This is a genomic window from Haloarcula sp. CBA1131, from assembly GCF_008728975.1.
Lineage (GTDB): Archaea > Halobacteriota > Halobacteria > Halobacteriales > Haloarculaceae > Haloarcula > Haloarcula hispanica.
The window spans coordinates 1606412-1718456 of sequence record NZ_RPCY01000001.1 but is presented as its reverse complement, the minus strand read 5'-3'; the positions used below and the strand labels follow the sequence as shown (position 1 = coordinate 1718456).

Sequence of the window (112045 nt, the reverse complement as noted above, 5' to 3'; positions counted from 1 at the left end):
GGTCGGTGTCGTCGTCTGGGTCGCCCTGTTCGGTCTCGTGGGCGTGCTGACGGCCGCCCACCAGTTCATGAACAGGGCGGTCCGGCCGCCTGACGACGCCGAGCCGGTCACCGACGGCGGGACCGTCTCGTTACCGTGGCTCAACACGGAGCACCGCTGGGTCGTCGAGTACCACGACGCCTCGGACGCCATAGAGGGACTCGTCGCCATGAGCGGGCTGACGGTCCTGTCTATCGTCTTCGCGGCGCTGTTCACCGGCGAGTACCTCACGCTCGCCCGCACCCAGTACTTCGGGCTGTACGCGACCGGGATGTTCCTCTCGCTCGCGCTCTCGACGGTCGCGTACTACGCCTGGTTCATGCCACACGTCGAAGTCGCCGAGATCAGGGGGCACGAATGATAGACTATCCGAAACCCGATGACGACGACGAGGAACAGGGCGATGACTGCTCGTGTGAGGGGGCCACCGGTACGTCCCCGACGCTGTACGGGGACGCCCGCGCGGAACTCCGCCGCAGGGACTTCGCGAAGTTCCTCGCGACCGTCGGCGGCCTGACTGCCGTCGCCAGCCTCACCGCGCCGCTTGCCAGCACCACGCAGGTGTTCGAGCGGGGGTACAAGGGACCGGTGTACTCCGACGGCATCCACCTCGTCGACAGCGAGGGCGAGCGCATCACCGAGGAGCGACTCTCCGAAGGCGAACACATAACGGTCTTCCCGGAGCCCCGGCCCGGCATCGAGGATGCCCCGACGCTACTGGTACGCTACGCCGAGTCCGACTACGGCAGCGACATCGCAGAAGGGTTCACCGTCAGCGGGTACGCTGCCTTCTCGAAAGTGTGTACCCACGCCGGCTGTATGGTGTCGGACCGGGAGGAGGACCTGGTCGTCTGTCCCTGCCACTTCGGGAAATTCAACGTCTTGGAAGGGGCGGCGGTCAGCGGCGGCCCGCCGGGACGACCGCTCCCACAGCTCCCGATTACGATGACCAGCGACGGATTCCTCGTCGCCACCGGTGACTTTGAGGGGCCAGTCGGCCCCGGAGGTGGATAATGTCCCGCGCCAAAGCCGTCTACGACTGGTTCGACACGCGCCTCGACCTGGAGAACGGCCAGACGTTCCTCGGCAAGGCGTTCCCGGCCGAGGACTCGTTCCTGCTGGGCGAGGTGGCGCTGTTCTGTTTCCTCCTCCTGATCCTGTCGGGGGTCTTCCTCGGGTTCTTTTTCGAGCCCTCGACCTCCGACGTGGAGTACGACGGCAGCGTCCAGAAGTTCCAGGGCGAGGAGATGCCCGAAGCGTTCGTCTCGGTGTTGCACATCACCTATGACGTGCCCTTCGGGATGTTCATCCGCCGGCTCCACCACTGGGCGGCCCACCTCTTTGTCGCCTCCATCGGGTTGCACATGTTACGGGTGTTCTTCACCGGTGCGTACCGCAACCCGCGGGAGCCAAACTGGGTCGTCGGCACCGGCCTGGCGGCCCTCTCGATGGGCGCGGCGTACACCGGGTACGCCTTACCGTTCGACGAGTTCGCTGCCACAGCGACGAGTATCGGTTACAACCTCACGATATCAATCCCCCTGTTAGGTGATTTCCTCGGCCAGGTGGTGTTCGGGGGTGAGTTCCCCTCCAGTGCCACCATCCCGCGGCTGTACTTCCTGCACGTCCTCGTGATACCGGCGGCCATCGCCGTGGGCCTGGCCGTCCACATGGCCATCCTCATCAGACAGAAACACACCGAGGCCCCGCGGGACGGCAACGTGACGGCCGGTCGCCAGACTGTCGACGAGGACGACGACGACATCATCATCGGCCTGCCCGCGTTCCCGAATCAGGCCGCCGTCTCCGCGGTGGTGTTCTTCGTCACCGCGGCGACGCTGTCGGCACTTGCGGGCCTGCTCCCGGTCCACAACGTCGCTGAGTACGGCCCGAACGACCCCGCGGCCACGCCGGAACTCATCATGCCGGACTGGTTCCTGATGTGGGTGTACGGCTTCCTGAAGCTCCTGCCACAGATCAGCTTCAACGTCGGCCCGGCCCACATCAACGGGGAGTTCATCGGCGGCATCGTCCTCCCGGGGCTGGTGTTTGCCGCGGTCGCCCTCTGGCCGTTCATCGACCGGACGGAGCCGACCCACTTCACCGCGGACCCGCTGGACCGGGCCTGGCAGACCGGTGTTGGCGTGGCCGCCGTCGCGTTCATCATGATTGCCTCGATTGCGGGGATGAACAACATCCTCGCGGACCAGGTGCTCGGAACGACGACGAACGTGGTCAACCCCATCCTGACGGCGGCGCTGCTCGTCGTCCCACCCGTCTTCGGCGGCATCACGTACCTGCTGTTGCGGGACGGCGAGCCCACGCCGTCACAGGAGGGCGACGTAGCCGCTGACGGTGGTGCAGTAGACGAGAGAACGGCTAGCACCGAATCGGAGGAGAACGGATGACTGCGAGCATCAAACTGACTGAGCGGCAGTATCGCCTGCTGGATACGACGAGCAAGCTGGTCGGCCTCGTACTGGTCGCCGCCGGCCTCGAAGTCGGCGGCAGCACGCCGACCGGCATCGCGCTGGCTATCGTCGGGGCTGCCTGCGCGACTGCGACAGTGTTCATCACCAATGAGTAGAAACGACCTGACCGACGACGAAACGGACAGTGCGGGAATCAGTCGCCGCGACTTCGTGCGCGGTCTCGGAGCCGCGTCGCTACTGGGTGCGACGGGGCTGTCGTTCGCCGACGACGGCATGGACGGCCTCGAAGCGGTCGACGACCCCATCGGGAACTACCCTTATCGGGACTGGGAGGACCTCTACCGCGATGAGTGGGACTGGGACTCCGTCGCCCGCTCGACCCACAGCGTCAACTGCACCGGCTCGTGCTCGTGGAACGTCTACGTCAAGGACGGCCAGGTCTGGCGCGAGGAACAGGCCGGCGACTACCCGACGTTCGACGAGAGCCTCCCCGACCCGAACCCGCGCGGGTGCCAGAAAGGGGCCTGTTACACGGACTACGTCAACGCCGACCAGCGCGTGCTCCACCCACTGCGCCGGACCGGCGAGCGCGGCGAGGGTCAGTGGGAGCGGATTAGCTGGGACGAGGCGCTGACAGAGATCGCCGACCACGTCATCGACGAGGTGCAGGCGGGCCGGTACGACGCGATATCGGGGTTCACGCCCATTCCGGCGATGTCCCCGGTGTCTTTCGCCAGCGGAAGCCGGCTCGTCAATCTGCTGGGCGGCGTCTCGCACAGCTTCTACGACTGGTACTCGGACCTCCCCCCGGGACAGCCGATCACCTGGGGCACCCAGACGGACAACGCCGAATCCGCCGACTGGCACAACTCTGACTACATCATCGCCTGGGGGTCGAACATCAACGTCACGCGCATCCCCGACGCGAAGTACTTCCTCGACGCCGGCTACGAGGGCGCGAAGCGGGTCGGCATCTTCACCGACTACTCCCAGACGGCCATCCACACCGACGAGTGGCTCTCTCCCCACGGCGGCAGCGACACCGCGCTCGCGCTGGGCATGGCCCAGACCATCGTCGACGAGGGGCTACACGACGAGGAACACCTCAAAGAGCAGACCGACATGCCGCTGCTCGTCCGGGAGGACACCGGGAAGTTCCTCCGGGCGAGCGAGGTCGGCCTCGCCGAGGACGCCGACGACCCAGACAAGGTGTTCGTCATGGTCGACGCCGACGGCAACCTCCGTCGTGCGCCCGGTTCGCTCGGCGAGCGGGACGGCCAGAAGGACTACTCGTTAAGTATCGAACTCGACTTCGACCCGCAACTGTCGGTCGAGCGCAGCGTCGACACCGACGAGGGCAGCGTCGCGGTCCGGTCGGTGTGGGAGAACCTCAGTGACGAACTCAGCCAGTATACGCCGGACGTTGTCCACGAAGAGACCGGCGTTGGTACGAACACCTACCAGCGGGTCGCCCGCGAGTTCGCCGAGGCCGACGCCGCGAAAATTATCCACGGCAAGGGCGTCAACGACTGGTACCACAACGACCTGGGTAACCGCGCCATCCAGCTGCTCGTGACGCTGACGGGCAACCTCGGCGACCCCGGCACCGGGCTGGACCACTACGTGGGTCAGGAGAAGATCTGGTCGTTCCACGGCTGGAAGGTGCTCTCGTTCCCGACCGGGAACGTCCGCGGCGTCCCGACGACGCTGTGGACCTACTTCCACGCGGGCATCCTCGACAACACTGATCCGGACACCGCCGAGAAGATACGCGAGTCCATCGACAAGGGATGGATGCCGGTCTACCCCGAGGAGCGCGAGGACGGGAACCGACCGGACCCGTCCACGATGTTCGTCTGGCGCGGGAACTACTTCAACCAGGCCAAGGGCAACGTCGCCCTCGAAGAACAGCTCTGGCCCAAACTCGATCTCGTCGTCGACATCAACTTCCGGATGGACTCGACGGCGATGTACTCCGACATCGTCCTGCCGGCGGCCAGCCACTACGAGAAGTACGATCTCTCGGAGACGGACATGCACACCTACGTGCACCCGTTCACGCCGGCCGTCGAACCGCTCGGCGAGGCCAAGACCGACTGGGAGATATTCCGCCTGCTCGCCGAGAAGATACAAGAGCGCGCCCAGGAACGCGGTGTCGAGCCGATCGAGGACCGCAAGTTCGACCGGACCATCGATCTCACGACCATCTACGACGACTACGTCCGCGACTGGGAGACCGGCGAGGAAGAAGGGCTCGTCGAAGACAAAGCCGCGGCGGAGTTCATCCTCGAACACTCCGAGGAGACCAACCCCGAGGGTAGCGACGAGCAGATAACCTTCGACGACATCGACGAGCAACCACAGCGGTTCCTCGAAGCCGGCGACCACTGGAGTTCGGACATCAAGGACGGCGAGGCCTACGTCCCGTGGCAGGACTACGTCCACGACAAGAACCCCTGGCCGACCTTCACCGGCCGCCAGCAGTACTACATCGACCACGACTGGTATCTCGAACTCGGCGAGGAACTCCCGACCCACAAGGAGGGGCCGGAGAACACTGGCGGGGACTACCCGCTGTCGTACAACACGCCTCACGGTCGCTGGTCCATCCACTCGACGTGGCGCGACGACCCCAAGATGCTCAGGCTCCAGCGGGGGGAGCCGGTGGTGTACATCAACCCCGAGGACGCCGAAGAGCGGGGCATCGAGGACGGCGACACCGTGGAGGTGTACAACGACCTTGGCGCGGTAGAGGTGCAAGCGAAGATCTACCCCTCCAGCGAACCGGGGACCGTCCGGCACTTCTTCTCCTGGGAGAAGTTCCAGTACCCCGACCGGGACAACTTCAACACGCTCGTCCCGATGTACATGAAGCCGACGCAGTTGGTCCAGTACCCGGAAGACACCGGGGAACACCTGCACTTCTTCCCGAACTACTGGGGGCCGACCGGGGTCAACAGCGACGTGCGTGTCGATGTCCGACCGAGCGGAGGTGACACCGAATGAGTACCGACCAACAGGACGACCAAGGCGAAGAGGACACGCTGGTCAACGTCGCTGACGGCGTCGACCACCAGGTCGCAATGGTGATGGACCTGAACAAGTGCATCGGCTGCCAGACGTGTACCATCGCCTGCAAGAACCTCTGGACGGAGGACGGCGGCAGCGAGTACATGTACTGGAACAACGTCGAGACCAAGCCCGGCGAGGGCTACCCCCGCGGCTGGGAGGACTCCGGCGGCGGATGGAAATCCGGCGAGCACAAGGAACGCCAGCCCGGCGAGATTCCCGACGAAGAGGACTACGGCCGCGCCTGGGAATTCAACCACGAGGAGATCATGTACGAGGGCAGCGACGAGCCGCTGCGGCCCCGCGACGGCGCGGAGTGGGGACCGAACTGGGACGAGGACCAGGGGGCCGGCGAGTACCCCAACAGCTACTACTTCTACCTCCCGCGCATCTGCAACCACTGCACCCACCCCTCCTGTGTCGAGGCCTGCCCACGCTCGGCGCTGTACAAGCGCCAGGAGGACGGCATCGTCCTCGTCGACCAGGAGCGCTGTCGGGGCTACCGCTACTGCGTCGAGGGGTGTCCGTACAAGAAGGTGTACTACAACACTGTCTCGAAGAAATCCGAGAAGTGCATCTTCTGTTACCCCCGCATCGAAGGCGAAGGCCCCGACGGGGAGACGTTCGCCCCGGCCTGTGCCGAGGAGTGCCCGCCCCAGCTCCGGCTGGTCGGCTTCCTCGACGACGAGGAGGGACCGATCCACAAGCTCGTCAATGAGTACGAAGTGGCCCTCCCGCTCCATCCGGAGTTCCGCACGCAGCCGAACGTCTACTACATCCCGCCCTTTGCCCCCGGGCAGCACACGGAGGACGGGGAGACTGTTGACATCGACCGTATCCCACGCCAGTACCTCCGAGAGCTGTTCGGCGACGGCGTCGACGAGGCGCTGGACACTATCGACGCACACCGGCAGCGCGTCCGACAGGGTGGTGACAGCGAGCTCATGGAACTGCTTCAGGACAAGAACCCGGCCAAACAGTACCGACTGGAGGTGTTCGAAGATGAGTAGCGAGCCGCTACGCGGCTCGGAAACGCGAGCGGGCGATGCCCGCGAGCGGCCCCAGTTGGCCGCTCCGGAGCGTGCTCAGGGGGTGGTCAACGATGGCTGACCACCGACGCACGCTCACACTCACGGTGGTGCTGGCGGGGCTCATCGTCGTCTCGACGGTGGCCGCGCCGATGGTGAGCGCCCGGCCAGCACACGAAATCCCGGTTTCCGAGGTATCGACGGCCGACCTCGCCGAACCGAACGCCGACGGCTGGGAAGAAGTCCCGGCCTCGGACGTACCGCTTGCGAGCGCCCCGAGTAGCGTCCCGAACGCCGACGACACGTCCGTCGAGACAGTCGACGTGCAGGCGGCTCGCACTGATGAGCGACTGTACGTCCGGCTGGAGTGGCACGACGCGACACAGGACATGAACGCTAGCGCCACGCGTGAGTTCGCCGACGCGGTCGCGGTCCAGTTCCCGACGAACACGAGCTCCCGGCCGCCGATAGCGATGGGCGGCCCGGACAACCGGGTCAACGTCTGGTACTGGAGCGGAGCGACCGGAACCCAGGAACTGCTGGCCGGCGGCGCTGGCTCGACCACGCCGTTCGAGAACCCGACCGTCCAGGCGAACGCGAGTCACAGCGGCACCGGCGGCAACGCCACCTGGACGGTGGTGTACTCGCGCCAGCTTGACGCGCCGAGCGAGAACCGGACCGACCTGCGGACCGACGGCGACCTCGACGTGGCCTTCGCCGTCTGGAACGGCTCTAACGGCGAGCGGTCCGGCCAGAAAGCGGTCAGCGAGTGGCACTACTACCCGTTCAGCGGCGGCCCGCAGGGCCCGCCCTACGAGACGCTGCTGTGGACCGTCGCCGGCATCGCCATCGTCGCCGTCGTCGGCGTCACCAGCTTCGGCATCTACCGCACGCGGGGGGCCGAGTGATGGCGACCACGCCAACCGACCCCATGGACGACCTCGACGAGGACGCCGCCGCCCGGGGTGCGGTGTACGCCACGCTCGCCAAGGCGTTCGAGTACCCCGAGGAGTCGTTCCACAGCGCGGCGGCCGACGGGACGCTGGAAGCCGATTTGCGAGCGTGTCTCGACCGGACGGGCCTTGCCGTGTCCGTCCCGTCGCTCACCACCGACGACGACTACGAGACGCTCGCGGCCCGCTACAATGACATCTTCGAACTCGGTTACAGCGAGTACACGGACCGGACCGACGGCTCGCTGGAGGCGGAGGGGCCGCCGGTCCCGCTGTACGAGTCCAAATACCGGCCGGACCACTCCTGGAACGACGTGAACCTCGACCTCTCGCGGGCCTACAGCCACTACGGCCTCGAAATCGACCAGGACGAGCGGGACAACCACGACGCGCTGACCTACGAGCTGGAGTTCGCGGGCTATCTGGCCCGCCGTGAAGCCGCCGTCGGCGAGGACGCCGCAATCGCTCGGCTGGACTTCCACGACCGCCACCTCGGCCACGCGGCGGCCGGCGTCGCGGACCGACTGGCCGACGAGCCCGGGACCGACATCTACGGCGGCTTCGGCGAACTGCTCGAGGCGTTCGTCCGCGCTGACCGCAACGACCTCGCGGAACGGCTGGAGGACCAGCGATGACGGCGGCGCTACAACAACGAGTCAGACCGCTGCTGCACGGCGGGAGCCACTCGCTGGCGAACCTGGCAGTCGGCGCTGCGGCCGTCGCGGTCGCTGCTCGATACCTCGCCGTCCTGTTCGTCAACGCGCCCGGATACGCTGGCGTTCCGGTCTCGCCCGGCCTGGCGACAGGCGTGTCCACGGCCGTCGTCGCCGCCGCGGCTATCGCCGTCGCCGTCACCGACGCCGACCCGCTCACCGGCATCGGGCTGCTGTTCGTCGGCGTGTTCGGCCTGCTATCGCTGGTCAGTAGCGCGGCGGCACTGCCGGCGGCCGCCGCAATCGTCCTCGGGACGGCGACCGTCGCTGCTGTCTCGGGTCGGCGGCTGGACCTCGTTTCGGCCGCCGCGGTCGCCCTGCTCGTCGCGGCGCTGAGTATCGGGCTGGCCAGCGGCGTCGGCGGCTGGACGGACCTCCGTCCGGTTGCCTCGACCGTGGCACTGCTCGGCATCGCGTCGACGCCGGCGTTCGCCGCGGCGGACTGGCGCTCGCTATCAACGGCAGACTGGGGCGCGATACTCGGCGGACTCGCCGCCTTCGCCGTCGTCTTCGGTGTCGGTCGGGCCGTCCCGTTCGTCACCGGCGCGGTCACGCTCACAGGAACCGGCGTCGTCGGCACGAGCCTGCCGGTCGTTGCACTGGCCGCTGCCGGTGCGGTGACGGCGGCCAGCGCGGCTAGCCGAACGCGGCGATGGTCGCTGCTCGCCGGCGTCGCGCTGGTCGCGTTCGCGGGCGTCCCGGCGTCGCTCCCGCGTGCGCTCCCGTTCGCGCTCGGCATCGCCGTCCTCACCGCACAGGAGGGCCAGCGATGACGGGCTGTCACGACGACGACGAGTTCGAGAAGCACCTCGAAGAGGACCCGGACCCCCAACTCGACCCCGAGCGCAGTCCGGGCCTGCACACCGACATCGAAGCGCTCGAAGACATCGAAGTATCCCGCGAGGATGTGACCATCGGCGAGGCCACACCCGAAGAGCTGGCCGCCAGCGACACCGAACCCGTCGAGGACGACGCGGTGGCGTCGCTGCTCTCGGACATCGAACACGGGGAAAAGACCGAGCGCCGCCGCGCCGCGCTCGAACTCAAAGACCGCGCGTCCACCGACGAAATCGTGGCGGCACTGGCCCGCGCTGCGACGACCGACGACGACAGCGACGTGCGCCAGTTCGCCGTCGAGGCGCTGACGGCCCACGGCGGCGAGCGGGCCGCAGCGGTGGCGGTGGAACTGCTCGACGACCCCGACCCGTGGGTCCGGGCCGAAGCCGTCGTCACGCTCGACAACGTCGACCGCGAGGCTCACGAGGACGATATCGCGGCCGCAATCGACGACGACCACCACGCGGTCCGGCGCAACGCGGCCATCTCGCTATTCAAACTCCGTGGGGAGGAAATGGCCGACTTGCTGCTGGAGCAGAGCCGCGACAACAGCGAGCGGGTCCGCGAGTGGGCCGCCCACATGCTCGGCGGCGTCGACGAGGACCGCGCCCGCGAGCGACTGCAGGAACTCACCGACGACCCGGCCACCGTGGTCCGCCAGACCGCCGAGCGGTCGCTCGACGTGGACCCCGGACGGTTCCGGCGGCAGTTCGGTGGTGCGCTGGAGAACGACGCCCGACTGCTGCCCGGTGAAGACAGACTCAATCGGATGCCCGACCTCTGACGATGACTGACGGAACGCCCACCACACTGACCGACCGCATCGAAGCCGCACTGCGAGACGTGCGCGACCCGAACGCCGACCTCTCCGTGTTCGACGCGGGCTTCGTCGAGAACATCGACGCGGCCGACGGCGACGTGACAATCGAAGCCGACCTGACCGCGCTGGACGGGCAGACGAGCACACAGGTCGTCCAAGCGATGCTCCACGCGGTCGACGACGTGGACGGTGTCGACAGCGTCCACGTCGAACGGACGACGCCATCGAGCGAGGGGCAGGCCGGTGTCGAGTCCTTCGACCGCGTCGTCGCCGTCGCCAGTGCGAAAGGCGGCGTCGGCAAGTCCACGGTCGCCACGCACCTGGCCTGTGCGCTGGCCGCCGACAACGACGTGGCGCTGTTCGACGCCGACATCCACGGGCCGAACGTCCCCGAACTGCTGGAGGTGAGCGGCCCGGTCCACTCCAGCGAGGAGGGCGACCCGCTCCCGGTCCGGGCGGGCGACATGGACGTGATGAGCGTCGGCCTGATGGAAAGCGGCGCGCCGCTGGCCTGGCGCGGGGCGATGGCCCACGACGCGCTTGAGGACCTCTTCGAGAACACCGCATGGCGCAACGACGAGATACTGGTGCTTGACCTGCCCCCCGGAACCGGTGACGTGGTGCTGACGACGCTACAGGAGGTCCCCGTCGACGGCGTAGTCGTCGTGACGACGCCGTTTCACGCCAGCGTCAGCGACACCAGCCGGACGGTCGAACTGTTCCGCGACAACGACGTGCCGGTCCTGGGAACCGTCGTCAACATGGCAGAGTACGTCTGTGACTGCTGTGGCGAACCGAACGATCTGTTCACGGGCGACGCGCTTTCGGACCTCGATGCCGAGGTGCTGGCCGACCTCCCGTTCTCGCACGACCTGCAGGGGACGCCAGCGCCCGGCGACGTGCCCAGCGCGGTCAGCGATTTGGGGGATGCCGTGGAATCGGCCCTCGACACCGCCGGCGAGGTGGGCGTCGATCCGACCGCCGATATCCGGGGCCTGCCGCCACAGGAACGCAAGGATCTGGTTCGAGAGCAGTTCACCGCGCTGGACAGCGGCGAGTCGTTCGTCCTCGTCAGCGACCGCGACCCGACGCCGGTCGGACAGTTCCTGGGCCGGCTCGCGGAGGCCCCGCGGGAAGCCTTCGACCCGTTCGAGGTCCGCCGAGCGACACCGTCCGACTGGGTGCTGGAGACTGTCAAGCCGTAGGGACGGTCGCTGGCAGTCGACAGTGATAGCCGGGGACATACCTCGTGGGCAGGACTAAAGGCCTAATTGTCCGCACCCGTAGTAGTAGCATAATGACCGCGAAACTCGTGACAGCGGGTCGACTCGCTCGGGGTCGCTCATGCGCCGTGCCCCAGCGGGCCGGAGGGGGAGCGTGACCGACCCGTTTGCGGTGATGAACGCTATCGGGCTGGTCGGGTTCGCGTTCGTCGGCGCGGCGAAGGCTGTCGAGGAGCGCTACGACGTGTTCGGCGTCACGGTCGTCGGCGTGATGACGGCACTGGGTGGCGGGACGACGCGGGACCTGCTGTTGAACCGCGTTCCGAACTCCCTGCAGTCGCCCGGCGAGGTCGCCCTATCACTCCTTGGTGTCACCGCCGCTGTTCTGTTCGTGCATTTCCTCGACGACGGCCACCAGCATCCGGTCGTCCTGACGGCCGACGCCATCGGGCTGGCGGCGTTCACGACCACCGGAGCGCTGCTGGGCCATCAGGCCGGCCTTCCGGTGTTTGCCGTCGTCGCGCTGGCGACGGTCAACGCGGCCGGCGGCGGGGCGATATCGGACCTGCTGCTGGGCCGGACGCCGTTCATCCTCCGCGAGGACTTCTACGCGTCCTGTGCCGTCATCGGCGGCCTCGCCTTCTGGGCGCTGGCACAGCTGGGCGCGGCTGCCGGTGCGGCATCGGCCGGGTGCGCGCTCGCGGTGCTGTTGGCCCGAGGGCTGGGCATCGGTCGCGGGTGGTCGCTCCCGACGGTCCAGGCGTGGGAACGACGCGACACACAGTAGAACCACGCCGCAGCTCCGGGTTCCCGTCTGTCATGCCCCGCTCCCCTGCATCCGCTGGGCTTCGTCGCTGTGACCGACTGTGGGACCGCCTGTGAGAGCTGTCTCTCGTACTCGTCGCGATACTGGTCGCTGACGGCGCACACGACTCTGAACGCGTATTGACCGCGAAAATGGGTGAGGGGAAGTCGGCCGCCGCGACGAACCCGATCAGTGCCCCGCAGATCCCCTACTGACCGAGCACCTCCCGGGTCGTCGCCGCCAGTGACGCGTAGAACGCTTCGCGTGTCTCTGCCTCGACGTGCCCGAGGAACTCGTCAGCCCACGCATCGAGGTGCTCCGTACGGAACTGGGCAAGCCGTTCGTCGAAGCCCGCTTCTGCCAGATAGGCGGCGAACTCCAGTTCGGTCGCAATGTGGTCCGGGAGGTCCGGATGGTCGGCCGCGGGCTGGACGCCGAACTCCCGGTACCAGCGTACGACAGCCATCGTGGCTGGCCCCTTGACCGGGCCGAGTTCGTCCGGGTCGTCCCCGTCGCGATAGACGCTCTCGTAGGGTGGACACGGTGGCCCGTCCGGCCCGATGAACAGCCGGGTGTACTCGGCGTTGAGACGGCGAAGGTCAACCGATCCGACGTCGCCGACCACCGGGACCAGCTCTCCGGTCTCGACGGCTTCGACCAGCTGTTCGGTCGGTTCCCGCCAGCATTCGGCGAGGACGGCGTAGGTCGCCGCGACATCCGAGCGGAATCCGTCGCTGTCTGTGCCGCGCTCGGATGCCCGCTCACGCTTGGCGGGAGCGTCAGTCTGTCTGGTCATTGTCGCTCCTGTCGACCGCCGTCAGTCGCGTACGACTCCGGTCTCTCGACTCGCTGAATCGGCACGTATTTCAGGCCGAGCGTGACGATGAGTGCGCCGAAGGCGACGATACCGAGGGTGACAGCCACTTCGACCAGCGTCGGGGTGTAGGCCCCCGCAGTCGCCCAGATGTCCGTCGTGATGCCGGCATACTCACCACCGGTCGAGATACCCGGTGGGAGGGCGATGTTAGCGACTTCGTATCCCGTGAACACCAGCCGAATCCCCTCGAACATCGTGCCGAAGACCGCGAGGAGGCTCGCGGTGAAGATGACCGACACGCGCTTCCGGAGCGACGGAATCATCAGCATGACAAGCGGGACCGCCCCGCCGACGACTGTCCAGAGCCAGAAGTAGACGGACTCGCCGATGAGGAAGCTACTGGTGATGGCCCAGAACTCGAAGTGGTTCGCCCAGGCGTGGGGCAGTCGCTCGGCCGCGAGCAAGTACACTACGTGAAGCGCGAGGAAGATGCCGAGTATCTTCCCGAGACTCGTGAGTTCCTCGCGGTCGACCTCGTAGTTCGTGAGCCGATCTGCGAGTACCGACACGACCAGCAACAGCCCGAGCCCGGAGACGAGCGCCTTGGCGATGAACACCGGTGCGACGAGGGGACTGAACCAGTCGCCCCGACCGATCTGCGTCGCGAAAATCCACCCGGTCACCGAGTGGAGTGCGACCGCGGTCGGGAGAGCGAGTGCTGCGGTCCAGAACATGAGCGTGCGGTCACGCTCGCGCCCAGCGTCGGTGTCATCGACACCCAGTGCCAGTGGCGACCCACGCGCGGCCAGGTCGCGGCGGGTCAGCAGCCATAGATACCAGAGGTTTAGCACGCCATAGAGGATGACGATACCGAAGTCCCACACCATCGGCGAGCGGAAGTCCGGCGAGGTGAAAAACTGGTAGAGTCGCTCGGGCCGACCGATGTCCGGGAGGATGAGCAGACCCGCGACGGTGATACAGGCGAGACTGACCAGCACGCCGAGCCGTGCGAACCCCTCGTAGCGGTGTGAATGGAAGAACTTCGGTGCACTGGAGATGATGAGTCCCCCGGCAGACAGCCCGACGAACAGGACGAACATCATGATGTACAGTCCCCACGAGAAGACGTTGCGCATCCCCGTGGCGACCAGCCCCGTGGTGAGTTGGTAGCCCCAGGCTGCCAGTCCAGCGACCATGAGGGCTGCGAGCAGACCGAGCCACAGCCGTCCTTTCGTCCCGAAGGCCGGGATTGCGATCCGTGACGAGTCAGCGGCCATCAGTCATCACCTCCGGACCCCACTGCCGGGACGTGTGGAGCGGCATCACCCTCGATGGAGTGGGGGCTCCCACCCGAGTCGCTACTGTCGCTTCCGTCGGCGTCAGACGGCACGTCCTCGGCTCCATCGGACCACGGAGAAACATCGTCGAGTTCGCTCTCCATTTTATCCGACGTTTGCGGCCGGCCGGGACTCATCTCGCCGCTGAGATAGTGCGTCTTCGGGTTCGTCCCGCGGTCTTCGAGGAGCTGGTCCGTCTCGTACTCGTTGATGTACTTCGAGACGGTACTCCCCTCGTCGTCGAGGTCGCCGAAGATGCGTGCGTCGGCCGGGCAGTTGACGACACAGGCCGGGTCGAGTCCCTCGTCGACGCGGTGGCTACAGAACGTACACTTCTCGACGACGCCCTGTGGCCGGGCGGCAACGTCGCCCGTCCCCTCCTCGGGCATCTGCTCGGGTTCGTCCCAGTTGAACACCCGTGCGTTGTACGGGCAGGCCGCCATGCAGTAGCGACAGCCGATGCACTTGTCGTAGTCGATCTCGACGATCCCGTCGTCCCGGGTGTACGTCGCGTTGACCGGACAGACCTTCACACAGGGCGCGTTTTCGCAGTGTTGGCACGCCGTCGGCTGGTACTCCATGTCCAGCGAGCCACTGCCGCCGTCTTCGGGATAGCCACCGGACGGGGTGTCAATCTTGTCGCCGCCCTCCGTCAGGACGCGGTTCCAGAACTGCCCCATCGGGACGTTGTTCTCCTGTTTACACGACACTGCGCATGCCTGACAGCCGATACACCGCTCCTGGTCGATTACTAGGCCGTAGTTCGTCATTGTTAGTCACCTCCTGCGCGCGGTGCGTCGGCACCGGCCCCGCGCGGGTTATCGGCTTCGTACTTGTCCGTATCGACGTCATCGGGGGCCGGTTCGACTTCGACACGGACGTCGTAGAACGCCATCGTCTGGCCGACCTCGCTGACCTCGTTGTGCGTGAGGTCGTTGTGGTGGCCCGCGACGTAGTCGCGTGACCACCATCCCTGGTCAGTGTTTACCAGCCCCGGCTGGAACGCCTCGTTGTACTTCGCCTTCACGATCATCTCGCCGCGGTCGTTGTGCACCCGGACGTACTCGCCGTCCTCGATGCCGCGAGCCTTCGCATCCGACGGATGGATGTCCAGCTGTGGTTCGGGGTTGACCTCACGCACCCAGTTCAGCATCTCGTACTGCGAGTGGATGCGGAACCGACTGTGCTTCTGCATGAACATCAGCGGGTACTCGTCGGCCTTCTCGTAGTCGTCGGCTGTCCGGTCTTCGAGTGGCCGCGGGAGGTCGAACGTCACGCCCTCCTCGCTCGGGGCGTCGTCGTCGTACATCTTGATTCGCCCCGTGTCGGTGGGGAACGCATCGGTGTACTTGACGATGGGGACGCTCTCTTTCTTCTGTGTTCCCTGCTCGAACAGCGTGTCGAAGTCGATATCGTCGTCTCGGTCGGCGAGTTCCCGGAGCATTTCGCGTTTCGTCTCCGGGAACCGGTCGCCAAAGCCGAGCCGCTCCGCGAGCCCGCGGATCGCGTAGTAGTCGTCTCTGGCCTCCCACAGCGGTTCCTGTACCTTGTGTCGGTAGCTGATGTGTGGATGGGACCCCCAGCTGGACGTGATATCCTCCTGTTCGAACCAGTGTGGAACCGGGAGGATGATGTCCGCGTGCTGGACCGTATCCGTGTGGTGCATATCCGCGACCACGTACATCTCAAGGCTCCTGATGGCCTCTCTGAACCGCTGCCGGTCCGGGAACTGGTTGCCCATCATGTTCGACTCGATCGAGTAGACGGCCCTGACCTTGTGCGGGTCACCGTCGAGTATCGCGTCTGGGTATTCGGGGAAGAACAGCGACGGTCCGGGGTCAGCGTCCTCCGGCGCGCTCCAGCCACCGGTACTGAGCGTCGCCCCGCCGGAGTGATGGGCGTGGATGTTTCCGTGCCGACCGTAGTCACCGGTCAGTGCCATGAGCATCGCGTAGGTCTGGCCGAAGATGTGCCCGTGTTTGTACCGCCCGATCGCGTAGCTGGGGGCGATGCCACCGGGGCCGCGAGTCGCCAGCCATCGGACTGCAGTGCGGATGTTTTCCGCGTCGACACCGGTCTTCGCCGCGACTTTCGATGGCGCGTAGTCGGCCACATGGTCACGGAGTCTGGTCAGTGCCGTCTCGCATTCGATGCCGTCGACGGTGTACTCCCCAAAGAGCGCATACGGGCCACCGGTCTCCGGTTCGAGTTCGACCGGCGTCGTACTGCCCTGTTCGACGGCGACGACCTGGTTCTCGCCGCCGTCTTCGAAGACGTCGCTCGCCTTGAGCAACTCCCCGGTGTCCGTGCGGATTAGCGCCGGCGCGGTCGTCCGTTTCCGGAGGAAGTCCTCGTCGTACGTCTCGTCCTCGAAGACAGTGTGCATCATCGCAAGGGCGAGATGCACGTCTTTCCCGGGTTTGACCGGGAGCCACAGGTCGGCTTTCGACGCTGTCGTCGTGTACACCGGGTCAACCACAACGAGCTTCGCCCCGCTCTCGACGGCGTCGAGAACCTTCGAGGCGTCCATCTGGAACTGGCTGGCGAAGAGGTCCGACCCCCAGACGATGATGGTGTTCGCGTTCTCCCAGTCCTCGGCCTCGTTCGTCGACGGAAGGAAAAAGCCGGTCCCAGTGACCCGGTTGAATCCGCGACCGACGTTGGCGTCGATGCCCCAGGCAGACTGGGTCGAACCGAACAGAGAGGCCAGTCGATTGAACGCCGTGCTGGACTGGCCGTAGTTCCCCGACCCCGCGTGGAAGAGGACGCTCTCCGCGCCGTGGGCTGCTTTCAGCGACTGCATCTTGTCGGCGACGAGGTCGAGTGCCTCGTCCCAGGAGACGCGCTCGAACTCGGCATCCGGGCCGCGTCCGTCGGGGTTTGGCTCGTCGGGCGACCAGTCTGTGCGCTTCATCGGGTACTTCAGTCTCGTCGGGTCGTACACACGCTGGGTGTGTGAGAGGCCGAGCACACAGGCCCGCTTGTACTGCTCGTCTTCCGGCGGATGTGGCTCGACCTTCTTCACCTGGCCGTCGCGGACGTGGACGTCGATGGGGCACTTCCCGCGACAGTTCGGCGAGCAGACGGTCTGGATGACCTCGTTTTGCCCGACGTAGCTCTCGATACCGGAGTCACGGTTGGACGGCCCGGTTCCGTCTCCGCTTTCGACCAGCGTCTGGAAGAACTCGCCCCCGCCAAGACCGAGGGCAGCAGCCGCTCCGCTGGCTTTCAGTACGTCACGTCGGTAAACGCCGTCGTCGTCAGTCATCGTCGAATCCCTCAGGTTTGGTCGGCCGCTCGTCTTCACCGAACTCTGCCAGTAGCTCCTCGTGATACTTCTCGTGGAATTCGGCGTCGCTCAGTTCTCCGTTCGAGACACGAATCGCATCCCGAGCCATCCGTAGCCCCAGATCAGTGTCGTACTCGACGCCGTCAAGCATCGCTGCTGCTTCGTCTTCCCACTCATCAATCGGCGTCAACCGCGGCTGCTGTGGGTCATTCATGGCTCTAGTTACCGATTACCCTCGAAACTCGGTAGGGAGAGCGCTGTATTGTGAAGGGGTTTAAATACGGGCGGGAGTGTCACCGGGAGTCTCTGCCAGTGCGTCCAGCCCGAAAAGGCGAGTCTACGGGTCGAAGGCGGCCGTCGCGAGTTTCGATTCGACGGCGTTCAGGCGTTGAGAGAGTGCGGATTTCGAGATGTCGAGCGTGGCCGCGAGTTCGTCGAGGGTCGTCTGTCGGGGCGTCTGATAGTACCCTTCGTCCACTGCGAGTATCGCTGCTTCCCGCTGTTTTGTCGTGAGACAGGCGAGGTCGACTGTAGTGGGCTCCGACTCGGTCGCGTCGTCCTGTCGGGATGTCAGCCGTCGCAGACGCACTCGTTTCGCGGCCGATTCCAACTGGTCGACTAGCTCGCTGATGACGCTTCGGTCTGAGACGTACGTCTCGATGAAAAGCGAGTCACCGTCTACGCGCTGGGTTCGTGGAACACACCCGACCTCGCTAAAGGCGAGACAGAGACAGGCGTCCCCGACCTGATTTGTCGAGTGGAGAACCCGCTCGGTACCGGCCTCGTCGGTGACAGTCACCTCGGCGTGACAGACGCCGTCGTCGATCTGGTTCTGAGCGTTCTCGATGTCTGCATCCGGATCCGAAAGGGGGCACGAACAGTCATCGGGCAGTTCAATTTCGAACAGAACCTTGAGGGTTCGTTCTTTCGCGGTCCCCGATGTCGCCCCTGTAGGCCCGCTCTCGGATTGTCCCATTCTGATTGTCACTCGACTATCTGCGGTTAAATGGGTTTTGTCATCGCCGCCGAAATCCGCAGACTGCGGGCGTATTCTACCTGTTCTTCTATGTGGAGAATGGAGCCTCCCGAAGCCGCGGCGGCGTCACTCATTGCGTCGGTGACAGCGTTCGTCTGCTATCGGAGGATCGAAAATAACCGCCTGTACTGCTGTGCTGGGCCATAGCCGGCGATGAGTCGGCCGAGAGACACCGCCGTCAGGTGCCCGAACGGTGGTGTCACTATATTCACAAGATAAATGCCGCCTCCGCCTGATACACAGACAATGGTCCTCTCGGACGTTTTGCTTGCCCCCCTGGGACTGGCGGCTCTCCTCCTGGCGGTGCCGATAGTGGTGCTGTATCTCATCCGACCGGACCCGCAGGAACTCACGCTGCCGACGTACCAGTTTCTCGTCGCCGGAGAACGCCAGCAGTCAGCGACGCCGTTTCTCGAACGGATCTCGCGGAGCCTCCTCCTGCTGTTGCAGGTACTGGTCGTGCTGGTGCTCGCGGTCGGACTGGCGACGCCGTACGTCACCGTCTCCGAGCGGGCGACGGTCGAGGAGACGGTCATCGTCGTGGACACCAGCGCGTCCATGCAGACCGACGCCGACGGTCAGACACGCTTCCAGCGGGCCGTTGCGGCCGCCCAAGAAGAAGTAACAGGAACGACCTCCGTCGTCACGACGACCAACGGCGGCGAGGTCGTGCTCCAGCGTGGTACGCCGACGGCGGCGCAGGGGACGCTGGACGGGCTCAGCCCGACGGACGCGCCGGGAGCGCTCAGCGGCGCTATCTCGCAGGCAGCTTCGATCGCCGGCGAGAACGCCAGAGTCATGGTCCTGAGTGACTTTGCGGGCGAGGAGTGGACCACTGCGGTCACGACGGCACGCGGGCGCGGGCTCCCCGTCGACCTCCAGCAATTTAACGGCGGCGGCGACGGGAACGTCGGTTTCATCGACCGCCGGTTCTCCGGCTCGGCGGTGACGCTGTCGGTGAAAAACTACGGCGACTCGACCGTCACCCGGACCGTTCGGCTCGGCAACACCCAGCGAGAACTGCAGCTCGGACCCGACGACGTTGGCTCGGTGACGATGCCGGTCCCGGCCGGCGGGAGCGAGGCCCGGCTCAGCCCGGGCGACAGTTTCGCGACTGACGACAGCGTCTACGTCGCCGCACCGGCGGACGCGGCTGTCGACGTACTGGTGCTGACAAACGACCGGAACCGGTACCTGACCACCGCGCTGTCGGTCGTCGACCGGGTGAACGTGACGGTCAGCCAGCCGCCGACGACCATTCAGAAGAACTACGACGTCATCCTGTACAGCAACGTCGACCAGAGTTCACTGTTGCCCGGCAACGTCGAAAGCGGGCGCGAACTGGTCGAAGACGGTGGCGGCGTGGCGGTACTGGCACAGGACGACCTCCCACAGCGGTACCGGGACCTCCTCCTCATCGAGCCCGGCGAGACCCGGGCGGGCGCGACAGTGGGCCAGACGGCACAGACACAGCTCACCCGCGGCATCGACTTCCAGCCACCGGACGAGTACATCTCCGGGTCGCTGCGCTCCGGGTCGGCCCAGGTGCAACTGGGGGACGGGACGCCGCTCATCGCGACCGAGGATCGGAACGGCGGCCGCGTGATGTACTACGGCTACATCGAGGACCGGTCCAGCTTCAAGTTCAACTACCAGTACCCCGTGTTCTGGAAGCGGGCGGTGTATTATCTGGCGGACAGGGAACAACTCCCGGCGCTGAACCACGAGACCGGTGAGACCGTCCGGTTCGGTAACACCACCGTCGAGGGGCCGGCCGGCCCCGTCTCCGGGAACTCGGTCCCGCTCCAGCGAGCCGGGCTCTACCGAAGCGAGAGCCGGCAAGTGAGCGCGTCGCTGCTGGACGAGGGCGAGTCAAACACCAACGTCGGAGCGCTCGACCAGCGCTCCGGGACGGCCGGGAACCTCACCCGGACCGAACAGCGGTCGGTGCCACAGCCGCTGACCGAGTACTTCGCGCTGGGCGGGCTGATACTTGCGCTGGCCGAGGTCGGCTATCTGCGCCGACGGGGTGATCTCTGATGGCGGTTTCCTACACCCTCGCGGAGGGACTCACCGTCGGCGTCGAGCACCTGTGGCCGCTACTCGTCTTGCCGGTCGCCGTCGGCCTCCTCGCGTATCTCGTCCGGCGTGGCGATGGCGGGCCGCGGTCGGCCTCGAACCGGATCCGCCGGCTCCTGCTCGCCAGCCGTGTGCTCATCGTCTGCCTGCTCGTGCTGGGCGCGATGGAACCGTACACCGTCCAGACCCGCGAGACGCCGGGCGAGCCGGGCGTGACACTGCTGACAGACGAATCCGCGAGCATGGGTATCTACCCGAACACGACCGACGAGCTGGTACAGGATATCGAGAGCGAGGGTGTCCCGGTGACACGGGCGACCATCGGCAGCGGGTCGAACTCGCGGATCGGCGACGGCGTGGCGGCAAATCTCCAAGCAAACGGGACAGTCGTCGTCGTCTCCGACGGCCGCGTCACGGAGGGCCGGAGCCTGGCGACGGCCGGCGAGGACGCCGCCGGGCTCAACGCGACTGTCCACAGCGTCACCCCGCAGTCGCCACGAACAGAGCGAGCCGTGGCGATAGCGGGGCCGTCGACGGTGAGCCGCGGCGTCCAGTCACAGTACACCGTCTCGATGCAGGGCGTGAACGTCCTCGAACCCGTCCCCGTGGAGGTAACTATCGACGGTGAGACCGCGACTGAAGGAGAGCTCCGGCCGGACGGCACGCTCACCGTCGACCACACGTTCGAGGAAACCGGGTCACACCGCGTGACGGCGACGCTGTCCGGCAACGACGAGTACGCGCGAAACGACGTGTTCTACAAGAGCGTCCGCGTCGTCGAACAGCCCGACGTGCTGTACGTCTCACAGGGCGAGTATCCCCTGCGGAACTACCTCGACTCGCTGTACAACGTCTCGACGGCCTCGTCGGTCCCGGCGGACCTCGACGACTACTCGGCTGTCGTCATGCAGGACACGCCATCGGGCAATATCGGGAACGCCACCGCACTGCAGGACTTCGTCATCAACGGCGGCGGACTGGTCGTCGCGGGCGGCGACAACGCCTACGAGAACGGCGGCTACGAAACGTCGTCGGTGGCCTCGATGCTCCCGGTCCGCGTCGGGAACGCCACCGGCGGCGAGTCGAACATCGTCATCCTCGTCGACGTGTCCGGTAGCGCCGAGGGCGGCCTCTCGATACAGAAAGCCGTCGCCCTAGACGTGCTCGACCAGCTCGGCGACGAGAACCAGGTCGGCGTCGTCGCGTTCAACCACAACGCATATCGCGTCTCGGAGATGCAAGCGCTCGGGCAGAACCGGGCGGAGACTGCCGACAAGATACGACGGCTGGAAAGCGGTGGCGCGACGGATATCGCCGTCGGGCTTCAGGGGGCCGACGAACTGCTTGGCGACCGCGAAGGGACGATCATCCTCCTCAGTGACGGCCAGGACCGGCTCGGCCCGCCGGCGGCCGTTGCCAACCAACTGGGCCGCGAAGGGACCCGCGTCGTCTCGGTCGGTGTCGGCAAGCGAGTCGGCGTCGCGACGATGCGCCAGATCGCAAGCGAGTCGGGCGGGTCGTACTTCGCCGCCGACGAGACCGAGCGGCTGCGGCTCCTCTTTGGCGGCTCCTCGCGGCGCTACCAGGGGGAGAACCTCACAATCGTCACGGAGGACACGTTCATCACCGCCGGCGTCGAGCTGACTGCGAACCCCGGCCAGGCGAACAACGTCCAGGTCAAGCCCGGGGCCGACTACCAGGTCGCCACCGCGGACGGGAAGCCGGCCATCGCCTCCTGGCGGTTCGGGCTGGGCCGCGTCGTCTCGATCACCGCCTACGACTCGGACAACACGATGGGCGGCCTGCTCGACCGGCCGGACTCGCTGGTCGTCACGAAGTCGGTCAACTACGCGGTGGGTGACCCCATGCGCACGCAGACCGGCGTCACAGCGGTCAGCGATGCTCGTGTGGGGCGTCCAACGACGCTGACCTACCAGGGCGATAGCCGCCCGGACGCGGCGAACATCTCCTTCCGCCAGATCGGCGACGGCCGGTATCGCGGCGAGTTCACGCCTCGGGAGGCGGGGTATCAGACCGCACTCGACACCGAGTACGCGGCGAACTACCCCGTTGAGTACGGAGCCTTCGGTCCGAGTGACAGCCTCGATGCGCTCGTCGAAACGACGGGCGGGCAGACCTTCAGCCCGGCCCAGGGCGAACAGATAGCCAGAGAGGCGCGCCAGAAGTCCACCCGGGTCCGGACCGTTCGGAACACCTGGGACTGGCTCGCCTTGCTCGGCGCGCTCCTGCTGTTCACCGGCGAGGTGGTCGCCCGGCGTGTTCAAGTGTACCGCGGTCGCACCTCCCTGGAGAGTGGTCTCCCGTGAGCGCAATCGGCCGCCGGATCAACCTCGGGCTCGTGGTGTTCGTCGTCCTCTCGATGGTCGGCACCGGCGGAACGACGGTGCTGTACCAGGACTCCGCGAGCGAGCTTCGCTCGCAGAATCAGGAGCTCAGACAGGAAAACGCCGAACTTCGGGGGAACCTGGACGACACCAGAAATAAACTGGAATCCACACAGACCCGTGTCGAGGAACTCCAAGAGCGACTGGAGACGCGGTCGGAGGATGTCGATCAGGTCGCGACCAACCTGAACCAGACAGAGGAGCAGTTGAACGCCACGCAGAGTCAGTTGGCAGAGACCCGGCAGTCGCTCCGCCAGAGCGAGGGCCGCGTCGATGAACTGGAGGGGACAGTCGACGACCTTCGGGACGAGCGCGACACTCTCGAGGACGAAGTCGATGACCTCGAAACGACAATCGGCGATCTGGAGGCCGAAAACGAGGAGTTAGAGGACGAACGCAACGAACTGAAGGGGCAGGTATCCGACCTGCAGGACGATATCGACAGCCTGGAATCGCGGATCGACACCCTCGAAAGCGAAATCAATGAACTCGAAAATCAGAACGAAGCGCTGAGAGACGATATCGAGACCATCTGTAACAGGATGGAGACACCGGACCCGACCTGCGAGGACTACTAATGGACGACCCCGACACAGATACCGGAGAAAACGGCGACGAAGAGCCGCCTGAAAACGGACGGGCACAGGCACGCGAACGCATGGCCGACGCCATCGCCGAGGTCAGACGCGAGGGCAAGAAGGCGGCGTTCATCTACGCCATCGTCGACGCGGTGTTGGTCTTTCTCCTGGTGAACATCTTCCTGACTGTCCTCTCGCCGACTGCACTCCCGACACAGCTGTCAGTTCCGACGGCGGTGACGGACCCGGTCGGGGCGGCTGTCGGCCGCTCGATACCTGCGCTATCGTTCCCGACGGGCGCAGTCGTCGGCATTGTCGTCGGCGCGCTCTGGTTCGTCGGCGAGTATTTGTACCGGGTCCGACAGCCACTCGTCGAGCAGTTCGAGGCGGCGAACGCGAACGTCACCGACGCGCTCCGAACGGCGCGGGACGCGGTCGAGGACGGGGCCGAAACGCGGATGGCGGCCCGGCTCTACGAAGACGTGCTTGCGAGTCTGAGACGGAGTTCGAGCGTCGCGCTCGTCGATAGCCGGCGGCTGCTCGGCACGCTTATCGTCGTTATCCTGCTGAGCCTGGCGACAGTGCAGGTGGCCGTCGTCGACATCGGCCTACTCGACCGCGACCCGGTCGAGACGGAGTCGCCGAACGACCGGCCCAGCGAGTACGAGGGGCTCGAAGACGGCGACGCGATACTCGGCGACAGCGAGGACGTGCAGGCGGGCGACGAGAACCTCACCGCCGAGATTGATTCGACGGGCGGCGACGAGGAAATCGACCGGAGCCAGTCGTTCCCGTCGTCGTCGGACACCGGGGGGCCGGGAAGTGGAAGTGGCACAGTCGACAGCCAGCAGGCCGGGTTCGCCGGCCAGGAAGACGTCGAGGACGCGGACCTCATCCGCGAGTACAATCTCAGGATTCGAGAGCAAGACACGGACGACGAGGACACCGACCCATGAGCTCAGAGCACGACATCGACGAACTACAGCAGAAGATCGCGAACGCACGCGAACAGATCGGCACGCGGATCGTCGGTCAGGAGGAGGTACTGGAGCAACTGCTCATCTGTATCCTGGCCGACGGCAACGCCCTGCTCGAATCGAACCCGGGACTGGGGAAGACGACGATGGTCCGGACCGTCGCGGAGGTGACCGACCTCCAGTTCTCCCGGATTCAGAACACGCCCGACCTGATGCCCTCCGACATCACGGGGACCGAGATCATCCGCGAGACCGACAGCGGCCGCGAGTTCGTCTTCGAGAAAGGGCCGGTGTTCGCCAACGTCGTGCTGGCCGACGAGATCAACCGGGCGACGCCGAAGACACAGGCCGCCCTGCTGGAGGCGATGCAGGAGAAGCAGGTGACCGCCGCTGGCGAGACCTACGAACTGCCGCGCCCATTTTTTATCCTGGCGACCCAGAACCCCATCGACCAGTCGGGGACCTACGCGCTCCCGGAGGCCCAGACCGACCGCTTCATGCTGAAGCTGCTGGTCGACTACCCCGACTACGACGAGGAGCGGACCATCGTCGACATGTACACCGCCGGGGCAGAACAGGTCCCCGTCGAACGCTCGCTGACCCGCCCGGAGATTCAGGAGATCCAGCAACTGGTCCGCGAGATGCCCATCGCCGACGACCTGCGCGACCGGGCAGTCCAGCTCGTGCGCCGGACGCGTGAAGCCGACGACATCGAGTTCGGGGCCAGCCCACGGGCGAGCATGGCGCTCGTCCAGACGGCGAAAGCGCGGGCGTTCCTCCACGGCCGCTCGCACGTCACGGGCGAGGATATCGAGGCGCTGGCCGCGCCCGTCCTCCGGCACCGGATTATCGTGGACTTCCGGGCCGAGCGCGAGGGCCGGACGGCAGACGACCTCATCGCGGACTTGCTGGGATGAGCCACCCGACGCACGCAATCTGGCGGGCGGACCCGTGGGAGGGCCAGCCGTGACTATCGAACCGGATTTTCTGGACGAACTCGGCCGGTTTACCGCCGCGCTGAACCGCCAGACGACCTCGATTCGGCAGGGCGACCAGCAGTCCCCGCGGGTCGGCGAGGGGCTCACGTTCAGCGACTATCGGCGGTACTCGCCGGGGGACGACACGCGACGAATCGACTGGAAGCTGTTCGCCCGGACGGAGGAGTACTTCATCAAGCAGTACGAGGAAGAGCGGAGCCTGACCGTCCACCTGCTCGTCGACACGAGCGCGTCGATGGACTACGGCGACGCGGCGAGTCACAAGTTCGAGTGCGCCGCCAAGCTCGGCCTCGGCTTCGCCTACCTTACAGCGGAGGAGAACAACGACTTCCGGTTCTGCACGTTTCGTGACCGGGTGAACCGCATCGACACCGGGCAGTCGAACCGCGGCGAACTCCTCTCGCTTATCGACCAATTGAACGAAATAACGCCCGACGGGACGGCCGATTTCGAATCCGCGCTGGAGGCGTACGCCGAACGCATTCGCTCGCGCTCGCTCGTCGTCGTGTTCAGCGACTGTCTGGCCGACCCCGAGGAACTCGAGTCGGGCGTCGCCGCGCTCGCACGCAACGACGCCGACGTGTTGCTCGTCCGCGTGGTCGCCCCGGAGGAACGGGACCCCGGCGTCGTCGGTGACGTGCTGTTCGCCGACCCCGAGAGCGACGAGAAACGCCGGTCGTATTTCAGCGGCTCGCTGGCCGAAACGTACCAGTCGCGGCTCGACGCCCACATCGACTCGGTGTCAAACCGCGTTACGGCACTCGGCGCGGACCACGTACTGGTTGATACCAGCGAAGACTACTTCGACTCGTTTGCGAGCATCTGGTTACAGTAGCCAGACGGCGGCAGGGTCGGCTTACTCCGCGAGGATGTGTGCCGGCAGGTCGTCACGGATGATCGTATCGCAGTACTCACAGCGGACGCCGTCGTCGCCGACGGCGAAGCGCGAGTCGACGGGTTCGGCTTCGGTCGTGATGCAGTTGTGGTTCGGGCATTCGAGGACGCCCTCGACGACCGACGGCCGCTCGACGCGGCGCTTCTCGACGACATCGTAGTCACGGATGATGTTGATCGTCGCCGCGGGGGCGATGAGCGAGAGCACATCGACCTCGTCCTGGGAGAGTTCACGGCCCTCGACTTTGACGACATCTTTGTGCCCCAGACGGTCGGAAGGCATGTTCATCGCGACGGAGACGGAGTCACCGCTGGTCCCGTCGATACCCAAGATCGCGAGGACGTTCAGCGCCTGGCCGCCCGCGATGTGGTCGATGACGGTGCCGTTCTGGATCTTCGAGACGCGGAGTTGCTGGTCGTTGTCGCTCATTGGTCGCCTCCGAGCATCAGGTCGAGCAGCGCCATCCGTACGGGGACGCCGTTGTGGGCCTGTTGGAAGTACTGTGCGTGGGTGGTCTCGTCGACGTCGTGGGCGATCTCGTCGACGCGCGGGAGCGGGTGCATCACGGTCAGGTCGTCCTTGGCCGCGTCCAGCGTGTCGGCGTCGATCTGGTACTGGCCGGCGACTTCGCGGTACTCGCTCTCGTCGGGGAACCGCTCGGCCTGGATACGTGTCACGTAGAGCACGTCCAGGTCGGGGAGAATCTCGTCGAGATCGGTGTGCTCGCGGATGCCCGCGCCGGCCTCGTGGAGGTCGTACCGGACCGACCGCGGAAGCTGGAGCGACTCGGGGCTGATGAAGTGCTGCCTGGCGTCGACGGTCGTGAGCGCGTGGGCCAGCGAGTGGACCGTCCGACCGTACTTCAGGTCGCCCATGATGCCGATAGTCAGGTCCTCAAAGCCCGCGTTCTCACGGATCGTGTAGAGGTCGAGTAGCGTCTGTGTCGGGTGCTGACCGGCCCCGTCGCCGGCGTTGACGAGCGGCACGTCGACGAACTCGCTCGCCATCTTCGCGGAGCCCTCCATGGGGTGCCGGAGCACGAGCGCGTCGGTGTACCCCTCGACGACGCGGACGGTATCTGCCAGTGACTCGCCTTTCTTCACGCTGGAGGACTCGACGGAGCCCATGTCGACGATGTCGCCGCCGAGGCGTTTCATCGCCGTTGTGAAGCTCATCTTCGTCCGGGTGCTCGGCTCGAAAAAGAGGAGGCCAAGCAGCGTGTCGCTGTGCCGGTCCGCGAACGCTCCCGGGTCAGCAGCGATGTCGGCCGCGTGGTCGAGCACCGTCTCGATGTCGCCCCGCGAGAGCTGTTTCGCGCTGATGATGTGGTCGTGCCGCATTTCACTCGATACCGCGCTCCGGACGCTCTTGAATCCCCCGACACGGGAATTGAACGGTCACTTACATCGTCAGGTTCGGCTTCGGGAGCATCGGCACTGGCTTCGAAAACGGGGTCTGAAAGATCCTAGCGGCCGAAATAGAAGGACAGGAAACTAGTCAGGGATTGCTCTGCCAGACGTCGACGCGGGGCTCGGTGTATGCCTTGCCGACGATGTCGGGGAGACCGTCGCCATCGAGGTCGACGACCTTCGCTTCGTGGGTGGGGATACCGGTTCCCAGTTCTTTCTGCTCGAAGTTCCCCGCCCCGTCGTTGTGGAACACGAACTGTCGCGGTTCGTGTCCGTCCTCTAGCCCCATTTCCGCGACGAAGATGTCGGGATTGCCGTCGCCGTCGAAGTCCGCTACGTCGAGGCTGTGCGGGTTCGAGAGGTCGTCGTGCAGCAGCGTCAGGTCCCACTCGGGCGGGTCGAACACGCCCAGCCTGGCCGGGCGGTCGTCGAGATACGGTTCGTCGCCCTCGACGAGAATTATTTCCAGGTCCCCATCGCCGTCGACGTCCTCGATAGCGACGCGGGTACACTGCCAGTCCTCGGCGATGGGCTCCCGGTCCCACCCGTCGGCCGTCCGATGGAAGACGTTGGGGCCGGCGACGATTTCGACCTCGCCATCGCCGTCGACGTCCTCGACAGCGACGCCCTCGACGTCGATATCCTCGGCGACAACGTGTCGGTTCGCCACCGGCCACGGTTCACGCGTCGGGTCATCGGGGATGTCATAGTAGAACACCGTTTCGGACTCCTGAGACAGCCCGACGACCTCGTTCTGTCCGTCGCCGTCCACGTCCGCCACGGCGGTGTCGTGATACTTCTCGAAGTCGTCGGTGATGAGCCGGCGCGTCCACTGCTTTCGCGGGTCGTCCGGTATTTCGAACCACCACAGCTTGTGCTGGTGAATGTTCTGGCCGGCGACCATGTCCGGGCGGCCGTTCCCCGTTATATCGCCAAGCGAGCCACCGACGGAGAGTTCGGGTGCGCTGGCGACATCGTGGCGCTCCCAGCCGGGGTTTTCGTACCAGAACACGTTCGTCTGGAGCCAGCGGGCCAGCGGCCCCATGCCGAACACGGACAGCAAGTCGACTGACGTATCGACCAGCGGGAACTGGACCTCGTGCTCGTCGCCGAGCGCCCCGACGATGACGTCCGGTCGACCGTTCCCAGTGAGGTCGGTCGTGAGACAGAAGCTCATCGTGCTCGCCGGCGGCGAGGCTTCGATGCGCTCGTGATGTAGATTCATGTCCCAGCCGTTCGGGTGTATCGCTATTGTTATGGCTGGGCTAACATCGACCGATAGCGAGTGGCTCGGGCGGGGTACGAATGCTGTATAGCTGAAGGGCCGTGTTCGGTTTACTACCCATGTCCCCAGTAGTGGTGTCCCAGTTATTGTTACACACCAGTTATCAAGACCCATGCAGGACAGGCTCGAACGGGTCGACTGTCGGGACCATCGCCACCGAAAGCGTAGACTTGCTACGGCCAGGGGAGTGCAGGATATAACGACCGATTAAAAGTAGGCAACGGCCAACCGACGTAAGCCAGTCCCTTCGGCCCAGTTCGGTTGTCAATGTTCTCGACTCCAACACAAGGGTTCAAAACCGATAGACGGACCATCCGCAGTATGCTCGCAATCGCTGGCGGCAAGGGTGGCTGTGGCAAAACGACCATCGCCCTCGGAGTCGGTCAGGCACTGGGGACGCCGACCAGACGGTCGCTAGTCGTGGACACCGACCGCGACATGCCGAACCTCCACCGCCGCGCTGGCGTCGATCCGACGCCCGGAATCGCTGATATCACGGTCTCGGCTGAGCCGACCACGGTTGCCAAGCGCGCCACGGCCGTCGAGAACGTCGACGTACTCCCCTGTCAGGACGCAACCGAAGCCGCTGTCGACAATGCCATCGGCACACTGCCCCAACGTGATCGCCCGGTGGTACTCGACTGTCCGGCCGGCGCTGGCCCGGACGCCGCCCGGCCACTGCGGGCGGCTGACAGGACGGTGCTCGTGAGCGCACCAACCCGCCAGAGCCTCACCGATACAGCCAAAACCGCGGCGATGGCCCGTGCGCTCGATGCACCGCCCGTGCTCACGGTCCTCGTCGGCAGCGACGGGTCCGTAGACCCATCCCGACTGCTGTCCTGCCCAGAGACGGTTCACGTTCCGTCGGTGTCGAAGCCGCTGGAATCGGACCGGGCAGCGGCAAAATACGTCGAGATAGCGAACGTTCTCGCCAAGCGGAATACTTAATCTCGTGGCTAAATAACTTCTCAGTGGTATGGCCAACCGGCTGCGAACGGGCATCGATGTCCTCGACAGAAAGCTCGATGGTGGCATCCCTGCGGGGAGTATCGTCGTGCTCTCTGCCCAGCCGGCTAGCCAGGCGGAGCTGTTCCTCTATGAACTCACCGCCACGCGCGGAACGCTGTGGCTGTCGCTCGACCGGACCGCCGAGTCGGTCATCGCGAGCATCGAGCAGACGCCGGCCAACACCGGGGACCCGACGGTGCGGCACATCTCCGGCGAAGCACCCCTCGACAACGCCGGCAAGCTCGTCTCGGCGCTGCCGGAGACCTCGAACCTCATCGTCGACCCGCTCGATGTGCTGGAAGCCCAGGAGCCACACTCGCGCTTTCGCGCGTTCATGAACGACTTGCAGAACCACATCGTCAACACCGGGAGCCTCGCTATCGTCCACTGTCTCGATGGCCGTGACGTGCCACCGCTTCGGGATACGACCGAGCACTTCGCGGACGTGGTGTTCCAGCTCAACACCACGACGACCGGTGACGAGGTGGAAAACCGCCTCGCGATTCCGAAGTTCCGCGGCGGGCGCGCCCCCACTGACATCATCAAACTCAATCTCGTCGAAGAGGTCAGCATCGACACCAGCCGCGACATCGCCTGAGACGGATTCTATTCGCGGCCGGGCTGTAGTTCTCTGTCCGTCGAGCCGAACTCCGTACCCACGAGTATCAACAGGAACAGTCCGAGACCGACGCCGACGCCGGCTGCCAGTCCAAGCCCGGCGCTGCCAGTCAGCACAACCGTGCCGACACCGAAGGCGATTCCGGGCGGGAGCGCGAGCAGTAGCGGGTACATCAGCGATACTCGCATGGGTAGTGATGACGTGTCGTGGATATAACCGTTCTCCCGTCTGTGCCGTCAGAAAGTGGCAGTCGCTACCGCTCGGAACCGCAAAAGCGCTCGCTGGCGCTTATCACTCAAGAATCGCTCGGCGTGCTCGCGGCGCAGTTACTCTTCGGCGCCCTCGATCTCTTCGACGATCTCTTCGGCGTCCACGTCAGCGTCTTCCAGCGCGTCTTCGATGTCAGCGCCGCCGGCACCGCCCATGCCACCCATCATGCCGGGCATGCCCATGCCGCCGCCACCGATTTCCTCCTGCACGATGATGCGGTCGATGTCGAGCAGCTGGGTGAGCTGCTGGGCGATCTGCTGTTTGCCCATCATCCACTGCTGGTTCATCGTCAGCTGCGGCGTCGCCTCGATGTAGAGCGTCTCCTTCTCGACTTCGACGGTTTCGTACTCGGGCTCGTCCGAGGTGTCTTCCGACTCCTCGCTGTCCTCGTCTTCGTCGTCTTCGCTTTCGACGAGCTGTTCTTCCTCGACGGTGTCGGTCTCGAACCACACGTCGAGCTCCATGTCGAGCATCATCTGGATGATGCCCTGGGCCTTCTCCTCGCGGTCCGTGACCTCTTCGAGGATTTCGTAGTCGTACTCGACGTCCTCGCCGGCCAGCGGGTGGTTGAAGTCCACTCGCGCGCGGCCGCCGATGATGGTCTCGATGTGGCCGTGCTCGCCCTCGATGTCGACGTGCGCGCCGGGGTAGCGGTCGTCCTCCGGAATCTTGTCCTTCGAGACCGTCCGGACCTCTTCCTCGTCGTACTCGCCGAAAGCGTCGGCGGCCGCAACGGTCACGTTGCCCTCGTCGCCGACCTCCTTCCCGTAGATGTCCTGCTCGACGTCCGGGAAGATGTGGTTCTCGCCCAGCACGATGGTTCGCGGGCCGAACTCCTGCTGTTCGGTGTCGATGCCGTCGTCCTCGGCGACTTCCTCGTCAGTCGTGTCGACAAGCTGGCCGCCGTCGACGGTGCGGGCGGTGTAGGCGAGCTTGACGACATCACCTTTCTGGAGTCCCTCCGCTTGCTCTTCTTCGTCTGCGGTTTCCTCATCGACTTCAGTCTCAGACTCGTTGCTCATACCCTGTTCGTCAGTCGTGGCACTCTTAAGGACAACGTTTCCCGGTCAGTAGCAGTCGAGCAACTTCGGAAGTGGCCGACTAGTACTCGCTTTCAGCCAACAGTCGGTCGAACTTCTCGCGGTCGATGTTCCGCCCTGAAACGGGGAGGACAACCGTCTCACCCCGTACTTCGTCACCAGCCTGGAGCGCTGCAGCGACAGCCGTCGCGCAGGCCCCCTCCATGACGATGCGGTCCGTCTCGAACAGGCGTGCCACGGCGTCCGCGATGGCGTCCTCAGATACGAGACGGAAATCCGAGAGCCCCTTCTGGAGTATGCCGGTCGGGAGTGCGAACGGCACCCGGGTCGCGACGCCCTCAGCGATGGTGTCGACGCTGTCGAGGGCCTCCAACGTCTCCTCCTGCCAAGCGCGGTACACCGCGGGCGCGCCCGCGGCCTGCACACCGACGACAGCGGCGTCGGTCATCGCCCCGAGCGTGATGCAGTACCCGGCCGCGGCGGTGCCGCCGCCGACGGGACAGAACACGCGGTCGACATCGGGCCGTTCGTCGAGGATTTCGAGCCCCGCCGTGCCGACGCCGGCGAGAAGCTTCGGTTCGTTGCCCGAATGGACGTAGCGCGCCTCGCGCTGGGTCGCAAGCTCCTCGATGTGTTCGCGGGCCTCGTCGTAGTCCTCGCCGTACTGGATGACTTCTGCGCCGAGTTGCTCCAGCGCGCCGACCTTTCCGGCGTTGGCTTCTTCGGGGACGCCGATAGTGACGGGCACGTCGAACTCGCGGCCTGCCCAGGCGATAGACTGGCCGTGGTTCCCCGTGCTCGCGGCGAGTAGCCCGGCGTCGTGGAACTCCTCGTCGAGGGACGCGACGAGGTTCACCCCGCCGCGGACTTTGAACGCGCCGGTCGGAAGTGTGTCCTCACGCTTGAGCAGGACATCCGCGTCGAGGGCTTCGGAGAGGGCTTCGCTGCGGACTAGGGGCGTCTCCGGGAGGTGTTGTCGGATGCGTTGCCGGGCGCGCGCGACCGTTGCAACTGTCGGCGGCGTCAGGTCGTGATACGGAAAGAGGGTCGTCTCGTCCGGGGAATCGATCGGTTCGTAGCGACCGGCCATACTACTACCCGAGAGAGCGGACACAGTAAATGGCGCGGTCGACGGGAGCGTTTTTCAGCGACCCGGTCCAGCCCCACAGTATGTACGAAGTCGAGGTGAAAGTGCCAGCGGATATCGAGGCTGTCGCGGAGCGACTCGACGAACTCGGGGCCGAACAGGTCGACACGGTGATACAGACGGACACGTACTACGACGCCCCCCATCGGGATTTCGCCGAGACGGACGAGGCGTTCCGGGTCCGTCGCGAGACCAGAAAGGGGGAGACGAACGCGAAAGTCACCTACAAGGGGCCGCTCCTCGAAGCGGAGTCGAAGAGCCGAGAGGAGTTCGAAACAGGCGTCGAAGACGGCGACGACATCGACGCTATCGTCCAGCACCTCGGCTTCGAGCCCGCGGCGACCGTCCGGAAGAACCGCCGGGTGTACGAGGTCCGAGAATACGACGTCACGCTCGACGCTGTCGACGACGTCGGCGAGTTCGTCGAAGTCGAACGGGAGACCGACGGCGACATCGAACCCGTGCGAGAGGGGGCCTACGAGGTGCTTCAGGACCTCAGTCTGGACCCCAGTGACCAGCAGCGGACCTCCTATCTCGGTATGCTACTTAGCGATGCGAACGAGTAATCATTCCGCTATTATCTGTTCCCGTAAGTTATAGAACCCGGCCAGACGAAGTCGAGGCAATGACCGAGCGGAACATCCACGTCCAACCTGCAAGCGGGCTCGCCGTCGAAGATCAGGACATCGAAGTCGTAGAGCGCAAGGGTATCGGCCATCCGGACTCCATCTGCGACGGCATCGCGGAGACAGTGTCGCGTGCGCTGGCACAGACGTACATCGACCGGTTCGGCACAGTCTTGCACTACAACACCGACGAGACACAACTCGTCGCCGGCACTGCCGCCCCTGCGTACGGCGGCGGCGAAGTGCTTGAGCCGATCTACATTCTGGTCGTCGGCCGAGCGACGAAGAAGTTCGACGGCGAGCGCATCCCGGCCGAGAGTATTGCCCTCCAGGCCGCACGCGACTACCTCGACGAGCAGTTCCCCCACCTCGACCTCGGTTCCGACGTCATCGTCGACGTCCAGTTCGGCGAAGGGTCGGGCGACCTCCAGACCGTGTTCGGCGAGGAAGCAGCAATTCCGATGGCGAACGATACCAGCTACGGCGTCGGCCATGCTCCCCTGACAGAGACTGAGAAGATCGTTCTCAACACCGAGGAGACATTGACCGGCGAGTACGCCGAGTCCAACCCGGTCGTCGGCCAGGACGTGAAGGTAATGGGCAAGCGCGAGGGCGATCACATCGACGTGACCGTGGCCGTTGCGATGGTCGACGAACACGTTCCGGACCTCGACGCGTACAAAGCCGCTGTTTCGGACGTTCAAGCGTTCGTCACCGACCTCGCCGAGGAGTACACCGACCGGGACGTAACGGTTCACGTCAACACGGCTGACGACTACGACGCCGAGTCGATCTATCTCACGACGACCGGCACCAGCGCCGAGCAGGGCGATGACGGCTCCGTTGGCCGCGGGAACCGCGCGAACGGCCTCATCACGCCCAACCGCCCGATGAGCATGGAAGCGACGTCCGGGAAGAACCCCGTCAACCACATCGGGAAGATATACAATCTCCTCTCGACGGAGATCGCACAGTCCGTCGCGAGCGAGGTCGATGGCATCCGACAGGTCCAGATGCGCCTGCTCTCACAGATCGGATCACCGATCGACGAACCCCACGTCGCTGACGCGACGGTTATCACTGAGGACGGTGTCGCAGTCGGCGACGTCGAAGCGGACATCCAGGCCACAATCGACGACGAACTCGCCGACGTGACCGACATCACGCGGCAGGTCATCGACGGCAACCTCTCGACGTTCTGAGGCGGCGAGGCGACACCCCTTTACTCGCCGGTAGTCAACTCGCGGGCATGCATCCACCGGACGCCGATAGCGTGCTCGTCCGCCACGGCGAACTCGGCGTCAAGAGCGATCAGGTCCGCCGGAAGATGGAGGAACAACTGGCGGACAACCTCCGAGCGATGCTCGACGCGCGCGGCTTGTCAGGGGACATCGAACAGCGCCGGAACCGGCTGTTCGTCCACACTGCCCAGCCTGAGGGCGTGACCGCGGCAGCGGCCGACACGTTCGGCGTCACCTCCGCCTCGGCGGTCACGACCGTCGGCCCGACGCTGTCCGCAATCAAAGATGCACTGGCCGCGACTGCGCGAGAGCAGTACGACGGCGGCGCTTTCGCCGTCAACGCCCGCCGGGCGGGACCAGCAGAGGCTCACCCCTTTTCGAGTACAGACATCGAGTCCGACGGTGGCACCGCCGTCTGGGAGGCAATCGAAGGACTGGGCGGCGAGCCTGCTGTCGACCTCGACAACCCCGATTTCGAGCTGTTCGTCGAGTGCCGGACTGACGAGTCCTACGTCTTCTGTGAGAAACGTGCGGGACCCGGCGGCCTCCCGCTCGGGACCCAGCGGCCCGTCGTCGCCCTCGTCAGCGGCGGCATCGACTCGCCCGTCGCCGCCTGGAAGCTGATGAAACGCGGCGCGCCCGTGATTCCCGTCTACGTCGACCTGGGTGACTACGGCGGCCCCGACCACCGGGCGCGAGCCGTTTCGACTGTCGAGACGCTCGCCTCGTACGCGCCCGGGCACGACCTGTCGCTGTCCGTAATCGACGCCGGTGACGTCGTCACCGACATCTCTCAAAACCTCGGGGCGCTCCGAATGCTCGTGCTCCGCCGGTTCATGCTCGCGGCCGCCGACGCTATCGGGCAGGACCGGGACGCCGTCGGCATCGTCACCGGCGAAGCTATCGGGCAGAAATCCAGCCAGACGAGCGCGAACATCGCGGTCACGGACGCCGCGACTACGCTCCCGGTGCACCGACCGAACCTCACCGTCGACAAGTCCGAGATAACCAATCACGCGCGGACAATCGGAACCTTCGAGGACTCGACAATCGACACCGGTTGCAACCGCGTCGCCCCATCGCATCCGGAAACCAATGCATCGCTCGAAGCAGTTCGGACAGCCGAACCAGACGACCTGTTCGAGCGTGCCAAGGCCTGTGCCCGGGATCGCGTCGTCGTCCCCATCGAAAGCTAAATTTCCGGGGCGGGCCAGGGTTGAGCCATGACGCAGGTCTGTCTCGTCGGGAGCGAGGACGTGAATCTCCGGTACGAACTCCTCTCTCGCGAGACCGCACGGAACGCACTCGCCACCTACGACCTGCAGGAACCGTTCTCGAATACCGTCGCCGTCGACACCGTGAGTCTCGGGGCGGCGGTGGCGCTTCTCAACGACTTGAACTGGTATCTCGTCCGCTTCGCTGACGCCGCGTTCGTTCGTGATCCATCGATCAGCGAGACGGAGTGGCTCTCCCGGGATCTCGCCGCGGCGATCCGGGACGACGACGTTGCGCCCGAAGATACCGGTCGCTTTCTCAAGGTGTACGGTATTGTCGAACCGGACGTGACCGGCGAATCTAATGCCGAAGGCTCGTCGGAAGGAGAGTCGGAGCCAACGCCGGACACACAGGCGATGGAGACCGAGCGCCCACCCGAACTTGTCGAGCCGATGCTCCTGACACGGACTGGAGACACGATTCCCGAGTACGACCTTCGAGACGTGGACGACACGCTCATCGTCAGGGTGACCGAATCGGAGTTCGGGGCCTGACTCGGGCCACACCGCGCGCGCAGAACAGACCGGGCTCAGTCGAACATCCCGGTCGACATATACCGCTCCCCGCTGTCCCAGTAGACTGTGACCACGAGCGGGTCGTCGACGCCGTCTGCGACGAGTTGTTCGGCTACCTCTCGCGCGGCGAGGTTCGACGCGCCCGAGGACTGGCCGACGAGGATGCCCTCCTCGTGGGCGAGTCGACGGCACTCGTCTTCAGCATCCGGGAGTTCGACCGTCAGCACGTCGTCCAACAGGTCGGTATCGAGGTTGTCGCTGACAAACCCCGGCCCCATCCCCTGGAAGCTGTCCTCGCCAGTGCCCGGTTCCATCCCGGAGAGGACGGCGTTGTCGGCTGGTTCGACAGCGACGATATCCATCTCGGGGAACGCCTCACGCAGTCGACGGCCGGTCCCGGTGAGCGTCCCGCCGGTACCGACACCCGCCACCAGCGCGTCGACGGTCCGGTCACCCACCTGTTCGAGTATCTCCTCACCCGTCGTCTCGTAGTGTGCCTTCGGGTTCGCCGGGTTCTCGAACTGCCGCAACTGGACGTAGTCGTCGCGCTCGCACAGTTCATCCGCGCGCTCTTTCGCGTCGGAGATGTCACCCTCGACCAGTTCGATCTCCGCGCCGTAGGCCTTCATTATCTGGCGGCGCTCCGGTGACTTCGAGGACGGCATCACCAGCACCACGTCGTAGCCTTTGGTCGCGCCAACCATCGCCATTCCGATGCCAGTGTTGCCACTCGTCGGTTCGACCAGCGTATCACCCGGTTCGAGCGTGCCGTTTCGCTCGGCGTCGTCGATCATGTACTTCGCCGGCCGGTCCTTCGCGGACCCGCCCGGGTTGAACGACTCGATCTTCGCTGCAACGGTTGCCCCCTCCGGCGCGCGAACCGAGACCAGTGGGGACCCGATTGTATCGAGAATAGAGTCTTTCATCGCCGCCGGCTACGCGCGCCCGACTTAAACGCCTACTGAAGGTCCCAAACAGTTCGTGGACTCACGACACGCGGCAGCGCTTTCCGGCGTCGACACCCTCTCACGTAAACAGATTTATGTCGTCGACCGGCAGCACCGAGTAATCGACTGACAGCGTGTCTTTCGTGGCTCGGACTTTGCCGACGAACGCGGAAATGTCCTCTAGCTGTCCCTCCAACACGAATAGTTCCATACAGTACCGGTCGCCGACGTGGCTGTGGAAGTTCGACGCGACGATAGACTCGTGGTCGTGCCGGAGGTGCATCATTTTCTCCTCGACGGTCGTCGTCTCGTAATCGAACAGCACTGTGACGATGGCCATCAGTTCGCGGTCCTCCAGCCGCTTGTCCTCGAACTCCCCCATCAGATTCCGGACCGCTTCCCGAACGACCTCGCTGCGACCCGTGTATCCGTGTTCGTCGGCGAACGTGTCGATTCGCTCCTCCAGTTCGTCCGGCATCGAGATACTAACAACGCCCATGTATTAACTCGGCGCCGTTGGAGTATTAATAGTTCATATCTGCCCGCATAGACTGGAATCACTCTGGATAGCGCTGCCGCTAGCTCGTATCTTGTAAACGACGAACGACTGGCTTGGTGAGCTGACAGCTCTCGGTTTGTACAAATACAGAAAGCCCACTCGGGAGAGATGTCTCTCCTGAGTGGGCTATGTAAGTATGAATGGTGGCGGCGAACCGCGTTTCCCAGAGGCTCGCGCACTCCAGTACTCCCCGGAACGCTGGTGGGCTTATCTTCCGTGTTCGGGATGGGTACGGGAGGCAACCCCACCGCTGTGGCCGCCTAACGTCGAGTCGTGGAATCGAACCACGAAAGCACCAGTCTCGATCAACTCTCCACCGTGTGATTACGTGCGATCCAGTTTGCGCCTGGACTCGTTCAGCGACGAGTAAATCGTCGGTGAATGAGTCACAGTGCGTATGAATGATGGCTTTGGTCTGTTAGTGCTCGTGGGCTTAACGTCTCGTTACCTCGACGCGCACACCCCGAGTCTATCGACCGCGTCTTCTACGCGGGACCTCAACGGTGTCTCTTTTCCAAGTGGGTTTCGAGCTTAGATGCGTTCAGCTCTTACCCCGTGTGGCGTGGCTACCCGGCACGTGCTCTCTCGAACAACCGGTACACCAGTGGCCACCAACCGTAGTTCCTCTCGTACTATACGGTCGTTCTTGTCAGACACCATAACACACCCAGTAGATAGCAGCCGACCTGTCTCACGACGGTCTAAACCCAGCTCACGACCTCCTTTAATAGGCGAACAACCTCACCCTTGCCCGCTTCTGCACGGGCAGGATGGAGGGAACCGACATCGAGGTAGCAAGCCACTCGGTCGATATGTGCTCTTGCGAGTGACGACTCTGTTATCCCTAGGGTAGCTTTTCTGTCATCAATTGCCCGCATCAAGCAGGCTAATTGGTTCGCTAGACCACGCTTTCGCGTCAGCGTTCCTCGTTGGGAAGAACACTGTCAAGCTATCTTTTGCTCTTGCACTCTTCGCCGGGTCTCTGTCCCGGCTGAGATAGCCATAGGGCGCGCTCGATATCTTTTCGAGCGCGTACCGCCCCAGTCAAACTGCCCGGCTATCGGTGTCCTCCTCCCGGAGTGAGAGTCGCAGTCACCGACGGGTAGTATTTCACTGTTGTCTGGGTGGCCCGCTAGCGCGGGTACCTCTGTAACGACTCCTACCTATGCTGCACATCGGCGACCACGTCTCAGCGACAGCCTGCAGTAAAGCTCCATAGGGTCTTCGCTTCCCCCTGGGTGTCTCCAGACTCCGCACTGGAATGTACAGTTCACCGGGCCCAACGTTGGGACAGTGAAGCTCTGGTTAATCCATTCATGCAAGCCGCTACTGATGCGGCAAGGTACTACGCTACCTTAAGAGGGTCATAGTTACCCCCGCCGTTGACAGGTCCTTCGTCCTCTTGTACGAGGTGTTCAGATACCTGCACTGGGCAGGATTCAGTGACCGTACGAGTCCTTGCGGATTTGCGGTCACCTATGTTGTTACTAGACAGTCCGAGCTTCCGAGTCACTGCGACCTGCTCCGTTCCGGAGCAGGCATCCCTTCTTCCGAAGGTACGGGACTAACTTGCCGAATTCCCTAACGTTGGTTGCTCCCGACAGGCCTTGGCTTTCGCCGCCATGGACACCTGTGTCGGTTCTCGGTACGGACACTATGCTCGTCTTTTCATGGGCCCCAGGTTGAATCACGTTTCCCTATACCGCCGTTCGTCCGCTTCGTGCCATTACGGCTTCCACGGAGTTGGACGGTTCGACCGGGCGAATGCCCGGCGTGATCGACCCCAGGGCGTCAACTTTCACTGCATAGTGGCACAGGAATATTAACCTGTTTCCCATTTCGTCATAGTCGAGTTGCGGTATGACTTAGGACCGGCTAACCCTCAGCTGATCAGCAGTGCTGAGGAACCCTTATCCATTAGGCCGTCGGGGTTCTCACCCGACTATCGCTGCTACTATGGCCAGGATTTTCGTCACTAATCGGTCCACAGGAGCTCTCGCCCCCGCTTCCATCCAATTAGAGCGCCAATCTACTCGATTACCAGTATGAGTGGTACGGACAGGTCTCGGTGGTGGATTTGAGTCCCGATCATTTTGGGCGCCTCAAACCTCGGCCGGTAAGCTGTTACGCTTTTCTTAGAGGGTAGCTGCTTCTAAGCTCACCTCCCGGCTGTCTAGGGCTCGAGACCACCTTCAGAGGATTACACTTAATCCACACTTGGGGACCTTAACCTATCTCTGGGTTGTTCCCCTCCTGGTACACAGGCTTACCCCGCGCACCGGAATCCCCGCGTCAAACAGCGTCTGTAGGTTTGGAGTTTGACAGGTGTGCCGACTCCTCTCGGAGGCGGACACACCAATCGGTCGCTCTACCCCACAGACTACCTCGGCGGAGGTCATGCTTCGACATGTTTCGATTGGAACCAGCTGTTGCCGGACTCGATGGGCCTTTCACCCCTACACATAGATCACGAGAGGGTATTGTAGGACACCAACTCTAACAGACTTCCACGTGCCTTTCGGCACGCTTCATCTTGTCCATGCGTAGATCGTCCGGATTCGGGTCGTGTCCACATGGCTCCCCGCGCTTGAACACGGCGGCCCTCGGGCAAAGCCCTGCGGCCATGTCGGTTTCCCTGTGCCTCCCCGGATGCTCCGGTTAGACTTGCCATACAGACACACTCCCTGGCTCGTTTTTCAAAACGTACGACAGAACATCGGCTTCCTGTAAGTCTTACTGGACGCTCGCGCGTCGGTCATTCGTTACAGGACCTTGTATGCCCTGTCGCTCGATCGCCAACTGATTTCATGCTCTATTTCGCCTCCCTTCTGAGGGTACTTTGCAGCGTTCGTTCACACTACTTGTTCACTATCGGTCTCAGGTTGTGTTTAGCCTTCGCAGTCGATGCCTGCGTTATTCGCGAGGGATATCCAACCCCCGCTACTCTGGCACTACCGCACAGCGTACTGGTCTCGAGTACGGGGTTGTCACCCTGTATCACGCTCTGTTCCAAGAGACTTCGTCGAGACGGTCGGCTGATGAGAGGTAGCCCGGACACCACATTGCCCGTGAGGGCTTCGGTTTGGGCTGTATCGCGTTCACTCGCGGTTACTAACGACATCACGTTGCGTTTTCTTTTCCTCCCGATACTGAGATGTTTCAGTTCTCGGGGTTCCTCATTGCGCGAAGCAATTGTTAGAGAGATTCTCATTCGGAAATCTGTGGTTCTTCGCCTCCGTGCGGCTCCCCACAGCTTATCGCAGCTTGGCACGTCCTTCATCAGCGCCTGAGCCGAGCAATCCACCAGCTGGCATAGTAGCCAACGTCGTTGTGACTCGTTCAACTGAACGAGTCCAGTGGACGCCTGGATCGCACGTACACACGGTTTCATACTCGCCCCCAAGGTGGAGATGGTGGGCGAATCGACCCTTCCCAGGCGCGGTTTCACCCGACCTGGTGCATCTGTCGTCGTATCACAGTCGAACGCCGTCCCACACTTAAGGGGACGGATTCGAAGCGATACGGAGTACGGACCCGTCGGGAGTTGCACCCGACATCCCCGTGAGGGGATATCCGCCTCGGATAGGTCTTTGTGAGCCCAGCGGGCCCATGCAGTAGTCGGCGCTTGCCGACTCGCGGTGACTTGTGGTCACCAGTCAGTGTAGGTGGGTCAGGGCAAGGCCCTGATCCCGGTCAGTAGGAGGTGATCCAGCCGCAGATTCCTCTACGGCTACCTTGTTACGACTTAAGCCCCCTTGCGGAGCCCAGATTCGACCGTCGCATGACGGCCTCATCCGGACCCCACTCGGGTGCTTTGACGGGCGGTGTGTGCAAGGAGCAGGGACGTATTCACCGCGCGCTTCTGACACGCGATTACTACCGAATCCAGCTTCATGCGGGCGGGTTTCAGCCCGCAATCCGAACTACGACTCCGTTTGGAGATTAGCTTCGCCTCTCGGCGTCGCATCCCACTGTCAGAGCCATTGTAGCCCGCGTGTTGCCCGGTCCATTCGGGGCATACTGACCTACCGTTGCCCATTCCTTCCTCCGCTTTAGCAGCGGCAGTCCTCCTAGTGTACCCAACCACCACAAGGGTGTTGCTGGCAACTAGAAGTGTGGGTCTCGCTCGTTGCCTGACTTAACAGGACGCCTCACGGTACGAGCTGACGGCGGCCATGCACCTCCTCTCAGTAGCGTCGAGTAAAGTCGTCAACCTGACTGTCATTACTACTGTCGGGACCGGTGAGATTTCCGGCGTTGAGTCCAATTAAACCGCAGGCTCCTCCGGTTGTGGTGCTCCCCCGCCAATTCCTTTAAGTTTCATCCTTGCGGACGTACTTCCCAGGCGGCTCGCTTATCGTCTTCACTACGGCACATCACGTGCTCATGGCGCGTGACATACCTAGCGAGCATTGTTTACAGCCAGGACTACCCGGGTATCTAATCCGGTTCGAGACCCTGGCTTTCGTCCCTCACTGTCGGGTCCGGTCTCTCAACGTGGTTTCCCCATTGGTGGTCCGTCCAGGATTACAGGATTTCACTCCTACCCCGGACGTACCCGTTGAGTCTCTCGGCCCCAAGCTGTGTAGTTTCCACCGGACGCCGACCAGTTGAGCTGGTCGATTTCCCAATGGACTTACACAGCAAGCTACGGACGCTTTAGGCCCAATAATATCGGCCATCACTTGGACTGCCGGTATTACCGCGGCGGCTGGCACCGGTCTTGCCCAGTCCTTGTTCCTGTACCACCTTACGGTACAGAAAAGCGAGGGCTATATGCCCTCACACTCGGAGTCCCCCTATCGCACTGTCGTGCAGTGTAAAGGTTTCGCGCCTGCTGCGCCCCGTAGGGCCCGGTATCTTGTCTCAGATACCGTCTCCAGGCTCTTGCTCTCACAACCTGTACCGATTATCGGCATGGTGGGCCGTTACCCCACCATCTACCTAATCGGCCGCAGCCACATCCTACAGCGCCGGAACGTTTCTAACTCTCGGCACTCCAGCCTGAGAGTTATATCCGCTATTGGCCTCAGTTTCCCGAGGTTATTGCGGTCTGTAGGGTAGTTTGGCCACGTGTTACTGAGCTATATGCTACGAGTCTAAACTCGTGCAACTAGCATGGCTAAATCGGACTCCGATAGCAATGGCCTCCGGCAGGATCAACCGGAATGTGCTGATATACATCAGCGGCGGAAGTGGTTGCACTCCGTCGGAAGCTAACACACTGGTTCCTACACCAGTGTTGACTACTGCATGGGTCCGTGGGCTCACATCAGATTCCATCTTGACGGCGGACCGCAGGGGTGGAATCCTCATGGGGTGGATCTCGCCGGCCCCAAAGGGGAAGGCGAGATCCTCTCGTAGCTCAAGCCGACCCAGGTGGCCGACCGAGCGTGTCGACCCGGGCTCGCTGCCCGGTGCGACCTTCGCATTAGTTCAGAAGACGGGGGAACATATAAATGAATCGTCTCACACCCGCCCTGTGTAGAACACACACGACGCATACGTAACGTGATGGCGTGACACGCATAACCGCAAGACGGCATCCGGGTGTCGGTGATCCAACGTGTATTCGTTCTCAGATTCTGACATGCGGTTCAGTGACCGAGTTCCAGCCAGCCATTATATATCAATTGGGAGTAGTAGGAACTCGACGGTAGACAACTGTAGTGTGCCGAGAGCTAAGAGCAAGGGTCGGAACACTCGACAAGCAAGCAGTCAGACCAGGGACAATCGCTGGTCACAGCAGAGAACTATCTCACTGTCGTCGTGAACCAGGACGCGGTACAGTGGTAAAATTAGGCGGTCAGCGAGTCGATGTGGCCTTCGGCACGGAGCTGGTCAGCGTCTTGCCCCTTGTAGCGCCATTCGATGTTGGCCTTCTCGTCTTGCCAGTCCCATGGTTCGGCGAGAACGATGTCGTCCTCGTTAATCCAGGTTCGGAACTTCATCCGGCCCGGAATCCGTCCGAGTCGGGTTTCGCCGTCCTCACAGCGAATGCGGACGTGGTTCCCACCAAGGTGCTCTGTTACCACTGCAAACATCTCGTCGTTTGTAGGCATGCGGAGATTCCGCCGCCCTGAATCGTCGCTCACAATATAAATACAGTGTCCTCCCGTATAAGTCGTTTGAGAGGCGAGATAGCGTGTACCATGCGGCCGACATAGCGGCCGTGCCACGGCAGGAGCTTGCCGATAGCTACTGGGAATAGTGAACGGTGAGAACGAACTGACGACAGGACGTCGATTCAGTCGGCAGTCAGCGCCTGTGGTTCGTCGGCTTCCTCGGCCATCGCATCCGTCAGTCCGGAAGCGAGCGCAAACACTGCTTCCTTGTGGTCAGTCTTCGATTTGTGGATCGATGTCGGTTTGACACCGAGATCAGCGTACAGGTCGTGCTCGACGCTCGTGTCCGCTTCGTGCTCGTAGTGGTGTTGTACCTGCGCGAGGAGGCTGTGAAGGTGAATGAGTTCTTGCTTCTTCATTAGTGTCCAATCTTATGGAGTGGAGGGTAATAGTACTACCTTGCCAACGACTCACATGTCGCTACCGTTCGGATACGACTCCTCCCAATCTCAGATGCAAAGATAGAGCCGTTTACCGGCATATGAGCACCTGTATCACGATTTTCGTCTACGGATCGTAATATTCTGTTTTCCTACCCTAATATCGAACAAAACAGAGAGTTGCCACTATGTAACTCTCCCTTCATTAACGGCTAAAGAGAATTGAGGAGGCTACTGACTTGCGAAGCGCTCTCAATCATGAAAGACCACGACAATGTATTAGTATTCGAACACTTCATACCTGCTGAACACGTACCTATGGCCGTAATGAACTGGAAGCACCCACGAGACAAGACTGCGGCTATGGCGAAACAAGAAGAAGCAAACAGCGGGACGGAGTGGTCATTCATCGCAGCGCTGATGACTGCTGCATAACGGTTTTCTCACCGTCCAGAACTGAGTCCTACAGCGACGGGTCTATGCACCGCAGACAGAGGCCGTTAGGTGACAGTACGGATATCGACCGTCGTATTGTGGACGACAGCGCGGCTGACACCAGTACACTGGTAGGTGTGTGGTTCCGAGTGGCCCGACCAGTTCGACAGTTCCTGCTCGAACAGGCGGTGCCATGCATCCGGATATGCAGTCTCCGAGACGTTGATCGAGACGGTTGTCGCGGACGGTGACTTGCCAGCCTGTGGCGAAATAAGCGTCTTGTTCTGGATAGCGGTCTCGATTGTGACGCGGTTCGACGACGAGAAATCCGTCTCTCCGTCGAGGGAAAGGGCAGAGATGTATACACTGTCACTTCCGGGGCTACACCGGAAGCGGGGTTTCCGTGAAACGACCAGCCCCTCCTGCTGGACCCGGTACACTGCACCGCTGGTGTAGACGATATCAGTCCCCGAATCAGTCTCCCGAACGAACGCTCCGGTCGAAATATTCGTTGACTGCCCGTCGACAGTTACGTTAAGCGTCGACGGTCGGATGGAGAGTCCGTGACCCTGGAGTTTCATACTCGTGGTCCGTCGTGGAGCGTTGCCCTGAATGTGGTCGCCCGTGGTTTCCGCGAACCCGACCATCGACGTTTCTGCGACATCGGTTGTCGCCCCCTGTTGGATTGCATCGAACGCCCCAAGCCCACCAAGCGTCACCAGCCCAATCCCAGTAATGATGATGCTGAACGTGAGCGTAAACGCGAGCAGGTCGGACACGCCACGGTCGTGACCGCTTTGGCTTGACAGCGGCGAAGTCATCCGCGAGTCACCTCCATACAGCCGGCTGTCTGGTTGTACGATACAGCCAGGGGCCCACTGGAGACGACAGACGGGCAGACATTAGTTTCGTTCTCGAAGCGGACGACAGCATACCGATTCAGTCCTGATGCGTTCACGTACACACGCGTGCGCGGAGTATCAGGAGAAACCTCGACGTTGTACGACTGATCAGCGATGCGCTCGGGATACATCGCACGGAACGATACTGTCGAGTTGAGCGTGTCGGTGTCGAACGCATCTAAGCGGATCAGGTCGCGCGCGATACCATCGCCGACGTTCTCCAGAGCTTCTTCAGTCACTCGCTCACGCTGTGAGTCTACCATCTGGCTCCCGCCGATGAGGAGGCCGGTCACCAGCAGCGACGTGATACCGATAGTGAGTGCCTGCGTGACCGCCGGCGAGACGCCGCGGCTGTCAAACAGGAAACGGGCGAGGTTCATCAGTCGTCGACCTCCACCAGTACTGTTCGATTGTAGCTCGCAGACGGTGTGTCGTAAGTCATGTCGATGGCAGGGACGACTGGATAGTTGACACGAGCAACTGGAGCGGCATAGTTCGAGGACGGGAACGTCCCGACTGCCGCAAACTGGTACCGCCCTTCGGCCTTATTTCCGTTCTTTATTTCAATTGAGTACGGGGGGTCAAGGCTGTGATAGCTATCGAAAGAACTGCTGTTACTTCCGACAGTGCATGACCCAGCGACAAGGTCGACGTTGACGTCTCCGTTGCCGTGACACTGCGTTTTGCCGTCGACCGTGACGTTGTTTCCACTATCAATTGTACTCGGCTCAACTGACAGTTTCATGTCCTCAGAGCCGTTTCGAATGACGACAGTGAAGGTATTCATCGAGCCGCCGACGACGTCCGCAGTGAGATTGAACACTGCAACGCGAGAGACATCATTCGCAACTAGCCAGTCGTTCTGCGGCCCGCCCGAGGGGTCTGGACGTTGGAACTTGGAGGACGTGCCCGTCTGATTGACTTCGGTACCAAGCGACGCCGACTCGTTCAGCGTCGCGTTGAGATAGGTTCCGCCGCTGCTTGCGACGACCCGGTTGTGCGTTCGCGTGTAGTTCCGAAGCGCGTACTCGTATCGCTCCTCGAATCCATCGAGGCCATCGCCACGCGCTTGGGCCGCGAGTTGTCCAAGGTCGCGCTCGACAGAGGCTTCGCGGTCAGCCGTGCGCTCGATGGTATCCGCACTTCCGGTAGTCGTGATACCGTCAGTGACCGCGAGACTGTGAGCAAACAGAATCGTGCTGAACACGACGATAGCGACAGCAATACCACCGACCAACAGCAGTTGTCCGCGCTCGTTGGCTACCATACGACCAGACGCACCTCCACGACGTTGTAGACGATAGAGTCGGGCTCCGCGTCGGGAGCGAAATACCCGTCGACGGTCGAGAGGGGAGGTCCGGTCCCGCTGCAGTCGCCGATTCGAGCGGGCATATCGTCGGTCAGCGTCACCGTTTCGGTCGCGACGGCTGCGTCGGCTGGCCGGTCAGCAACGTTTGCGTCTGTTTCCTGCGAGACGATGGTAGTCTGGCGCGCGTCCGAATCCGAGTCCCAGTAACTGAAGTATAGATTGTAATGGTCGCCCTGTCGGTCGAAAGTCTGGTTCAGCATCATCTCGAACTCGGTGGAACTGCCAGTCTGATTGCCGTTGAGTGTCGGCGTTCCGACGCTGTAACACGCCGTCGCGTTGTGCAGCGCTCCGGTTTCTGCCGCCAGTGATAGCGTGTCGCTCGCACGACTCTCCAGTTCTGCTGTCCGCTGCTGGGAACCCGTCTGGAACGGGCCGGTGTCGACTGCCGACAGGCCGTAGACGGTCGCCGTCACAACGACGATGGCCGCGAGAACGCCTTCCAGCGTATAGGCTTGGCCACGCATCGTTACCACACCCTCACGACGAGCCAGCAGACCGGGTCGCACTGGCCGGTCGCGTTTGTCAGTTTCACCACGCGAGACGTCGTTGCGACGTTCGTCCGACCATCGGCCGACGGTCCCCAGGCGAGTCGCTCGCCATGGTCGTCGACTGCCGGGTCCCGTGTCCCTGCTTTGAGCGATGACGCGTTGACCACCGTTACGTTCACCCGCGGGTTCACGCGGCGCTCCGTCGCGACGTCGAGTCCGGCTTTCTCCTTGAGACCGCGGAGACCGTCTGTGTCTGCGTTGAGGGACGCATTGATCCCACCGCTCGTGTTGTAGCGAATGAGGTTCCGCGTCCCGTCGACGGAGTAGTTTTCGACGAGGTACGTCCCCGCCCTGTCCGCAATTGGTTGGTTACGCTGTACGTCTGGGGATTCGTACACGCCGACCGCACTTCCCTGTACGAAGGCCAATACCCCGATTATCGTCACGAGCAGGACGCTCACCCCTACGGCGAAGTCCTGCGGTGTTTGTGCTCTTGTATCCATGTCCCACACACCCTATTTTCTGTCTGATACGTTCGCTGTCGAACCGCGAGTGGGGCGCTATCCCACGGCGATCCACACCACCAGTGCAATCGTCGACAGGACGACTGCGAACTTTACGCCGGCGACGAGCTTCACTTCCCGAATGTAGCCGGCGATAAACGACGACAGCAGCGCCTGCAGCGTCACCGCGTGGAAGAACAGCATCGACAGCAGTTCCGTGTCGACACTGCCACCGAACCCACCGCCGGGCGCGCTCGAACTGCTTGACCCGGAGGCCTGCGTCGCCAGCCCCGACATCACATCGAGGAACTGTGTCTTTAGCAGCGCCATCACGCCCAAAAGCGTCAGGTAGGTCATCAGGATGATGACCGTCTGCATCCGCGTTCGGGACTTGCGCTCCCGTTCAATGTCGTCCTGGTTCTCCGAGGCCTGAGCGGCCGTCGAGAGTACGTCCTGAATCTGGCTGGAGGCCTCCTGTGCCTCCGCGATAAGCTTGACCGTCCGGGCCAGTCGTGGGACGTTGTACTTGTTGTTAAATTCCCGGAGCGCGTCTTTCAGGCTCGTTCCGTAGTTTACCTTTGCGTGGATGGTCTCGAACTCCTCGGAGAGCTTTCCAGAGGACGTCTCGGAGACCACCTTGACCGACTCCAGCAGCGTCATTCCGGTGTCGTTGGCTGACGCGAGCTTCCGGAGGTTCTCCGAGAGTTTCCCGATTATCGCCTTCCGCGAACGCTGGTTCCACTCGTAGAAGATCATCAGCGGGATGAAGTTGATGTACATCGGGACGTACACCCAGAAGAACGTCGAGCGGACCGGGACGGCGATCATTCCATCCAGCGATAACGGAGCCCAGCCGATGACGATAGCCGCGACGATGGCAAGGATGGACAGCGGGACCGTCAGCCACAGCACCAACAGCGGGTGGTCACGGAAGAACAGGTCGGGCCGTGTGAGGATGGCGAGGAGTTCGTGGGTCCCTTCCCGGCTCTTGATCCGGTCGAAGACGCTGTAGGTGCCCGTGTAGCTCTCGATGAGTCCGAGGTTGAACACGCCGACACCTTCGTCGACGACGAGTTCCTTCTCGCCGGGGCTCGAACGCAGATAGCCGTCCCCGATAGAGTCCTGCGTGACAGTCGAGACGAGGACCAGAAAGCCCAGCCCGGTCAAGGGAATCAGCCCGTACACGGTGCCGTAGATGAGCGACTTCTGGGCGTTGCCCATCATCGACATGATGACAAGAATGATGATGAGAAGCAGCGGGAACAGCGAGAGCGTCATGTACATCTCGCCGAACAGCTCCAGCGTCTCCAGCATCTTCTCCTGTTCCTGCCGGGCGGTTCGCATGTGCTTTTCCTTCTGGTCTTCGAGGAAGGAAGTCATGTCCCCGCCGGAGTTGATAATAGAGAGCATGTCCGTCAGGAACTGCGACAGTTCGTCCGACGGAGTCTGCAGCGCCTGGTTCCGGACAGCGGTCCGGTAGTCGGTATCGAAATACTCCGTCTCCAGTACGATAGACTGGAACTCCTGTGCGACCTCACCGTACGTGTCTTCGGCCCGCCCCATCGACTGCAGGATTTCGAGTTGATTGAGCCCGCCCACGGACAGCGCGTACATGAACGAGATCGAGTCGGACAACAAGACGTTGATTTCGCGCTCGCGCGCGCTCGCACGGAAATACGGAATCGAGACAAGCGAGCCAAAGCCGATACCGAACCCGATGGCACCGAAGACAAAGCCGGTGACGATGACGAGGAAGGGGAGTTTCAGCACGGCCAGAATCTCTGAGACGCTCTCAGACACCGGAATCCCGATGAGCGTCGGCGCTTCCCCACCGGCAAACAGCAACTGGACCAGCAGATAGCCGAGGAACGTGCCGACGAGCCACAGTGCGAGGCCCGCAATGACACCGACCGCGAGCGCGCGTGCGAGGAACATCTCGACGTTGTCGGCCATCCGGGCCTCCGCGAGTTTGTTCTCGACGCTGTTGACGAAGTCGCCCTCGTCGTCGAACACCATCTGGTACGCCGGGTAGAACGTGTCACCGAGGGCACCGCCGCTGCCCACCTGTTGCTGACTCGGGGTGTCGAGGCTCATTCGCTATCTGCCTCCGCTCCGGCCTTCGGAACGAACTGGCCGAAGTCGATGCTGTCTTCGTCAGCGCTTTCCTCGGAATCGTCCATCAGTGCCGAGACGATGTCCGGCGTTTCGCGGCTCTTGTACGTGTTGAACAGCGGCTGTGCGTTGTCGAGCACCTGCTTTGTCTCCTCGACCATTTCCGGCGGCGCGTCCGGCCGGGGCACCATCTCCTCTTTTTCCGGGTCGATATCGATCTTGACAGATTCCATCTCCCGGAGGTCCTCGAGCGACAGTTCGAGCTGGTCGTTGGCGATGAGCGTGAGAATGGTGTCGGGGTCGTTGATGAACGCCTGGATGGTCGCCGCGACCTGCGTGTAGGTGTTCAGCCCCTTCTCGATGAGGTATGCGAGGACGACCTTGCGCTTGAACAGTTCCTCGTCGAGTTTATCCTGGGTCCACCCGCGGTCGAACTTGATCTCCTCGAGGGTGTTGGAGTTCCCCATCTGGATGTACTCGTCCGTCTCGGCGCGCCACTCGTAGACGTCCCGGACGTTGATCTCGTCGTTCTCGGCGGAGTACTCGTTGATTTCGGTCAGGGACTTGTTCCGGCGGACCTTGTTGCCGTCGACCCGCGTCTGGGTCTGAATCGACACGAGGTCGAGCGCCGTAAACAGCGTCTTCGAGACGTTGATAGGTTCGGTCGTGAACCGCTTGATGACCTCGCCGACGGAGTCGGCGTGGAACGTGGTGTAGGTGGTGTGGCCGGTCGACATGACCTGGAACAGCGTCCGACCTTCCTCGCCACGGATCTCACCCATGACGATGTAGTCCGGGCGCTGACGGAGTGCGGCCTCCAGCAGGTCGAACTCGTCGACGTCGCCCTTGTCGTCCTCACCGAAGGAGGGGCGCGTAACGCTTGCCACCCAGTTCCGCTGTGGCAATTCGACCTCGCGCGTGTCCTCGATAGAGACGATCTTGGAGTTCGACGGGATGAACAGCGAGACGGCGTTCAGGCTCGTCGTCTTCCCCGAGGCAGTACCGCCGGCGAAGATCAGGCTCTTGTTGTTCTCGATACAGAGCCAGAGGAACGCCATCTCGTCCAGCGAGAAGGTGTTCCAGTTGATGAGGTCGATCGGGGTAAAGGGCACGTCCTTGAACTGCCGGATGGTGTAGTTCGTCCCGTGGTCGGACACTTCCCGGCCCAGCGTCAACTGGGCACGCGACCCGTCCGGCAGCGTCGCGTCGACCTGGGGCTGGCGCTTCGAGATACCCTTCCCGGAACGCTGGGCGAGTTTCACGACGAAGTCGTCGAGTTCCCCCTCGCCGTGTTCGACGTTCGAAATGATCTGCTCGTAGTCGGTGTGATAGACGAACACCCGGGAGTTGTACCCGTCACAGGAGATGTCCTCCACGTTGATGTCGTGTTTGACGCCGTCGATGCGGGCGTAGCCGACGAAGTCCCGCTTGAGCATGTACAGCAGCTTCTCGACCTGATACTCGTTTAGCTTCGGGTCGTCGTCTTCGAGGATAGCCGGCTCAGGCCGTGTCGAAATGCCGGAAAGTTGGCCCGTGGTTTCACTTTGTGTTTCCTCGTCCAGTCCGAACAGTTCCTTGACCTGCCCGAGAACGCTTTCTTCACCGCTACTGGAGACTGACCCGTTATAGAGGTCGTACCGCGAGAGGAGTTGTTCGGCCTCCCGCTGGATGACCTGTGCTCGGTCGGCGTCGGTCCCCTGAACGATCACGTCGTCCTCGGAATACTTGATCGCGGTCTTGAGCTTGCCCGAGAGGAACTCTCGGAGGTCGGTCTCGATATCGGTGAGATACGGCTCGATGACGTAGTACTTCTTCTCGTTCTCTTTCCGTGAGTGGAAGATGATGACGCAGGCGTAGGGCTTGTTGACCCAGTATCGTTCCAGTTCGTTGAAGTGAGATTTCTTCGACTGGGGAACGGCTTTTTCGAGGTCGTAGCGGTTGACGACGGTTGTGTGGCCGTCTCGTGTCGAGAAGAACTCGTCTTCGTCCAGTTCCGGATTCACGTCGACGGTGTTTTCGTCGACGTACTCGTGCAGTTCACTGGCGATGTCTTCGGCGGCGGACAGCTTGTTTTCCGTGTGTTCGGGATCGAAGTTCAGATACTCACTTTCGTCGAAAGGGATGACTTCGCCGTCACTGTCACGGGGGAGACTGCCGTCCTCGTAATAGTACTCCTGTTTGAAATGCTCCCATGTGTAGATGTCTTTCGCGACTGGTGTCGTGGTTGGGTCGAGATACTCCTCGAACGGCGCTTGCAGTGTTTTACCGGCACTTGCCGCGTCTTCGAGACGCTGACTGAGTTCTCTCGGCTCGAAGCCGAGGTACACGCTCCGGTCGAACCGCCCCCCATCGTGTACCTCCCGCCGGAGATCGTCCCATGTGTATTCGCCGACCCGTACAGGCTCGTCAGTCAGGTTCCCCCCACCGTTGACCTGATCCGACTCACCTCCCCCAGTATCATCGATAGCCATTGTTATTCATCTCCAGTTAGGCAGGAAAAAACTTTATCCCCACCAAATGTCGATGAAAAAGAAGTTCCGGTTGTTCGTATCACGGTCTCCTTACGGTAGTAAGTGGACCATACTGAATGTTTCGCCGAGATTAATTGTCAATTAAGGAACGATTCGATCCGGGCCATCGCTTCTTTGAGATCGTCGAGACCGGTCGCGTACGACACTCGCAGGTGGCCCGACCCGCCTTCCCCGAAGGCGGTTCCGGGCACGACCGCGACCCGCTTTTCCTGAAGGAGACTCTCGGCGAACTCGCCGGCATCGTCCCAGGGACATTCCGGGAACGCGTAGAACGCCCCGGCCGCCGGGAAGCAGTCCAGGCCCATCTCTTCGAAGCGGGTGAGGACGTACTTCCGTCTGCGGTCGTACTGGGCGGCCATGTCCGTAACCTCGTCGCGGCAGTTGTCGAGGGCCTCGATAGCGGCGTGTTGGGCCGTCGTCGGGGCCGAGAGCATCGAGTACTGATGGATGCGGTTCATCGCCTCGATGGCCTCCGGCGGGGCCATCGCGTACCCCAGTCTGAACCCCGTCATCGCGAACGCCTTCGAGAAGCCGTTGAACACGACGGTCCGCTCGCGCATCCCGGGGAGGGTAGCGATAGACGTGTGGTCGTGTTCGTACGTGAGATCGGCGTAGATCTCGTCGGCGAACACGAGGAGGTCGTTTTCACGACAGAACGCCGCGACAGACGCCATCTCCTCGGCCGTCATCGTCGCACCGGTGGGGTTGTTCGGATAGCAGTACACGAGCGCGTCGGCCTCGGCCGCGCCGGACGATTCCAGCACCTCTCGGGTGAGTTTGAACTCGTCTTCCGCGCGTGTCGGAACGTCGATAACGTCGATCCCGGCGAACGTCGCGCCGGGGACGTACGAGACGTAGCAGGGCTGGGCGATAGCGATGGAATCGCCGGGGTTTAGCAGCGCCCGGAAGGCGAGGTCGAGCCCCTCGCTCGCGCCCGCCGTGACGAGGATTTCCTCGTCGGGGTCGTACTGGAGATTGTGCGTCGCCGCCTCGTAGTCCGCGATGCGTTCCCGGAGTTCCCGCTTCCCGCGGTTGGCGGTGTACGAGGTCTGGCCGCGTTCGAGCGACGCGATAGCGGCTTCGCGGGCGGCCCACGGGGCCGAGAAGTCCGGTTCCCCGACCCCGAGCGAGATGATGTCGTCCATCTCCTCGGCCAGTTCGAAGAACCGCCTGATACCCGAGGGCGGCACGCTGTCGACTCTGTCCGCTGCTTCGAATGTCATGGTGAGACGGACAGGCGGTCGTCGTCGTCGTGGTCGTCGAACTCCATCCCCTGCTCCTTGTACGACTCCATGATGTAGTGGGTTACCGTCTGCGTGATCTCGGGAATCGGCGCGATTTTGTCGCTGATGAAATGCGACACTTCGCGCATCGAATCGCCCTCGACCTCCAGGTCGAAGTCGTAGTCACCGCTGACGAGGCGAAGCGAGGTCACTTCCGGAAACTTCGCGATCCGGTCGGAGATGTCGTCGTAGCTGGTCTCACGGTCCAGCGTGACGTTGAGTTCGACGGTGGCGCGAACGCGCTCCTCGTCGGTCTCGACGGCGTTCCAGTCGACGACTGCCCCGTAGCCGCGGATAACACCTGCCTCCTCGAACTCCTCGATAGCCTCGGCTACCTCGCTCTCGGAGTAATCAGTCAACCGAGCGATGTCCTCGGTCGTGTAGCGAGCGTTCTCCCGTAGCAGGTCGAGTATCTCGCGGCGACTGCTCATACAGTGCCAGGAGAGTGACGCAGACAAAAGCCTTGCTCAATAGTGAGAGAGCGTCACACCATTCGGTCGGAAATACACCAGACAGTTTTAATATCTCTGACGGTTAGGTGTCGACTAATGTTCGAAGAGGGTGGCCAGCGGGCTGGTTCTGACACGGGATGGGCACACATCTCGAACCACGACAAGGCGGCGACAGTTATTGACACGATACTCCGCCTCGATGCGGACGAAACGTATACGAAAACAGCCTTGAGCGAGGCAGCCGGTGTGCCGCTGAAGACGCTGTACCTCGACGGGACGCTCGAAGAACTGGTGACGGTCGGATTACTGGAAAAACACGAGGCGGAGGGGAAAGAGACGCTGTTCTCCGTTGACGACGGGAGCGCCGCGTTCGAGGCAGCGAAAGCCTTCGATACTGCGGCAGCGACGTCGGAAGAAGCGGACAGTTGAGCAAAAAGCGGTCGTCTCGGAAGTCAGTGTAGCGCGTCCATGGACTTTTAGCGGCGACAGTCGTAGTAGGGAGCGATGGTTTCACTCGATTCGGAGTCCGACGTGCTCGGGCGTGGGGACGAAGCACCGCCGTTCGAACTCCCGGGAGCGGACGGGGCGACGTACTCACTGTCGGATTTCGCGGACAAGGACGCACTACTGGTCGTATTCACCTGCAATCACTGTCCGTACGCGAAAGCGAAGATTGACGAGCTAAACCGGCTCGCGACGGAGTATGACGACCTCGCTGTCGTCGGGATCAATGCCAACGACCCCGAGGAGTACCCCGACGACTCCTTCGAGCGGATGCAGGAACTCGTTGAGCGCGGCGAGATACAGTACGACGCGTATCTGTTCGACGAGACCCAGGAGGTCGCGGCCGCGTACGGCGCCCGCTGTACCCCCGATCCGTTCCTGTTTCACAACGACGGCGGGACGTTCAAACTGGCGTATCACGGCCGCCTCGACGACGCGCCGAACCCGGACGACGAACCCAGCGAGCGGGAGATGGCCGCACACGTCGAAACGTTGCTCGATGGCGACCAGATTACAGCCGCTGAAAAACCGTCCAGAGGCTGTTCGATAAAGTGGAAGCCCGGCAACGAACCGGCGTACTGGGACGCCTGATCGGGGCGGCCCAGCGTGAGCAGTGCCTTCGAGACGAGTGCGTCGCCCGGAGTGAATCGGTGATCCAGAAGACGTGTTTCAAGCAAGACACTCCTAGCTACGGCCATTTTTATGCAGTGGTGGGACAGCCGTCAGCATATATCATCAAGAAGCTCATCCACGACGTGGAGACGGTCGTCGGCAAGGTGCTTGAAGATCGATCGACCGAGGCTGCCTTCTGGCACCCAGACCGTAGAGCCCGTCGTTAGATTTCGTCCAGCGACTCGAACCCGCTCCAGCACTCACAGTCGAGGTCGTCGATAGACGTGACCTCGTCCGGAAGCGAACTTATCGGCATCCCGTCGTCAAACTCATCACACTCCTCGATGTGGATAGAAAAGTCGCTACTCGACATGATTGGCATAGTAAGTAATACGCCGTAGTACTGCAAAAATCCTCGGAATCGAGACTGTCCGGGACACGCCCTGAGACCCGCTCACATAGAGGGGGGCCGATCCGGACAGTGCCTCATTTTCGAGCGGTTCCTGATTGAATGTTACCCTATATCAAGGGAACGCTTATTTGTTGATGGGTTTATGGTTCCTGATACGATACAGTACGCAATGAACTCCGGGAGTGGGACAGTGGACCAGCCTCTGAGCGAGGCCGCGTCCGTATTGGTACTGGCACGCGGTTCGAGCGACGCCGAACGAGAGGGGTGTGCCGGATTCCTGACTGAACAGGGAGTCAGTGACTCGAAGGCCATCTGTGTCACAGTGTCTGAGTCCCCCGATTCCCGCCTCTCGCTGTGGCAGCAGCACCTCGACGACGAGATGCCGGAAGAGGCGATTATCGTCGACGCCGGCAGCGAGTTACCGGCTAACTCGCAGGCAGCGGCGTCTGGCGCATTTCCCTCATTGACGCTTGATACCCTTCCCTCGACAGTGGAGCCGATAGACATCGGAGCGGCCGTCTCTCGCCATCTCGGCCGACTGGAACAGGCAGATGCACCGCTGCTTCTGTGCCTGCATTCGCTTACTGGACTGCTTGAGTCCTGGGAACGTGACCGCGTCATCGCGCTGGTGACCGCGTTGAACCGACAATGTGCCGAGATGGACGTCTCCGGCCACCACCACATGGACCCGGAGGCCCATACGGAGGAGACAATCGAGATGTTTCGGCCGCTGTATGACGTCGTGTACGAGTACCTCCCGGACCACGGCTGGACCGTCACAGCATCGAAAGACGCGGAGGAGATGCCGACGTTTCGGGACACCGTCGCCCCACCTGGTGGCGTCAAGAAGGGCGACCCGGAAGAGCCCGAAACGATTCCGATACCCTACTCGTTTGACCAGGTACTGGAACTGATCTCCGCTCCGCGGCGACGCAGTCTCCTGTATCACCTGAAAGACCGGTCGGACGCCGAGGTCCCACTGGACGACCTCGTCGACCGCGTCTACGAACGCGAGAAGGCCATCCCGGCCAGAGCGACCCCCAAATCACGCGACGAAGTGGGCGTGTCGCTGGCACACAATCACCTGCCGCGGCTGGACGACCTCGGAATTCTCTCGTACGAGACAGCGGCCAACACCGTCGAGTACTACCCCAATCCCGCGCTGGAGTCGGTCATCCAGTACGTCGAGCGCCTCGAACTCGGCTAATTCCGGTCCCGACCCACTCATTTATGTCGTCCCTACCGGCATAGCCCGGTATGGACGAAACCCCGCTCCCCGATGTCACAGAGCAATTCGCCCGTACGATAGCGCCGGCCAGCGATCCGGTCATAGAGGAGATGGACGCCAAAGCCGACCGGGAAGGGTTCCCGACGGTCGGTCCCGCAGTCGGTGGCTGGCTTCGCCTCGTCGCCCGGATGGTCGACGCCGACCGTATCTTCGAGTTCGGCTCCGGCTTCGGGTACTCCGCGTACTGGATGGCCCCCGCGGTGTCCGACGACGGGCAGATCGTCCTGACGGAGATTGACGCCGACGAACTGGAGGAAGCCCGAGAGTTCCTCGACCGCGGCGGGTTCACCGACCGGGCCGCTTTCGAGCACGGGGACGCAATCGAAACCGTTGAGAACTACGACGGCCCCTTCGACGTGGTGCTCGTCGACAACGAGAAACACCGCTATGCGGAAGCATTTGAGGCTGTCCGCCGGAAAGTGCCGGTCGGTGGGGCGGTGGTCGCCGACAATATGATCGAGGCCGGGCCGCTGGAGTTCGAGGAAGTACAGGCGTTGCTGGACGGCGGCGACATCGACGCCAACGAAACGAGTCGCGGCATCGCCACCTATCTCGAACGCGTCGGCGACGACCCGGCGTTCGAGACCGGATTGCTGCCGCTCGGCGAGGGCGTCGCTGTGAGCGTCCGCGTGGAGTGAGCAAAGCGGTATCAACACGCTCCGATTCTCGCCGACGAAAATGCGGGTGCATAGCTTATGTATGAGGACACACAACTCAGCGGCAACGCTGGTCCTAACGAATGAGTCTGATGATAGATATTCGGAAGCTCGGGTTGTTCAATCAGATGGCTAAAGAGGGCGGTAACACCGTTGCGAACCACCTCAGCCAGATGACAGGGATGGAGACGGAGATGGAGATCACGAAGATCAACTTCATCGATATCCCCGATATCAAAACGCACGTCGGCGACGAGAAGCAGATCGGTATCAGTATCGAAATGGTGGAAAAGCCCCACGGGCACATCCTGTTCCTGTTCAACGCCGCCAGTGCGAAGGACCTCGCCACTGGGATGATCGGCGATATGGGGGAAACGGACCCCAATGCCGACGGCTTCACCGACATGGAGCGCTCGGCGATTCAGGAGATCGGCAACATCATGACCAGCGGCTTCATCGATGGCTGGGCGAACGTCCTCGATACGACCATCGACATCTCTACGCCGAACTTCACGTTCGGCCCCGGGAGTGGGATGGTGGACCAGCTCGTCGGCGACCGGGACAACGAGATGGCGCTGATGTTCGATTCCCGCGTCCACGCGCTGGAGTCTAACATCAACGTGAAAGTGTACACGTTTCCGGAACTGGAAGAGCTGGTCGACCTGATGCAGGAAATCGAAGTGTAAGCAGACGTGTGCGAACGGGGCGGCGAGCACTGCGGATGAACTCCTTTTCCCTCATGAAAGATTTAGCAGTGTTTCTTGTATCGTGAGCCCCTGCATCATGATATGCCAGGAGGCAGCCCGCAAACTCTACGACCGTTCCTGTGGCGTGCAGAAACACTGTATCCGGACACGGAAGTCGTCTCTCGTACCCACGAAGGCATCGTCCGTCACGACTACGCCGAATACGCCGAACGGACGGCGCAGCTAGCGAACGCGATCGAGGAAGCCGGCTACGGCGACGGCGAACGGCTCGGGACGTTCTGCTGGAACCACAGCCGGCACTTCGAGACGTACTTCGGGGTACCGGGAACCGGTGCGCAGCTACACACTATCAATCCGCTCCTGCCAGACGAACACATCCAGTACATCGTCAACGACGCACAGGACGAACTCATTTTCGTCGACGAATCGCTCCTGCCGAAACTCGAAGGTGCCGCCACCGATGACCCCGAGTCCTTCGAAACGGTCGAGCAGTTCATCGTGATGAGCGAGTCCGTCCCCGAGACGGACCTCGATGCCGTCGCCTACGAGTCGTTCATCGCCGACCAGCCGACGGAGTACGACTGGCCAGAACTGGAAGAAGAACGGCCCGCAGGCCTCTGTTACACCTCCGGGACGACCGGACGACCGAAAGGTGTCGAGTACACCCAACAGATGCTGTGGAGCCACACGATGGCGATCCAGTCGCCACAGGGGATTCCACTCGACGACGACGACGTCATGATGCCCGTCGTCCCGATGTTCCACGTCAACGCGTGGGGACTCCCGTTTTCGGCAACTGCGGGCGGGGCCAAGCACGTCTACCCCGGCCCACAGCCGGAACCGGCGGACCTCGCGAAGCTCATCGAAGAGGAGGACGTCACCGTCACCGCCGGCGTCCCGACCGTCTGGCTGGGGCTGATGGAGTACATCAAGGAAAACGACGTCGACCTCTCGTCGCTCGAACGGCTCATCGTCGGCGGAAGCGCTGCGCCCGAAGCGATGATCCGGTTCTTCGACGACCGCGACGTGGAACTCGTCCACGCCTGGGGGATGACCGAGACGGCCCCGGTGGGTGCGGTGGCGTCCCTGCGGAGCGACCTGGAGGACGCCGACTACCAGACGCAACTGGACAAGCGGGCGAAGCAGGGACTCATCGCACCCGGGCTGGAGTTCCGTGTCATCGACGACAACGGCAACGAGGTCCCGCACAACGGGGAGGACTTCGGCGAACTCCACATCCGCGGGCCGTGGGTGACGACGGAGTACTTCAAGCGGCCGGAAGCGAACGAACAGGAGTTCGAGGACGGCTATCTGAAGACCGGTGACGTGGTGTCCGTCGACGAGGACGGCTACATCAAGATCGTCGACCGGGCGAAAGACGTCATCAAGAGCGGCGGGGAGTGGATCTCCTCGCTCGAACTGGAAAACGAACTGATCGCCCACGACGACGTGAACGAAGCGGCAGTCATCGGTGTCCCGCACGAGCGCTGGCAGGAACGCCCACTTGCGATGATCGTTCCGACGGCCGATGCCGACGAGGAGACGCTTGGTGATGAACTCCGTGAGTACATCCTCGAGTCCTACCCCAAGTGGTGGGTCCCGGACAACTTCGTCACCATCGACGAGGTTCCGAAGACGGCAACCGGAAAGTTCGACAAAAAGTCGCTCCGTGACGAGTACGCCGACGAATCGCTCGTCGAAGGTCGCGTCCCTGACGACGCCGCGCCGGAATAGGGGAGTTGGCGCGTTTTCAGCCGCTCAGTAGCGTTACTGGACGCCAGTGACGAGATTCCGGACTTCGGTCCGATAGGTTTCGGGCTGGAGTCCGAGGTCGACATCGACGGTGACCGTGATGCCGTCGCTCAGGTCGTTTTCAACGACCTGTTCGAAGTTCTGTGCCGGGTACGCGCCCCCGGAAATGATGACGAAGTCGCCGTGGTGCCAGACGGCGAACATCGCCGAGATGTCGATGTCGCTGGCCGGTATCTCGACGGCCTCGTTCTCGGTCACGTCGAACGAAATTCCCTCGAAGGGGTACACGGCGGACAGTTCGACCGTCTCGGCTGTCTCGCCGGTGTCGATATCGATTGTTCCCTCGCCGGTTTTCTCGATATCGGTCAACCCCTGGGCTTCCATCTGCTGTTCGAAGCTGTCGCGGGCGTTCGTTCTGACTTCTGCCAGCAGTTCCTTGCGGCCCACGCCAGCCGGGAGATTGTCAAGATTCGGGCTGAAGTCGACGCGGGTGGCGAAAAACACGGAGAGCGCAGTCTGGACCTGATCGAGGGTACGACTGGCGACGCGTTCCTGTAGCTGTTCGTCGACGTACTGGACCGTACTTGAGACGGCCTCGACCGAAACCGGGCCGTAGCTCCGGTCGAACACTGTTTCCGAGGACTGGTCCGTTCGCGTCCAGCCGCCGTCTTCGAGGCGCTGTTTCGGAACGTCCGGTGGCGGTGCCTCGGCCGCGGCCAGAAACGAACACCCCGCAAGCCCGGCGGTTCCGAGGGTGGCTCCGGCAAGCAGGTAGTCTCGACGGTTCATGCCCGAGGAAGGCTACAGCCATGGAAAAGCGTGCTGGCCGATTATCAGGAGTTTCCGGGAAACAACTATGGCGGTGTTTTGCAGAGTTCCACGGAGTATATCAGTACACAAACCATGATAATTCCCATGGATCTGCTATCCGAGAAACTCGTTCCGGAGCACGCACGCGAGGTCAAGGAAGAGGCTCGGGAGTTCGCTGCGGAGCACATCGAACCAGTCGCCGGTGAGTACTACGCGTCCGGGGAGTATCCCTGGGATGTGCTTGAAGCAGCCAGGGAGGCCGGCCTCGTCGCACAGGATATCGGCGAGGAGTGGGGCGGGAGCGGCTACGACCTCCAGCAGATGCTTGCGATGGCGGAGGAGTTGTACAAGGCCGACGCAGGGATTGCGCTGACGATCCAGCTCGCCAGCTTCGGGGCAGAGATCGTCGAGGATCACGGCGCAGACTGGCAGAAAGAGGAGTTCCTCGAGCCCGTCGCCACCGGCGACCAGCTTACCGGCCTCGCCGTCTCCGAGCCAGAGACGGGGAGCGACCTCGCCGGGATGACGACAGCCGCCGAGAAGGACGGCGACGAGTGGGTGCTCAACGGCGAAAAGTACTGGATCGGCAACGGCGTCGAGGCCGACTGGGTGACGCTGTACGCCAAGACCGGTGACGACCCGAACGACCGCTACGGGAACTACTCGATGTTTATCGTCCCGACGGACGCCGACGGCTACCACGCCGAACACATCCCCGAGAAGATGGGCTTCCGGGCGTCCAAGCAGGCTCACATCGTGCTCGACGACTGCCGGATTCCGGAGGAGAACCTGATCGGCGTCGAAGGAGCCGGCTTCTACATGCTCGCCGAGTTCTTCAATCACGGCCGCGTCGTCGTCGGCGGACACGGCATCGGTCTCGCCGCCGCGGCCATCGAGGAGGCCTGGGAGTTCGTCCACGACCGCGAGGCCTTCGGCAAGACCGTCGACGAGTTCCAGGCGGTCCAGCACAAACTGGCCGATATGCAACTCGGTCTCCAGTCCGCCCGAACGCTCACCTGGCACGCGGCCGAACGCGTCGCTAACCAGGAGAACGCCGGTTACTGGGCCGCATTGGCAAAGACTAACGCGACCGAAGCCGCTATGGACTGTGCGGAGAAAGGAATGCAACTACACGGGGGCCGGTCGGTGCTGACGGAGAACCGCATCTCTCGCGTTTACCGCGACGTGCGCATTCCGGTCATCTACGAAGGGGCCAACGACATCCAGCGGAACCTCATCTACAAGCAAGCCCCGATGTAACGGAGAGGGCTCAGTCGATCACTGTCGATTGGTTGATTGCGTCGCAAACGACGTATTTTTCGCTGGAACACCACCCTACGAGTGTTCTGACAGCCCTATACAAACGATCCGACACCACCCTACAAGTGTTCTATCACCACCCTGCAAGTGTTTCCAGTACGACTACAACTGGACCAGAACAGTGGACAGGTGTTCACACCCCACCCTGCAAGTGTTCGCACGGGGGTATGCGTCGTGCGGGGGTGCGCGAGCGTCTGAGATTCCCGAAAACACCACCCTGCAAGTGTTTTTGAGACGTTGTTCGGAGTTCCGATGCGCCACTCTAACACCACCGTGCAAGTGTTTCCCGCACTGGGAGAGACAGACGAGAGCCCACGGGAACACCACCCTGCAAGTGTTCAGGAAAGCCCGTTTTGAGCGGTTTTCCCGGCGAATCGGTGTTGACACCACCCTGCAAGTGTTTTCGAAACGGAATACCGGGAGGCTGTGGTGGAAACGGACGGACACACCGGTCTGCAAGTGTTCTACACACTGCAGTGGAGGGTAACTGCCACATAATCGCTCGGTAGCACTCCGGGTTCACGGTCTACTGTTGGCACACACACCACCCTGCAACTGTTCTGGACTGTACAATAGAGGGACTGCCACTGAACACACACACACCACCGTGCAAGTGTTCTGCCATGTGAGTCGGTGGGGGGAGGGGAGCAAATACGCTGGCTACGTGAACTGCCAGAGGTTCTGTTGCTCGTCGTCGGTCGTGTCCGGTGCCTCGAACTCGGTGGCCTCGTCTTCCAGATAGTGTTCGAGTATCCCGTTGACGTTGCTCGGCACGGCATCGCTGTAGGACGACTGGAGCGCGGCGTTGATGATATCGGTCGCGTCGTCGGTGACCTCGTAGATGTACTTGCGCCCACCCTTGCGACCGAGGTTGCGTTCGGCCGAGCGGACTAGCCCTTGCATGGAAAGCTGGTCGAGGAACTCGTAGATCTTGCGTTCGGATTTCACGCGGCGGCCACTCGACTCCGCAATCGAGGAGTAGAGGTTGTAAATCCGCTTTGTCGACGCCTCGTGTTTCGGTTCGATGAGCGCAAGCGTCGTCGCGAGGTACGTCAGCGCCTGCTGTGAACTCAGGTCGTGCTCGAAGTAATCCAGCAGTTCGTCGGTTTCGATAGTGTCTGTCGCCCGTCGCGTATGTGCTTCTGTCACACCGTCCGCGCCCTCCATCCGCGCGTACTCTCCGGCCTTTTCGAGGATTCGGAGTCCCTGCCGAACGTCGCCCCGTTCCTGCGCCGAGAAGGCCGCCGCCAGCGGGACGACATCTTCGCCGAGCACGTCCTCTCGGAACGCAATGTCGGCGTAGTAGCCGAGAATGTCTCGGAGTTCCGTTGCGTCGTACGGACCGAACTTGATCTCTCGCTCCCCGAGCGTCGATTTCACTTTGGGTTCCAGCACGTCGACGAACTTGAGGTCGTTCGAAATCCCGATGAGTCCGACCTTCGCATCGGTGATCGGCGTGTTCTCGTTCGCTTCGGCCCGCGGCAGTTCATACAGGAAGTCGTTCCGCGCGTCCGCTGGAATGTTGTCGATCTCGTCCAGGATGATGAGGACGTTCCCACCCACGGCTTCGATCTCCTCGTAGAGGAACTCGAAGACGCTGTCAGTGCTGTAGCCGCTCTCGGGGAGTTGGTTCTCCGGATCTCGGAACTCGTTGACGAGTGTGTTGACCAGCGCGTACGCCGACCGGTAGTTCCGGCAGTTTATCGGACCGACAACGGTGAGTGGGATGTCCTCGGCCTCGGCCTTCTCTTCGAGTTTGTCCCGTACCCACTTCGTAACGGCAGTCTTTCCGACCCCCGTTGGGCCGTAGACGAAGACGTTGTTGGGGTCGTGGCCGACGATGACGTCCTGAAGCGCGTTGATGTAGAACTCGATCTCCTCGTCGCGGTGAAAGATCGTATCCGGCGTGAACGTGTCTTTTTTCAGCGGTTGCTTTCGTTCGAAGATCGCGTCAGTCCCATCGAACGGGTTCTCGTTCACGTCGACCATCGTACGCCACCTTTTGAGTGACTCTATATAAAACCAGTGACCACCGTACAAGTGTTTCAAGTGTTTTCACGCCGAACAGTCACACACCACCCTGCAAGTGTTTCTTCGATCCCTCTGGAAAACAGCCACGAACAGTCTGCTGCACCGACCCTTCATCTAGAACACTTGAGTCCTGCGATTCTCGACTGTCTCGTTCTGGACCGTATCTAGAACTAGTAGCACTATTATATATTTTATGGTAAAGGCAATAAAATCATATTCACCATCGAACGTCCACCTCCATAGAATTCAAGCTACAAGTGCTTCAGAGCACTCATATCTGCATATACGAATAGTCTTCTGATCATGTACTCTCAGTAGAATCGAACAATCTGCCATTTCTTTAAGTATGCAGAGGGAGCCTCCCCCTCCCCACCCCCACCCCTGGAAACACCGAGAACACTTGCAGGGTGGTGTGTGTGGGTCCCGCTTTTCCACCGACATTTCGGTATAAAAGTACTCAGCGTCGATACGGCATGAAACCCCTGCCATAGCGAACGGTTGGTCATATAGCGAGCTAGCCCGTCACCCGCGGCGCACGGCACCGCTCTTTACTTTCTGACAGCCCGTAGACACCGTATGGACGACCTTACAGTGACGTTCGTCGACCGGGGCCGCGTACAGGCTGATCGAAACTTCGTCGTCGACGGCCACAGCGTCGCGACGGCCTCGGACCGCGACCCGGAACACGAGTACGAAACGTACGTCGTGTGGAACCTCATCGTAGAGACGCCCGAGATGACTATCCTCTGGGACACTGGCTCGCATCCGGAGGCCGGCGACGGGTACTGGCCGACGCCGCTGTATGAGGCGTTCGCACACGTTGACGCCGAGGAGCACGCCCTGCCGGCGGATCTCGAAGATGCGGGCTACAGCATCGACGACATCGATGCCGTCGTGATGAGCCACCTGCATTTGGACCACGCTGGCGGCTTGCACAACTTCGCGGGAACAGACGTCCCGATCTACGTCCACCGGGAAGAACTCCCGTACGCGTACTACAGCGCCAATACGGACGACGGCTCTATCGCCTACCTCGCCAGCGACTTCGACCGGGACCTGAACTGGGAGATCGTCCACGGCGACAGCTATCATCTCACCGATGGGGTCGAACTGTTGCACCTTCCCGGCCACACGCCCGGGCTCATGGGCGCGTTCATCGACCGGCCGGGCCAGTCGCTCCTCGTCGTCGGCGACGAAGCGTACGTCGAAGCGAACTACGCGGGCCAGCCGATGGCGACGAGCCTCCTCTGGAACAACGGCTCATGGAAGGAGAGCCTAGAGCGGTGCCGCGACCGACAGCGGGCGACGGGGGCTGAAGTGCTGCTCGGCCACGACCTCGCGGTGTTCGAAGACGTGTCCGGGGCTGCGGACTGATTCGATATCAGCGTGAGATTAGTCCGACATAACGACAAGTGTCCGGCGCTCACCGTCGTCAGTCGCCACGACCCATCGGTCTTCGTGGCGCTCGATGACCGCCCACACGCCGAAAAACAGGTGCAACTCCAGTTCGAGACTGTTGACGCGCTCTCCGGTCTCCTCGATGCGGAACTCTCTAGACTCGGTCACGGTCGGCATCTCAAGAGCGAATGTCGGCCGACGGCGAGCCGTGGTAATGACCGCGCTGGCCGGTTCGAACGCGGCTCACTGTTCGAGGAAGCCGTACGTCTCCTCCAGATAGTCGATGATCCAGTCGACCGTCGACTCGTCGTAGGTCCAGAAGCCGTAGAACTCGCGTGGCTCGCGCTCCTCGGCCAGCAAGGCGCACTTCTGGGTCGGGTCACCGCCGCCGTCGAACACGACGAACCACGAGTCGGCGATCTCGTCCGACCGTTCCAGATGCAGCGAGAACGTGCTGTACTCGGGTGGCTCGACGTCAGGGACGGCATAGGCGTGAACGTCCACGTCGGTCTCACCCAGCCGTTCGTAGAGGTCGAGTTCGCCCTGAAGCGTAGACAGTGTCTGGAAGCCGGCGTGCAGCGTTCCCTGTCCCACACGCCACGCGCGGTCCTCGATCTCGCGGGACGCGGCCGTCATCCGCTGGATAGACCACGAGGTGAACATCGTCTCGTCGAGGTGGTCGAGAATCGACGCGTACGGGCTGTCGTCCCGCGTGATGTACTGACGGCCTTCGTCAAGCGAGTCGGTAAACGAATTGAGACTCGCGGCCGCGATGACCGCTTCGTCCTCGCTGAGAGTGATAAACTCGCCCGGGCGTCCGCTCTCAGTCTGCTCGGTCTGAACGTGGACGTTGCGGTCCGCGAAGCGCTCGCGCAGGTCTTCAGCCGCTGTCGGCCCGGCGTTGAAGACAGTCAGCGTCTTCTGATGGTCCTCGACGCCAGCGATGAGTTCCGTTAACGACATCCTCGACTATACATCGGTAGTCACTGTGTTAGTCGTTGCGGGAGGAAGTTGCATGGCTTACTATTGCTGGCTGACACCTGTCTCCCAGACGGATATCTCGCCCCTGTGAACGTGTCCCAACAGCGACGGACTTCAATTTCGAAAACGGCAATCTGAGGTACCTGAGCCGAAAGATAACGATTAATGAGTGGTGATGTAGTGGAAAATCTTTAGTCATGGCCCCCAACGGGATGATACGGCACCAGAGCTGGGGCCGAGGATTTCACCATGACAGACAACGAACTAATCTGGCGAATCGCCGGTGGTTCCGGTGACGGAATCGACTCGACAAGCCAGAACTTCGCGAAGGCCTTGATGTGGTCGGGGCTGAACGTGTTCACACACCGCCATTACCCGTCGCGTATCCGCGGCGGCCACACGTACGTGGAAGTACGTGCGAAAGACGAGCCAGTACAGTCCCGCGGGGACGGCTACAACTTCCTGCTGGCCCTGGGTGACTCCTTCGCCCGGAACCCGCAGGAAGAGGCCTACTACGGCAAAGAGGAGCTGAAACCGCTGTACGAGAACTTCGACGACCTCCGCGAGGGCGGCGTCCTCCTCTACGACGAGGGGCTGCTCGACGAGGAAGACGTCGACGAGATCGGTCTCGAAGAGGCCGCCGAGGAGAACAACTGGCACGTCGTCCCGATGGACCTCCGCGGCATCGCCAAGGAGCACGGCCGCGAGATCATGCGGAACACGGCCGGTATCGGCGCGACCGCGGCCATTCTCGACATCAGCACCGACGAGTTCGAGAAGCTCATCAAACAGAACATGAGTGGCGACATGCAGGAGGCGAACCTCAACGTCCTGCACGACGCCTACGAAGCCGCAAGCGAACTCGATATCGATCACGACATCGAGGTCCCCGAGGGCTCCCACGACGAGGAGCAGGTCATCCTCTCGGGCTCGAACGCCATCTCCTACGGCGCAATCGACGAGGGCTGTCGCTTCATCTCGGGCTACCCCATGACTCCGTGGACCGACGTGTTCACGATCATGTCACAGCACCTGCCCTCGTTCGGTGGGATCTCCGAACAGGTCGAAGACGAGATCGCGGCCGCCGCGCTGGCCCTCGGTGCGTCTCACGCCGGCGTGAAAGCCATGTCCGGGTCATCCGGCGGTGGCTTCGCGCTGATGTCCGAACCGCTCGGACTGGCGGAGATGACCGAGACGCCTATCGTGCTCGTCGAAGCGATGCGGGCCGGCCCCTCGACGGGGATGCCGACCAAGCCCGAGCAGGCGGACCTCGAACACGTCCTGTACACGTCACAGGGCGACTCCGCCCGCGTCGTGTTCGCGCCGGCGAACATCCGCGAGTGCTACACGCAGACCCGCTCGGCGTTCCGCATCGCCTACGAGTACCAGATCCCGGCTATCGTCATCTACGACCAGAAGATCCAGGGCGAACTCCGGAACCTCCCGGCCAGCCACTTCGACGAGGAACCGAACGCCGATCCCGGCTCGGTCCTCACCGAAGAGGAGATTCAGGACGCCGCACACCACTCCTCCGGGAAGTTCCAGCGCTTCCTCCACGAACCCGAGGACGGCTCGAACGTCAGCCCGCGCTCCGTGCCGGGCCAGAAGGACGGCCGCTTCCTCGCGACGGGCAACGAGCACAACCCATCGGGCCACATCAGCGAGGACCCCGAGAACCGCATCGCCCAGATGAACCGTCGGCTCAACAAGCTCGACGACATCCGTGCTGATCTGGACGAGAACACGTCCCACCAGACCTACCACGGACCCGACGAGGCCGACTACGGCATCCTCGTGTGGGGCAGCCAGCAGGGGACCGTCTTCGAGGCCGTCGACCGCCTCAACGAGAACGGTCACTCCGTGAAGGCACTGGGCGTCTCCGACATGGCCCCGTACCCGGAAGACGAGGTCTCCGAGTGGCTCGAATCAGTCGACGAGGCGCTCGTCGTCGAGATGAACGCCACGGCCCAGTTCCGCGGCCTGACACAGAAGGAACTCGGCAAGTACGGCGACAAGATGTCGAGCCTCCTGAAGTACAACGGCAACCCCTTCGAGCCCGCCGAGATCGTCGACGGGTTCGAGTCCAGCATCGACGGCGAGGAACTCGCCGCGAGCAACATGAAGTACGTCCCCGCGGCAGGTGACTAACCAATGAGTGCATTCTCAGCAATCAACGAAGAACGCGAGATCGAGCGCGACGAGTTCACACCCGGCATCGAACCGCAGGCGACCTGGTGTCCGGGCTGTGGCGACTTCGGCGTCCTCAAGGCGCTCAAGCAGGCCATGCCGGAGGTCGGCAAGAACCCCGACGAAGTCGCGCTGTTCACCGGCATCGGCTGTTCGGGGAAGCTCAACAGCTACTTCAACAGCTACGGCTTCCACACCATCCACGGCCGCTCGCTGCCCGTCGCCCGGGCCGCGAAGCTCGCCAACCCCAACCTCGAAGTCATCGCGGCCGGCGGGGACGGCGACGGCTACGGCATCGGCGGGAACCACACCATCCACACGGCCCGTGAGAACCACGACATCACGTACATCGTGTTCAACAACGAGATCTTCGGGCTGACCAAGGGCCAGACGTCGCCGACGTCGCCGAAGGGCCACAAGTCCAAGACACAGCCCCACGGCTCGGCGAAGTCGCCGATCCGACCCCTGTCCCAGCAGCTCAACGCCGGTGCGACCTACATCGCCCGCACCGCGGCTGTCAACCCGAACCAGGCGAAGGAGATCATCGCCGAAGCCATCGAACACGACGGCTTCGCGCACATCGACTTCCTGACCCAGTGTCCGACCTGGAACAAGGACGCGAAACACTACGTCCCGTACACGGACGTCCAGCAGTCCGACGAGTTCGACTTCGACGTCTCGGACCGCGCGGAAGCCGCCGAGATGATGCGAAAGACCGAGGAGCGTCTGTACGAGGGCGAAGTGCTCACCGGTCGGATGTACGTCGAGGACGCGCGCCCCTCCTACGGCGAGGAGAAGCGCCAGATCGGCGAGATGCCCGACGAACCGCTCGCAGAGCGGTACTTCGACGAGGACGCGGAGTGGGAACGGACCTACGACAACCTCCTCGAACACCACAAGTAAGGTCCGCTGCCGGACTGCAGATACCCTCTCGAACGTGGGTTTCTGGTTCGGAAGATATTTTTTCATGCACCGAAAAGATTACTCTATGAGTGCCGAGTCCACGGAGCGTCGAATCCTGTCGGTCCTTGAAGAGGACGCACAGGCCTCGTACGCAGAAATCGCGGAGCGAGCCGACGTATCGAAGCCCACAGTCCGGAAATACATTCAGAAACTCGAAGAGGAGGGCGTCATCGTCGGCTACTCCGCCGATGTCGACCCGAAGAAGCTGGCAGGCCAGTCGATTGCCCTTGTCGGCATCGACATCGCGAGCGACTGCTACGTCGAGGCCACGCGGAACCTCAAGGAGATCCCGGAGATGGAGGAACTGTACACGTCCAGCGGCGACCACATGCTGATGGCGGAGGTCCGAGCGATGGACGGGGACTCGCTGGCGGACGTCATCGAAGACAAGATTCTCGCGCTCGACGGCGTTACCGCCGCGCATCCGTCGTTTCTCCAGGAACGGCTGAAGTAACGGGTTTTTAGACGCTCCAGCGCTGACTGCACGGTATGCTTTCTCGGCTGGTGCTCGGACTCGGGCCGACGGCCGCGGACCTTCTCGACGCGATTAGCGACGACCGCGGCGACCTGGCAGTCGTGACCCAGGACGAGCACCGTGCTGAAACGCTCCGGGCGGACGGTATCAACGTACTCGAAGCCGACCAGACTGATCCATCTGTTCTCGCCGATCTCGACGTTCACCCCGAGAGCGTCATCATCGCCAGCGAGGACCCCGAGCAGAATGCCGACGCGGCGACGGCCGCACGTGACTGCTTTCCCGACGTGTTCCTCCTCGCCTACGCCGGCCGCGGCGCGACGGCAGACCAGCGCGACCGACTCGACAGCGTGGCGGACCGGCTGGTTACGCCGGAGTCTGTCGTTACCGACTACGTCACCCAGTCGGTCGGCGACGAAGGAACGCGGGCCAGACAGCTCCATCAGGTACTGCGGGACATCGACGACCACCTCGCCGTCGTCACGCACGACAACCCCGACCCGGACGCGATTGCCAGCGCTGTCGCCCTCGGGGCGCTCGCTGAACGGGCCGATTGCGAGGTGACGATCTGTTACTACGGAGAGATTTCTCATCAGGAGAACCGGGCGTTCGTCAACCTCCTCGATTTCGACCTCCGGAACTTGGATGCTGACTCCCCGGACGAACTGGACGCGTTCGACGCGTTCGCGCTGGTCGACCACTCCAGAGCCGGTGTCAACGACCAGCTCCCACCGGAGACCCCCATCGACATCGTCATCGACCACCATCCGCCGCGCGTCCCGATCGAAGCCCGATTCGTCGATCTCCGGAGCGGCGTCGGGGCGACGAGTACGTTACTGGTCGACTATCTCCAGCGGTTCAACATCGACATTCCGACCCCAATCGCGACGGGCCTGCTGTTCGGCATCCAGGTCGACACGAAGGACTTCCGCCGGGAGGTCGCCGCCGCGGACTTCGAGGCCGCCGCGCATCTCGTGACGAACGCCGACATGGCGACGCTCCAGCGCATCGAAGACCCGAGCGTGAGCCCGGAGACGCTGTCGGTCATCGGCCGCGCGATCGCGAACCGCGAACAGGAGGGCTCGGTGCTTCTGACCGGCGTTGGCGAGATAACCGACCGTGACGCGCTCGCGCAGGCGGCCGACAGGCTGCTCGACCTCGAAGGCGTGCAGGCGACGATGGTGTACGGCGTCGTCGACGGGACGATCTACGCCTCTGCACGGGCTCGCGGGGCGGACATCGACCTCGGCGAGGCGCTGCGGGACGCCTTCGGACAGATCGGGTCCGCGGGCGGTCACGCCGATATGGCGGGCGCACAGATCGACCTGGGGATGATCACCGTCGACGAGCGCGAGGAGTCGCTGGAGGAGATCGTCCGCTCTATCGTCTCTGACCGGTTTCTCGACGCTATCCAGTCGCGGTCCCACCGGCTGCTCGGGCGCGTCTACGCACGCGCTGACTACGACGTGGCCGCGTTCACGGAGTCGACGGCGCTCAGACGGGACAGCGGAGACACCATCACGACGCCTGGAGACACGCCTGCAGGGTCGAGCGACGACACCGCAACGGACTGGAACAGCGATGTGCTGTTTCTGGAAGACGGCGACGAAGACGGAGGCGACGAGTCAGAACAGGCGGACGACGCGGCTGAGCCGCCGGACGACGAGTCAGAACAGGCGGACGACAGCCCGGAGACGCTCGTCGAACCCGACGACAGCGAGCCGCCGTAGGCGAGCCTTTTTTGCCGTCGGTCGAGAACATCGCGCCGATGGAGGAATCGAGTCGACCGACGGTCGGAGACTACATGACACGCGAGGTTGCCACCGTCGAACTCGACGACACTGTCGGGGAGGTCGCCCGACGGATCGCCGACAACGACCACTTCAGCGGGTTCCCGGTGACGGACGGCCGCCGCGTCGAAGGGTTCGTCAGCGCGCGCGACCTGTTGCTCGCGGAAGACCACGAGCCGATGTTCCGTGTGATGACCGACGACATCCTCGTGGCGCACCCGGACATGGCCGTTCAGGACGCGGCACGCGTCATCCTGCGGTCGGGCATCCAGAAACTTCCGGTCGTCGACGACGCCGGCCACCTCGTCGGCATCATCTCGAACGCCGACGTGATCCGCTCACAGATCGAACGGGCGACCCCGGGCAAGGTGGACAAGCTCGGCCGGACGCTGGAGAACATCCACGGTATCACGACACACGAAGGCCGACGGGAGGTGGAGCTCGACGACCTGACGCCGACACAGACGACGGTGTACGCCGACGAACTCGAAGGCCGGGTGTACGAACTGGAACGCGGGCTGGCGGAACCGCTCGTCGTCATCGACAACGGCGGGGACCTCCTGCTGGCTGACGGCCACCACCGCGTGAAAGCCGCCGCGCGGCTCGATATCGACGAAATGGACGCCTACGTCATCGTTCTCGACGAGACGGTCGAACTGGGGATGGCCGAGACGGCCGCAGACTCCGACCTGGAGTCGATCGACGATATCGAGGTCGTCGACTACGCGCACCATCCGCTCGTGCAGACGACGGAGCGGCTCCAGAATTAGTCCTCGACGGTGTGATTGACGGTAGCGTCCCACTTTGCCCGAACCTTCTTACTAAATCATGACATACACCGGAGTATGTTCGACGAGTCGGACCTCCAGCGCATCCGCGAGCAGAAAGACGAGTGGGAAGCCGAGACACTGGACCCCGTACTGGACGCCTACGGCGAACGCAAAGAGCAGTTCGCGACGGTCTCAAACCTCGACGTAGACCGGCTGTACACGCCGCTCGACGTGGACGACGTCGATTACGAGGAAGACATCGGCTTCCCCGGCGAGGAGCCGTTCACACGCGGTGTCTATCCGACGATGTATCGCGGCCGGCAGTGGACCATGCGGCAGTTCGCGGGCTTTGGGACCGCCGACGAGACCAACGAGCGATTCCACTATCTCATCGACGAGGGCCAGACCGGGCTCTCGACGGCTTTTGACATGCCGACGCTGATGGGGATCGACTCCGACGACGTGATGGCCGACGGCGAAGTCGGCAAGGAGGGCGTCGCCGTCGACACGCTGGCGGACATGGAGCGGTTGTTCGACGGCATCGACCTCGGTGAGGTGTCGACCTCCTTCACGATCAACCCCAGCGCCCCCGTCATCTACGCGATGTACATCGCGCTGGCCGACCAGCAGGGCGTCCCGCGCGAGGAGATCCGCGGAACCCTACAGAACGATATGTTCAAGGAGTTCATCGCACAGAAGGAGTGGGTCATTCCGCCGGAGCCGTCGCTGAAACTCGTCACCGACACCATCGAGTTCGCCAGTCAGGAGACGCCGAAGTTCAAGCCTATATCCGTATCGGGGTATCACATCCGGGAGGCCGGTTCGACAGCCGTACAGGAACTCGCGTTCACGCTCGCGGACGGTTTCGCCTACGTCGAAGACTGTCTGAACCGCGGGCTTGAGGTCGACGAGTTCGCACCACAGCTCTCCTTTTTCTTCAATTCGCACAACTCCATGTTCGAGGAAATCGCGAAGTTCCGTGCGGCCCGGCGCATCTACGCCCGCGTGATGGACGACTGGTACGACGCGGAGGCTGACGCGAGCAAGCAACTGAAGTTCCACACCCAGACCGCCGGGCAGTCACTGACAGCCCAGCAACCGCTGAACAACATCGTCCGCGTGACGATTCAGGCCCTCGCAGGTGTGCTGGGCGGAACCCAGAGCCTACACACCAACAGCTTCGACGAAGCGCTGGCGCTCCCATCGGAGCAGGCCGTTCGCGTCGCCCTCCGGACACAGCAGATCATCGCGGAGGAGTCGGGAGCCGCCGATATCGTCGACCCGATGGGCGGCAGTTTCGCCATCGAGTCGTTGACCGACGAGGTCGAGGAGAAGGCGATGGCCTACATCAACCACATCAGGGACGAACTCGGCGACGGCTCGGTCCGCGACGGCGTCATTCAGGGGATTCAGGACGGCTACTTCCAGCGTGAGATTCAGGACGCCGCCTACGAGTACCAGCAGCGTGTCGAGAGCGAGGAAGAAGTCATGGTCGGGGTTAACAAGTACACCGTCGAGGAAGACACCGAACCCGAGATTCTCACCGTCGACGAGGACGTACAGGAACGCCAGCGGGACAAGCTTGCGACGGCCAAGGCAGAGCGCGATGACGCGGCCGTGGAGGCGGCGCTTGACGAACTGCAGCAAGTGATCACCAACGGTGGGAACGTCATGCCCGTCATCATCGACGCGGTGAAAGCCTACGCGACGATGGGCGAGATCATGGCCGTCTTCGAGGCAGAGTACGGGAGCTATCAGGAAACGGCCAGCGTCGCCTGACTGGACAGAGCGTACGCTCAATCGTCGCTTGAAGAACTGTTTTCGAGGTGCAACCAACTTCCATCATCACCCGCATCAGGCACACTGATACGACCCGAGCCGTTCCTGGTCGACAGATTCGGACCCGTTCAGGTTGGTCGACTCGGTCAGGACAATCAACTCCACGCGTTCCATCGCGTCGTCGTGGCCTTGATTCCACCGGGAACACAGATACGTTGCGAGCGACTGTCGAAGACTGGGTTCGTGACGGGCTGTCCCGAGGAACTTCTTCCAGCGCTGGTTCGGAAACCGGTCTGACACCTCTGGCGGCCGGGAGAGAGTGACCGGCTCCCCGGTAAGCGCGTCGACCCGATTCCCGGACTCCAGGGGTGCCGGGGCCGCGTACCACCACGTTTCCTGTGGCGGGTCTGGCGCGAACATATACCAGCTCCGGTCCTCGATTCTGTCCGGCGTACCTGTCGGTGCGGCGACGAAGCCGACTGCGATAGCGTTGAGAACGACAATGGCGACGATCCCGAGCGCCGCTAGCGAAGCCGTCGTCGTAGGGAACCAGATCTGTGGCGGACCTGTCGCTGCATCCGGCCACCGCGGGCGCAACGCTTCGATAGCGGCGGGCCAGCGGTTCGCGAGCCCGTCCCAAAGCGGCGTCGGGAGAAACAGGACCAGCCCGAGAATCGAGACGAGCGGAAACACACCCAGGCGAAACGAGAACGCCATACAGACGTGTGCGGTGACGAACGCCGCGACCAGTGCCGTCCGATACCATCCGGTCCAGATGAGCAACAACGGGGACCCAACGAGCAAAGCGAGCCAGAGCCAGTTCCCCAGGACCAGCACCGGGTCCCAGCCCGCAACCACGTCACCAAGCCGGACAGTGAGGTGGTCGAGCTGGAACGCGTACTGCACCGCAGTCCCTTGGTGCCAGTACGTACCACGAAGCTTCATGAGGCCGTTCGTCACGTACACGGCAAGCACTTGGAGAAGGATTCCTGCAGTGCCGGCGGTGGCGACCCGTGTCGAGGCGGAGTCCGGCGGCCCATCTTCCCAGGCACAGCCGAGCGGGAGCAGGAGACTCCAGAACAGCAGCCGGCGAAACAGCGTATCGCCGGCGTTGAGGACGACAGGGTTCCGGAGCTGTATCGATACGAGCAGGACGAACGCGACGCCCGCGCTCAGGCGAGGGTGGTAGCCGACCACCAGCGCCAGTCCTGCGAGCGCCGTCAGTCCGAGGGCCACCAGCGGGAGCCAGACGGCCCCCGAGAAAGCGAGCGGCGACACGTCTCCCAGAACCGGATACAGTTCAGCCAGTGTCGAGCGCGGGAGCGCGCCGCTATCGGTGTAGAACGCAACGATGTCCGACCACCGCAGAGTGATGTCGGCGAGGAGACACAGCCCGAGCGCCGCTCTGAACGCTGCGAGCGCACGTCGGTCGATAGCGATCCTGCGGACCAACCACTGACGGAGGGGAAATTCGGGGCGCATCTGTAGGGAGGGCGGCGAGACACCGGCTTGTCGTCAAGCAGGCGACTAGCAGCCGATTTTCTGTCGGCTTAAAATAAACTAACGGAATCAGGCTATCAGAAAGCTGAAGCGTACACAGCGGTACGAGGAACTGGTTCACACGGCCAGATATACTGCAGCAACGGACACTCAGGAACTGGCCGCGTCGTCGATTCGCTCGGAGACGTACACGACGAGGCCAAGCAACACGCCGAGGACGATGCCGATGGTAACGAACCCGTAGATAGCGACGCCGAACGGCGTTGGCGGCAGCGCAATCACACCGAACAGTTCGGGTTCGAGGTCCTCCGGTCGGATACTGCCAAGAACGAATCCCATTACACCCGCGAGAACGACAATAGCAACGTACAGACGAAGGACGATTTGCTGCCCGGACCTGGCCTCGGCTGGCTCGCTCATGTGTGAACAACGGCTCGAAGACGATTAGCCTTTTTCACTTCCACGCCGTAGCTATCCTATGTCACAGAAGGAACTGTTGTTTCTCGTCCTGACCGGAATCGCGCTCATGATGTTCGTGACGGCCATGGTACTCGTCTCCGGCGCGAGCTAACAGGCACTGTCAGTTCGGGCGTGGCTGCGAACGACAAAAAGTAGACGAAAACAGAATTCGGCCGCTTACGAGTCGTCTTGTTCTTCCTGGCCGCCGTCAGCGAGCAGCGACGGGTCCTTCTCCGGTGCTTCGGCTTCGAGTTGCTCGTCGAACCACTGGAACTCACGGTCTAGCATGCCGTCGCGTTCGAGGTTCCACGGGTCGCCGTCCTCGACTTTCGGGCCTTCGAGCCAGGACTGGACGATGTTCCAGACGAAGAACAGCTGGCCGATGAACAGGATGAGTGCGCCCACCGTCGCCGCCTGGTGGAAGGTGCTGACCTGCGTCAGCGGCGCGATAGCGCCATCAAACTGGTAGGTGGCGTACCGGCGCGGCATCCCCAGATAGCCGAGCGCGAGCATCGCGAAGAACGTGATGTTGGTCCCGACCATCGAGAACCAGAAGTGCGCCTTCCCGAGCGTGCGCTGGTACATCCGCCCGGTGAATATCGGGAACCAGTAGTAGATGCCGGCGAAGGCCGCGAAGCCGATGGCACCCATCACGATGTAGTGGAAGTGCCCGACGACGTAGTAGGTGTCGTGCAGAATCAGGTCGACGGGAATGGAGGCGAGGAACACGCCAGTCACACCGCCGATGATGAAGTTCGAGACGAAGCCGATACAGAACAGCATCGGCGTCGTCAGGCGCAGGCGGCCGTTCCACATCGTCGTGATCCAGTTGAACGTCTTGACTGCGCTCGGTATCGCGATAGCCAACGAGACAGCCATGAATGAGGCCCGGAGCCGCGGGTCCATACCCGTCGAGAACATGTGGTGGGCCCAGACGCCAAAGGAGAGGACCCCGATGGCGAGCGTCGAGTAGACGACGAACTTGAAGCCGAACAGTTTTCGGCCGGAGAACTTCGGCAGGATGAGGCTGACCAGTCCCATCGGCGGCAGGACGAGGATGTACACCTCGGGGTGGCCGAAGAACCAGAACAGGTGCTGCCACAGCAGCGGGCCGCCACCCTCGACGGCGAAGAACGTCGTCGAGAGGTTCCGGTCCAGGAGGAGCATGACGATGGCGCTCCCCAGCAGCGGGAACGCGAACAGGATGAGCGCGGACTGGGTGAGGATCGTCCACGAGAAGATGTCGAGGTTCGCCCAGTTGACCTCCTCGTTGCGCTCCGTGAAGATGGTCGCGATGAAGTTGATCGCCCCCATCGTCGCTGCAACGCCCGAGAGGTGCAGTCCCAGCAGCATCAGGTCGACGCCGGGGTTCGCCTGCTCGACCGACAGCGGCGTGTACATCGTCCAAGCCGTACGAGCCGGCTCGATCATGTTCTCGGTTACCGGCGCGAGGAAGAATCCGGCCCAGATAAGCAGGGCCGCCGGCGGAAGCAGCCAGAACGCGATGGCGTTGATACGCGGGAACGCCATGTCGTCAGCCCCGATGAGCAGGGGGATGAAGTAGTTCGCGAACGCCGCGATGATGGGCGTCCCGAACAGGAACAGCATCGTGATGCCGTGACTCGTCAGGATGGAGTTGTAGGCGTTGTTGCCGAGGATGGCCCCGGCGGGCGTGACGAGCTGGAGGCGGATGAGCATCGCCATGATGCCGCCCACGGCGAATGCGATGACCGCGTACACCCCGTACAACAGACCGATGTCTTTGTGGTCGACGGTTGTTAGCCAGCGAATGATACCTGCGGGTTTCTCACGGTTGATGACCGCTGCCTCGTCACCCGTGACGGCCCCGCCACCCGCGAGCGGCGTATACGAACGCCAGTTCTCGACACGGGTGAGAAGCGCGGCGACGCCGACGAGGAGGACGGCCATCAGCCCCGTCAGCACAATATCTCCTGCTACCATAGTCGTCCTTCAGGACTGGGACATTATCAAAGGGTCGATTCCTGCAGCAACGATCATAAAACACGGCTTCCATCCGGCGGTGAAACCGCAGAAAGGAGGGACCACCTCGCACTGTCATCCGGTGGCGACCGCGGTCGGCCTTCGAAACGGTTTGTCTGGAACTGTCAGATCAGTCTTCGTGGCCGAGTTCGCCGCTCTCCTTCTCAGCGTTCTCGACGGCCTTCCCCGCGTAGTAGGTCAGGACAGCGAGCAGCAGGAACATCGAGATGATCAGTGCGAACTGCATTCCGGAGAAGACGGGATCCGTTCCGAATGCCGGGAACGCGGCGAACGCGACGATGAAGAAGAGGAGGATCCCGAGCGGGATAACGTTCACAGTGAGGTCGAGCAGGGTGTCTTTTTCGAACCCGAACAGTGCCATGCCTGTCCGTTAGAACAGGTCGGTAAATAGAGTGTTGGTTTCCGAACCGGGCGGGTACCCGTCTCAGGCCGCGGTCTGTTCCATTATCGAGGCGACGCCACCCATCGCGATCATCACGGTGCCCGCCGCGGCGACGGCCACCAGCCGAGTGAGGAGTGGCCCGGTCCCGACGTTCGAGAGCGCGATATCGGCGACCGGGACCTGCCAGAGCGCAAACGCGGCGGCGAGGACGATAAGAACCACTCCCACGCCCAGCAGGGTCGGCCACGGCCGTTCCACGTACCCGGACTCCGTGAGGATACCGGCGATACTGCCGCCGAACAGTATCAGTCCGAAGACGGCTACCGGAAAGAGTCCGACGAACACGCCGATCTCTGACAGTGCTAATCCCAGTGCGACGAACAGCGGCCACGGGCTCGCAGTCGGATACTGGTCGCTTAGTCCCGGCTCCTCTGCCATACACGCACTTACACTCGAATCGACATATGTCCATCGGACCGCGCCCGTGGGCACAAACTATTTGTCTGCCATCCGGCTTGGTGGGAGTAATGAGTACACGCACGGTCGAACGGGTCGACGGCTGGGAGTCGGTTCCGTTCGACGGCGGGTTCGCGGGCCTGCAAGACCTCGCCGGGCAGGAGTTCTCCGGCGCGGTCATCACGGGTCCGACGCGCCTGTTCATGTTGAACGGGACCGTCGTCGGCGTCCTCGACGGCACTATCGAGGACTTCGAGGACGCGTCGGGAACAGCCAAGCGATCACCCCACGAGGCCTTGCCCCTGCTTGCAGTGATGCAGGAGCGGGCCGACGAGGTGAAAGCGCAATACTACACCGAAGACACCGCGCTTGCAGACGTCGATCAGACCCTGTCGAGCGGCAACTTTACGGGCTTTATCGAACTTTCAGAAAACGTCCTCTCGGGGGACTACTACACTGTCTACCACCAGGGCCGCTCGATGAGCGTGGCGTGGGTCGGGAACTCAGACAATCTCATCACCGACGACGAGGCGTTCGAGACGGCCAACGACGAGGTCGGCATCTACGAGGTCATGCCGGTCGACATCGAGCCGATCGAGATTCCGGAACCGCCGGAATCCGCGGCGGACGAGCAGTCAGCGGACCCGGCGGCCGCCGGCGTCGATCCGCTCGACGCTGGCGACGAGACGGCTGTCGCCGACGTACCCACCGACGAGGGTGCGGTGGATAGCACGCCGACAGAGACGGCAGCACCGGACGAACCGACACCACAGGACGACGCCAGCGATGAACTGGCGGACCCATCCCCGGACCCCGTCGGAGATACCGAAGCCGGTGGAACCGACGAGGCTGAACAGGCCCAGACCGCAGCAGAGTCGACACCGGACCGCGGCCCTGCAAGCAGCGGCCCGCCGGGGTCGAAAGCCGCCGGCGCGACTCCGGGCCGGTCCCGCCGCAGTTCCGAGTCGGACGAGCAATCGAGCGTGGACGAGAAGCCGAATGCGGACAGCCGGTCAGACAGCGGAGCGACCGACCGGGCGGCGACAGATACTGACACCGCGACACGGACGGAACCGAACAACGACGCCGCGACACGGACGGAACCCGACAACGACGCCGTCGAACGGGAGACCAGAGTGCGTGAGACTGCCGGGGAGACCGAACCGAATCGCCCGGCGACGGACCCGTCACAAACGCAGGAATCCCAGCAGGCGAGTGCTCGGAACGCCCCGGCACAGAGCGACCAGACGGCTTCGACGGACCGTCGCGCCGAACCGACCGACGCGAAACCGAACCAGAGCACCGAGTCACGGCCGTCCCAGGCACAGTCCGGGACTGGAGCGGCAACGCCGACGCCGGACGCCGGTTCTGGCGGGTCAACGACGGACCTGGAGACGCGCTCGGTCCCGTCGCTGGACCCGAACAAGTCCGGTGGTGCTCGTGAAAGCATGACAACCAGCGTATCCCCCACCCAGACGCCACCGACAGGTGGGCAACAGGCCTCGACGCCGCGACGTGACCAGCCAGCACAGGACGACTCGGCACCGTCGACCGAATCCAGTGTGCGGGGACCAGCACCGGCACAGGAGAGCCGTAGCACACCTACGAAAGACCCACAGCCGGCCGAGACGCCCAAGACCCAGCCTTCGCCAGAGGACCAGCGACAGTCGCCTGCCGACGAAGAGCCGACACCGCGCGAGCAGGAGCGCGTCGCGGAACTGGAGTCCGAACTGGAACAGCGGGCCGAGACGGTGTCGGAACTCGAATCCGAACTCACAGATCTGGAAGCCACGAACCAGGAACTCCGGGACGAGCGCGACCGCCTGGAGTCGGAGCTAGCCGACGCACGGGCCGAGATCGACCGGCTGGAGGAGCAACTCGACGAGCAGAACGACACCGCTGCGGGTGGCACCCGGCTCAGCGTCGGCGAGGCGATAAACGGGACGAACCTCTTCGTCAGGTACGACTCGAAGGGCAAAGCGACGCTGGAGGAAGCCAAGGACGGCGAGGCGAGTCGCGAGGAAGTCGAGGCGAACCTCAGGCTGGAGTACCACACGCAGTTCGAGGCCGAGGGCGCCACGGTCAACGGGACGCCCTTCGAGGAGTTCCTCGAAGACAGCATCCAGTACCGCTTCGTCAACTGGCTCATCCGGAACCTCCTCTACGAGATTCGGGACACCGGCCACGCGGGAGCGATGAAGGACCTCTACGAGGGCCTTCCGGCTATCGACCGCGCCGAACTGAACGGCAACGTCACGGTGACCTACACGGAGGACGGCCAGGAGAACCGCTCGCAGGAGCGGTTCGACGTCGTCGTCCGCGACCGGATGGGGAACCCGCTGGTCGTCGCCAACATCAACGACTCGCGCGAACCGGCCTCCGAGGGCCAGATGTCGGACCTCATCCGGAACGCCGAGCGGGTCGGCAACGCCTCCGGATCGCTTGCGTCGGCGTTTCTCGTCACGAGCAGCTTCTTCGAGCCGGGGGCGCTCGAAACCGCCGAAGAAGCCACTTCCAGTGGGCTGTTCAACCGCGATAAGCGGAAGAGCTTCGTGAACCTCTCGCGCAAGGAGGGCTTTCACCTCTGTCTGTTAGAAGCGAGAAACCAGGAGTTCCACCTGGCGGTCCCGGAACTCTGAGAAAGAAGCTTAGCCTTCGATTTCGGCCGCGTCTTCGATCTTCATACCTTCGAGCTTGTCGATGATTTCGTCGACCTTCTCGTCTAAGTCGTCGACGAACTCACCGGTCTGTTCGGTCGTGATCGCACCCTGGCTGGAGGGCTCGATGAGGTTCTCCTCTTCGAGAACGCGCAGGGAGTACCGCACCTTGTGGTGCGGGTAGCCGGTTTCGTTGGACATCTTCACGATACCGATAGGCTCGTTCTCGATAACCATGCGAAGCACCTGCAAGTGGCGCTCCAGCATGTCAACTTCCTTTTCAAGCCTGTCTATCATGGCAATTGTTAACTTGTGTTTGCGGTATTTAAAGGTTCTCCCTCGGATAATCGCTACAACGTTGATACGTTCGAACAGGGGTGTCTTAAAACCGTCGTAACGGTTCACATGGGTACTGCTCACGAGCGTGAGTTCCGGACCGTAATCTGTTTATCACGGTGGATGGAAGGTGCGTGCGATGACCGTAACCATCGTCGGCTCACAGCTCGGCGACGAAGGGAAGGGCGGCATCGTCGACCTGTACGGCGACGACGTGGACGTCGTCGCGCGCTATCAGGGCGGCGACAACGCCGGCCACACCGTCGTCCACGAGGGCGAGGAGTACAAGCTCTCGCTGGTTCCGAGCGGAGCCATCCGCGGCAAGGTCGGCGTCCTCGGCAACGGGTGCGTCGTCAATCCGCGAACGCTGTTCGACGAGATAGACACGCTCCAGGAACGCGGCCTCGACCCGGACGTTCGAATCGCCGAACGAGCACACGTCATTCTCCCGTTCCACCGCGTGCTCGACGGTATCGAGGAGGAACTAAAAAGCGAAACGGATGACGAAGTCGGGACAACGGGCCGCGGTATCGGCCCGACCTACGAGGACAAGGCCGGCCGGCGCGGCGTTCGCGTCGGCGACCTGCTTGACCCGGACGTGCTCCGGGAGCGCCTCGAATACGTTGTCCCGCAGAAGCGGGCCGTCGTCGAGGACGTGTACGACCTCGATGTCGACGAGCTTGACGATCCGGACGCCTTCGACGTGGACGCCATCTTCGAGGAGTTCCGCGAGTTCGGCCGTCGCTTCGAGGCCGAGGACATGACCGTCAACGCTGGGGCCTTCCTCAGCGCGACCATCGACGAGGGCCAGAACGTCATGCTGGAGGGCGCACAGGGGACCATCATAGACATCGACCACGGGAACTACCCCTACGTCACGTCATCGAACCCGACGGCCGGCGGCGCGGCGACCGGGACCGGACTCAGTCCCGGTGTCGTCGGCGACGGCGAAGTCATCGGGATCGTGAAGGCATACCTCACCCGTGTCGGAAGTGGCCCGCTGCCGACCGAACTCGGCGGCGTCGTCGGCGACACACCCGGCTACGACGAGCAAGGCGAAGGCGAGAACGAGGAGCTGGCGAACTACATCCGCGAGGAAGGCGGCGAGTACGGGACCGTTACCGGCCGCCCGCGACGTGTCGGTTGGCTCGACCTGCCGATGTTGCGCCACTCCACGCGCGTATCCGGCTTCACCGGCATCGCCATCAACCACCTCGACGTGCTCGCCGGCCTCGACGAAGTGAAAGTCGGTCACACGTACACGCTCGACGGCGAGGAACTGGCGTCGATGCCCGCGACGACCGAGCAGTGGAAGCGCTGTGAAGCCAACTTCAAGTCCTTCGACGGCTGGCCCGAGGTCGACTGGGCGGACGCCGCCGAGGAGGGGTACGACGCACTCCCCGAGAACGCGAAGGCCTACGTCGAATACATCGAATCCGAACTCGACACGCCGGCCTACGCCATCGGCGTCGGCCCCGGTCGCGGCGAAACCATCGTTCGCGAACAGCCGTTTTAACTGGCCTTCCTGTCGGGTTCGACGTTTGAACGCTCACTTGCGTTTGCCCAGCGACGTGGTAGCACTCACTGGGAGAGCGGCAGACTTTTGCGACCGCCGGTCTTGGCTGGACGTATGAAAGAGGACCTGATGGAAATCATTTGCTGCCCTCTGGACAAGCACGACCTCGACCTCGAAGTGACGGAGCGCGACGACGGCGAAATCCTGTCGGGCAAACTCGTCTGCACCGAGTGCGGCGAGACGTTCCCCATCGAGGACGGCATTCCGAACCTGCTCCCGCCGGACATGCGCGACGAAGCACCGGCCTGAACCTTTTTTTCCTCGCCCCGCGGAGTCACGTCCGTGCCTGACTCCCTGCCCGTGCACCTCAACCGGACGGACATCCACAGTCTGGAGGTTCCAAACGAGTTCGACGCGACAGGGAGTTTCGACGTACGATTAGTCAATCACGGCGAGGCCCTGCACGTCCATCTCCACCTCGACGACTCGCTTTCCTCCGTCGCATCGCTCGACGCCACGAACCACCACGTACGGGCCGAAACCGACCGACTGGTCAGGATAACTGTCGACGGTGACGGCCCGGTCCGCGGCAAGCTAAAGGTCGTGACGGGGTACGGCGCCGAGACCCGGTACATCGACATCTACATCCCGGAAGGCGGGACCGAGAACGAACCGGTCATCGTCGACGACGAGCTGTCGAAGCCACAGCCGAAATCGGCGACGGAATCGGAACCCGGGCTCGAAGACCTGTCCGCGGGACCGATACTGGCGGCTGGCGGTTTCACGGTCCTGATTGCGGGCCTCATCACGCTGGTTCTCACCGAGAGCCTGCTGTTGACCGCTGTCGCAGTCCTCGCAGTCACAATCCTGTTGGGACTCCTGTCCGTCGCCGTTCGCTCGTCCTGACAGGGCTTACTGTTCCGTCTCGACGCCGCCGAGGTTCCCCTCATCGTCGAACAGCTTCGCGCGCAGGAACCGCGCCCGGTACCGGTTGGCTCCCTCGTAGATGTCCGCCTCGCGGATGTCGTCTGCCTCGCCGTCGGCGACAGCATCAATGATGGCTTCCAACTGTTCTTTCTCGCTTGGCGTGAGTTCGAACTCGTAGGTCTGGGACTGCTCGCCTTCGAGTTTCGTCCACTTGCGTGCGCCAGCGATGACGAGGGAACAGGGTTCACGGCAGGGGAATTTCCCCGACCCACCGTCGACATCGAGCTCGGTCTCGTCGTCGTACTGCCACTCCCGGCGCTTGAGACACTGGGAATCGTCACAGCAAGCCTCGGCGACCCAGTTGACGTGTTCGTAGCCGTCGCCGCGGTCCCAGGTCTTGACGACGCCGTAAATCCCGGTCTGGCGGTCGACGGTGTCGCGCCAGTGGCTCACGTCCAACTCGCCCTCGCGCTCACGGTGCCAGTTCGAAATCGTGGCCGGATAGAAGAAGTCCACCGCCTGGACTAGCTCCGTCGGTCCGAGTTCGGGAAACACCCAGCCTGACTGGAGAGTGGGGGCTGTTTTCAGCGGGCGGTAGCGGTCACGGTCGTCGTGTTTGGCGAGGGTACGGGCGTCCAGTGGGTCGTCGTACGCGTCCAGCGAATCGGCGTCTGTCCCCGTGTCGTCGACGTGGCGGAGGTCGTACACCCGCTCGTCGTCCTCGTCCAGTGTCACGGTAATCGAGAGCTCACCCCACGTCGTCGTCAGCCCCTCTCGTAACTGGTCGTATCGGTCCGGAATCGGCGTCGACTCAGCGTTTTCGAGCCACCGGAGATACGCCCAGCGAGGCTCCGCCTGAGGCGCTTTTGCGTGCCAGAAGTACCAGTTCGAGATGTACTCGGGGTACGACGCGGCCAGGCCATCGAGGTCCGCGATACTCGTACTCTCTGCTTCCGCTGTCGTCTCGACGGCGTAGCGTCCACCCTCGACCGCTGCCTCGATACCGTCGAACGCGATACCGTCCGACGCTGCCTCGGCGAACGCCTCGACATGGGTGTCGTCCATACCGCCGCCGTAGGTGTCGCACCGGGAAAAGTCGCCTGTTCCGGCAATCGGAGTGGAGATAGTTCCAAATTCGGTAAAATTATATTTTACAAGAATCGTAGATGATTTATGACATTTTGGTGGGGGCGGTCCGTGTCCGGAGGTGGACGCTGTGGACTGGCCGACTGACCGGGGGTTACAGGTCCGAATGGCGACTGCTGTCGTCCTTGTGGGACTCCTTCCGGTGGGGTTCGTCTACGCGGGCCTTGCACTCGTAAACACGGCCGGAATATGGCTGGCGAAGCTAGCCACCGACTGGGTGCTGGCCGGCGAGTTCTACATCGAGCCGTGGCTGGTCGCTGGCGGCGTCGTGGTCGGGTTCGCCGCGCAGTTGGCCGTTGGTGACACCATCGCCCTGCGGGCGCTGGACGCTCGCCCCGTGGGCCCCGACGACGAACCCGGTCTGGTTGAAAACGTGACACGGCTAGCGCAATCAGTGAACCTTCCGGCACCGGCAGTCGCCATTGCAGACAGCGACGCGCCGAACGCATTCACTGTTGGCCGGAGTCCCGACAGCGCCACGCTGGTGCTCACGACCGGACTGCTCGACGCACTCGACGACGACGAGCGCGACGCCGTCATCGCCCACGAACTCGCTCACATCAAGAACCGCGACGCCACCGTGATGTCGCTTTCCTACGTGCTCCCGACGCTAACCTACAGCCTCGCAGCCAGCACCCTCGGGCTTCTTCAGGCCATCCCCGGTGCTTTCACCGGCTTCCGACACACCGATAGCGACAGCGCCCGGGGCCTCTTACTCGGCATCTTTATCTTGACAGTCAGTGCCTTACTGACGCTCGCTGTCTCAGCCGTGTTCTGGCTCGCCAGTTTCACGCTGTTTCGCGTGCTCTCGCGGTACCGCGAGTACGCCGCAGACCGCGGGGCCGTCGCTATCACCGGCGACTCTGCGGCGCTCGCCAGCGCGCTGGCGACCATCGATGACGAGATGGCGGCGGCCCCAGACCACGACCTCCGGGCGCAAGACGGTGGTCTCGACGCGCTCTATATCGCACCCATCGACGAGACACAGTTCAAAGACGCGCCTGATTTCGTTGCCAACGACGTGTTCCCCCAGACCCATCCGCCAACCGAGGCCCGCATCGAACGACTGGAGACGATGGCCCGGGAGGGACCGTCGTGACCGAGTACAGCCGACGAACCGTTCTCACGGGGCTTACCGGCGTTATCGGGTCGCTCGCCGGGTGTGGCTATCGCCCCGGCCCGGGCGATAAGAAGTGGGAAACCGCCGACGACGGCGGCCGTCTGGTCACGCTGGTCGACGGGACGCTGTTCGAGGTCACGTTCGAGACCATGGACTTACTCGACGACAACTCGGCTGGGGCCGTTGCTCGGTACAATCTCGCCGACGGCTCCCGACTGGGCCGGTTTGAGTTCGAGGGCGTCGCGGTAGACTGGGCCAGCCATGCGGCCCGCCTCTACGTCGGGACAGCGGCCGGTCGGGTCATCGGGGTGGCCGGGGACGGACGAGACTGGACGAAAACAGTCGAAGAGCCAGTGTCGAGCGTCGCCGCCGCTGACGGCCGCGTGTATGTCGGGACCGAGAGCGGGCGTCTCGTTGCCTTCGGCGGCGAGAGCGGGGCCGAGCGGTGGTCGAAGTCGCTTCCTGTCCCCACCGACCCATCCAAGAGTGACGTGCCGACAGTCGGGGCAGGACCCGGCGGACTCGCCGTCGACTGGGGGACCGGCGACGAGTACCGACTTGACGTGTTCGCGCTGGACGGCGCAACCCTGTGGGACCAGCCCCTCCAGCGGAGCCTCAACGGTTGGCCACATGTCCGCGGCGACACCGTCTACGTCCGCTCAGAGTACTTACAGGCGTTCGACCGCGACTCGGGGACGCGCCGCTGGGTCAATGAGGCCATCACCGTTCCAGACGGTCCGTTGCGGTTCAGCCGCGACGACGAAATCGTCTACGTTCCGGAGCGACACGCCCTGATAGCTGTTACGACCGCTGACGGTACTGAGCGATGGCGGTTCAATGACGAACGGTACGCGAGCATGGAACAGGGGCGAAGCGCGTACCAGACGGATATCGGTGCGACGGGCGCAGCCCCGGCTCCCGAGGGTGAGTCAGTGTTCCTCAACACGAAACACCACGGCCTGTTTCAGTTTGACAACGACGGAAGCTTGAAATGGCACGAACCCCGTCTCGACTTCAGCTTTCTCTATGCGGTCACAGAGAACGCGATAGTCCACTCCGGTGACGAAGCAATCGTCGCTCGCTATCGGTAGTCCCCGCCGTCGGCGACGGGTCCGTTAGTCGCCCGCGGCCGTGGTGCCCCCGCCGGTCTCCTCGCGCACCTGTTCGATGGCGCTGCTCACGTCGGCTCCCGCGTCAGCCGCTCGCTCAAGCACCACGTCGGCCATCAGGGGCTCCGTTCCGACCGCTCCGGCGTACCAGATATCGTGGCCCTCGACAGTGGTCGGCACGTCGTAGCCCGTCCGGTAGTCGTCGGTCAGGCCCATGTCCTCGGGGATATCCTCCTGGGTGTGGAAGCCGTCGGCGATGAACAGCGGCACGACGACAATGTCGTCGCTCTCGAAGTAGTCCGCGACATCATCGACCTCGGGGTCCTCGTCCATGAACAGCGACTGCACCTCATCAAAGCGGTCCCGCTCGCGGATGCGGTCAGCGTGGTACTGGATGGCCTTCGCGGAGTTCTCGTTGCGCTCGGTGCCGTGGCCGACGACGGCGAGGCCGAACCCGTCGCCGACGTCGGGGTCACCGGTGACGGACTCGGCCCGCTGGACGATGACGTCGCTCATCGAGTCGTGCGTCCCGACCGGGCCGCAGTAGTGGACCGTCTGGTCCGTGTCCTCGGCGGCCAGCGTCGCGTTGGTCGCGCTCGTCCCGTCGGAGTCCCACAGCTCGGGGTCCCAGTCCTCCAGGCGGAACTCTCGGGGGATGACTTGCTCGGTGAAGTAGCCCTCCGAGATGAACAGCGGAACCAGATACACCTCGTCGGCGTCGACGGTCCGCAGCGCCTCCCGGAACGACGGTTCCTCCTTCCAAAAGGATTCACGGACCTCGCTAAACGCGCCGGTCGCCCGAATCGTGTCCGCGTGGTCGTAGGTGGGCGTACTCGACTCGGCGTTCAGGTGAGAGCCGTGGGCCGCGATAACGAGCGCTTCGTCCATATCCACCGGTTGGTGCGAGCCGTCCTTAGGGCCTTCGTTGGCCTGCCCGGATAGCCGGCAGGCTGTTCAACGTTGAACGCCGAAAGTGTGTACTTGCCGACCGATTCCACTCGGTCACAGCCCGAACAGGAGGACGTAGAACAACACCCCAGCGGCTGCCAGCAGTGCGGCGTGTCCCAGCGCGCCAGCAGCGACGACGATGCCACCGATGACTCGTTCCGCCGGTTCCAGGGGCTGTCCGAACACTTGCCGTTCGCGTTGTGCAATAGCCATTGTCCTTCCCTCATGTAGAGAGACGGCCTCCTGTGGCACAATCCCCTATGACTGTTCTCAGTCGCTGGGAGTGGTCCCGAAGTTCTGCGGGTCCAGCGCGCCCGTTTACCGTTCATCACAGGACGGCGAGGCCCCTCGGTAGCGAGCGGCCCCGTGGAACCGCGTTCGCTCGCGCCTGATAGAACGACTTTTGCCCACGCCGCCCGTGGCCGACGCCAATGTCACTCGCAGCCGCGACCAGGGATGCCGTCCGCGAGCGGCCGTTTCTCTACGACGCACTCCGGGCGGGCATCGTCAACTACACGGCCGCCGCACGTACGCTCGACATCGACGGCGAGGAGGAAGCCGTCGCGACTGCGCTCCGTCGGTTCGCCGAGGAACTGCCCACCGACCCGCCACACGACAGCGACGCCAGGGTCTCGATGCAGAGCGGGCTTGGCCGGGTCGAGTCCCCCGATGCTGAGTCGGCCGCCGTCCTCACAGTCGGCGACGCCGCCTTCGCCGATGGCGCCGGGTCGCTGACTGGCATCGTCGCCACCGGTGACCTCTCGGCGGCGGCGCTGGCCGAGGTGCTGGGACGCCTGCGAGCGACCGATATCTCGACCGAGGCCGCCGGCGTCACCGACGACGCGCTCGTCGTGGTAGTGAGCCGCCGCGCGGGACCGGACGCGCTCCGAGTGGTCGAAGCGACTGTACAGGGGTGAGCCGCCTTCCGACGGCTTAAAGCGGGCGGCCCCAGTTTGCCCCGATAATGACGCTTCGTGTGACGAACACGTTGACCGGTGAGAAAGAGCCCTTCGAGCCGCGCGACCCCGACTCCGTGCTGTTGTACTACTGTGGGTTGACGACCTCCGACCCACCCCACCTCGGGCACGCGCGCGGCTGGGTCCATGTCGACGTGATGGCCCGATGGCTCGACCACCTGGGCTATGACGTCCACCACGTCGAGAACTTCACCGACGTCAACGAGAAGATCGTCGCCCGCGTCGGCGAGGACGGCGACAGCGAGGAGAGCGTGGCCCGCCACTACGTCGGGCAGGTCATCGACGATATGCGCTCGCTCAACCTCGGCCGCGCGGAGGTGTACCCCCGCGTCTCCGAACACGTCCCGGAGATTATCGACCTCGTTGAGCGACTCATCGAGCAGGGCCACGCCTACGAAGCCAACGGCTCTGTCTACTTCGACGTGACCAGCTTCGAGGACTACGGCAAGCTCTCGAACCAGTCCGTCGACGACATCGAGTCCCAGGGCGAAGACACCGAAGGGGAGAAGCGCCACCCGGCCGACTTCGCGCTCTGGAAGGCCGGCGGCGTCGACCCGGAGGACATCGCCGAACATCAGCACCCCGAGGCCGCACCCGCCGAAGAGGCCTGCCAGACAGCACAAACCTGGGACTCCCCATGGGGCGAGGGGCGACCCGGCTGGCACATCGAGTGCTCGGCGATGTCCATGACCCACCTCGACGAGTCTATCGACATCCACGTCGGCGGGCAGGATCTCGTCTTCCCCCACCACGAGAACGAGGTGGCCCAGAGCGAGGCCGCGACCGGAAAGCAGTTCGCGAAGTACTGGCTCCACGTCCGCCTGCTTGAAACCGAGGAGGAGAAGATGTCCTCCTCGCTTGGCAACTACTTCACCGTCGCCGATGCCGTCGAGGAGTTCGGCTCCGACGTGCTTCGGACCTTCCTGCTGTCGACGGCCTACACCTCGCGGGCGACCTACAGCGACGAGACCATCTCGGAGGCTGAAGAGCGCTGGGACCGCCTCTCTCGCGGCTACGAGCGAGCGGCCGAGGCCTGCGACGGCGTGGACGCCTACGCGAAGGTAACCGACGAGACGCTTCGTGACGCTGTCGCAGACGCCCGCTCGGCGTTCGAGGCCGCGATGAACGACGACTTCAACACGCGGGAGGCGATGACCGCGCTGCTCGACCTGACGGCCGCAGTGAACTCCCACCTGGATGCCCACGAGCAACGGGACTACCAGGGGCTCCGCCGCGCTGTCGAGACGTTCGAGGAACTCGGCGGCGGCATCCTCGGGCTGGCGTTCGGCGACGACGACAGCGGCGACGTGTCGCTTGCCGGCGACGTGGTCGATCTGGTTCTGGACATCCGCGAGCAGGAACGAGAGGCCGGTAACTACGAACGCGCCGACGAACTCCGGGACGAACTGGAAGCGCTCGGCGTCGAGGTGCAGGACACCGACGACGGGCCGACCTACCGGCTCTGAAAGGAGACAACAGACCGGCTCTGGAACGGTTATCGGCGGTGTTTTGTACCTCATCCGACAGCTTGAACGGCCATGTACTTTATATACTGGACACAGTGTAGGAACAACAATGCGAAAGGGCATCCTCACGCTTCTCGTCGGGTTACTCGTCGTCTCGTCGGGCTGTGTCGGCCTGATAACCGGGGAGACGGTCGAGTTCGACTCCGCACCGGCGTCAGTCGGCGACAGTGCGCTCGAAGAGACCGGCTACGAGCAGTCGATGGCTGACGAACAGACTATCGAGCGGACGGTCACCGTCGCCGGGCAGGAGCGAACCATCCGCGTCACGAACCACGTCCGACAGTACGACCGTGGCATCGACCTCGGACCGCTCGGTGAGGTCAACGCCGGCCGGTTCATTGTCTTCTCGACGCCCAGCGCCAGCGTCGCGGGGAAGTCGCTGAACCCGGCCGCCAGCTGGTCCAACGAACGCCTCGTCGAGGAAGTCGCCAGCCGGAACGACCAGATAAACGATGTCCAGTTCGAACGCAACCGCTCGGTGGAGGCACTGGGCGAGTCCCGTGAGGTGGCCGTGTTCTCCGGAACGACGAGCATCGAGGGTCAGGAAGTCGACGTCCTGATCCACCTCACGAGCTTCGAGCACGAGGGCGACGTGGTCGTCGCTGTCGCCGTCTACCCGGAACGGATCGACGACCGCGAAGGGCCACGCGTCGATACGCTGCTCGGCGGCCTCTCGCACTCGGGCAACTGACTTCGGGGACACTGTTTTCTTTCGGGCCAGTGATGACGGAGGCATGAATCGGCTGTTTGTCGCCGGTGCGGTGCTCACGCTCGTCGGCATCGCTGGCTATGCTGTCGGGACGAGCGTCGCCTACCCAGGCCGGTCTGCGTCGGTGACGGCGGTTATGGTCGGCCTGACGGTGGCCGCTGTCGGCCACGCCACGCCGACGGAGGACACACCGTGATTTCCGCAGTGGTGTACGCCGACGGACAGGCAGTGGAGTACGAGGACCTGGCGGCAGCCCGAACGGCCGTCGGGACGACGTGGGTTCACGTCACCGACGCGACACCCGAAGAAATCGACGCCGTCAGTTCCGCCTTCGATCTCCACTCGCTGGCTATCGAGGACATCAAGACCGACGTCCGGGCGAACGTCCAGGAGTTCAACGCCTACACGTTCGCGCTCGTCAAGTCCGCGTCGCTCACGCCCGGCGATACGACGTTCGACAAGGAGGTGAAAACGACGCCGCTTGGCCTGTTCATCGGCCCCGACTGGGTCGTCACGCTGTCGACGGGAGCCGTCCCGTCCGTCCAGCGCGTGATGGACGCCGTCGGCCGCGGGGACGAGCGACTCCTCCACCGCGGCCCGGATTTCACGGCCTACCGGGTCATCGACGTCATCGTCGACGCGTACTTCGACCTACTGGACGAGATCGAGACCGATATCGAACAGATCGAGGAGGAAGTGACCATCTCCACCGATATCGAGACGCTCGAACGGATCAACGACGTCCGGCGCGACCTGCTGTCCTTCCGCAAACAGGTCTGGCCGGCGCGGGAAGCGATCGGCGTGCTCGCCCGTGGCGACCCCAACCAGATCCAGCCACAGACGGAGAAGTACTTCCGGGACGTGTACGACCACCTGGTCCAGATAGTGGACCTGACCGAGACGTACCGCGACTTGGTGGCGGGGGCGCGGGATATCTACCTGAACACGGTGTCCCAGTCGACCAACGAGGTAATGAAGATGCTCACCGTCGTCGCGACCATCTTCATTCCGCTGACCTTCGTGGTCGGCATCTACGGGATGAACTTCGCCGATAGCCCGTACAACATGCCGGAACTGGGCTGGGCGTTCGGCTACCCCGCGGTGATGATCGGGATGGTGATCGTCGTCGCCGTCTTGCTCGCCCATTTCCGCCAGCGGGGCTACCTATAACGCCAGCGGGACGAGCAACACCCCCATCAGTGTCGCCCGCCGAGCCCCGAACTTCGGGGGCAAGTGGCCGACTGCGGTCGCGGCCCCGAACGCACCCACGCCGACCAGCCCCGCGAAGAGCGCGGAGAGACAGATCAAGACCGCTATCACCGACAGCGAAAGGTACGTCGGGTCCAGTCGGCCGACAATCCGGAGGTAGCGGTCGCCGACGGTCGGGACGAGTATCGCGCCGGCGACGGCAGCGATGGCGACCGCGGCGAGCAGTGCCGGGAGCACCAACGGGACTTCGGCCCGGTCGAGCGCGACGAGAACGCCGGTTCGGGGCGTCCCGAGCGAGATGAGCGCGAACAGCGCAAAGACAGCCGTCGCCGTGTTGACGCCGCTCGTCGTGACGATGAACGCTCGCGGTCCCTGGTCGGAGACCAGACCCAGCGCCAGCGTCGCTGCGATAGCGCTGGAGACGCCCGGAATGTAGCCGACTACGCCCCCACAGAGTGTGCCGATACCGGCGAGAACGCCGACCGTTCGTCGCGGCGTCGTCACCGTCGCGTCGGCCTGTGGCGGGACGCCGTCCCCCTCGATAGCGGCCAGGAGCACCGGCGCGCCGAACAGTCCCGAAAACAGCGGGACCAGCACGTCCGACACAGGCAACGCTCCGGTTACCGGCGCATCGAGCAGGCCGATTCCGAGCAGACCGCTGGCGGCCAGGGAACACGCCGCGCCGACCTGCTGGTGGCGGCCGTGCTCCGTGACCACGAGCAGGACGGCGACCCCCGCGAGAAGCACCGACAACCACGGCCGGAGCAGCGGATACGCTCGCTCCATCAGCAGGGTAAGCGGAACTGCCAGCGGGACGGCAAACACCACGGCCAGCCCGCTCCCCAGCGCAGACAGGCGAAGCGCCTCCCGGCCGCGGCCCTCGATGACCAACTGGTGGCTCGGCAGTGCGCTGGCTGCCATCGCCGGGTCCGGCACGCCAAGCGCCAGCGCCGGAATTACGTCGAGGAAGGTGTGTGTCACGCCGGCCGAAAGCATCGCGACGCCGACGTACAGCCGCGGGCCGGGCAGGCTGCTCGCCGCGGCGGCGAGCAAGAGCGCGAACGTGTTGGCGTGCAGCCCCGGGATGAGGCCGCTGAGCGTTCCCAGCCCGACTCCCGTTCCGACCGCAGCGAGTAATGCGAGCGTCGCTGCCGGGTCGGCGGCGGGAGCCATGGACTGCATACCGGGGCGTGGCCCCGTTCCCGTACTTGAACCTCCGTGCCGGCCGCGTGCCCACTCACTCCGCCGAACTGTCGTACATGTCGTCGAAGGCCTGTTCGCCACGGATGAGCTCGTCGACGCCGTCGGTGAGCGTCACCTCGCCGAAGACAGTCGCACTGTAGTATGTGTAGAGTCCATCTTGGCCGCGGTCCGTCCGCTGGCGCTTCTCGACGAGGCCGGCGTCGACGAGCGTGTTGAGGTGATAGTGGAGCGTACTGTCATCGACAGTTAACATGTCATCCAGTTCCGTCGGACTCATCTCCCCACCGTGGACGAGGCGGTAGAGGATTTCGTACCGAATCCGGTTGCCGACCGCAGCGTGCATATCAAGGTACTCCTCAAGACTGAGAACGCTGTCGTCGGGCAGCAGGTCGGCCGGGTCCTCCGGCGGCTCCCCGTCCACCGCTCGCGAATGGTCCGTCGACATCTCAATTGTGTGTACGGACGGCTCATATTTAGCTGTTCTCAAGCCAATGAATACTGAAAATACCTACTTTTATAATATGGTGGCAGATTGGTGTCACTATGGCGACGGAAATAACACGGGAGCGGATTATGGACCAGGTCGGGGATGTTCGGTACGACCGGTTCCTGTTCTATCTGATGGGGCCCTACAAGTCGTTCAATCTCAACTACGTTCTTAGCGAGTCCGAGCGAGCCGATATCGATATCGGCGACCTGCCTGGCCCACTCCGGCGACTGTTTCAGAACAAAGCTGAAATCGATGAGGCGAAAGCACTGTTGCGGCGGGTACAGGGGGCGCTCCGGGCCGACCCGGGCTTCAACGCTTTTCTGGCGCTTGATGTCGACATTGACACTGACGACGTGGACGCGGCGACACAGAGTATCGAGTTTGCGCGATGCAGCAATGCCACCGCGTTCGTGTTGCCGTTTCTCGGACACAACTTCGGCGTTGGTGAGGAGGCCGGCAGTATCCTCGAACGGCTCGCGGACACGCACGGTGATCGGATGGTGTTCATCCATGAGGACGACGTGACGAGTGCGATGATTCGGTCGGCGTCGGTGCGCTGGGACTTGCGAATCGAAACGTACGAAACCGAATCAGAACTCGTCGACACGTTGCGTCGGTTCGCCGGTGGTGTCATGCATCGGGAGCGTCGGGGTGACCTCAACCGCCTCGACTGACCGAGCTGGGGACGGTGATACTCACCTCTCCACGGCGTGGTGCGGCCCGACCGGCCCGTGTTCGGGGCAGGTCCCGGCGATAGGTGTGGTGTTGAGACAGCAGTGCCGGCTGTCGGTCGCGACTAGCCCCGTCGAGAGTTCGCTCCCGCAGAGACGACAGCGGAGGGTCGACCCACTCACACCTACGCTACTGTCACTACCCTCCTGAACCTGGCGAGCTTTTTGGTGTGCCGGCCATTCGTACAGGCATGAGCAACGAGTCCCGAAAGTCGGCCGGGTTCAAGGACCGAACACCGGTGACGACGGCCAGGGAGACGCTGCTGGACGCAGTGACGCCCCACGAGCGGACCGAGCGCGTCCCGCTGCGCGAGGCGGACGAACGCGTGGTCGCCACGGACATCGCTGCTGAACGAGCGGTGCCCCACTACCGCCGGGCGGCCATGGACGGCTTCGCCGTCAGAGCCGAGGACACCTTCGGCGCGAGCCAGCGGTCGCCCGCATCGCTCCGGGTCGGTGAGACGGTGACCACAGAGACAGCGGCCCGCGTACACACGGGGAGCGAACTCCCCGATGGCGCAGACGCCGTCGTGATGGTCGAGGAGACCGAGGTGGCCGGCGACACCGTCACGGTGTTCGACGCGGTCGCGGGCGGCGAGAACGTCGCGCCGGTCGGCGAGGACGTGGCGGAAGGGCAGACCCTCTACGAGGCAGGCCACAGGCTCCGTCCGTCGGACCTCGGCCTGCTGAAATCCGTCGGTACCGACACCATCGAGGTGTACGAGCAGCCAACCGTCAGCGTGATTCCGACCGGGGAGGAACTGGTGCAGGACGACCCCGCGCCGGGCGAGGTCATCGAGACGAACGGCCAGACCGTCACCCAGTACGTCGAACGCTGGGGCGGCACAGCGACTTACCGCGATATCGTCACCGACGACGTGGACGCGCTCCGGGCGGCCATCAGCGACGACCTCGACCACGACATCGTGGTGACGACCGGCGGGTCCTCCGTCGGCGAGCGGGACCTGCTCCCGGAGGTCGTCGATGGAATCGGCGAGGTGCTGGTCCACGGCGTCGCGCTGAAGCCGGGCCATCCAGTCGCGCTGGGCGTGGTCGAGGAGACGCCGATTCTGATGCTCCCGGGCTATCCGGTCGCCTGTATCGTCAACGCCGTCCAGTTCCTCCGGCCGGCGCTCCGACAGGCCGGCCACCTCCCGTCGACAGCGCCGCCGACCACCGAGGCCGAGCTGACACGAAAGATAGCCAGTGAACCGGGGACCCGAACCTACGCCCGGGTGGAACTACACACCGAGGACGATGACGAACCGACCGCGACGCCGACGCGGGCCAGCGGCTCGGGCGTCCTCTCGAGCGTCGCGCTCGCCGACGGCTGGGTCGTCGTGCCGGAGTCCGTCGAGGGGTACGACGCCGGCGACACCGTGACTGTCGAAGACTGGGAGTGGTCCCAATGAGCGACCGCCGCGAGTTCCGCGACCTGGCGTCGCCCGAGGAGGCCCACGAGGTCGTCGCGGACCTCGACATCGACCCTGCCCCGGAGACGGTCCCACTGGCAGATGCCAGGGACCGTGTTCTCGCAGAGCGAGTCGACGCCGACATCGACGTGCCGGGGTTCGACCGCGCGAGCATGGACGGCTACGCCGTACACGCCAGGGACACCTTCGGCGCTGACGAGGCCGACCCGGTGACGCTTTCAGTCGCCGGCGAAGTTCACGCGGGCGAGGAGCCCGACGTGACGGTCGAGTCGGGGTCGGTCGCCGAGATCTCCACTGGCGCGGTGATGCCGCCCGGCGCGGATGCCGTCGTGATGGTCGAGCGAACGACCGAGACAGACGACGGCGTCGAGATACGCACGTCCGTCGCGCCCGGTGACAACGTGATGCTCGCCGGTGCGGACATCGCGGCCGGGGCACGCGCCCTCGGACCTGGAACGCGCATCACGCCGCGGGAAATCGGACTCCTGTCGGCGCTAGGCCTCGACGAGGTCCCGGTGCGTGGTCGTCCCAAGGTCGGCATCCTCTCGACCGGTGACGAGCTCGTCCGGCCCGGGGATCCCCTCGACAGCGCCGCCGGCCAGATATACGACGTGAACAGCTACACGCTCGCCGGCGCTGTCTCGGAGGCCGGCGGCGATCCGGTGATGTACCCCCACGCCGGCGACGACTACGCGGAGATGGAGCGGTTGCTCCACGAGGCGGCCGACGAGTGCGACCTCGTCCTCTCGTCGGGGTCGACCAGCGCGAGTGCCGTGGACGTCATCTACCGCGTGATCGAGGAACGCGGCGAACTCAGGCTCCACGGCGTCGCCGTCAAGCCCGGCAAGCCGATGCTCGTCGGCACTATCGGCGACTCGGCGTACGTCGGCTTGCCCGGGTACCCGGTGTCGGCGCTGACCATCTTCCAGACGTTCGTCGCGCCGGCGGTCCGGGACGCCGCCGGGCGGGACCCGCCACAGACAGCGACGGTCTCGGGCACGATGGCGGTCCAGGAACGCTACGGCGAGGGGCGCAGACGCCTCATGCCGGCCGGCCTGGTCGAGGACGAGACGGGGTCGCTGCTGGTCTATCCCGTCGACAAGGGCAGCGGCGCGACGACGAGCCTCGTCGACGCCGACGGCTTCGTGGACGTGCCGCCGGGGACAGACTACCTTGCTGAGGGGGAGGCAGTCGACGTGACGCTGTTCTCCCCGGCGGTCAGACCGCCGACGCTTCTCGGCATGGGCGAGGACGACCCCCTCCTCTCGCGCTTGCTTGACACCGTTTCCCGCCCGCGGTATCTCCCGCTCGGCTCCACCGAGGGGCTCCGCCGCCTCGACAACGGCGTGCCCGATATTGCCGTCGTCGCGGGTCCGACCAGCAGCGACCACGAAGCGACCGACATCGGGGGATGGCAGCGTGAGTGGGGACTGGTCGTCAGTCCTGATACCGATGTGTCCGACCTGGGCGACCTCGTCGACGGCGACTACCGCTTCGTCAACCGCGACAGCGCTTCTGGACTGCGGCGGAGCTTCGACGACGCGGTCGACGCACTTGGCGAGGAACGGGGTGTCGGCCGCACCGAACTCATCGATGCTATCGACGGCTACGAACTCACGACGAAGGCACACGAAAGCCCCGCTCGGAAGGTGCTTGCAAGCGACGCGGACGCGGGCCTCGGCCTCCGTGCTACGGCGGCGAAACTCGACCTCGGATTCGTCTCGCTGGGAACGGAATCGGTTCGGGTGCTCGTGAACCCGGACCGACGGGAGAAAGACAGTCTCGGTTCGCTCGCCGAGGTGCTTTCCGACCTCGGCGCACTGACTGACGGGATGGCCGGCATGGAGCCACAGTAGGCGGAGCCGGTCTGAGCACGGGAATCCTGCCGAGAATACGCTACGGTTTTACCACGGACAGACGACGTGACCACGCTTGCAGACGACCCGAACGCTCGACCTGTGGCGACCGACGGCGCTGACGACCTGAAGGGCTAAAGACGAGCGGGGCCGAGTGAGTCACAGCAATGCCCGACACACCGCTTGCCGCCGACCTCAACGCCCCGTTCCGGTTCGAGTACGACCCTGCGACGCTGCGGTACGGCCCCGATGCCGTTCGGTCGCTTGACACGGAGCTAGACGCACAGGGCGACGACCGCGCGCTGGTCGTCTGTGGCGCTACCGTCGGTGAGACGCCGGCTGTGATGGACCCCGTTCGAGAGGGGCTCGGTGACCGGCTGGCCGGCGTCTTCGCGGAAACGACGCCTGCCAAGCGGCTCGGTACCGCTTACGACGGGCTCGAACGCTTCCGCGAGGTCGATGCCGACTGTCTCGTGGCCGTCGGCGGCGGGAGCAGCCTCGACGTGGCGAAAATCATCAGTATCCTCGCGGCAACCGACCGTGATCCGGCCGCTGTCGGTCAGGCGTTCGTCGATTCCGGAACGATAGCCGTCCCCGAAACGGAGCTGCCGCCGATTGTGGCTGTCCCGACGACACTGGCCGGCGCTGACCTCTCTATCGTGGCGGGAGTCACAGCCGTGCCCGATACTTGCCCTGTGGACGAACCGACCAGCGGCGGTGTCGGCGATCCGAAACTGATGCCCGCAGCCGTCTGTTACGACCCCGAACTGATCGCGACGACGCCCCGGTCGGTCCTCGCGGCGTCGGCGATGAACGGCTTCGACAAAGGTATCGAGACGCTGTACGCGGCTAATTCAACCCCGATAACTGACGCCACAGCGTCGCGCGGTCTCGGTCTTCTCACAGACGGACTGCTCGCACTCGGTAACGGTGACGACGACCCGTGGGTGTATCAGTCGCTCACCCGGGGCATCATGCTCGTCCAGTACGGCATCTCGCGGGCCGATGGGACGACGCTCTCGCTGATCCACGCCTTCGGCCACGGACTAACCCGGACCTACGAGGTCCAGCAGGGCGCGGCCCACGCGGTTATCGCTCCACACGCCCTCTCGTACCTGTTCGAGCAGGTCGACGGCCGGCGGTCACTACTCGCCGATGCTCTCGGTGTCGGTGAGGCCTCTGACCCCGCTGCTGCGGTCGTCGACCGGGTCAATGACGTGGTGACGACGCTGGGACTGCCGACACGACTCCGGGATGTTGACGGCCCCGACCGCGAGGCGTTCCCCGAAGTTGCTGACGCCGTCCTCGAAGACGCCTTCATGGCGAACGTCCCGTCAGAACTGGAACCCACACGAAAAGACATCGTCAGCGTGTTAGAGTCGGCCTGGTAGTGCCTTGCTCGGAGACGGGCAAAACAGCATACCGCGCGCCATCGGCGCGCGGTTTTACGTCTCGCGACCAGCGGGAGCGAGACGGTCGTTTTTAGCGTAGATTTTTGCGAGGAGTGGTGCCCGCAGCGCGCTCGAAGAGCGCGTGAGGACACCCGACGAAGTAAAAAGGTACTACATGTCGGGCCAGGCCTTGACGGCCCGACCGACGCCAGTAACGTCCTTGATCCAGCGGGCGGCAATCGCCTTTTTCAGCAGTTTCGCGGGCATCCCGCCGAACGTTTCGATAGGCATATTCACCACGTCGTGGGCGACGGCTTTCTCGCCGACCGAAACGACCGTGCCCTTGTCCTTGTGGGTCCACGTCTTCAGCGGCTGGCCTCGCACGGCGCGAGCGAGGTTCTCACCGGCGACTTCGGCGGCCTGCCAGGCGGCCTGCGCGGTCGGCGGGGCGGGCTGGTCGCCCGGCTGGTCGATCAGCGCCGAGTCGCCGATCGCGAAGACGTGTTCATCCTCGGTCTGGAAGTTCCCTTCGGCGTGGACGCGGTGGTTGCGCTCGTCCTTGTCCAGATCGACGTCTTGCATACAATCGCGGCCGGTGATGCCGCCCGTCCAGACCAGTACGTCGTAATCCAGTTCGTCCTCGTCGCCGATGTACACTGTCTCCTCGTCGACTTCGCCGATGAACTCCCCGCACTTGATGTTCACGTCGGCGGCTTCCAGACGCTTACGCAGGGCACCCTGCAGTTCCGGGTCGCTGTTGGGCAGGACCTGGTCGAGCCCTTCGACGAGGTGGATGTCGATGGGCGCGTTGTGTTCGTCGCGGAACTCGGCGACTTCGCCGGCGGTCTGGATACCCGAAAGGCCAGCGCCGCCGATGACGACCTGCGCGGGGTCGTTGGTGGAGGCGTCACGAGCGGCCTGCTGGATGTTGTCGTGGATGTCGAGCGCGTCGTCGAGGCTCTTGAGCGTCAGCGCGTGCTCTTTGAGGCCCTCGATGCCGAAGAATGCGGTCTGCGATCCCAGCCCCACGAGCAGGTAGTCGTACTCGACAGTGTCGGAATCGGCGAGGGCCACTTCCTGGGCGTCGGTGTCGATGCCGACGACTTCGTCCTGAACGAACGAGGTCGAGGGCTGTTTGATCTCGTGGACGGGAATAGTGATGTTCTCCTGGACGCTCGGGTCCCGAATGCAGCGGTGGGACTCGTGCAAGACCAGGTGGTAATCCGTCTCAGAAATCCAGGTCACATCGACGTCCGTCACACCGTCTAGCTCGTCCTCTAAACTCTTTATTGCCCCCGCACCAGCGTACCCCGCACCGAGTACGACCACGTTCTCTGTCATAGGCCACTCTCCGAAGTCATTAGATACAAACCCTTTGGAATCGGTCTACGGCTCCGCTGTTGTCCTCGCATGCTGGCTCACGGTCGTGACCCAGCCCCCTAAGTTTGCAGTCGCCTTCGGTCACCCTCCCGAGGTAAAACAGCACCTACCGTTCCGAAAGACGCCTCCTAATCACCTATTTACAGAGACAGTCTGTCCTTTCTGGTCGGCCAATCAAACAGAAGGAGGGGCAACCGAGAGCTAACAGACAGCACAACGGTTGTCCCGACTGTCAGGACTGTCCAGCGCAGCGGTGGTCGGTCTCATCCGGCGCGGCCCAGGTAACAGCGTTGTGCAGGAGCTTCTGAACGACCGGCCGGTGATACACTGGAAACGTCTCGTGGCCGGGTTGGAAGTAGAATATCCGTCCTGCATCACGGTAGTAACAACACCCGCTGGGAAACACTGTGCCGTCGCCACACCAACTTACGGTCACCAGGGTGTCCGGTATCGGCAGGTCGAACCCCTTTCCGTAGATCTCGGCACGTTCGAGTTCGAACTCCTCGGGAAGCCCGTCGGTAATTGGGTGGCTCGATTCGACGACCCAGACGTGCTCGCGCTCGCCCTCCTCGCGCCAGCGCAGGGTGCCAGTCGTTCCCATGAGTGCCTCGAACGGCTTCGATTCGTGACTGGAGTGTAGCGGGATGAACCCCATTCCCTCACGGACAGCCTGCTCGACGCGGCTCGCAGTCGCATCGCTGACAGCATCGTGTGCGACATCGCCCCACCACAATAAAACGTCAGTTTCGGCGAGTATCTTCTCGGTTAGTCCGTTGGCAGGGTCATCGAGTGTCGCTGTCTGGACGGTGTGGCCGTAGGAAGTAAGCATCTCAGCCAACGTCGTGTGGATCCCGTCGGGGTACATCGCATTGGCCGGGCCTGTCGCCCGTTCGTGCCGGTTTTCGTTCCACACGGTGACTGCAACCATACAAGAATACACTGAATAACCGGAGAAAAATATAATTACTCTCTCATGGCTGGGAAGCTGCCGCTCGCCATGATTTTGGGCAGGCACACGCTGTGCGAGGGTCCACTGTGTCTCCCAAGCTATAGTAGCCATTGAAAATCAATACACACCTGATCGCACGACAGCAGTGCGATCAGGTGTGTACATGTTTCAATTGTTACTATAGCCCACGAACAGTAGCGTCCGGCTACCTGCACAGGGGTAGTTATTAGCCGGCCGCGGCCGAAATCCCGACAAGATATGAGCGATTCACCGGAGAAGCTCTCCGTCTGGTGTGCTGGCGAAGAGTGGTGTCCGATAACCACGACGGCGTCCCTCATCGGGAAGAAGTGGCACCCCGTCATCATCCACCGACTGCTTGATAACGGCCCGTCAGGATTTAACGAACTCAAAGAGAACGTCGACGGGATTTCTTCCAAAGTGCTCTCTGACAGCCTCGAAGACCTACAGGAGAAAGGGCTCGTCGACCGGGAAGTAATCAACGAACAACCGTTTCGCGTCAATTACTCGCTCACCGAACACGGGGAGTCACTTGAGTCCGTAATCACCGAAATGGCAGCGTGGGGCCAGACATACCTGCAGGAACCGACAGGGGCCGACGAGCCCACGGAGTAAGTCCCGCAGGCAATCGCTTTTGTTGCTGCCCGGCTAACATCCGTGTATGCCTGTTACTTCGGACGACGAACTCCGAGAGATCCTCGAACTGGACCGCGTCGCCGTCGTCGGGTGTTCGACCAGCCCCGGCAAGGACGCTCACGAGATCCCGAAGTACCTCCGCGAACAGGGGTACGAGGTGATTCCGGTCAATCCCTTCGCAGACGAGATATTCGGACAGAAGGCCTACGACTCGCTGTCAGAGATTCCCGGCGAGATAGACATCATCGACGTGTTCAGGCCAAGCGACGAGGTCAGCGACATCGTTGACGCGGCCCTGGAACGGGACGACGACGCCGTCATCTGGCTCCAGCTCGGCATCCACGACGACGAGGCCGTCGAACGTGCCGAAGCGGCCGGCCGCCGCGTCGTCCAGGACCGCTGTATGAAGCCGACCCACCAGCAACTGATGGCCTGAACAGGCAGATAACGGCTGAATGCGGTTGACACAGCCGTCGCCCGTACGGTCAGTCTGTGTCTGGGCCACATCCGGAGTGTGCTGCCGTGGGAGCCAGAGGGTACTGGCTCGTCCGGATGCTGTTCACCGGGCGCTGGCGGTCAGTTACCTCCTGGTGTTCGTTGTCGCGACCACGCGGTTCCGGTGTCGGTTCTGCGCTACGCCAGCCCGGTCAGCGAGGGCAATTTGCAACACGCCAGGGTCCGAGGTCGTCAGTTCGTGCCGTCCCTGCGCGCTGGCGGCGTCTTCGACATGACCTTCCCCCACTTCGAACGGTTATCGGCGACCTGTCGATAGGCCCGCTCGCGGAACCGCTCGTAGTCTTCGAACTGCCGGAAGAAGGAGACCAGCGGCCGCGCCGGCTTGCCTATGTCAGTGTAGGTGAGCGCTGTCTCGATGGACTCCCCACAGGAGTACACCTCCTCCTCGGTCACCAGATGCGAGCAGGACTCGTAGTCGTCCGGGAGTCGCTCCAGCAGGTCGTCGTCGAGGTCGGAGAACCCGACGATTTCGAGGTCGGACCGCTCGTCGATGAAGTCCGCCCACCACGTACAGAAGCCGCAGTCGTCGTCGTAGACGAGCGTAGCGTCGCTCATATTCGAGCTACGTACCCGAGGCACAAACACCTGTGGTTCAGCCGGCGGGAATTTACAGCCGATCACCACAGGTACGGACGTGGAGCGATTCGTCAGACTGATCGTGGCCGGCGGGCTTGCCTTGGTAGTCGGGCTCTGGACGGTTTGGCTTGTGGCCTCGTTCTCGGCAGTCCGGTTCGGCGGGGTCGCGCTCGCACTTCTGGGACTGGCCGCCCTCGGAGTCGGTATCAGCCGGCAACTGTCACTCAGTTAGTGACCGCGGCGTGACTGTGACGCCAACTGTTTTGCCTGCCGCTCTCTTCAGAGCGCGTATGGACGAGGATGCAGTCGCCGAACTCATCGAAACGGAACTGCCGGAGGCACAGGCGACGGTCACCACACCGCGGGACCCCGACGACGACAAACACTACGCCGTACGCGTGGTGTCCCCGGCGTTCGAGGGAGAATCACTAGTCGACCAGCACCAGCTCGTCCACGACGCGCTCGGGGACCATCTCACCCGCGACATTCACGCTATCGAGCTGACGACACTGACGCCCGAGGAAGCCGAGTAGTCGTATCCCGGCGGTGCGGTTCCGCTCGACCCGTCGGTACAACCTCGTTTGTCCCGTCGGTACGCCTTTATTGCCGACGGCGTTAGTGAGGGTATGGCATTCGAGCCCGAAGAACTCTCGCCCGAAGAAGTCACGGACCAGGTAGACAGCGTCATCGAGGACAACGAGGTCGTGCTGTTCATGAAAGGCAACGAGCTGATGCCACAGTGTGGCTACTCGAAGAAGGCCCTCGCACTACTGCAACAGCACCGCGACGACATCGAGACAGTGGACGTGCTCAAGGCGACCGACGCCTATCGGGAGGCCCTAGAGCGCCACAGCGACCGCGAGACTATCCCCCAAACGTTCGTCGACGGGGAGTTCATCGGCGGCAGCGACATCCTCGAACAGCTGGACGAGCGCGGTGAACTCGCGGAAAAAGTCGGCCAGTAAGCGCAGTCGGGAATGGCGGCGGCGTTACTCCTCGTCCTCGTCTTTCATGTCGCCGAGTTTGTCGACGAGGTCGCTCGTGGTCGCCTCCGTCTCGAAGGAGACCGACCCGTCGTGGTCGTTCTCGTGGACTGCAACGCCCTCGCTGTCGTCTGCGTCTACGTCGTTGTCCTTCTGTTCGGATTCATCGTAGCTACCAAAGCCCATACAACTACAACTCGCAGTCCCACACTAAAATTCGCCGGTTCCTGCCGAGACACGACCACACGATGACATACCGAGACAAGCAAAGGTTCTTTACCGTGCTTGCACTCCCGCTAGATAACGGCAGTCGAGAGCCGTGGTTTTACCGACGGCTATCGGGCCTCCATCTCCAAACTTATGAGTTCCGCAGACGAGACACTTGATCGAATCAAAGCACAGGTCGAAGAAGAGACACCGGACGACATCGAAATCGATTCCGTCGCGTTCGAGGGGCCGGAGCTGGTTATTTACACGCCGGATGCGCAGACGGTCGCCAACCGCGACGGGATCGTCAGAAACCTCGCACAGACGCTTCGCAAACGAATCAACGTTCGCCCCACGCAGGAAGCCCTCGTGCCGCCGAACGAAGCGCGGGCTCGGATCACGCAGACGATTCCCGAGGACGCCGGCGTCCAGAACCTGGATTTCGACCGCCAGACCGGCGAAGTGTTCATCGAGGCCGAAAAGCCCGGCCGCGTCATCGGCCGCCACGGGGCGACGCTGGACGATATTTCCGCCTCCGTCGGCTGGACTCCCGAAGTCGTCCGGACGCCGCCGATGGAGTCCTCGACCGTCTCGAACGTCCGGAACTACCTCAAGCAGGAACGCGAGGAACGACGGGACATCCTCCAGCGCGTCGGTCGACAGATCAACCGCCCCACTACGAGCGACGAGGACTGGGTTCGACTCACGACGCTGGGCTGCTGTCGTGAGGTCGGGCGCGCCGCGTTCATCCTCTCGACGCCCGAGTCCCGCATCCTCATCGACTGCGGCGACAAGCCCGGTGCTGAGGGCGAGGTCCCGTACCTTCAGGCACCCGAAGCGCTCGCGGCGGGGCCGAACTCCCTCGATGCCGTCGTCCTGACACACGCCCACCTGGACCACTCCGCGCTCATCCCGATCCTGTTCAAATACGGCTACGACGGCCCGATTTACACGACAGCGCCGACACGAGACCTGATGGGCCTGCTCCAGCTGGACTACCTCGACGTGGCTTCGAAGGAAGGGCGGACGCCACCATACGAGAGCCAGCAAGTCCGTGACGCGCTGAAACACACGATTCCTCTGGAGTTCGGCAACGTCACCGACATCGCGCCCGATATCAAACTCACGATGCACAACGCCGGTCACATCCTGGGCTCGGCGGTGTGTCACTTCCATATCGGCGAGGGACGGTACAACGTCGCCTTCTCCGGTGACATTCACTACAAGGACACTCGGCTGCTCGACGGCGCTGTCAACGACTTCCCGCGGGTGGAGACGCTCGTACTCGAGTCGACCTACGGCGGCAAGAACGACTACCAGACCGACCAGTCCGACTCCGAACGGGTCCTCAGAGACGTCATCAACGAGGCCTACGAGAACGACGGCAAAATCCTGATTCCGGCGTTCGCCGTGGGTCGGTCCCAGGAACTCATGCTCGTCCTCGAAGAGGCGATGCGAAAGGGCGACATCCCGACGATGCCGGTGTATCTCGATGGGATGATTCGAGAGGCAACGGCCATCCACACCGCGTATCCGGAGTACCTCCGGGACGACCTCCGCCAGCGTATCCTGTACGAGGACGAGAACCCGTTCCTCGCCGAGCAGTTCGAGCAAGTCGACGGCGGCGACGAGATGCGACAGGACATCGCCGACGACGAGCCGGCCATCATTCTGACCACCTCCGGGATGGTCACCGGCGGCCCCGTGATGTCCTGGCTCCGACTGCTGGGCAGCGACCCGGACAGCACGATGGCCTTTGTCGGCTATCAGGCCGAGGGGACGCTCGGTCGCCAGATCCAGCGCAGCCAGGACGAGATTACCTTGGGCGATACGAGCGGGCCACGCGCCGAGCGGGTGAGCCTCAGGCTCAACGTGGAGACGGTCGATGGCTTCTCCGGCCACGCCGACCGACAGGGGCTTGAGTCGTTCGTCGAGACGATGCACCCGCGACCGGAGAAAATTCTCTGTGTCCACGGCGACGCGTCCACGACGAACCAGCTGTCCTCGGCGCTGTACCAGAAGTTCAATATGCGGACGCACAACCCGAAGAACCTGGAAACGTTCCGCCTGTCCTGAACGGCGTCTCAGTCCTTTTCAGAGAGGTTCAGTCCGGCAAACAGCCGCGCCGAAATCACTTGCTCGACGATGTCGACGAGCACGGCGTCGTCGCTCGTGTAGTCGGCGAAAATGCCAAGCGGGACCTCGCCGCCGGCCATCTCTCTGTGACCACCCGCGCTCCCGACATCGCCCAGCGATGCGTCCAGAACGTCACCGATATTGATACGGGAGTCCGTTGACCGGGCGCTGAGCTGGATGGTGTCCTCGACAATGCCGAAGACGATGGCCGTCTCGACGCCCTCGAGCGTCGCCAGGTAGTCGGCCGCCTGCGGTAGTGCGTCCCGCTCCTGTGTCCGGCCGACGTGCGAGATTAACACCGAGCCTTTGACCGTCCGGTTCTCGATTGCGTCCGCGATGGCGTCGACGGTCGCACCACTGACTGATGGCGAGGAAAGCTGGCGCAACAGGTCCGAATCAGCCGCCGCTGTCAGGAAGCCGGCCGCCCCGTGCTCGTCTGTCGTCACGCCGCGCAGGAAGCCCAGCGTCTCGCGTCGAATGGCAAACAGTAGCGCCGTCGCCAAGCGGTCGTCGAGTTCGATGTCGAGGTCCCGCAGGTACTCGGTCAGTATCGTCGCCGTCGCCCCGATTTCTACCCGGTGATCGACGAACCGGGCGCTGATATCCTCGGCGGGATGGTGGTCGATAACGATGTCGACCGAGACGTCTTCGGGGACCCGGTTGTTCGCCCCCGGAATCGAGTGGTCGACGAAGGCGAGCAGTTCCGAGGATTCCCGGTCAGTCACGTCGGCCGCGTCAAACTCCTGGATGTCCATCTCCAGCAGATTGACGAACGAGCGGTTCTGCTGGTGTGAGATCTCGCCGCTGTAGAGGATGCGTCGCTCGTCGATGCCGACGGCGGCCGCGATGCGACCGAGTGCGAGCGCGCTGGCCAGGCAGTCGGGGTCGGGGTTGTTGTGACAGACGATGGTGAGTGACTCCGCCTCTCCGAGCAAGTTTTCGAGTTCCGTTGCGGGGCGCATCTATCAGTCGACCCTTCGGGCTCCTGATACAAGCGTGTGGGGGCCAGCCGCTGAGTCACAACTGGGTGCGCAGTTGCTGGACGAGGACGCCGACGACGAACGCGAGACCGAGGTTGACGAGTACGCCGAGGACGCCGATTGCCGCGACGACCGCCAGGTCGTCCGTTTTGGAAACGCCGGTCCAGCCCAGTTGGAGCGCGATTAGTACCAGAATGACCCCGAGCAGCGCCGTCGGGTAGGCCGCGATGACGCCGACGGCGAGGAACGCAGTCAGCACGTAGCCCGCGCCGAGTAGCAGGTTCGCGCCGGGCGTTCTGGCCCCGAAGGCGTACTTCCCGGCGACGCCGCCGCTCCCGTGACACATCGGGAACGCGCCGAACGGGACCGCGGCGAGGTTCATCAGCCCCATGCTGTTCGAGAGCTGGTCCGCGGACACGTCCCGGTCGAAGTAATCTGCGAGCAGGACTGACGTGGCGAGGGCGGCGTTGCCGACGGTGACTGCAATCTGGGCGAGGACGGCCTCTGCCGTTTGCACCGACAGTGTCATGCGTGGAAGCATGAACATGGCGTCGACAGCGGGGACGGCCGGCGTCGGTACGCCGGTCTCCGCGAGGGCGAGAACGACGCCGAGGACGAAGACGGCGAAGGCGCTCTGCCCACTGTAGCCCAGAAGTGCGAAGAGGGCCACAAGGCCGACGGCAACGACCAGGAGTGTTGGGTCGCTGAGCCCGAGGTCAACGCCCGTCTCCAGCAGGACCAGCGCGACGCCGAGTTGTACCCCACGAACGACGGTGTCGTCGACGTACTGATTGACCGTTTCGAGTGACCGCGTGGTTCCGAGCGCGAGCAGGATGCCCGCCAGCAGGAGCCCCGCAACGACGAGTTCGCCGGTGGAGATAGTCCCGGCGATGACCAGCGCGGCGAAGGCCTTCATCGGCTCGACCGATATCGGGACGCCGTAGTACAGCCCCCAGACGACCTGAAAAACGCCGAACCAGACGAGCATGACCGGGAGCGAGAGCTCCGTCAGCACGGCGACGGCCACGACGACCGGGAGCACCGTCGCGGAGTCCCCGACAGCGCCGGTGAGTTCGTTCCACGACAGTGAAATCGCGGTTCGGTCGCGGAGCGGGAGACTCATCCTGGCCGGTTTTCACGATGGAACAGTAAGAGCGCTTGCCCGCGGCGACCGCTACTCCGAGTACTCGTAGGGCGCACGGTCCCCGTCGGTGTCGATGTACTCCTCGTTTATCTCCCACTCGCCGTCCTCGGTTTCAATCATGTACTCGCCGTAGTAGGGGACGCGAGTGTCGACCGTCTCGCGGAACGCGGCGCGCATCGACTCTTTGGTCGTGCCGATGTCACGCAGGTCATCGTTGCGGTTCAGACAGCCCTTGAGGTAGCCGTCGTGGGTGAGCCGCACGCGATGACAGTTCGCACAGAAGTTCTCGTTGCCGACTGGGTCGACGATTTCGACCATCCCGCTGTTCTGGTTGTTGACCGGTTCCGTCTGAACGCCGCCGTCGGACGCGGCCAGCGAGGTGGTCGCGCCGCTCCCTTCGACCGCCGCCTCGGTGCTGTGTATCCAGTAGCGCTTGCGGTCGTGCATCTCCCGGTGTTCAACCGTGTCCGCGCGGTCTTCGAGCCAGTCGTGGACGCGGTCGATGTCGATGGCCCACTCCGGATGGCCGGCCAGTTCCGGCATGTACTCGATGAGCTGGAGCTGGAGCCCGGGGTTCTCGGCGACGTGGTCGACCATCTTCGGGACGTAGCCTGCGGTCGGCTCGAACACGACCATGTTGAGCTTCACCGGCGCGAGGCCGGCGTCCAGCGCCGCTTCGACGCCTTCGAGGACGCGGTCGTAGGCCCCGCTCTGTGTCAGCTCGGCGAAGGCCTCGCTGTCGAGCGCGTCCTGCGAGACGTTGACCCGCTCAAGGCCCGCGTCGACGAGGTCCGGGGCGCGGCCGGGGAGGAAGGTGCCGTTGGTCGTCATCGACACCTCCATCTCGTCGGGGGCGCGCCGGACGATTTCCTCTAAGTCCTCCCGGAGCATCGGCTCCCCGCCCGTGAACTTCACCGAGTCGACGCCGAACTCGGCGGCGACTTCGAGGAAGGCCACGATGGTGTCGGCAGTGAGTTCGTCGTCCTGTGCCTCCATCGGGCCCCGTGTGTCGCCCAGCCCCTCATTGTGGCAGTAGACGCAGTCGAAGTTACACCGGTCGGTCAGGGAGACGCGGACACCGGAGACCTCGCGACCGAAGTCGTCTTCGAGCATTTCCTTGCTAACTGTTCA

At 63.3% G+C, this 112045-nt stretch carries 110 protein-coding genes and 3 rRNA genes (1 of these 113 only partly in view); 60 read left to right on the top strand and 53 right to left on the bottom strand.

All coding sequences use genetic code 11. The features are described 5' to 3' along the window. The 12 genes from Har1131_RS08840 to Har1131_RS08785 all read left to right on the top strand — a co-directional run. Nucleotides 1-400 carry the 3' portion of a hypothetical protein gene (locus Har1131_RS08840; protein WP_007190101.1) on the top strand. Its footprint begins 176 nt before the window's first position, so the window shows 400 of its 576 coding nt (coding positions 177-576); its start codon lies off the left edge, out of view; it ends in the stop codon at nt 398-400. Continuing rightward, nucleotides 397-1053 carry a ubiquinol-cytochrome c reductase iron-sulfur subunit gene (locus Har1131_RS08835; protein ID WP_151145967.1) on the top strand — a complete coding sequence of 219 codons (657 nt, stop codon included), beginning with the start codon at nt 397-399 and terminating at the stop codon, nt 1051-1053. Before Har1131_RS08840 ends, Har1131_RS08835 begins: the two co-directional genes overlap by 4 nt. Further along, entirely contained in the window at nt 1053-2447 is a 1395-nt protein-coding gene (locus Har1131_RS08830) for a cytochrome bc complex cytochrome b subunit (protein ID WP_151145964.1), read from the top strand. The genes Har1131_RS08835 and Har1131_RS08830 overlap by 1 nt, the downstream gene beginning before the upstream one ends. Further along, on the top strand, nt 2444-2626 hold the full coding sequence (locus Har1131_RS08825; protein WP_050007409.1) for a hypothetical protein: 183 nt from the start codon (nt 2444-2446) through the stop codon (nt 2624-2626). Before Har1131_RS08830 ends, Har1131_RS08825 begins: the two co-directional genes overlap by 4 nt. Beyond that, a complete protein-coding gene (locus Har1131_RS08820; protein ID WP_151145961.1) occupies nt 2619-5477 on the top strand; it encodes a molybdopterin-dependent oxidoreductase in 2859 nt (952 codons plus the stop codon). Before Har1131_RS08825 ends, Har1131_RS08820 begins: the two co-directional genes overlap by 8 nt. Next, nucleotides 5474-6550 (top strand): 4Fe-4S dicluster domain-containing protein, encoded by a 1077-nt coding sequence (locus tag Har1131_RS08815; RefSeq protein WP_151145958.1) that lies wholly within the window; start codon nt 5474-5476, stop codon nt 6548-6550. Before Har1131_RS08820 ends, Har1131_RS08815 begins: the two co-directional genes overlap by 4 nt. A 92-nt stretch (nt 6551-6642) precedes the next feature. After that, entirely contained in the window at nt 6643-7476 is an 834-nt protein-coding gene (locus Har1131_RS08810) for an ethylbenzene dehydrogenase-related protein (RefSeq protein ID WP_151103485.1), read from the top strand. Beyond that, nucleotides 7476-8156: a molecular chaperone TorD family protein gene (locus Har1131_RS08805; protein ID WP_146418067.1), complete on the top strand. Its 681-nt coding sequence runs from the start codon at nt 7476-7478 to the stop codon at nt 8154-8156. Before Har1131_RS08810 ends, Har1131_RS08805 begins: the two co-directional genes overlap by 1 nt. Next, nucleotides 8153-9007, top strand: coding sequence for a phosphate ABC transporter permease (locus Har1131_RS08800; protein WP_151145955.1), 855 nt, complete (start codon nt 8153-8155; stop codon nt 9005-9007). Before Har1131_RS08805 ends, Har1131_RS08800 begins: the two co-directional genes overlap by 4 nt. Continuing rightward, the gene (locus tag Har1131_RS08795) at nt 9004-9855 is read left to right on the top strand and encodes a HEAT repeat domain-containing protein (RefSeq protein WP_151145952.1); all 852 of its coding nucleotides are present in this window, start codon (nt 9004-9006) and stop codon (nt 9853-9855) included. The genes Har1131_RS08800 and Har1131_RS08795 overlap by 4 nt, the downstream gene beginning before the upstream one ends. A 2-nt stretch (nt 9856-9857) precedes the next feature. Beyond that, on the top strand, nt 9858-11096 hold the full coding sequence (locus Har1131_RS08790) for a P-loop NTPase (RefSeq protein ID WP_151145949.1): 1239 nt from the start codon (nt 9858-9860) through the stop codon (nt 11094-11096). A gap of 172 nt (nt 11097-11268) precedes the next feature. After that, nucleotides 11269-11901, top strand: a complete 633-nt coding sequence (locus tag Har1131_RS08785; RefSeq protein WP_014040606.1) for a trimeric intracellular cation channel family protein — start codon at nt 11269-11271, stop codon at nt 11899-11901. Nucleotides 11902-12127: 226 nt separating this feature from the next. Here Har1131_RS08785 and Har1131_RS08780 read toward each other — a convergent pair whose 3' ends face one another. From Har1131_RS08780 to Har1131_RS08755, 6 genes are all read right to left on the bottom strand, one after another. Beyond that, nucleotides 12128-12715 (bottom strand): molecular chaperone, encoded by a 588-nt coding sequence (locus Har1131_RS08780; protein ID WP_014040607.1) that lies wholly within the window; start codon nt 12713-12715, stop codon nt 12128-12130. Beyond that, nucleotides 12712-14013, bottom strand: coding sequence for an NrfD/PsrC family molybdoenzyme membrane anchor subunit (nrfD, locus tag Har1131_RS08775; protein ID WP_151145946.1), 1302 nt, complete (start codon nt 14011-14013; stop codon nt 12712-12714). The genes Har1131_RS08780 and nrfD overlap by 4 nt, the downstream gene beginning before the upstream one ends. Further along, on the bottom strand, nt 14013-14843 hold the full coding sequence (gene dsrO, locus Har1131_RS08770) for a sulfate reduction electron transfer complex DsrMKJOP subunit DsrO (protein WP_014040609.1): 831 nt from the start codon (nt 14841-14843) through the stop codon (nt 14013-14015). The genes nrfD and dsrO overlap by 1 nt, the downstream gene beginning before the upstream one ends. Before the next feature lie 2 nt (nt 14844-14845). Further along, nucleotides 14846-17341 carry a molybdopterin-dependent oxidoreductase gene (locus Har1131_RS08765; protein ID WP_050038205.1) on the bottom strand — a complete coding sequence of 832 codons (2496 nt, stop codon included), beginning with the start codon at nt 17339-17341 and terminating at the stop codon, nt 14846-14848. After that, the gene (locus Har1131_RS08760; protein ID WP_008308761.1) at nt 17334-17576 is read right to left on the bottom strand and encodes a 4Fe-4S ferredoxin N-terminal domain-containing protein; all 243 of its coding nucleotides are present in this window, start codon (nt 17574-17576) and stop codon (nt 17334-17336) included. Before Har1131_RS08760 ends, Har1131_RS08765 begins: the two co-directional genes overlap by 8 nt. Before the next feature lie 123 nt (nt 17577-17699). Beyond that, entirely contained in the window at nt 17700-18338 is a 639-nt protein-coding gene (locus Har1131_RS08755; protein ID WP_014040611.1) for a helix-turn-helix domain-containing protein, read from the bottom strand. A gap of 306 nt (nt 18339-18644) precedes the next feature. On the opposite strand from Har1131_RS08755, the gene Har1131_RS08750 reads away from it, so the two are divergent. The 6 genes from Har1131_RS08750 to Har1131_RS08725 are packed head-to-tail and all read left to right on the top strand — an operon-like array spanning nt 18645 to nt 26270. Beyond that, nucleotides 18645-20438: a VWA domain-containing protein gene (locus Har1131_RS08750; RefSeq protein ID WP_146418062.1), complete on the top strand. Its 1794-nt coding sequence runs from the start codon at nt 18645-18647 to the stop codon at nt 20436-20438. Then, nucleotides 20438-22804: a VWA domain-containing protein gene (locus Har1131_RS08745; RefSeq protein ID WP_151145943.1), complete on the top strand. Its 2367-nt coding sequence runs from the start codon at nt 20438-20440 to the stop codon at nt 22802-22804. The genes Har1131_RS08750 and Har1131_RS08745 overlap by 1 nt, the downstream gene beginning before the upstream one ends. Then, on the top strand, nt 22801-23460 hold the full coding sequence (locus Har1131_RS08740) for a chromosome partition protein (protein WP_014040614.1): 660 nt from the start codon (nt 22801-22803) through the stop codon (nt 23458-23460). The genes Har1131_RS08745 and Har1131_RS08740 overlap by 4 nt, the downstream gene beginning before the upstream one ends. Beyond that, the gene (locus tag Har1131_RS08735; protein WP_151145940.1) at nt 23460-24416 is read left to right on the top strand and encodes a hypothetical protein; all 957 of its coding nucleotides are present in this window, start codon (nt 23460-23462) and stop codon (nt 24414-24416) included. Before Har1131_RS08740 ends, Har1131_RS08735 begins: the two co-directional genes overlap by 1 nt. After that, on the top strand, nt 24413-25354 hold the full coding sequence (locus Har1131_RS08730) for a MoxR family ATPase (protein ID WP_014040616.1): 942 nt from the start codon (nt 24413-24415) through the stop codon (nt 25352-25354). The genes Har1131_RS08735 and Har1131_RS08730 overlap by 4 nt, the downstream gene beginning before the upstream one ends. A gap of 49 nt (nt 25355-25403) precedes the next feature. Then, on the top strand, nt 25404-26270 hold the full coding sequence (locus Har1131_RS08725) for a DUF58 domain-containing protein (RefSeq protein ID WP_151145937.1): 867 nt from the start codon (nt 25404-25406) through the stop codon (nt 26268-26270). Between the two features lie 21 nt (nt 26271-26291). On the opposite strand, the gene pyrI is transcribed toward Har1131_RS08725, so the two are convergent. From pyrI to Har1131_RS08710, 3 genes are all read right to left on the bottom strand, one after another. Further along, nucleotides 26292-26759: an aspartate carbamoyltransferase regulatory subunit gene (gene pyrI / locus Har1131_RS08720; RefSeq protein WP_008308747.1), complete on the bottom strand. Its 468-nt coding sequence runs from the start codon at nt 26757-26759 to the stop codon at nt 26292-26294. Then, nucleotides 26756-27670, bottom strand: a complete 915-nt coding sequence (gene pyrB, locus Har1131_RS08715) for an aspartate carbamoyltransferase (protein WP_008308746.1) — start codon at nt 27668-27670, stop codon at nt 26756-26758. Before pyrB ends, pyrI begins: the two co-directional genes overlap by 4 nt. A 157-nt stretch (nt 27671-27827) precedes the next feature. Then, nucleotides 27828-28964 (bottom strand): VCBS repeat-containing protein, encoded by a 1137-nt coding sequence (locus Har1131_RS08710; protein WP_191907475.1) that lies wholly within the window; start codon nt 28962-28964, stop codon nt 27828-27830. A gap of 381 nt (nt 28965-29345) precedes the next feature. Between Har1131_RS08710 and Har1131_RS08705 the strand changes: the two genes are divergently transcribed. Further along, entirely contained in the window at nt 29346-29972 is a 627-nt protein-coding gene (locus Har1131_RS08705) for an AAA family ATPase (RefSeq protein WP_014040619.1), read from the top strand. A 28-nt stretch (nt 29973-30000) separates the two neighbouring features. After that, nucleotides 30001-30630 carry a transcriptional regulator gene (locus Har1131_RS08700; RefSeq protein WP_004515458.1) on the top strand — a complete coding sequence of 210 codons (630 nt, stop codon included), beginning with the start codon at nt 30001-30003 and terminating at the stop codon, nt 30628-30630. A gap of 8 nt (nt 30631-30638) precedes the next feature. On the opposite strand, the gene Har1131_RS08695 is transcribed toward Har1131_RS08700, so the two are convergent. The 3 genes from Har1131_RS08695 to Har1131_RS08685 all read right to left on the bottom strand — a co-directional run bounded on the left by Har1131_RS08695 (nt 30639) and on the right by Har1131_RS08685 (nt 33051). Beyond that, on the bottom strand, nt 30639-30839 hold the full coding sequence (locus Har1131_RS08695; RefSeq protein WP_008308737.1) for a hypothetical protein: 201 nt from the start codon (nt 30837-30839) through the stop codon (nt 30639-30641). Between the two features lie 138 nt (nt 30840-30977). After that, on the bottom strand, nt 30978-31943 hold the full coding sequence (locus Har1131_RS08690; RefSeq protein WP_014040620.1) for a peptidylprolyl isomerase: 966 nt from the start codon (nt 31941-31943) through the stop codon (nt 30978-30980). Nucleotides 31944-32022: 79 nt separating this feature from the next. Beyond that, nucleotides 32023-33051 carry a threonine/serine dehydratase gene (locus tag Har1131_RS08685; RefSeq protein ID WP_014040621.1) on the bottom strand — a complete coding sequence of 343 codons (1029 nt, stop codon included), beginning with the start codon at nt 33049-33051 and terminating at the stop codon, nt 32023-32025. Nucleotides 33052-33131: 80 nt separating this feature from the next. Here Har1131_RS08685 and cyaB point away from each other — a divergent pair, with 80 nt between their 5' ends. Genes cyaB through Har1131_RS08665 form a run of 4 tightly spaced genes read left to right on the top strand, consistent with a single transcriptional unit; the run spans nt 33132 to nt 36744 of the window. Further along, complete coding sequence (gene cyaB / locus Har1131_RS08680; RefSeq protein WP_008308731.1) at nt 33132-33674, top strand: class IV adenylate cyclase; 543 nt, start codon at nt 33132-33134, stop codon at nt 33672-33674. 59 nt (nt 33675-33733) lie between these two features. Then, nucleotides 33734-34936 carry a methionine adenosyltransferase gene (locus Har1131_RS08675; protein ID WP_014040623.1) on the top strand — a complete coding sequence of 401 codons (1203 nt, stop codon included), beginning with the start codon at nt 33734-33736 and terminating at the stop codon, nt 34934-34936. 47 nt (nt 34937-34983) lie between these two features. Next, nucleotides 34984-36171, top strand: a complete 1188-nt coding sequence (locus Har1131_RS08670; RefSeq protein ID WP_050038211.1) for a tRNA sulfurtransferase — start codon at nt 34984-34986, stop codon at nt 36169-36171. A gap of 27 nt (nt 36172-36198) precedes the next feature. After that, nucleotides 36199-36744 carry a DUF5804 family protein gene (locus Har1131_RS08665; RefSeq protein WP_050038212.1) on the top strand — a complete coding sequence of 182 codons (546 nt, stop codon included), beginning with the start codon at nt 36199-36201 and terminating at the stop codon, nt 36742-36744. 35 nt (nt 36745-36779) lie between these two features. On the opposite strand, the gene Har1131_RS08660 is transcribed toward Har1131_RS08665, so the two are convergent. The 7 genes from Har1131_RS08660 to Har1131_RS08630 form a co-directional block, all read right to left on the bottom strand. Then, nucleotides 36780-37691 (bottom strand): PLP-dependent cysteine synthase family protein, encoded by a 912-nt coding sequence (locus Har1131_RS08660; RefSeq protein ID WP_014040626.1) that lies wholly within the window; start codon nt 37689-37691, stop codon nt 36780-36782. A gap of 100 nt (nt 37692-37791) precedes the next feature. Continuing rightward, nucleotides 37792-38211, bottom strand: a complete 420-nt coding sequence (locus Har1131_RS08655) for a CopG family ribbon-helix-helix protein (RefSeq protein WP_014040627.1) — start codon at nt 38209-38211, stop codon at nt 37792-37794. A 201-nt stretch (nt 38212-38412) separates the two neighbouring features. Beyond that, nucleotides 38413-38535, bottom strand: a 5S ribosomal RNA gene (gene rrf, locus Har1131_RS08650). A gap of 134 nt (nt 38536-38669) precedes the next feature. Next, nucleotides 38670-41600: ribosomal RNA gene (locus Har1131_RS08645) — 23S ribosomal RNA — on the bottom strand. A 369-nt stretch (nt 41601-41969) separates the two neighbouring features. Beyond that, nucleotides 41970-43441, bottom strand: a 16S ribosomal RNA gene (locus tag Har1131_RS08640). The 16S, 23S and 5S rRNA genes sit together here, the layout of an rRNA operon. 628 nt (nt 43442-44069) lie before the next feature. Beyond that, the gene (locus Har1131_RS08635) at nt 44070-44366 is read right to left on the bottom strand and encodes a translation initiation factor eIF-1A (RefSeq protein WP_044951882.1); all 297 of its coding nucleotides are present in this window, start codon (nt 44364-44366) and stop codon (nt 44070-44072) included. 152 nt (nt 44367-44518) lie between these two features. Beyond that, nucleotides 44519-44755 carry a UPF0058 family protein gene (locus Har1131_RS08630; RefSeq protein WP_004516302.1) on the bottom strand — a complete coding sequence of 79 codons (237 nt, stop codon included), beginning with the start codon at nt 44753-44755 and terminating at the stop codon, nt 44519-44521. 279 nt (nt 44756-45034) lie between these two features. Here Har1131_RS08630 and Har1131_RS21725 point away from each other — a divergent pair, with 279 nt between their 5' ends. Next, nucleotides 45035-45211, top strand: a complete 177-nt coding sequence (locus tag Har1131_RS21725) for a hypothetical protein (protein ID WP_023843307.1) — start codon at nt 45035-45037, stop codon at nt 45209-45211. A gap of 65 nt (nt 45212-45276) precedes the next feature. Here Har1131_RS21725 and Har1131_RS08625 read toward each other — a convergent pair whose 3' ends face one another. The 9 genes from Har1131_RS08625 to Har1131_RS08585 all read right to left on the bottom strand — a co-directional run bounded on the left by Har1131_RS08625 (nt 45277) and on the right by Har1131_RS08585 (nt 54830). Beyond that, complete coding sequence (locus Har1131_RS08625) at nt 45277-46032, bottom strand: hypothetical protein (RefSeq protein ID WP_064287440.1); 756 nt, start codon at nt 46030-46032, stop codon at nt 45277-45279. Next, nucleotides 46029-46493 (bottom strand): hypothetical protein, encoded by a 465-nt coding sequence (locus tag Har1131_RS08620; RefSeq protein WP_050007435.1) that lies wholly within the window; start codon nt 46491-46493, stop codon nt 46029-46031. The genes Har1131_RS08625 and Har1131_RS08620 overlap by 4 nt, the downstream gene beginning before the upstream one ends. Then, nucleotides 46493-47380 carry a hypothetical protein gene (locus Har1131_RS08615; RefSeq protein WP_050036693.1) on the bottom strand — a complete coding sequence of 296 codons (888 nt, stop codon included), beginning with the start codon at nt 47378-47380 and terminating at the stop codon, nt 46493-46495. The genes Har1131_RS08620 and Har1131_RS08615 overlap by 1 nt, the downstream gene beginning before the upstream one ends. Further along, nucleotides 47374-47946, bottom strand: a complete 573-nt coding sequence (locus tag Har1131_RS08610) for a hypothetical protein (protein ID WP_151145934.1) — start codon at nt 47944-47946, stop codon at nt 47374-47376. The genes Har1131_RS08615 and Har1131_RS08610 overlap by 7 nt, the downstream gene beginning before the upstream one ends. 2 nt (nt 47947-47948) lie before the next feature. Further along, the gene (locus Har1131_RS08605; RefSeq protein ID WP_151145931.1) at nt 47949-48473 is read right to left on the bottom strand and encodes a hypothetical protein; all 525 of its coding nucleotides are present in this window, start codon (nt 48471-48473) and stop codon (nt 47949-47951) included. A gap of 57 nt (nt 48474-48530) precedes the next feature. Next, entirely contained in the window at nt 48531-50567 is a 2037-nt protein-coding gene (locus Har1131_RS08600; RefSeq protein ID WP_151145928.1) for a type II secretion system F family protein, read from the bottom strand. Next, a complete protein-coding gene (locus tag Har1131_RS08595) occupies nt 50564-53056 on the bottom strand; it encodes a type II/IV secretion system ATPase subunit (protein ID WP_151145925.1) in 2493 nt (830 codons plus the stop codon). Before Har1131_RS08595 ends, Har1131_RS08600 begins: the two co-directional genes overlap by 4 nt. Before the next feature lie 137 nt (nt 53057-53193). Continuing rightward, nucleotides 53194-54339 (bottom strand): pyridoxal phosphate-dependent aminotransferase, encoded by a 1146-nt coding sequence (locus Har1131_RS08590; RefSeq protein WP_014040636.1) that lies wholly within the window; start codon nt 54337-54339, stop codon nt 53194-53196. Next, entirely contained in the window at nt 54336-54830 is a 495-nt protein-coding gene (locus tag Har1131_RS08585; RefSeq protein WP_008313373.1) for an Lrp/AsnC family transcriptional regulator, read from the bottom strand. Before Har1131_RS08585 ends, Har1131_RS08590 begins: the two co-directional genes overlap by 4 nt. A 117-nt stretch (nt 54831-54947) precedes the next feature. Between Har1131_RS08585 and Har1131_RS08580 the strand changes: the two genes are divergently transcribed. From Har1131_RS08580 to Har1131_RS22515, 3 genes are all read left to right on the top strand, one after another. Further along, entirely contained in the window at nt 54948-55280 is a 333-nt protein-coding gene (locus tag Har1131_RS08580; protein ID WP_014040637.1) for a hypothetical protein, read from the top strand. Nucleotides 55281-55355: 75 nt separating this feature from the next. Then, nucleotides 55356-55946, top strand: coding sequence for a thioredoxin family protein (locus Har1131_RS08575; RefSeq protein WP_014040638.1), 591 nt, complete (start codon nt 55356-55358; stop codon nt 55944-55946). 119 nt (nt 55947-56065) lie between these two features. Then, nucleotides 56066-56194 carry a hypothetical protein gene (locus Har1131_RS22515; RefSeq protein ID WP_023843309.1) on the top strand — a complete coding sequence of 43 codons (129 nt, stop codon included), beginning with the start codon at nt 56066-56068 and terminating at the stop codon, nt 56192-56194. On the opposite strand, the gene Har1131_RS21720 is transcribed toward Har1131_RS22515, so the two are convergent. After that, the gene (locus Har1131_RS21720) at nt 56191-56349 is read right to left on the bottom strand and encodes a hypothetical protein (RefSeq protein ID WP_014040640.1); all 159 of its coding nucleotides are present in this window, start codon (nt 56347-56349) and stop codon (nt 56191-56193) included. The two genes, Har1131_RS22515 and Har1131_RS21720, sit on opposite strands and share 4 nt — an antisense overlap. A 199-nt stretch (nt 56350-56548) precedes the next feature. Between Har1131_RS21720 and Har1131_RS08570 the strand changes: the two genes are divergently transcribed. The 4 genes from Har1131_RS08570 (at nt 56549) to Har1131_RS08555 (ending at nt 60764) form a co-directional block, all read left to right on the top strand. Next, complete coding sequence (locus tag Har1131_RS08570; RefSeq protein ID WP_050007437.1) at nt 56549-57586, top strand: hypothetical protein; 1038 nt, start codon at nt 56549-56551, stop codon at nt 57584-57586. Nucleotides 57587-57636: 50 nt separating this feature from the next. Beyond that, complete coding sequence (locus tag Har1131_RS08565) at nt 57637-58305, top strand: O-methyltransferase (protein WP_050036695.1); 669 nt, start codon at nt 57637-57639, stop codon at nt 58303-58305. Nucleotides 58306-58406: 101 nt separating this feature from the next. Then, nucleotides 58407-59009 carry a chemotaxis protein CheC gene (locus Har1131_RS08560; RefSeq protein WP_023843310.1) on the top strand — a complete coding sequence of 201 codons (603 nt, stop codon included), beginning with the start codon at nt 58407-58409 and terminating at the stop codon, nt 59007-59009. A gap of 102 nt (nt 59010-59111) precedes the next feature. Next, entirely contained in the window at nt 59112-60764 is a 1653-nt protein-coding gene (locus tag Har1131_RS08555; RefSeq protein WP_050036696.1) for a long-chain fatty acid--CoA ligase, read from the top strand. Between the two features lie 33 nt (nt 60765-60797). Here the strand turns inward: Har1131_RS08555 and Har1131_RS08550 are convergent, their stop codons facing one another. Further along, entirely contained in the window at nt 60798-61571 is a 774-nt protein-coding gene (locus Har1131_RS08550) for a DUF6517 family protein (protein WP_014040644.1), read from the bottom strand. Between the two features lie 126 nt (nt 61572-61697). Here Har1131_RS08550 and Har1131_RS08545 point away from each other — a divergent pair, with 126 nt between their 5' ends. Continuing rightward, a complete protein-coding gene (locus Har1131_RS08545) occupies nt 61698-62852 on the top strand; it encodes an acyl-CoA dehydrogenase family protein (RefSeq protein WP_008313353.1) in 1155 nt (384 codons plus the stop codon). 720 nt (nt 62853-63572) lie between these two features. Here the strand turns inward: Har1131_RS08545 and Har1131_RS08540 are convergent. After that, nucleotides 63573-64901: a Cdc6/Cdc18 family protein gene (locus Har1131_RS08540; RefSeq protein ID WP_008313351.1), complete on the bottom strand. Its 1329-nt coding sequence runs from the start codon at nt 64899-64901 to the stop codon at nt 63573-63575. Between the two features lie 618 nt (nt 64902-65519). Here Har1131_RS08540 and Har1131_RS08535 point away from each other — a divergent pair. Continuing rightward, entirely contained in the window at nt 65520-66317 is a 798-nt protein-coding gene (locus tag Har1131_RS08535) for an N-acyl homoserine lactonase family protein (RefSeq protein ID WP_014040645.1), read from the top strand. Between the two features lie 18 nt (nt 66318-66335). Here Har1131_RS08535 and Har1131_RS08530 read toward each other — a convergent pair whose 3' ends face one another. Further along, nucleotides 66336-66518, bottom strand: coding sequence for a hypothetical protein (locus Har1131_RS08530; RefSeq protein WP_014040646.1), 183 nt, complete (start codon nt 66516-66518; stop codon nt 66336-66338). Nucleotides 66519-66584: 66 nt separating this feature from the next. After that, nucleotides 66585-67304, bottom strand: a complete 720-nt coding sequence (locus tag Har1131_RS08525; protein WP_014040647.1) for a DICT sensory domain-containing protein — start codon at nt 67302-67304, stop codon at nt 66585-66587. A gap of 267 nt (nt 67305-67571) precedes the next feature. Here Har1131_RS08525 and Har1131_RS08520 point away from each other — a divergent pair, with 267 nt between their 5' ends. The 6 genes from Har1131_RS08520 (at nt 67572) to Har1131_RS08495 (ending at nt 75286) form a co-directional block, all read left to right on the top strand. Further along, nucleotides 67572-69470: a 2-oxoacid:acceptor oxidoreductase subunit alpha gene (locus Har1131_RS08520; protein WP_151145922.1), complete on the top strand. Its 1899-nt coding sequence runs from the start codon at nt 67572-67574 to the stop codon at nt 69468-69470. 3 nt (nt 69471-69473) lie between these two features. After that, on the top strand, nt 69474-70412 hold the full coding sequence (locus tag Har1131_RS08515) for a thiamine pyrophosphate-dependent enzyme (protein ID WP_008313341.1): 939 nt from the start codon (nt 69474-69476) through the stop codon (nt 70410-70412). A gap of 85 nt (nt 70413-70497) precedes the next feature. Continuing rightward, nucleotides 70498-70926 (top strand): HTH-type transcriptional regulator LrpA1, encoded by a 429-nt coding sequence (gene lrpA1 / locus Har1131_RS08510; RefSeq protein WP_004591923.1) that lies wholly within the window; start codon nt 70498-70500, stop codon nt 70924-70926. Between the two features lie 35 nt (nt 70927-70961). Beyond that, the gene (locus Har1131_RS08505) at nt 70962-72677 is read left to right on the top strand and encodes a DHH family phosphoesterase (RefSeq protein WP_050036698.1); all 1716 of its coding nucleotides are present in this window, start codon (nt 70962-70964) and stop codon (nt 72675-72677) included. A 38-nt stretch (nt 72678-72715) separates the two neighbouring features. Continuing rightward, nucleotides 72716-73507 (top strand): CBS domain-containing protein, encoded by a 792-nt coding sequence (locus Har1131_RS08500; RefSeq protein WP_044951895.1) that lies wholly within the window; start codon nt 72716-72718, stop codon nt 73505-73507. 75 nt (nt 73508-73582) lie between these two features. Then, nucleotides 73583-75286: a methylmalonyl-CoA mutase family protein gene (locus tag Har1131_RS08495; RefSeq protein WP_014040652.1), complete on the top strand. Its 1704-nt coding sequence runs from the start codon at nt 73583-73585 to the stop codon at nt 75284-75286. A gap of 75 nt (nt 75287-75361) precedes the next feature. Here Har1131_RS08495 and Har1131_RS08490 read toward each other — a convergent pair whose 3' ends face one another. From Har1131_RS08490 to Har1131_RS08470, 5 genes are all read right to left on the bottom strand, one after another. Then, entirely contained in the window at nt 75362-76738 is a 1377-nt protein-coding gene (locus Har1131_RS08490) for an HTTM domain-containing protein (RefSeq protein ID WP_050038232.1), read from the bottom strand. A 198-nt stretch (nt 76739-76936) separates the two neighbouring features. Next, nucleotides 76937-77206: a hypothetical protein gene (locus Har1131_RS08485; protein ID WP_023843313.1), complete on the bottom strand. Its 270-nt coding sequence runs from the start codon at nt 77204-77206 to the stop codon at nt 76937-76939. A gap of 216 nt (nt 77207-77422) precedes the next feature. After that, nucleotides 77423-79207, bottom strand: coding sequence for a cytochrome c oxidase subunit I (locus Har1131_RS08480; RefSeq protein WP_014040655.1), 1785 nt, complete (start codon nt 79205-79207; stop codon nt 77423-77425). Between the two features lie 169 nt (nt 79208-79376). Continuing rightward, the gene (locus Har1131_RS08475) at nt 79377-79628 is read right to left on the bottom strand and encodes a DUF6684 family protein (RefSeq protein WP_008313331.1); all 252 of its coding nucleotides are present in this window, start codon (nt 79626-79628) and stop codon (nt 79377-79379) included. Nucleotides 79629-79691: 63 nt separating this feature from the next. After that, nucleotides 79692-80087, bottom strand: coding sequence for a hypothetical protein (locus Har1131_RS08470; RefSeq protein WP_014040656.1), 396 nt, complete (start codon nt 80085-80087; stop codon nt 79692-79694). An 89-nt stretch (nt 80088-80176) separates the two neighbouring features. Here Har1131_RS08470 and Har1131_RS08465 point away from each other — a divergent pair, with 89 nt between their 5' ends. Next, the gene (locus Har1131_RS08465) at nt 80177-82744 is read left to right on the top strand and encodes a hypothetical protein (RefSeq protein ID WP_151145919.1); all 2568 of its coding nucleotides are present in this window, start codon (nt 80177-80179) and stop codon (nt 82742-82744) included. A gap of 9 nt (nt 82745-82753) precedes the next feature. Here the strand turns inward: Har1131_RS08465 and Har1131_RS08460 are convergent, their stop codons facing one another. Then, entirely contained in the window at nt 82754-83059 is a 306-nt protein-coding gene (locus Har1131_RS08460; protein ID WP_004516266.1) for a hypothetical protein, read from the bottom strand. 178 nt (nt 83060-83237) lie between these two features. Between Har1131_RS08460 and Har1131_RS08455 the strand changes: the two genes are divergently transcribed. The 3 genes from Har1131_RS08455 to Har1131_RS08445 all read left to right on the top strand — a co-directional run bounded on the left by Har1131_RS08455 (nt 83238) and on the right by Har1131_RS08445 (nt 85520). After that, nucleotides 83238-84614 (top strand): adenylosuccinate synthase, encoded by a 1377-nt coding sequence (locus Har1131_RS08455; protein WP_064287450.1) that lies wholly within the window; start codon nt 83238-83240, stop codon nt 84612-84614. A 114-nt stretch (nt 84615-84728) separates the two neighbouring features. Beyond that, complete coding sequence (locus Har1131_RS08450; protein WP_050007441.1) at nt 84729-84923, top strand: methytransferase partner Trm112; 195 nt, start codon at nt 84729-84731, stop codon at nt 84921-84923. 51 nt (nt 84924-84974) lie between these two features. Next, nucleotides 84975-85520, top strand: coding sequence for a hypothetical protein (locus Har1131_RS08445; RefSeq protein ID WP_080510026.1), 546 nt, complete (start codon nt 84975-84977; stop codon nt 85518-85520). Between the two features lie 6 nt (nt 85521-85526). On the opposite strand, the gene Har1131_RS08440 is transcribed toward Har1131_RS08445, so the two are convergent. After that, nucleotides 85527-86606, bottom strand: a complete 1080-nt coding sequence (locus tag Har1131_RS08440) for a DR2241 family protein (RefSeq protein ID WP_151145916.1) — start codon at nt 86604-86606, stop codon at nt 85527-85529. Between the two features lie 187 nt (nt 86607-86793). Between Har1131_RS08440 and Har1131_RS08435 the strand changes: the two genes are divergently transcribed. Both Har1131_RS08435 and Har1131_RS08430 read left to right on the top strand, forming a co-directional pair. Further along, nucleotides 86794-87786, top strand: a complete 993-nt coding sequence (locus Har1131_RS08435; protein WP_151103945.1) for a M48 family metalloprotease — start codon at nt 86794-86796, stop codon at nt 87784-87786. Beyond that, nucleotides 87783-88898, top strand: coding sequence for a PQQ-binding-like beta-propeller repeat protein (locus Har1131_RS08430; protein ID WP_151145914.1), 1116 nt, complete (start codon nt 87783-87785; stop codon nt 88896-88898). The genes Har1131_RS08435 and Har1131_RS08430 overlap by 4 nt, the downstream gene beginning before the upstream one ends. A 24-nt stretch (nt 88899-88922) precedes the next feature. Here the strand turns inward: Har1131_RS08430 and Har1131_RS08425 are convergent, their stop codons facing one another. Both Har1131_RS08425 and Har1131_RS21715 read right to left on the bottom strand, forming a co-directional pair. After that, nucleotides 88923-89804, bottom strand: coding sequence for a CbiX/SirB N-terminal domain-containing protein (locus Har1131_RS08425; RefSeq protein ID WP_151145911.1), 882 nt, complete (start codon nt 89802-89804; stop codon nt 88923-88925). Between the two features lie 114 nt (nt 89805-89918). Then, nucleotides 89919-90077: a hypothetical protein gene (locus tag Har1131_RS21715; RefSeq protein ID WP_023843316.1), complete on the bottom strand. Its 159-nt coding sequence runs from the start codon at nt 90075-90077 to the stop codon at nt 89919-89921. Between the two features lie 218 nt (nt 90078-90295). On the opposite strand from Har1131_RS21715, the gene Har1131_RS08420 reads away from it, so the two are divergent. The 5 genes from Har1131_RS08420 (at nt 90296) to corA (ending at nt 94246) form a co-directional block, all read left to right on the top strand. Next, nucleotides 90296-90781, top strand: a complete 486-nt coding sequence (locus Har1131_RS08420; RefSeq protein ID WP_050007442.1) for a hypothetical protein — start codon at nt 90296-90298, stop codon at nt 90779-90781. A 47-nt stretch (nt 90782-90828) separates the two neighbouring features. Beyond that, nucleotides 90829-92307, top strand: a complete 1479-nt coding sequence (cysS, locus tag Har1131_RS08415) for a cysteine--tRNA ligase (protein ID WP_064287454.1) — start codon at nt 90829-90831, stop codon at nt 92305-92307. 109 nt (nt 92308-92416) lie between these two features. Continuing rightward, nucleotides 92417-93058, top strand: a complete 642-nt coding sequence (locus Har1131_RS08410) for a DUF6517 family protein (protein ID WP_064287455.1) — start codon at nt 92417-92419, stop codon at nt 93056-93058. Nucleotides 93059-93101: 43 nt separating this feature from the next. Beyond that, a complete protein-coding gene (locus Har1131_RS21710; protein WP_008313304.1) occupies nt 93102-93272 on the top strand; it encodes a hypothetical protein in 171 nt (56 codons plus the stop codon). Then, nucleotides 93269-94246, top strand: coding sequence for a magnesium/cobalt transporter CorA (gene corA, locus Har1131_RS08405; RefSeq protein ID WP_151145908.1), 978 nt, complete (start codon nt 93269-93271; stop codon nt 94244-94246). The genes Har1131_RS21710 and corA overlap by 4 nt, the downstream gene beginning before the upstream one ends. Here the strand turns inward: corA and Har1131_RS08400 are convergent. Both Har1131_RS08400 and Har1131_RS08395 read right to left on the bottom strand, forming a co-directional pair. Next, on the bottom strand, nt 94241-95458 hold the full coding sequence (locus Har1131_RS08400; RefSeq protein WP_191907488.1) for a tripartite tricarboxylate transporter permease: 1218 nt from the start codon (nt 95456-95458) through the stop codon (nt 94241-94243). The genes corA and Har1131_RS08400 overlap by 6 nt on opposite strands. Nucleotides 95459-95522: 64 nt before the next feature. Further along, nucleotides 95523-95933: a transcriptional regulator gene (locus tag Har1131_RS08395; protein ID WP_014040671.1), complete on the bottom strand. Its 411-nt coding sequence runs from the start codon at nt 95931-95933 to the stop codon at nt 95523-95525. Nucleotides 95934-96031: 98 nt separating this feature from the next. Between Har1131_RS08395 and Har1131_RS08390 the strand changes: the two genes are divergently transcribed. Beyond that, entirely contained in the window at nt 96032-96652 is a 621-nt protein-coding gene (locus Har1131_RS08390; protein ID WP_023843318.1) for a hypothetical protein, read from the top strand. Nucleotides 96653-96673: 21 nt separating this feature from the next. On the opposite strand, the gene Har1131_RS21705 is transcribed toward Har1131_RS08390, so the two are convergent. After that, entirely contained in the window at nt 96674-96832 is a 159-nt protein-coding gene (locus tag Har1131_RS21705) for a hypothetical protein (RefSeq protein ID WP_175055136.1), read from the bottom strand. Nucleotides 96833-96900: 68 nt separating this feature from the next. Here Har1131_RS21705 and glp point away from each other — a divergent pair, with 68 nt between their 5' ends. The 3 genes from glp (at nt 96901) to Har1131_RS08375 (ending at nt 101389) form a co-directional block, all read left to right on the top strand. Next, the gene (gene glp / locus Har1131_RS08385; protein WP_050036708.1) at nt 96901-98121 is read left to right on the top strand and encodes a gephyrin-like molybdotransferase Glp; all 1221 of its coding nucleotides are present in this window, start codon (nt 96901-96903) and stop codon (nt 98119-98121) included. After that, on the top strand, nt 98118-99998 hold the full coding sequence (locus tag Har1131_RS08380) for a molybdopterin biosynthesis protein (protein ID WP_151145902.1): 1881 nt from the start codon (nt 98118-98120) through the stop codon (nt 99996-99998). The genes glp and Har1131_RS08380 overlap by 4 nt, the downstream gene beginning before the upstream one ends. A 167-nt stretch (nt 99999-100165) precedes the next feature. After that, a complete protein-coding gene (locus Har1131_RS08375) occupies nt 100166-101389 on the top strand; it encodes an iron-containing alcohol dehydrogenase family protein (protein WP_064287459.1) in 1224 nt (407 codons plus the stop codon). A 171-nt stretch (nt 101390-101560) separates the two neighbouring features. On the opposite strand, the gene Har1131_RS08370 is transcribed toward Har1131_RS08375, so the two are convergent. Then, entirely contained in the window at nt 101561-102730 is a 1170-nt protein-coding gene (locus Har1131_RS08370; RefSeq protein ID WP_050036710.1) for an NAD(P)/FAD-dependent oxidoreductase, read from the bottom strand. A 271-nt stretch (nt 102731-103001) separates the two neighbouring features. Continuing rightward, nucleotides 103002-103697: a ThuA domain-containing protein gene (locus Har1131_RS08365; RefSeq protein ID WP_014040677.1), complete on the bottom strand. Its 696-nt coding sequence runs from the start codon at nt 103695-103697 to the stop codon at nt 103002-103004. A 279-nt stretch (nt 103698-103976) separates the two neighbouring features. Here Har1131_RS08365 and Har1131_RS08360 point away from each other — a divergent pair, with 279 nt between their 5' ends. Next, nucleotides 103977-104351 (top strand): helix-turn-helix domain-containing protein, encoded by a 375-nt coding sequence (locus Har1131_RS08360; RefSeq protein ID WP_014040678.1) that lies wholly within the window; start codon nt 103977-103979, stop codon nt 104349-104351. A gap of 46 nt (nt 104352-104397) precedes the next feature. Beyond that, on the top strand, nt 104398-104808 hold the full coding sequence (locus Har1131_RS08355; RefSeq protein WP_014040679.1) for a CoA-binding protein: 411 nt from the start codon (nt 104398-104400) through the stop codon (nt 104806-104808). A gap of 251 nt (nt 104809-105059) precedes the next feature. On the opposite strand, the gene Har1131_RS08350 is transcribed toward Har1131_RS08355, so the two are convergent. Both Har1131_RS08350 and Har1131_RS21700 read right to left on the bottom strand, forming a co-directional pair. After that, complete coding sequence (locus Har1131_RS08350; RefSeq protein ID WP_050007246.1) at nt 105060-105443, bottom strand: DUF393 domain-containing protein; 384 nt, start codon at nt 105441-105443, stop codon at nt 105060-105062. A gap of 52 nt (nt 105444-105495) precedes the next feature. Further along, nucleotides 105496-105681 (bottom strand): hypothetical protein, encoded by a 186-nt coding sequence (locus tag Har1131_RS21700; RefSeq protein ID WP_154020784.1) that lies wholly within the window; start codon nt 105679-105681, stop codon nt 105496-105498. Nucleotides 105682-105754: 73 nt separating this feature from the next. Here Har1131_RS21700 and Har1131_RS08345 point away from each other — a divergent pair, with 73 nt between their 5' ends. After that, on the top strand, nt 105755-105997 hold the full coding sequence (locus Har1131_RS08345) for a BolA/IbaG family iron-sulfur metabolism protein (RefSeq protein WP_014040681.1): 243 nt from the start codon (nt 105755-105757) through the stop codon (nt 105995-105997). Between the two features lie 93 nt (nt 105998-106090). Then, nucleotides 106091-106429: a glutaredoxin gene (locus tag Har1131_RS08340; RefSeq protein ID WP_008313275.1), complete on the top strand. Its 339-nt coding sequence runs from the start codon at nt 106091-106093 to the stop codon at nt 106427-106429. A 24-nt stretch (nt 106430-106453) separates the two neighbouring features. On the opposite strand, the gene Har1131_RS08335 is transcribed toward Har1131_RS08340, so the two are convergent. Continuing rightward, on the bottom strand, nt 106454-106633 hold the full coding sequence (locus Har1131_RS08335; protein ID WP_004516241.1) for a DUF5786 family protein: 180 nt from the start codon (nt 106631-106633) through the stop codon (nt 106454-106456). Between the two features lie 174 nt (nt 106634-106807). Between Har1131_RS08335 and Har1131_RS08330 the strand changes: the two genes are divergently transcribed. Beyond that, on the top strand, nt 106808-108730 hold the full coding sequence (locus tag Har1131_RS08330; protein WP_151145899.1) for a beta-CASP ribonuclease aCPSF1: 1923 nt from the start codon (nt 106808-106810) through the stop codon (nt 108728-108730). A gap of 8 nt (nt 108731-108738) precedes the next feature. On the opposite strand, the gene Har1131_RS08325 is transcribed toward Har1131_RS08330, so the two are convergent. From Har1131_RS08325 to moaA, 3 genes are read right to left on the bottom strand one after another with little or no spacing between them, the layout of a single operon-like run. Further along, a complete protein-coding gene (locus tag Har1131_RS08325) occupies nt 108739-109752 on the bottom strand; it encodes a bifunctional oligoribonuclease/PAP phosphatase NrnA (RefSeq protein WP_014040683.1) in 1014 nt (337 codons plus the stop codon). Between the two features lie 55 nt (nt 109753-109807). Then, nucleotides 109808-110893, bottom strand: a complete 1086-nt coding sequence (locus Har1131_RS08320) for a putative sulfate/molybdate transporter (protein WP_014040684.1) — start codon at nt 110891-110893, stop codon at nt 109808-109810. Nucleotides 110894-110944: 51 nt separating this feature from the next. Then, nucleotides 110945-112027, bottom strand: a complete 1083-nt coding sequence (gene moaA / locus Har1131_RS08315; RefSeq protein WP_014040685.1) for a GTP 3',8-cyclase MoaA — start codon at nt 112025-112027, stop codon at nt 110945-110947. Nucleotides 112028-112045: the final 18 nt, after the last annotated feature.

Coding starts and splice junctions, on each gene's coding strand:
- Har1131_RS08335 (WP_004516241.1), bottom strand. CDS start 106,633: ATGGGCTTTGGTAGCTACGATGAATCCGAACAGAAGGACAACGACGTA.
- Har1131_RS08615 (WP_050036693.1), bottom strand. CDS start 47,380: ATGGTAGCCAACGAGCGCGGACAACTGCTGTTGGTCGGTGGTATTGCT.
- cysS (WP_064287454.1), top strand. CDS start 90,829: ATGACGCTTCGTGTGACGAACACGTTGACCGGTGAGAAAGAGCCCTTC.
- Har1131_RS08460 (WP_004516266.1), bottom strand. CDS start 83,059: ATGATAGACAGGCTTGAAAAGGAAGTTGACATGCTGGAGCGCCACTTG.
- Har1131_RS08805 (WP_146418067.1), top strand. CDS start 7,476: ATGGCGACCACGCCAACCGACCCCATGGACGACCTCGACGAGGACGCC.
- Har1131_RS08440 (WP_151145916.1), bottom strand. CDS start 86,606: ATGGACGACACCCATGTCGAGGCGTTCGCCGAGGCAGCGTCGGACGGT.
- Har1131_RS08410 (WP_064287455.1), top strand. CDS start 92,417: ATGCGAAAGGGCATCCTCACGCTTCTCGTCGGGTTACTCGTCGTCTCG.
- Har1131_RS08590 (WP_014040636.1), bottom strand. CDS start 54,339: ATGACATTCGAAGCAGCGGACAGAGTCGACAGCGTGCCGCCCTCGGGT.
- Har1131_RS08755 (WP_014040611.1), bottom strand. CDS start 18,338: ATGGGACAATCCGAGAGCGGGCCTACAGGGGCGACATCGGGGACCGCG.
- cyaB (WP_008308731.1), top strand. CDS start 33,132: ATGTACGAAGTCGAGGTGAAAGTGCCAGCGGATATCGAGGCTGTCGCG.
- Har1131_RS08670 (WP_050038211.1), top strand. CDS start 34,984: ATGCATCCACCGGACGCCGATAGCGTGCTCGTCCGCCACGGCGAACTC.
- Har1131_RS08365 (WP_014040677.1), bottom strand. CDS start 103,697: ATGGTTGCAGTCACCGTGTGGAACGAAAACCGGCACGAACGGGCGACA.
- Har1131_RS08660 (WP_014040626.1), bottom strand. CDS start 37,691: ATGAAAGACTCTATTCTCGATACAATCGGGTCCCCACTGGTCTCGGTT.
- Har1131_RS08345 (WP_014040681.1), top strand. CDS start 105,755: ATGGACGAGGATGCAGTCGCCGAACTCATCGAAACGGAACTGCCGGAG.
- Har1131_RS21725 (WP_023843307.1), top strand. CDS start 45,035: ATGAAAGACCACGACAATGTATTAGTATTCGAACACTTCATACCTGCT.
- Har1131_RS08745 (WP_151145943.1), top strand. CDS start 20,438: ATGGCGGTTTCCTACACCCTCGCGGAGGGACTCACCGTCGGCGTCGAG.
- Har1131_RS08380 (WP_151145902.1), top strand. CDS start 98,118: ATGAGCGACCGCCGCGAGTTCCGCGACCTGGCGTCGCCCGAGGAGGCC.
- pyrI (WP_008308747.1), bottom strand. CDS start 26,759: ATGAGCGACAACGACCAGCAACTCCGCGTCTCGAAGATCCAGAACGGC.
- Har1131_RS08485 (WP_023843313.1), bottom strand. CDS start 77,206: ATGAGCGAGCCAGCCGAGGCCAGGTCCGGGCAGCAAATCGTCCTTCGT.
- Har1131_RS08465 (WP_151145919.1), top strand. CDS start 80,177: ATGAGTACACGCACGGTCGAACGGGTCGACGGCTGGGAGTCGGTTCCG.
- Har1131_RS08620 (WP_050007435.1), bottom strand. CDS start 46,493: ATGAACCTCGCCCGTTTCCTGTTTGACAGCCGCGGCGTCTCGCCGGCG.
- Har1131_RS08560 (WP_023843310.1), top strand. CDS start 58,407: ATGAGTCTGATGATAGATATTCGGAAGCTCGGGTTGTTCAATCAGATG.
- Har1131_RS08435 (WP_151103945.1), top strand. CDS start 86,794: ATGGCGACTGCTGTCGTCCTTGTGGGACTCCTTCCGGTGGGGTTCGTC.
- Har1131_RS08555 (WP_050036696.1), top strand. CDS start 59,112: ATGCCAGGAGGCAGCCCGCAAACTCTACGACCGTTCCTGTGGCGTGCA.
- Har1131_RS08360 (WP_014040678.1), top strand. CDS start 103,977: ATGAGCGATTCACCGGAGAAGCTCTCCGTCTGGTGTGCTGGCGAAGAG.
- Har1131_RS08675 (WP_014040623.1), top strand. CDS start 33,734: ATGACCGAGCGGAACATCCACGTCCAACCTGCAAGCGGGCTCGCCGTC.
- Har1131_RS08515 (WP_008313341.1), top strand. CDS start 69,474: ATGAGTGCATTCTCAGCAATCAACGAAGAACGCGAGATCGAGCGCGAC.
- Har1131_RS08765 (WP_050038205.1), bottom strand. CDS start 17,341: ATGACTGACGACGACGGCGTTTACCGACGTGACGTACTGAAAGCCAGC.
- Har1131_RS21710 (WP_008313304.1), top strand. CDS start 93,102: ATGAATCGGCTGTTTGTCGCCGGTGCGGTGCTCACGCTCGTCGGCATC.
- Har1131_RS08375 (WP_064287459.1), top strand. CDS start 100,166: ATGCCCGACACACCGCTTGCCGCCGACCTCAACGCCCCGTTCCGGTTC.
- Har1131_RS08710 (WP_191907475.1), bottom strand. CDS start 28,964: ATGAATCTACATCACGAGCGCATCGAAGCCTCGCCGCCGGCGAGCACG.
- Har1131_RS08480 (WP_014040655.1), bottom strand. CDS start 79,207: ATGGTAGCAGGAGATATTGTGCTGACGGGGCTGATGGCCGTCCTCCTC.
- nrfD (WP_151145946.1), bottom strand. CDS start 14,013: ATGGCCGCTGACTCGTCACGGATCGCAATCCCGGCCTTCGGGACGAAA.
- Har1131_RS08605 (WP_151145931.1), bottom strand. CDS start 48,473: ATGGATACAAGAGCACAAACACCGCAGGACTTCGCCGTAGGGGTGAGC.
- Har1131_RS08835 (WP_151145967.1), top strand. CDS start 397: ATGATAGACTATCCGAAACCCGATGACGACGACGAGGAACAGGGCGAT.
- pyrB (WP_008308746.1), bottom strand. CDS start 27,670: ATGCGGCACGACCACATCATCAGCGCGAAACAGCTCTCGCGGGGCGAC.
- Har1131_RS08495 (WP_014040652.1), top strand. CDS start 73,583: ATGTTCGACGAGTCGGACCTCCAGCGCATCCGCGAGCAGAAAGACGAG.
- Har1131_RS08820 (WP_151145961.1), top strand. CDS start 2,619: ATGAGTAGAAACGACCTGACCGACGACGAAACGGACAGTGCGGGAATC.
- Har1131_RS08610 (WP_151145934.1), bottom strand. CDS start 47,946: ATGCGTGGCCAAGCCTATACGCTGGAAGGCGTTCTCGCGGCCATCGTC.
- glp (WP_050036708.1), top strand. CDS start 96,901: ATGAGCAACGAGTCCCGAAAGTCGGCCGGGTTCAAGGACCGAACACCG.
- Har1131_RS08625 (WP_064287440.1), bottom strand. CDS start 46,032: ATGACTTCGCCGCTGTCAAGCCAAAGCGGTCACGACCGTGGCGTGTCC.
- Har1131_RS08565 (WP_050036695.1), top strand. CDS start 57,637: ATGGACGAAACCCCGCTCCCCGATGTCACAGAGCAATTCGCCCGTACG.
- Har1131_RS08690 (WP_014040620.1), bottom strand. CDS start 31,943: ATGAGCAACGAGTCTGAGACTGAAGTCGATGAGGAAACCGCAGACGAA.
- Har1131_RS08760 (WP_008308761.1), bottom strand. CDS start 17,576: ATGAATGACCCACAGCAGCCGCGGTTGACGCCGATTGATGAGTGGGAA.
- Har1131_RS08320 (WP_014040684.1), bottom strand. CDS start 110,893: ATGAGTCTCCCGCTCCGCGACCGAACCGCGATTTCACTGTCGTGGAAC.
- Har1131_RS08630 (WP_004516302.1), bottom strand. CDS start 44,755: ATGAAGAAGCAAGAACTCATTCACCTTCACAGCCTCCTCGCGCAGGTA.
- Har1131_RS08790 (WP_151145949.1), top strand. CDS start 9,858: ATGACTGACGGAACGCCCACCACACTGACCGACCGCATCGAAGCCGCA.
- Har1131_RS21715 (WP_023843316.1), bottom strand. CDS start 90,077: ATGGCTATTGCACAACGCGAACGGCAAGTGTTCGGACAGCCCCTGGAA.
- Har1131_RS08535 (WP_014040645.1), top strand. CDS start 65,520: ATGGACGACCTTACAGTGACGTTCGTCGACCGGGGCCGCGTACAGGCT.
- Har1131_RS08525 (WP_014040647.1), bottom strand. CDS start 67,304: ATGTCGTTAACGGAACTCATCGCTGGCGTCGAGGACCATCAGAAGACG.
- Har1131_RS08825 (WP_050007409.1), top strand. CDS start 2,444: ATGACTGCGAGCATCAAACTGACTGAGCGGCAGTATCGCCTGCTGGAT.
- Har1131_RS08550 (WP_014040644.1), bottom strand. CDS start 61,571: ATGAACCGTCGAGACTACCTGCTTGCCGGAGCCACCCTCGGAACCGCC.
- Har1131_RS08780 (WP_014040607.1), bottom strand. CDS start 12,715: ATGACCAGACAGACTGACGCTCCCGCCAAGCGTGAGCGGGCATCCGAG.
- Har1131_RS08795 (WP_151145952.1), top strand. CDS start 9,004: ATGACGGGCTGTCACGACGACGACGAGTTCGAGAAGCACCTCGAAGAG.
- Har1131_RS08575 (WP_014040638.1), top strand. CDS start 55,356: ATGGTTTCACTCGATTCGGAGTCCGACGTGCTCGGGCGTGGGGACGAA.
- Har1131_RS08540 (WP_008313351.1), bottom strand. CDS start 64,901: ATGGTCGACGTGAACGAGAACCCGTTCGATGGGACTGACGCGATCTTC.
- Har1131_RS08735 (WP_151145940.1), top strand. CDS start 23,460: ATGGACGACCCCGACACAGATACCGGAGAAAACGGCGACGAAGAGCCG.
- Har1131_RS08325 (WP_014040683.1), bottom strand. CDS start 109,752: ATGCGCCCCGCAACGGAACTCGAAAACTTGCTCGGAGAGGCGGAGTCA.
- Har1131_RS08695 (WP_008308737.1), bottom strand. CDS start 30,839: ATGCGAGTATCGCTGATGTACCCGCTACTGCTCGCGCTCCCGCCCGGA.
- Har1131_RS08595 (WP_151145925.1), bottom strand. CDS start 53,056: ATGGCTATCGATGATACTGGGGGAGGTGAGTCGGATCAGGTCAACGGT.
- Har1131_RS08400 (WP_191907488.1), bottom strand. CDS start 95,458: ATGGCTCCCGCCGCCGACCCGGCAGCGACGCTCGCATTACTCGCTGCG.
- Har1131_RS08570 (WP_050007437.1), top strand. CDS start 56,549: ATGAACTCCGGGAGTGGGACAGTGGACCAGCCTCTGAGCGAGGCCGCG.
- Har1131_RS08530 (WP_014040646.1), bottom strand. CDS start 66,518: ATGCCGACCGTGACCGAGTCTAGAGAGTTCCGCATCGAGGAGACCGGA.
- Har1131_RS08455 (WP_064287450.1), top strand. CDS start 83,238: ATGACCGTAACCATCGTCGGCTCACAGCTCGGCGACGAAGGGAAGGGC.
- Har1131_RS08470 (WP_014040656.1), bottom strand. CDS start 80,087: ATGGCAGAGGAGCCGGGACTAAGCGACCAGTATCCGACTGCGAGCCCG.
- Har1131_RS08355 (WP_014040679.1), top strand. CDS start 104,398: ATGCCTGTTACTTCGGACGACGAACTCCGAGAGATCCTCGAACTGGAC.
- Har1131_RS08700 (WP_004515458.1), top strand. CDS start 30,001: ATGGCCAACCGGCTGCGAACGGGCATCGATGTCCTCGACAGAAAGCTC.
- dsrO (WP_014040609.1), bottom strand. CDS start 14,843: ATGACGAACTACGGCCTAGTAATCGACCAGGAGCGGTGTATCGGCTGT.
- Har1131_RS08520 (WP_151145922.1), top strand. CDS start 67,572: ATGACAGACAACGAACTAATCTGGCGAATCGCCGGTGGTTCCGGTGAC.
- moaA (WP_014040685.1), bottom strand. CDS start 112,027: ATGCTCGAAGACGACTTCGGTCGCGAGGTCTCCGGTGTCCGCGTCTCC.
- Har1131_RS08665 (WP_050038212.1), top strand. CDS start 36,199: ATGACGCAGGTCTGTCTCGTCGGGAGCGAGGACGTGAATCTCCGGTAC.
- Har1131_RS08810 (WP_151103485.1), top strand. CDS start 6,643: ATGGCTGACCACCGACGCACGCTCACACTCACGGTGGTGCTGGCGGGG.
- Har1131_RS08685 (WP_014040621.1), bottom strand. CDS start 33,051: ATGGCCGGTCGCTACGAACCGATCGATTCCCCGGACGAGACGACCCTC.
- Har1131_RS08420 (WP_050007442.1), top strand. CDS start 90,296: ATGTCACTCGCAGCCGCGACCAGGGATGCCGTCCGCGAGCGGCCGTTT.
- Har1131_RS08475 (WP_008313331.1), bottom strand. CDS start 79,628: ATGGCACTGTTCGGGTTCGAAAAAGACACCCTGCTCGACCTCACTGTG.
- Har1131_RS08800 (WP_151145955.1), top strand. CDS start 8,153: ATGACGGCGGCGCTACAACAACGAGTCAGACCGCTGCTGCACGGCGGG.
- Har1131_RS08830 (WP_151145964.1), top strand. CDS start 1,053: ATGTCCCGCGCCAAAGCCGTCTACGACTGGTTCGACACGCGCCTCGAC.
- Har1131_RS08390 (WP_023843318.1), top strand. CDS start 96,032: ATGGCGACGGAAATAACACGGGAGCGGATTATGGACCAGGTCGGGGAT.
- Har1131_RS08585 (WP_008313373.1), bottom strand. CDS start 54,830: ATGAGCAGTCGCCGCGAGATACTCGACCTGCTACGGGAGAACGCTCGC.
- Har1131_RS08750 (WP_146418062.1), top strand. CDS start 18,645: ATGGTCCTCTCGGACGTTTTGCTTGCCCCCCTGGGACTGGCGGCTCTC.
- Har1131_RS08340 (WP_008313275.1), top strand. CDS start 106,091: ATGGCATTCGAGCCCGAAGAACTCTCGCCCGAAGAAGTCACGGACCAG.
- Har1131_RS08505 (WP_050036698.1), top strand. CDS start 70,962: ATGCTTTCTCGGCTGGTGCTCGGACTCGGGCCGACGGCCGCGGACCTT.
- Har1131_RS08500 (WP_044951895.1), top strand. CDS start 72,716: ATGGAGGAATCGAGTCGACCGACGGTCGGAGACTACATGACACGCGAG.
- Har1131_RS08450 (WP_050007441.1), top strand. CDS start 84,729: ATGAAAGAGGACCTGATGGAAATCATTTGCTGCCCTCTGGACAAGCAC.
- Har1131_RS08330 (WP_151145899.1), top strand. CDS start 106,808: ATGAGTTCCGCAGACGAGACACTTGATCGAATCAAAGCACAGGTCGAA.
- Har1131_RS08655 (WP_014040627.1), bottom strand. CDS start 38,211: ATGGGCGTTGTTAGTATCTCGATGCCGGACGAACTGGAGGAGCGAATC.
- Har1131_RS08600 (WP_151145928.1), bottom strand. CDS start 50,567: ATGAGCCTCGACACCCCGAGTCAGCAACAGGTGGGCAGCGGCGGTGCC.
- Har1131_RS08705 (WP_014040619.1), top strand. CDS start 29,346: ATGCTCGCAATCGCTGGCGGCAAGGGTGGCTGTGGCAAAACGACCATC.
- Har1131_RS21720 (WP_014040640.1), bottom strand. CDS start 56,349: ATGCCAATCATGTCGAGTAGCGACTTTTCTATCCACATCGAGGAGTGT.
- lrpA1 (WP_004591923.1), top strand. CDS start 70,498: ATGAGTGCCGAGTCCACGGAGCGTCGAATCCTGTCGGTCCTTGAAGAG.
- Har1131_RS08730 (WP_014040616.1), top strand. CDS start 24,413: ATGAGCTCAGAGCACGACATCGACGAACTACAGCAGAAGATCGCGAAC.
- Har1131_RS08580 (WP_014040637.1), top strand. CDS start 54,948: ATGTTCGAAGAGGGTGGCCAGCGGGCTGGTTCTGACACGGGATGGGCA.
- Har1131_RS08370 (WP_050036710.1), bottom strand. CDS start 102,730: ATGACAGAGAACGTGGTCGTACTCGGTGCGGGGTACGCTGGTGCGGGG.
- Har1131_RS08425 (WP_151145911.1), bottom strand. CDS start 89,804: ATGGACGAAGCGCTCGTTATCGCGGCCCACGGCTCTCACCTGAACGCC.
- Har1131_RS08545 (WP_008313353.1), top strand. CDS start 61,698: ATGGATCTGCTATCCGAGAAACTCGTTCCGGAGCACGCACGCGAGGTC.
- Har1131_RS08395 (WP_014040671.1), bottom strand. CDS start 95,933: ATGTCGACGGACCATTCGCGAGCGGTGGACGGGGAGCCGCCGGAGGAC.
- Har1131_RS08815 (WP_151145958.1), top strand. CDS start 5,474: ATGAGTACCGACCAACAGGACGACCAAGGCGAAGAGGACACGCTGGTC.
- Har1131_RS08350 (WP_050007246.1), bottom strand. CDS start 105,443: ATGAGCGACGCTACGCTCGTCTACGACGACGACTGCGGCTTCTGTACG.